We start from the raw sequence: 115,343 nt of genomic DNA, 5'->3' as shown, positions 1-115,343 counted from the left end.
CGCCGGTAACGCCGCCCATTACGAACGTCGGGATAAAGCCTACCGCGAACAAATTCGCTGTAGTAAATTTAATTGAGCCGCCCCACATGGTGAACAGCCAGTTAAAGATTTTGATACCGGTCGGTACTGCGATAAGCATCGTCGCAATCGAGAACAAAGCGTTCGCAACCGGACCGAGACCTGTTGTGAACATGTGATGCGCCCAAACCATGAAGCCCAGGAAACCGATCAGGATGGTCGCAAATACCATGGAGCTGTAACCGAACAAGCGCTTGCGCGAGAATGTGCTTATTACCTCGGAAATAACGCCGAAGGCCGGCAGGATGAGGATATAAACCTCAGGATGCCCGAAAATCCAGAAAATATGCTCCCAAAGTACGGAGTTGCCTCCGCCCGATGGATCAAAGAAGTTAGCGTCGAAGATCCGGTCGAACATAAGCGCCGCGAGACCGACAGTCAGAGCCGGGAACGCGAACAGAATCAAAGCGGATGTAATGAAAGCCGTCCAGGTGAACAGCGGCATCCGCATAAAGGTCATGCCCGGAGCGCGCATGTTAATGATCGTAACCAGGAAGTTGATACCGCCGATCAGCGTACCGATACCGGCGATCTGCAAGCCTAGTACATAATAATCCATGCCGTGCGTACTGCTGTATGTCGTTCCCGCAAGCGGAGCGTAAGCCGTCCAGCCCGCATCGGGAGCGCCTCCTGTGAACCAGCTTACGTTAAGCAAAACGCCGCCGAACAAGAATGTCCAGAAGCCCAGCGAGTTAACGAAAGGGAAAGCAACGTCGCGTGCCCCGATTTGAAGCGGCACGACCGCGTTCATTAGCGCGAACAAGAGCGGCATCGCTGCAAGGAAGATCATCGTCGTTCCGTGCATCGTCAGAAGCTCGTTGTATGTATCCGCGCTTACGAAATCATTCATCGGCTTCCACAATTGAATCCGAATAAGAATAGCTTCGAGTCCGCCGACCAGGAAGAAAAATCCGCCGGCGATCAGATACAATATTCCAATTTTTTTATGGTCAACCGTCGTCAGCCAGTCCATTAACCCGCTGTAACGTTTGACCGTATGCGAATGCGCATGAGCCAAAGTAGGTACCTCCTTCAATCACCGATAAATTATTGTTCGTAGTTAAGCTTAAGTTCGGATAAATATTTTGCAATACCTTCGATTTCCTGTTCAGTCAAATCATAAGCGCCTGTCATTTGGTTGCCCGGCTTAACCTCTTCCGGATTGCTGATCCATTTGTGCAGGTTGTCGTAAACTGAACCTTCGTTCTCGTATTGCGGATCATCGGTGTTAACAAGTATACCTGCAACGGATTGTCTCGAGCCGATGCCAGTCAGGTTAGGATATGCCGGTCCGCCCTTGTCGCCTACAGCGTGGCAGGAAAGGCATTTGCTTTCGAATGCAGCCGCGATAGCAGGATCGCTTGGAAGAGCAACCGGCTCTTGAATAGCCGCTACCCAACGGTCGAAGGAGGACTCGTCCACCGCTTTTACTTTAAAGTCCATCAATCCGTGGGAAGGTCCGCACAGCTCGGCGCACTTGCCGAGGTAAACGCCTTCTTTAGGAGCTGAGAAATGCATGAAGTTTACGTTCGCGCCGGGATTTGTATCGATCTTGCCGGCAAGCGACGGAATCCAGAACGAGTGAAGAACATCTGCGGATTTCGCTTCGATTGAAATCGTTTTGCCCGTAGGAATAATTAGCTCCTGAGCAGTCTTGATGCCGTATTCCGGATACTCGAATTCCCACCAGTATTGATGTGAAGTCACGACAACCTTAACCGCTTCCGGATCCTGGCTGTAGTCTTTCGACAGGTTAAATACGGATTGTACGGTCGGAACGCCAAGAATGATAAGCAAGATGATCGGAATAACCGTCCAAATGATCTCCAGCTTGTGGCTTCCTTCGACTTGCTTCGGAATCGTTTTGTCTCCCGGACGTCTGCGGAAACGAATAATGACATAGAAAGATATCGCAAATACGATAATGACGACGAATGCCATGATCGTAATTGCCAGCTTCATCAGTCCGAATTGTTCTTCCGCTACAGGTCCCTGGGGATTCAGCGTCGACAAGTCAGCCCGTCCGCATGCCGCTAGCACTAATACCATGAAGGCCATTAGCGGTGCAAGCCGTTTTACAAATTGCCACCGTTTCATAATTAATCAACCCCACTTTTGACGTTTTCGCAGCTGCCTTATATCACGTGGCAAGCGGCCGGCTGCGTGTTTCACAGATGTTATTACAACTCCTGCAACTTAAATCACTTTATTAAATATAAAGTTGAAGACCCTATTTGTCAATGTTCCACAGAGAGTTCACAAATTGTTCTCAAAGCTGTCAAATCCGCATCACTCCGGCGTTTTTGCGAGTCTCTTCCGCCTTCATCGCGCAGGCTCCTGCCGCTGCCTTCCTCCCCTACATTGTGCACCAAACCCATGGTCAATTATGTATGTGGACCAAAACGTATATTTAAACGGTCCGGGCAAAAACTAAAGTCATTATCCGAAGAATGGGGGTCGTTTCTTTATGGTCAAACGAATGGCCGCTCTGCTTCTGACAGCGGCTGTGCTGTCGGCGGCAGCCGGCTGCAATTATGAAGAGCTTGCCCAACAAAGCGATACGGACTACGGCAGCCGTCAGGCGAATGATCCGAAGATGCTTGGCGAAAGAGCTTACGGTCCGATGACGAATAATCCGCATCAGCATGACAATGCCTTTTTCGAATACAGCTCCGCCATTTCCAATAAAGTATCGACTTTGAATGGCGTCGCCTCGGCCATCGTTATGCTTACCGACAAAAATGCTTACGTCGGCCTCATGCTGGACTGGTCGGCGGTAGGCACCAAGAACAACGGCGGCACGAACGAGCAGGACAATACAGGCACGAACGAAGGCGTATATAATGTAGATACGGGAAGTCCGTACGGCAACAGCAGAGCTCTTGTCTATCCTTACAATTCCTATTTCTCTGTCAATGACGTGAACGATTTGTCCAACGAGCTGAAACAAACGGTCGCCAAGCAAGTGCGCCAGCTTGCACCTAATGTAGAGGAAGTGCACATTTCCGCCAATATGGAGCTCGTGAACTATTTCAATGAATTCGCCAAGGAAGCATGGGGCGGCCGTTCTCTGATGCCTTGGATCGATACGTTCAATACCGTCATCAAATACCATTTTGCCGGAGGCAAAATTATGCCGCCGCCTCTTACACAGCCGGGCACCGTTAGCCCTTCGGAATCCCAAATGGAGCGTTAATCTAAGGCGTTCGACGCGGTTAAAAAAATCGCTTCTATTATATATATACGTTTTAAGAGCCGATTCTAAACGGCGGTTATTCACATAAAAAAGGTACCCCCTCGTTCAGCTCAGCCGCTGACCGTTTCCTTGGGAGTACCTTTTTTTAAACCTTACCGCATCGGAGCAAATCCGCTTACCTCTGCCAAAATCGCTTCCGTCCGGGCAAGCACGTCATCCGATAGCGTCAGTTCAATCGCTTTTACGTTCTCCTCGATTTGCTGAGGCCGGCTCGATCCGATAATGGCCGAGCTTACATTCGGCTGGCGCAGCACCCAAGCCAAGGCGAACTGCGACAGAGTTGCGCCCTGCTCCGCTGCAAGCCGCTCCAGCTTAGCCGCCACCTCGAGCACATCCTCGCGCATATAGCTGTTGATAACGCCGTTCGTCCGTTCGTTCGCCGCGCGGCTGTCTGCCGGAGCCGCTTGGCCCGGTTTATATTTGCCCGTCAGCACGCCTTGTGCCAGCGGGGAAAAGACGACTTGTCCCATGCCAGCAGATTCGCATGCCTGGATGACTCCGCGCTCGATATAACGCTCGAACATATTGTAAATCGGCTGATTCGATACGAGCTGCCTGAGGCCCAGGCGGCTGACCGTCGCAGCTGCGTCCGCAATTTGCCCCTCCGACCACTCGCTGATGCCTGCGTACAAAATTTTCCCTTGTGCCGTTAAATCGTCCAGCGCCCGAAGAGTTTCTTCGACCGGCGTTTCCGCATCGAAGCGATGACACTGGTAGAGATCGATATAGTCCGTGCCAAGCCGCTTCAGGCTCGCCTCGCACTGCTCGACAATATGCTTGCGCGACAGCCCGCGGTCATTCGGGCCTTTTCCCATCGGGAAGAACACCTTGGTGGCCAGCACGTAGCTGCTTCTCGGATACGCTTTCAAAGCGTCACCCATCACAATCTCCGCTTCGCCGTTATTATAAGCGTTAGCAGTATCGAAAAAATTGATGCCCAAATCGTAAGCCTTATGAATGCAGGACTTTGCCGTTTCTTCCGCCGTCGCGGTTCCATAAGTCAGCCAGCTGCCCAGTCCGATCTCGCTTACCTTCAGACCGCTTCTTCCCAATCTTCTATATTGCATCGTTTCAGCTCTCCTCTTCCCATTCAGCTTCCTTCCATAGTAGTGTAAAGCAGTTTGTCCGCTTTTAAAAGTACGGAATGATTTTTCATTTTATAATCTATTGTATATATACTATACTTAAGATTAGCATTAGATTATCGATAATAGAGAGGAGCTGTCAGAATGAGCGCACACAATTATATACCGAAGGAACCGGAATACATCGAATGCAATATCGAGAGGACGCTTGACGTTATCGGCGGAAAATGGGCCTTTCTCGTACTCAGGGAGTTGTTTTGCGGCACAAGGAGATTCGGGGAATTGCAGAGGCTGATTCCGGCCGTCAGTCCGAGGGCATTGACAAGCACGCTCCGCCATCTTGAAGACAAGGGCGTGCTTGAACGCCACGTATTTCCCACGGTTCCCGTTACGGTCGAATATACGTTAACACCTAAAGGCAAGGATTTGCACCATATTCTAAAAGAAATGAAGCTTTGGTCCGCCAGATGGACATAATCATTCCTGTAATTGATCCTGCAGGTGACCCATGCCCGCTTGGAACCTTTCCAGCGCCGACTCATACACGCGCCGGTCGCTTTCATTGCGGGCCAGACCTCCCAAGCGGATCAGCTCCGCCTCAAATTGCTCGGTCAGCATAGCGACTCTGTCTCGCGGCTTCGGGTGCGCTTTGCTTTCCGGGTATTGGCGCAAATCTCCTGTCTGCACCGATAAACGCCCATTGCCGTCTATTTGGCCCACGAATACATCCTGCAGGCGCACGTTTTTCCGCTTAAGCTCATGAAGAAGCTGCTCTTTGCTGCAGTCGGTTTTCTCCAGCGCGTCGGCTTCGATCTCGCCGTCCATGATAACGGTTTGGGCCACGTGCTCCTTGCCGACCTTCCAGCCCAGCAGCTCGGGGGTAATCGGCTTATGCTCCTTCTTCAGCATCACATTGATTTCCCCGCTCGGCTCCATCACCGCGAACTCGACGTCCGCCATGCGGAAGACGTCTTTTTTGCGCAGCTGCTCGAGCAGCTCGTCCACCGTCAATCTTTCCTTAAACAGCTTCTGCTTATCCAGCTTTCCATTCTCGATCAGAACGGTTGCGTTGCCGTCAACGATGTCGCGGACCCTCTTGCTTCTCATCGTCAAAAACTCCATGCCGACCGATATGGATACCCATACCGCAAGGGATACGATTCCGAGATACCAAAGATTATCCAGATCGAGCGATACATAGGCGGCAATGTTGCCGATCGAAATGCCCGTTATGTATTCGAACAGAGACAGCTGGGAAATTTGCCGTTTGCCCAGCACTTTCGTAAGAATAAATAGAATGGTGATAGCGGCAAGCGTACGGACGATAATTTCTAACCAATCCGGCATGTTCATTTCCCCTTTCCATACCTATAGTGTCCAGAAAGGATAAAGTCATGCGCAAACCGGTCAACAGCGCAAACCGGTCAACAGTTGCATTGTCCCAGGAAATGAAGTATAATGATCAAATATGTGATATTTAACCTCAGCAATCCTCCATAAGATTTAATGATTTCCTCGAATTATGATGTCTTTCGTTAATTCCCAGAACCTGTTTCGCAATGGATTTCTGATTCACACTGGAGCGGTCATCGGAGCCGCGAGGACGGAAGAGAGGCAGGGCTTCCGTTGTTTTGGAAAACGAGTGTTTGGCAACTTGGTATACATGTTGTTGGCTGTTAACAAGAGGATTCCAAACGGCCTTTTATTCCTGAGGGATAAAGAAAGGTCCGGTTAAATATTAGATGCTATAAGGGCTGCTCTCCGGCGCAAATTGTGCTGGATGGGCAGCCCGTCCAATTTTCAGGGATAGATGTTTTATTCGTTAGGACACCCGCTTGCGGCAAAATGTCCCGAGCGTTCCACCTTCGTCTCCAAATACTTCCGGTTATGCTCCGAACGATCCCCCCACAGCGGAATACGGTCCGTCACGTCGAGTCCTGCCGCCTGCAGCGCGTCCAGCTTCTTCGGGTTGTTCGTTATTAGAGACACCTGCTTCTTCCTAAGCGTCTTCAGCACCCGGATCGCATCCCCGTAATTACGGGCATCGTCCGCAAAGCCAAGCTTCACGTTCGCATCCACCGTATCGTAGCCCTGCTCCTGCAGCAGATAGGCCATCGCCTTGCTGAACAAACCGATTCCTCTGCCCTCATGGTTCGCCAAATAAAACAATGCTCCCGCACCTTTGCGCGCGATCATCCGCATCGACTCGTGCAGCTGAAAGCCGCAGTCGCAGCGTTTGCTTCCGAAAATGTCGCCCGTATGGCAAATGCTGTGCATCCGGATCCACGCCTCGTCCGCTCCGGCGAAATCCCCGTACACCAGCACGCTGGACTGCTGCATTTCCGCCAAATTAACGGCCGACAGCTTCGCGATGATTTGCCCGGCATCCTCCAGCTTCTCCTTACAGAGCAGCCAGCAATACCAGCCGAAAATCAGCTCCTCTCCATCCAGCTGAACCGGCAGCCTGATCGGGCCAACCAAATAGATGATACCTTCCTTCGCTTCGATAACCTGGATTTTGTGATCCACGATAGACACGGCTTCCGTATGCATAGTCGCTTGCTCCTACTCATATAGACTTTGGGATATTATGTTCCCGCCGGCCGTCCGCTATGCCCTCTCGAATGGCGAAGTAGGAGGGATCGGAAGGCGAAGCAGGAGGGATCGGAAGGCGAAGCAGGTCGGGAATATGGAAAGGTGATCGACGATAACTGGATTTTGTACATCTGTTCGTCCGGAATCACCTTATACAAGGAAAATAAATGGATTTGATGTGTCTAATTTGCTTCATATCCCCCCGATTCAAGCCGATTTTATGAATTTATATACAGGGAATCCAGTTATTTCACTACTTTCTGCTGAATACTGAAAAATAACTACATCTAATCCATCTATCATCCTGAGTTGACCGGAACAACTACTCTGGCAGTTACCTTCTTGACCGATACCCTATTCCTCGTAAATCATTTTCCGCGTCATTCCGCCGTCGACCGTTATGTGCGTGCCGGTCACGAAGTCATTTGCCGGATCGGTTAAATAGAAGCAGGCACGTACGATATCCTCCGGCCTGCCGACACGCTGCGCCGGATGCTGCAAATGATCCTCATCGCGCAGCTTTCCGTAGTCCCCGGTTTCGATCCAGCCCGGGCATATCGCGTTGACGGTAATGCGGTCGGGACCGAGCGACACCGCCATCGCATGAGTAAGGGACAGGATGCCCCCCTTCGAAGCGGCGTACGCTTCCGAATCCGTCTCCGACATCATCGCGCGCGTCGACGAGATATTCACGATCGAGCCGCCTCTCCCTTTCCGCATCAGCTTTGCCGCTTCGCGGGAGCAGACGAACGTCCCCCGCAGGTTTGTATTCACGACGCTGTCCCACTCATCGATTGTCAGATCGTAAGGCGACTTCCAAGTACCGAAGCCGGCGTTGTTGACGAGAATGTCCAGCCCTCCCGCCTCCGCTTTCACTTTTCCTAGCAGCTCTACAATCTCGTCCGGATTGCTCATATCCGTCTTCTGCGTAACCGGATCATAACCGACTTCCCTCAGAAGCTCCGCCGTTTTTTCCAGGCCATCCGGATTTTTATCCGCGATGACGACAGTCGCTCCCTCCCGCGCATAAGCGAGCGCCAGCGTCCTGCCGATGCCAGCTCCGGCTCCTGTGATCAGTACGGTCATGCCTTCAAACCTTTTGAACATAATCTTCCCCTCTTCATCCCATTTTTCCTTATTGTACCTGATAAAGAGTGGCAAAGTACAACCGGCGTAAGCGGCTGAACGCCGTTCTTTGGGCGGCCAAATCGCGTTTCGCGTAGAAATAGAAGTCGAAGTCAGTTATATGACTCAAAAAAACAAACAGCCTCAGCCAAAATGGCTAAAGCTGCTTGTCCTGTTCATCAATGCGAATCGCGGCATAACAGGCGGCACGCGCCCTCGGAGGTCCATTCGTCAGGCGAAGCGGACCTCATGCTCCTTCATACGAGGGAATAACGAACCGGACGGGATTACCCGGCTTTTTGTTCGTTTGGCGAACCGGAACCGGGTTCGGACTCAGGCTCCGGCTTGCGCACGGCGCTGTGACGGCCGTCGATGCTCACCGGTACAACTCCGTCCACCGTTACGCGGCGCACGACTCTGTGCTGATCGCCGTAATCGTTAATCGCGTAATGCTGGGTCGCCCGGTTATCCCAAATCGCGACATCCCCTGCCTGCCATCTCCAGCGCACCGTATTTTCGAGACGCGTCACATGCGATTGCAGCAGCGAGAGCAGCTGGGCGGAATCCGATTTGGACAGCCCGACGATTCGCTTGGCGAAATGGCCCAAAATGAGCGACCGTTCCCCCGTCTCCGGATGAACGTGAACGATCGGATGCTCGGTCTCGTACAGCGTCGAAGTGAATACATCCCTGTAATGGCGCGAATCTCTCTCGGAAATTTGGTTGCGGTGAGCCGCATAGTCGTATTCGTTGGAGTGAACGGCCCATAGGCCGTCCACCAGGCTGCGGAGAGTTTCCGGCAGGTGGTCGTAAGCCGCCGCCGTATTCGCCCATACCGTGTCTCCGCCCGCTGCCGGCACTTCCACAGCCCGCAAAATCGAGAAAGCCGGATACGCAGCCACAAAAGTAACGTCCGTATGCCAGGAGTCGGCGCGGCCGCCGTGCTGCGAATCGAGCTCAAGCACATAACGGCTGCCGTCCTTGATCGGCACAGTCGGATGGGCAACCGCGCTGCCGAACAGCCGCGCAAGCTCCTCTTGACCCGCATCATTCAGCTGATGCTGCCCGCGGAAAAACACAACCTTGTATTTCAGCAGAGCTTCGCGGATCGAATCGACCGTTGACTGGTCCAAGTCCGCACCGAGGTTTACTCCTTTAATTTTTGCGCCAATGCGGCCTGCAATGGGATGTACCTCCACGCTGCCGTGCTCCTTCTGTTCTTGTCCCTGTCTCAGCTGCTGTGCTCCTTCCGTTACGACGCCTTGTTCGTTTTGACTCATGGCAATACCTCCTCGAATGGTTTGGCTGCCGCTGCATCCGCAGCGGGCAATGATTTATTGTTAGGACGGGAAAGCCCGTAATGACCTCGAAGCGTGTCACTCTCGTACTCCGTCCGGAACAATCCTCTCCGCTGAAGCTCCGGCACGACCTGCTGCGCGAATTCCTCCAGCCCTCCCGGCAAATAAGGAGGCATAACGTTGAAGCCGTCGGCTGCTCCATTCGTGAACCATTCCTCCAGCTGATCCGCCACCTGCACCGCCGTTCCGGCGAATACCCGGTGTCCGCGCCCTCCGGCGAGCCGGTAGGTCAACTGTCGTATCGACAAGTTTTCTCTCCTGGCCAGATCGGCGACCAGTTGATAACGGCTTTTGTTCCCGTTGATCGCCTCCAAAGGCGGCAGCTCCGGAAGAGGGCCGTCTATCGGATATTGGAACAGGTCGATGCCGACCATCTGAGACAGCTGATTCACGCCGTATGCCGGCACGGTCAGCTCGTTAAGCTGCTGCTCCTTCTCCTTGGCCTCCGACTCCGTCGGCGCAATAATCGGGCAAATGCCCGGAAGAATTTTTAATTGCTCCGGCTGTCGGCCGTACATGGCCAAACGTCCTTTCACATCCGCATAAAACTGCTGACCTTCCTCCAGCGTCTGCTGTGCGGTGAAGATTGCCTCCGCATACTGAGCCGCAAACGCCTTGCCGTCCTCCGAGGAGCCGGCCTGCACGAGCACCGGATAGCCTTGCGGCGTCCGCGGCACATTGAGAGGCCCTCGCACATGAAACCATTCTCCCTGGTGGTCGATCGTTTTCACCTTGCTGTCATCGGCGAATATTCCCGCATCTCGGTCGATGACAATGGCATCGTCCTGCCAGCTGTCCCACAGCTTCACGGCCACCTCGAGAAACTCCTTCGCACGCTCATATCGTTTGGCATGCTCAAGGTGACTTTTACCGTGAAAATTCGCGGCTTCAAAATCGCTGCCCGACGTCACGATATTCCAGCCCGCCCGCCCGTTGCTGATATGGTCCAGCGAAGCGAACTTGCGTGCGACATGGAACGGCTCGTTGAACGTCGTGGACACGGTGCCGATCAAGCCGATCCGTTCGGTGACGGCGGCGAGCGCCGACAGCAGCGTGAACGGCTCAAGGCCGGACATTGTGCCGTGACGGATGTTTCTGCCGATCGCTAGACCGTCGGCCAGAAACAATGAATCAAACTTGGCTTGCTCGGCAATTTGCGCAAGCTTCGTGAAATAGCGGATATCCGTCACCCTGTGCGGCTCCGTATCCTTGCGGCGCCATGCGGCCTCGTGATGGCCGACGCTCATCAGAAATACATTCAGATGCAGCTTCCTTGCGTTTTTCCCCATAAATTAAGCGCCCCTCTCGTTGTTTGAGTCCATTAATGGTCTCCGATCGCCTGCTTCCATGCCGTCAGCTTGCGCTCAACGAACACCAGCACATAATTCAGCACAAGTCCGATGAAGGAGATCGTAATAATTCCCGCATACATCTCTTTAATCTGAAAGCTGAACTGCGTGTACTGGATCAAATAACCGAGACCTTCCTTCGCTCCGACCATCTCGGCCGCTACCAGGACGAGGATGGACGATGCGGCCGACTGCCTCACGCCGACGAAAATCGTCGGAATCGAAGCCGGAATAATCACTTTTCGGAATAAAAGAACCGGAGAAAGTCCCATCGAGCGCGCCGACTTGATCAGAAGCGGATCTACGTTCCGCACGCCGCTGATCGTGTTAAGCAGAAGCGGAAATACGCAGGCATAAAACACGATCGCGATTTTTGAGGTTTCGCCCAGCCCCAGCAGCAAGATGAAGACCGGCAAAATGGCGAGTGCAGCCGTATTGCGGAACAATTCCAGCAAGGGATTTAGCAGCTCGGACACTCTCTTCCACCAGCCGATGGCAAGCCCGATCGGGATACTGAACACCAGCGCCAGAGCAAAGCCTCCGAAGGAGCGCGTCAAGCTGGCCGCCGCGTGATCCGTCAGATCACCGGACAGGAGCAGCTCCCACCAGGTCTGAAGGATCGCTGAGAGCGGAGGCAAAAAGGTGTTGTCTTGCAGGCCGTAGCGAGGAATCAACTCCCACAGCAGCAAGAAAGCTCCAATAGAGACACTGTTGCGAAGGATAATATACAGCCTGCGCGACAGAAGCAGTCCCCACCCCCGCAGTTCTCCTCTCCGTTTGCCCGCTTCATTCAAGCTGCCTTGAAACGATTTGCTTACCGTTGTAGATTCCGCCATGTTATACCGCTCCTTTCGAATGCCTTCTGCCGCTCTCGGCCGAAAGGCTTTTCTCCAGCTCCTGCTCCTGAGCCCGGTGGACCTCATCCTTCAGCAGCTCCCAAATTTCATGGCGCAGCCGACCGAATTCGGGATGAGAACGAAGATCTCCCTCGGAAGTCCGTGCAAGAAAAGGAATGTCGATAATCCGTTTGATTCTGCCGGGCCGCGACGTCATGACCGCTACCCGCTGTCCCAAATAAACCGCTTCGTCGATTCCGTGCGTGATGAAAACGATCGTTTTTTTTGTCGCTTCCCAGATACGCAGAAGCTCGGCCTGCAGTGTTTCTCTCGTCTGGGCGTCCAGCGCGGCAAACGGTTCATCCATCAGCAGCACTTCCGGATTGTAGGCCAGACTGCGGGCGATGGCGATCCTTTGCTTCATGCCTCCGGACAGCTCATGCGGGAAGCGGTTCTCGAACCCCGACAAGCCGACCAGGTTGATGTATTCCTTGGCGATTTCCCTCCGCTCCTTGCGGCCTACCCCTTTCGTCTCAAGCCCGAACTCTACGTTGGCAAGCGCCGTCTTCCAAGAGAAAAGCGCATACTGCTGAAATACGATGCCGCGGTCCAGGTCGGGCCCCGTAATCGGTTTGCCGTCCAGCAGGATCCGGCCGCGGTCCGGCTTCGTCAATCCGGCAAGCAGATCCAGCAGCGTCGATTTGCCGCAGCCGCTCGGCCCGACGATGACCATAAATTCGCCCTGGGCGACCTCCAGATGAATATCCTGCAGCGCCGATACCGGCTGCTGCTCCTCGCGCAAATGATTTAAATTACGTTTGACTTTAAACGACTTATGAACGTGCTCGATTGTGATTTTGGCCGTCATGCCGCCCGCTCCTTTCGCGTACCCGTTATTTGGACTCCTCGTTATTGTACGGATTGAATTCGTTCGTAAAAAGCGTCCTGCTGTCCAGCTCGCCTTCCTTCAGCAGTCCGTCCTTTTCCAGCCAATTTACCCATGTGGCAAACTCGCTTTCCTGAATGACTCCGCCTTTAGCGGAAATTCCGGTGCTCTTCCAATACTTGACGATGCTGGTGTCTTCCTTACGCCCCCGCTTCTCGATAATAGCCTCGAAACGCTGACGAACCTCTTCCGCAGGCGTCGTCCTCGCCCACTCGATCGCTTTGCTGACCGCTTCAACGAACTTCCGCGTTGTGTCCGGATTTTTCTTAATAAAATCGTTTCGAAGCACGTACGAGCCTGCGCTGAAATCGCCGAACAAATCGCGGTCCTTGAACAGCGGTCGAATGCCGCCGCGCTCAAGCGCTTTGTCCCGAAGCAGCCCGCCCAGCGTCGCCACGTCGATCTGTCCGGCGCGCAGCGTCTGCTCCCCCGTCACCGGCGGGACGACGACTAGCGTAACCTGCTTGATCTCATCCTCCGTCAGCCCTTCCCTGCGAAGATATTCTTTGATGACGAACTCGTGGTGGGCGCCAAGCGTGTTGACGGCAATTTTTTTGCCGATCAGATCTCTGGCGGATTTAATCGGGCTGTCCTCCAGAACGTAGTACCCGGTCCATGTGTTCTCGTCGACGCCGTAGTAGGAAATGACCGGAGTGATGGGGGCTTTCGCCGCAATCAGCTTCAGGATGGCCCCGTTAAAAGCGCCGCCGAAATCGGTATCTCCCGTAACCGTCGCTTGAATGTCCTGCGGGCCGCTAATCGTCGTGCCGATGAAATTAAGCTTGATAGGGGCAAGGTAACCGAGGTCCTCAGCGAGCTCGGGATACGTTACCGTGCCTACGCCGCCCTGATAGTTAAGCTCAAGCACTTCCGGCTCGCCGTCTCCGCTTGCGGCCCCGGCTTCGGCTCCCGCCGTCTCCGTTTTGTTACCGCCGCATCCGGAAAGCAGCAGGGAGGCTGCGAGCGTGACGATCAGTCCGGTTAGCGTAAAATTTTTAGAAAATTCAGTTTTCTTCATATAAACCCCTCCGATTGCCGTAAAAATGAATGGAAATCTTATCACCGAAGATAAAAAAAGAGACCATGCATCATCTTCCATGCTGGTCTCCGGTGGTCCGGTAGACAATTTATTGTTTTCCAATCAACTTACTATGATTTAAAGCAATATTACATTCTCGGCCGGACGCTGTCAACCCTATTTTTGACATTTCAGAATTTTCACATTTCGTTTGATTTTCTTGGGGAATAGCCCTTGCCATATGGTCGGAAAAGGAATATGATATAAGCATCAGATGATTGTGAATGTTTTCACACAGTAACCGGATATGTGAATTTTTTCACACAATTAGGAGGAGTTAGACATGACCATGAAAATTGCCGTTGTAGGCTGCACCCACGCCGGAACCGCCGCCATTACCCAAATGGCGAAGCTTTATCCGGAAGCGCGGATTACCGTATATGAACGGAACGACAACATCTCGTTTCTCTCGTGCGGCATCGCCCTTCATGTAGGAGGGGTTGTCAAGGATGCCGGACAGCTGTTCTACTCGACCCCCGGACAGCTCGCCGAGCTTGGCGTCGTCACGCACATGCGGCATGATGTTCTCGAGATCGATACGGATATGAAGATGCTGCGGGTCCGCAATCTGGCGACCGGCATTACGTTTGCCGATACGTTCGACAAGCTCGTCATGACGACCGGCTCGTGGCCGATTATTCCGCAGATGGAAGGCATCGGGCTGGAAAATGTCGTGCTTTGCAAAAACTATAACCATGCGCAGACGATCATCGAAAAAGCGGTGCACGCGGAACGGATCGCCGTGATCGGAGCCGGCTATATCGGCATCGAGCTCGTCGAAGCGTTCGAGCAGTTGGGCAAGAAAGTAACCTTGATCGATAATATGGAGCGTATTTTATGCAAATACTTGGACCGGGAGTTTACGGACCTGACGGAGCAAGCGCTGGGGGACAAAGGCATCGAGATCGTAACCGGCCAGACCGTCACATCGTTCGCCGGCAAGGAGGGCCGAGTGACAACCGTCATCACAACTGCGGGCGAATACAAGGCCGATCTGGTCGTCCTCTGCATCGGCTTCCGGCCGAATACCGGACTGCTGGAGGGTCAGGTCGACATGCTGCCGAACGGCGCCATTATCGTCGACGAATATATGAGGACCAGCAAGCCGGATGTGTTCGCCGCCGGAGACAGCTGCGCCGTCCGCTATAACCCGACCGGGCAAAACGCCTACATTCCGCTGGCGACGAACGCCGTCCGGATGGGAACGCTGGTTGCGAAAAACCTGTTGCGGCCGACCGTCCGCCATTTGGGCACGCAGGGAACGTCGGGCATCAAAATCTACGACTATAACATCGCTTCGACCGGGATGACGGAAGCGGCCGCTCTTGCAGCGGGGATGATTGTGAAAAATGTCACAATCACAGAGCACGACCGCCCCGAATTTATGCCGACCTTTGACGATGTTTTGCTGAAGGTTGTGTACGAGGCCGATACCCGCCGGATCGTCGGCGCCCAGGTGCTGTCGAAGGCCGACCTGACGCAGTCGATCAATACGCTGTCGGTATGCATACAGAACGGCATGACGATGGACGAACTGAGCTACGTCGACTTTTTCTTCCAGCCGCACTATAACAAACCTTGGAACCTGCTGAACCAGGCCGGCCTTCAGGCGGTGTAGCCTCTGGAGGTTGGTAGGTCGGGATCATGGTGGGTGCGCGGAGATGTCCGATGTCCGAATACAAGTAACTGGATTTCATGCTGTTATTTTATGACATATGCAGGCAAAACGAAAATAACTGGATTCATTGTATCTAAATACGGGATTGTCCGGGAAAATCGGGATTTCCTTAGTATTAGATACATGTTTTCCAGTTATTTTTCTGCATTTTCATTAACAGACGATTTTACCTGTATCAAATCCACTTATACAGTTTGTCAGCTCAACCTTTTACCTATAAAATAGATAAAATAGCACTATAATTAACTTAATAACCTTTTTGTTATGATCGGAAATACCTCAGATGAGCGGAGTGAACCTATGAATATCGATATTTCGGCAGCCCATCTGCCGGTTTACGAGGCGCTGGCCAGCGACGTCAGGCTCAGGATCATCCAGCTGCTTGCCCAGCAGGAAATGAATATCAAGGATCTCGCCCAGGCGCTTGAGCTCAGCAGCCCTATTATGACCATGCACGTCAAGAAGCTAGAGAAGGCAGGCCTGATCAGCTCGGAGATGGTGCCCGGCAGCGGCGGGACTAAAAAAATGTGCAAGCTGATCACCGACAGCATCGAGATCGCCTTTCCGTCACGGAACCGCCAGGCGAACCGCATGTATCACGAATCGGTCGTCTCCATCGGCCACTACACCGATTTCGAGGCGGAGCCGACCTGCGGTCTCGCGACGACTACCAAAGTGATCGGCATGTTCGATGAGCCGCGTTTTTTTCTCGACCCGGAGCGGATCAACGCGAAAATTCTCTGGTTCAGCAGCGGCTTCATCGAGTACAAGACAGCGAATTTTTTGCTCAAAAACGAAACGCCGACCGAACTCGAAATCTCGCTAGAAATCTCGTCCGAAGCGCCGTTTACCAATGAAAACTGGCCTTCCGACATCTCCTTTTACCTGAACGATACGAAGCTCGGCATCTGGACAAGCCCCGGCGACTTCGGCGGAAAACGCGGCAAATATACGCCGGATTGGTGGTGGGACGAAATTAACCAGTACGGCTTGCTCAAGGTGATCAAGATTACAAACGGCGGAACCTTCATTGACGGCCACAAAATATCCGATGTGACACTGGGTGAGGTAGACGTCCTGAGCAAGCAGTGGAAATTCCGCATCGCTGTGGAACCGGATGCCGAGAATGTCGGCGGTCTCACTCTGTTCGGTGCAGGCTTCGGCAATTACAATCAGGATATCGTGTTCAAGCTGTATTACGAGAGAAGCGAGTAGGCGTGAGCGGGCCGCCGCCCGTTTTCGCCCTTAACTACCGCACACCCCACGCTGCTTCAATACTCGGATTCGCATCCCTGCTGTATTTTTTACAGCAGAAACCTCATATCGAGCGCATGGCCACCGCTTCCGATGTACATATGCAGCAGATTTCCAGGGTTAAACGCCTATCGACCTTAATAGCCCCATCTGCTGCATAATCTGCAGCTGAACCGCAAGTTAGTTACTCAAAGAACCGTTCCGCTGCATAAAGTACATTCTACGAATGAGCAAGTTCGAGGCCTTTCGAGCATGTTGAGCCGGTTAAGCTTTTAGCTACTCAATCTCCACGGTGAAAGGTACGATAAACGTTTTGCCTTCACGCTGGAACTGTCCCCATACTTTATAAAGACCGGCATCAGGGAAAATGGTGGCGAACTCGGCTGTCGGTCCCGTACCGTTCCCTTCGAGAGGGTGCACATGCAAATAGCGGTTTACATCCTCATTAATGATAACCACATGACCGATCGCCCCCAAATAAGGCTCAAGATCCGTCACATCCGCCTTCGTGGACGCATCCTTGAACGAGAAGGTGAGATTCGCGTTCTCGCCGGCTTTCAGCGTTGACAGCTTCAATGACACTTCGATGCCGTTTTCGGCCTTGGTCAGACTCTCATCCTTTCGAAGCGGATTGGACGCTTCCGCCGCGCCGTTCACCTTTACCTGCGACTCGGCCGTTATCTGGGATGCTCCCTGCGGAATAAAATCGGCGAACAGCTTGTACGTTCCGCTTTTCCCGAACGCAGCCTCTACCTCGAACTTGCCGTTCCCTTTGAACTCCGGATGAATGTGCATAAAATCCGATAGATCGCCGCTCACCAAAATGAGATGCAGCAGCTTCTCATGGCTTACTTCAAACTCTTTGATCGGCTTGCCGCTTTTGTCGGAAATGAAGAGCTCGATTTTCGTTTGTTTGCCCGGCTCCGGATTCGCCGGCGTATAGTTCCACTCCAGCTTTACGTCCTCCGCGCCCATGCCGTCCCCGTGCGCCGATTCCGCGTGCTCTTCCTCGCCGTTCGAAGCCCCGGCTCCATGGCCGGAATGTCCGTTCTCCGTTCCGGCTTCGGCTCCCTCGTGTCCGCTATGTCCGCCTGCAGCCGCATTCCCGGCAGCCGTCGGCTCAACCTGCGCATCATGTCCTGCATGCTCGTCTCCTGCACCGCAGCCCGCGGCAATCAGGCTGAGCATAAGCAATGCGGCCGCCGCTCTGCGGCTCCGGTTAATCCCTTTGCGTCTTTCTTCCCTCATCATCTCTGCTTTCATCCTTTCCTCATTCGTTGGAGCCTGAGCGCATTTAGCACGACCGAAACCGAGCTTAGCGCCATAGCCGCCCCCGCAAGCCACGGCGCAAGAAATCCCGCGGCCGCGACCGGTATGCCGATGACATTGTAAGCAAGCGCCCAAAATAAATTTTGCCGGATATTCGACATCGTCGCACGGCTCATCTCGACCGCATCCGCGATGCTGTTCAAATCGCCGCGCATAAGCGTAATATCAGCCGCTTCGATAGCAATGTCCGTTCCGCCGCCGACCGCCATGCCGATATCGGCCGCCGCCAGAGCGGGAGCGTCATTGATGCCGTCGCCGACCATGGCCACCTTCCGGCCTTCCGCCTGCAGCTCCTGCACCGCCTTAGCCTTTTGCTCGGGCAGCACCTCAGCCATCACCCGGGCAATCCCGACCTTGCCGGCAATCGCTTTTGCCGTCCGCTCGTTGTCTCCCGTGATCATGATGACCTCAAGCCCCATCTGTTTCAACCGGGCTATTGCGGCCGCCGACGTTTCCTTCACCGTATCCGCCACAGCCGCCATGCCCGCATACTCGCCGTCCACAGCAATGAGCATGACCGTTTTGCCTTCCGCTTCGAGCTTTTCCTGCTGCAGCCGGGCGTCTTCGATGTTCACGCCTTGGCGCTCCATCAGCCTGTGCGTTCCTATCCATAATTCATGCCCATCTACCGCCGCTCCGATACCGTAGCCGGGTATCGCTTCAAACTGCCGGGCTTCGGAAATCCGAAGCCCTCTCGCGGCGGCTTCCGCGACGAGCGCCTCGGCAACCGGATGCTCCGAGCTTCGTTCGGCGGCGGCAGCCCATGTGATTACGTCCGCTTCGGGGTAATGTCCCGTTACGATAACGTCTGTCAGCTCGGGTTTTCCTTTGGTGACCGTGCCGGTTTTATCCAGCACGACCGTATCGATCCGGTGCGTGCTCTCCAGATGCTCGCCGCCCTTGAACAGGACGCCAAGCTCGGCGGCGCGGCCGGAGCCGGCCATAATCGAAGTAGGCGTAGCAAGGCCAAGTGCGCAAGGGCAGGCAATAACGAGCACGGCAATCGCCTTCTCGAGCGAGCTGCCGAAGCTGCCCGGCTCGACGAAGAAATACCAGAGCAGGAACGTAACAAACGCGATTCCCGTTACGATCGGCACGAAAATACCGGAAATCCGGTCGGCCACCCGCTGGATCGGCGCCTTCGACCCTTGCGCCTCCTCGACGACCCGGATAATTTGGGCGAGCGCGGTATCTTTTCCTATTTTGTCCGCCCGCATCCGAAGCGCCCCGTTCCGGTTCACCGTCGCACCGATCAGCGTATCGCCCGCCCGCTTCACCACCGGCATACTCTCTCCGGTCAGCATCGATTCGTCGACGGACGATTCACCCTCCAGCACCGTGCCGTCAACCGGGATTTTGTCGCCCGGCTTCACGACCAGCACATCGCCCGCCTGCACCTCTTCGATCGGAACCGCCCTTTCGACGCCGTCCTTGATAAGCAAAGCGGTTCTCGCCTGCAAGCCCATCAAGCTCTTGATCGCCTCCGAGGAGCGGCCCTTCGCCAAAGCCTCAAGCAGCTTCCCGAGCACGATCAATGTGATAAGCACAGCACTCGTTTCATAATACAGCTGTACCTCGTGAGCCTCGTGGCCGGATACGCCAAGCGTCCGAAGCGTCAAGTACAGGCTGTAGAAAAAAGCGGCCGACGTCCCGAGCGCGACGAGCACATCCATATTCGCTCCGCCGCTGCGCAGCGCCTTATACGCTCCCCGGTAGAACGGCCAGCCGATCACGAATTGCACGGGCGCGGCTAACGCCAGCTGAAACCATGCATTCATGAACAGCTCCGGAACCGGCACAAAATCCGTCCATGCAAAATGCCCGGCCATCGCCCAAAGCAAAGGCAAGGACAGCAGCACCGAAACGGCCAATCTGAGCTGCTGCCGCTTCAGTTCCCTGCGCTTGTAGGCATCCGGCGCTTCGCCATCAGCCGTTCCGGCTTCCGCCGGCTGCTTCACGACTCCGTAGCCGAGATCGATTATTTTCTGCTCCAGCTTGCTGTCATCGGCCGTCTGCGGATCGTACGTAACCGAGGCGCGTTCCAGAGCCAAATTGACGTTTGCCTGCACACCTTCCAGCCGGTTAAGCCCCTTCTCGATCCGGTTCGCGCAGGCCGCGCAGGTCATGCCGGTTATTTGAATCGTCGTTTGCTTTGTTTCCATCCTTGCTCACCGCCCTGCATACCCTTATGGGGTATATATAATTGTAAAAAAAGGGAGGCTGAAATCAGCCTCTGCCGTCTATAGTTGCCTTGCGCCGTCAGACGACGTCGTAGCCTTGATCCTCGATCGCCGCCTTGACTGCCTCAAGAGATACCTTCGATTCATCGTAATCGACTGTCACTTTTTTGCCTGCCAAATCAACCTTGCCCACAGCTCCTGCTCCGCTGACCGCCTTCTCCACCGCGCTGACGCAATGCCCGCAGCTCATACCTTCCACTTTCAATACAACGTTTGCCATTTGCAAAAACCCCTCTCATCATATGTGTAACATTTACCCGCTACCACTCTGTCCAATCACTTAATGGATTTATTGTCTTTATTAGATAAGCGATACCATCATTCCAAAAAATAACTGGAATCCATGTAGATAAATCAAACATCCTGCTCTGAATCCGGCATTTCCCATACTATTGATACAAAAAATCCATTTATTTCGCAAAAAAGTAGCACTTGGCCGAAAATAGATACACAATATCCATTTATCGCACAACCTGCTCCTATTTCATCAGCTTATTTACCGTAACCAGAAGCTCGTCGATCACCTCGCTCTCGCCCGCTTGAATGCGCTCAATGACGCAGCTTTTCATATGCCCCTCCAGAAGCAGTTTCCCTACGCTGTTCAGCGCGGACTGCACGGCGGCAATCTGATTGAGCACATCGTCGCAGTACGTATCCTTTTCGATCATCGCTTTGACACCTCGAATTTGACCTTCTATCCGGTTCAGGCGCTTCGTCAAATTGTCCTTCATCTGATCCGAATGATGGCTCTTGCGCGGTGCGTCGGCCCCGCAGCAGTCATCCGCAGCATGCGTGTGCGACGCCTTGTTGCCCGTATCGTTATGCATCCGACATACCTCCAGGGGGTATTTGTTTCTAAAGCCATCTTAGCATACCCCCAAGGGGTATGTAAAGCCCGATTTCCAAATTCCTATTCCGATCGTCTGCGTTCGCTTTTAATATGATTTCCGATGTGCTACTATCCACATAGAAAGTAAAAATTTGTCGGAGGAATGACACCGATATGGACTATTATGCGCATGTCAAATGGTTCACAGACGTCGCAGCAGAGAAGGAATCGCTAGCAGCCGTGTTATCTCCTTTTTTCATGACGCTTGCGATATTCGCTGCCGTACTGCTGGCCGTGCTTACACAGCTGCTTCCCTCCATCTCAAAATCCAGACTGTCCGTGCGGATGGATGCCGGGCTTGACCGGCTAAGACCGTACTCGCCTCCCATCCTCAAATACGGAACAGCCGCGGCACTGCTGATTCAGGCGCTGACCGGCACGCTTTTTGCGCTGGAATTCGAGCTGACCGGCGGCTGGCAGACGGCGCTGATGTGGACGGCCGTGGTCCTGCTGCTCGTTCCGCACCTTTATGCGACTAAAATTGGCGCGCTCGCGATGCTCGTCCTGTTCGTCGACACAGGCATAGAAGCCGGGCTGTTCCATATGCTTGACTATGGCTTCTATTTAGCCATTATCGGTGTCCTGCTGCTGGAGCGCACGAAGGAATCGAAATGGGGCTTTCCGCTCCTGTATCTCGGCACCGGTCTTTCGCTCTGCTGGGTAGCCGTCGAGAAATGGATCTTTCCGTCCATGGCCGAGGACATTATCGCAGGCCACAACGTCCCAACCTTCGGCTTCGCTCCCGAGCTGTTCATCGTGATGACCGGCTTCATCGAGTTTGTCGTCGGCTATTTGCTTGTCGTCGGCATTTTGAACCGGCTGCTTTCTTTTGTCCTAACGCTGATCTTTATCTCCACAACCATGCTGTTCGGCATGTCGGAGCTTGTCGGCCATTTCATGATCCACATCGTGCTGATCCTGTTCATCATCGAAGGCGTCAGCTTCTACAAGCCTCCGGTCACAATGCACCGCACCGTTATCGACCAAATGGTGTTCGTCTCGCTTAACTTTATATTTGTGCTGGCGACCTTCGTGCTCATTTATTATCGTTTTGCTTAACTATGACCGCTTCGGAGAGGAGAAACGACAAATGAGGAAGACGATTAACTTTGCACACCGCGGCGCCAGCGGCCACTGCCCGGAAAACACGCTATCCGCCTTCTCGAAAGCGCTTGTGCTCGGCGCTACCGGCATCGAAACGGACGTCCAGCTATCCGCCGACGGTCGCGCCGTCCTGATCCACGACGAATCGCTGGCCCGGACGGCCGGGCTGAACAAGCTCGTGAAGGATACCGATTTTGCGGAGCTGCAGACGCTGGATGCCGGAAGCTGGTACTCGCCGGCCTTCGACTCCGAGCGAATCCCGACGCTTGAGCAGCTGCTGGAGCTTGCCAAGCCTGCGGATACAATCCTGAATCTCGAGCTGAAAAACGGCATCGTCCCTTACCCCGGACTCGAGCAAAAGGTTATCGGACTCGTTCGCGATTACGGGCTGGCGGACCGGGTCATTCTCTCGAGCTTCAATCATTATTCATTAGTGCTCTGCAAGGAGCTGGCTCCGGAGATCCGCACCGGGGTGCTGTACATGGAAGGCCTTTACCGTCCTTGGGAATATGCCAAGTCGATTCAGGCAGATGCCCTGCACGCGTTCAAGCTGGCCGTCACCCCGGAATGGGTAGCCGAGGCAAAAAGCTGCGGCATTGCCTATCATCCGTTTACGGTCAATGAGGAGTCAGAACTGGAAGCGCTTGCGGAAGCTGGGGTGGACGGCATCATTACCGATTATCCGGATCGGCTGGCTGAGGTGCTGGCAAAGAGAGGAGCGAACCCGATATGAAAAAAACTTGGCTGCTGGGCTTCGGCTTTTTCAGCATCAGCGTGACCTGGGCGCTTTACAACGCATTTGTACCCTTTTTTCTTGAAAAATTTATTACGAGCACCGCATTGATCGGCTTCATGATGACGATTGACAATTATTTTGCCATGCTGCTTCAGCCGTGGATCGGAAGCCGCAGCGACAGGACGAATACGAGGTTCGGACGAAGGATGCCTTACCTGCTGATCGGCATGCCGCTAGCAGCCGTGTTCGGCACCTTGATTCCATGGCATACCGGCTTGCTGACGCTGATTTTGTTCATGGTCCTGATGAACCTGTCGATGAGCCTGTACCGGTCCCCGACCGTTGCGCTCATGCCCGACATTACGGAGGACAGCAAACGCACGCAAGCCAACGGCATCATTAACTTCATGGGCGGCGTCGGCTCGATTATCGCATTTGCGGGCGGCGCCTATCTTTATGAGAAGCATTCGTCTCTTCCGTTTCTATCCGCAGCGATCCTGACGCTCATTTGTATGGCGATTCTGATCTTCGCGATCAAGGAGCGGCGAGATGCCATTGCCTATACACCAGCCCCCGGGAGGGAATCCTTCTCGTCGTTCAAGAAGGAATGGAACCGCCCGACGCTCTTCCTGCTTGGCGCGATCTTCTTCTGGTTTTTGTCCTATCAGGGCGTTGAGGCGCTGTTCACGCTGTACGGCAAAAACCATCTTCAGCTGACCGAAGGGGAAGCCTCCTTCTCGCTTGCTTTCTTCTCCTTGGCATTCGTGCTGGGGGCGATCCCGAGCGGCCTGCTCGGAAAACGTTTCGGCAAAAAGCCGGTCATCGCAGTTGGCATCGTCGGTTTAATCGTTATTTTTGCGGCGATCTCCTTCGTTAGCTCCCTGCTGCCGCTGCGCGTGCTGCTTATTGTCGGCGGCCTGTTCTGGGCGATGATCAACATTAACTCCTACCCGTTCATCGTCGCTCTCGGGAAGGAGGAGAGCATCGGAACGCGTACCGGCATCTATTATTTGATCTCTTCCCTGGCCGCCATTACGTCTCCGCCGCTGCTGGGAGCGATGATCGATTGGTTCGGCTACTCCGTCCTGTTCTACATCGCTTCAGGCAGCATGGTTGTAGCGCTTCTGTTCCTGCTCGGCGTCAGCGACAAAGGCTTGTCGAAATCGTCCGCGGCGCAGGAGGCTTCAATGTAAAGGATCAGTTCTTACTTCAGTCGGAGTATTAACAAATGATTGTCTTCACGTAACGAGGCTGCCCGGTTGTAACCGCGGCAGCCTCGTGTTTGTAATTATCCACATATAATTAATTCAATATCTTGTAATCTTGCCTGCCACTACTTGCGGCGGGTCAGAATCCATGACATGATACAGCTTTTGTCCATCCATTTCAAACATTTTAGGCTCTACGCTTACCCTCTCGCCAACATTAAGGTCTTCATACAAATTTGGATCTTCTACGTGATAATACATTAAATCAGTCTCGTCTTTTCTATAATCAGAAATGGTTTTTTTCTTTTTTGATTCTTTTTCTGAAATATTCTTCGCAACCAATATCATTGAGACATTACCGTTTTGTTCTTTCCCGATGATGTAATCGCCCTTTTTTGACTGATTACTGCATCCAATTAACAATCCAAATCCGACAACAAAAATAAGAAATACGAGGAGTGTTCTTTTCATCTTGGCTCCTCCTTTTATGATAGGAATGCTATGCTATCTTACCGGGGGATTTAATTATATTTAAGACACTTCGTTTACTTGAACAACCACACTCCCAAAAAGCTCATCTCCTACGTATGCATCTAGTTTCCATAACCCGATTGTAGGAAGAGTCATATTGGAAGGGACATGAGCGTCAGCACCATTCACAGGTCCCCCTAATTCTGGAGCTTCAAAGACCTTTACTTGGTCACCATATCCTGACTAGTACCAATAATCTTTAGTGATTGTCCTTTCAGTGTGCTCGACTCATCCCAAAAATGAGTGAAAGTGCCTGAATGAAATAAAGAACTCACTTCCCATTCATCGTTTTTGTTTTCAGGTTTGGATTGCGTTTGGCATGCAGTTAAGAGAAGCAAAAAAATAACAAAGCTTATAACGATTCGCATATACTCCTCCTTGAATGGATTGAATTAATTAATCAATGTTGTCTATAAACCCAACAATATCGTTATAAAATCTTTCTTTGTCTTGCCCCTTTAAACTGTGGCCTGAAGCCGAATATTCCTTGATCGTTAATTTTGGGCACATACTCTTGTAACGATCAATATCAGTGTCAGTAACCAATGAGCCTTCAAGTAGACCTCTTGCAACTAAAACAGGCATATCAAAATTTCCTTTAATATCAATTTGCCGTGACTCCTTTTGGATCCCTCTAACTGCTGCCGGTCTAATTTGCCCAGTCCGGTTAAATGGAACCAGATAATTATTGATGTAATCTTCCGGCCACTCTGTTTCCATTGCCCTGTGCTCCGGCGGATATTCCCCAGCGATAATGGATTTAACTTTTGACTTATGCTTTAAAGCATACCCCAATGCATAAGAAACGCCGCGTGAGTAGCTGAATAAATGAAATTGATTGAGTCCGGCATCCCGCACAACTGCTTCGATATCAGAGATATGCTCGTCGAGGCTATAACCTGAGCTAGGTGTCCCACTTTCTCCTCGCCCCCGGAACGAAAGGATAACGCTCCTTCTAGGCTGCACAAGTTTAAGTAAATCAAGATACTCATCGGCGGTTTCAGATAACCCCGGGCAAACCACTAATGCCGTCTTTGAAGGATCAGATCTGGCTACCGAGTCAAAATAATGGATAGCTGTCTCCCCATTTTTCATATGCTTTGATAGGTACACACCCACTTCCTCCTCTTCTCAACCACTTTGTCTGGTTCCGTTCCAGAACAAAGAAGCAAGCAATATTCCTGCACAAAAGCCGGTGATCGGCGCTACAACCAGCATTCCGATAATATTGCCTCCCGAGTCCAGCAGTAATTTACCTCCTGTCATGAAGACTGCGAACACCGCGGCGAAGCCCCAATAAAAGCATTTTTGCTTGTAACTGATGCTCGGGATCTTTTTCGTATAAGGCACTGTTTTGTAAAGAACGGCTCCGATCGTGATGACTAAAGCCGTCATCCCGATCAACGACAGACTGTGCTGTAAAATTTTGTGCACCGGCAGGTCCAGCATGACGATCGACTGTAAAACGGGAAGCTGCCGAACCATGTATCCGCCCTCATGCGTGAATGCATCGACCGCAACATGGGAGAGGAATCCGATGGAGACGGACACGAGGTAGACCATCCAGTCACGAATGGATCGCAGACCCCATAAGCCTAAAAGGTTGTACGCCCTCCGGTTTAAGTTAAAAACGGATGGCAGATGCAGGACGAGCGATTCTTTAACAAAATAGTGGAAAAGAAACGCAAAAAGAACACATAGCGGAATCACCTGGACAACTAAACCCAAGAACGAGTGACCGATCGTCCGATGCGGTTCCAAAGCGAGAAAATATTCAAAATCAGGGGCCATACTCCCCAGCACGAGTCCAGTTACGCTGAACCATCGCGGGCTGATGAATTTTATGGGAAAAGCATAAGCCGGATGCGCGAAGGTAAAGGGCATCTTTTACCTCCTTTTTTCTATAGACGAGCTTGGATGGATGGGGATGGATCAGCGGCCCTCCATAGCGCTAGCGATTTCTGGAATGATCAGTTGCGAAACGTACATCAGCAGACCCATCAGCGCTGCCTTATGCTTAATAATGTAATTGGGCTTCGGTTTTCGGAAGTACAGCCAATAGACGGCAATCGGATGTCGTTCAGTGAAAATGTAAACCCGCCAAGCAGCGAATAGCCGACAAGCTTCCACGCCAGTCCGTTCTCCGGCTCCGAGCGATTGCGGTAAAACACCACCAACATGACAATGATGAACGCCGTAACAAGGCTAGCCGACCAGAACGCTGCATAATCTCCCGGAAGTTTTTGATAGTTATATAAATAGTAGCCCGTATAACGTATGTTAGCCCCATTCGCAAACTTCTTGCGGTCCGCATCATTGATGGCCAAAATGGATACATTCCCTGGTCCCTCGCCTCCGCCGAAGCCGTCTTCAAGCAGGTTATTCTCTGCCTTATCGGTAACTTGCCACCCGCCGTTTGCGCTCGCAATTGAACCGTCCAAAAGAAGCGAAGTCGATAATAGCTGACCGGATGATCGATTCGGATAGGAAACGGCATTTAGTTGGATATAGAAGTCCTTCTTTCTCTTCGCGACCTTTTCCAAAATAATCTTCGTACCGAACTTCTCCTCGATTACAAGATTCAGCCTTTTCTCTTCCCCTTCCCTTTCCGGGATCCATTCCGGCTTCAAGAAGAATTCTGCTGCGATACCTTCATCCACAAGTGATAACGTATATCCGTCTTGTTGAATGATTCGTTCATAAACCGCTGCTCTGCGGTTCAGATAGATCCAGCTTGCCACGATCAGGATGAGGACTAGCAAAATAACGGACCAGAGCTTCCAATTAGCCCATCTCAAACCATACTCCTCCTCTTTAAGCCGAGCCGCATAATTATAGCCCTATCTATAGAGTGCAAGCCGACATTTTATCCTGATCTTACCATTATGGCTTTAGGTAGAAAATGGGAACCAGGTCCTTTCCTTGTTTGACTGCGATGAAACGAGCCTAAACGTAACGAACACTAGAATTCTTATCGACTCGAAATAAAGCGTTTTTGATTTCTTACAAGCCGAGAAGATGCTATTGCTTGAAAATCCGGGCTGATTTGAGGTTTTACGACTCGATAACGATGGTGGAGTTCGTTGGGATTGAAAAGTTAGTCAAAACGCCCATATAGAGTGTGTGCGGTTCGTTAGTGCGAGCTCCATTAAATACAAGCCTGGATCCCGGCCTGCCTGCTCGCAAAAAAAGCATGCTCCGAGCGCATTCATGCGCCGGGCATACTTTTTTGACTTTGAGTCGGGACAGCTTCATCCGGGCACTCTCTCCGCACCGGCCGGGACAAAAAATCGCCGCGGCGTCACCCGATGTACACGACGGCCCCGTCCCGTTGCAGCGCCCGCGGCAGCTCCTTCTCCAGCAGCTCGATCCTGCTCGCCAGCTTGGCCATTCTCTCCCCGCCGGACTGGCTCAAAGCCCACTGCTTCAATCGGGCCAATTCTTCCAGCACGGCAGGCAAGTCCTCCTTCATGACGTCGATGCCGGTGGAGAAAATAGGCACCCACTTCAGGCCGAGCGCTTCTGCGCCGGGCTCCCAGCATTCCGAGAAGAAAGCCTCGGCCGCGACCGGAATGTTAAATTGCCGTTCGAAATCGTCGGCGGGCTCAGGTATATATGCGCTAATAGACATTAAGGCTTCCCTCCATACTTAACGTTAAAGGTGTAATCAGGAAATTCCGATCTCAGCTTGTTCAAGCTGTTCTCGACGGCGTTACGAAGCTCCGGCGTGTCGCCGTCCAGCCGGAAGACGAAGTCGCGGATCGACTTGATCTCATCCAAATCGGGCACCTCGGGAGAGCCGTTCGCAGTCGGCCGGGTAGAGGCGGCTTTTTCCAGCAGATTATTAATACGCGTCCTCGTCTTCCCGAGTATTTGCTTATCGGCGAACTGCTGCGGCGTCTGCGCAGGCTGCCCCGTCCTAGGATTAATGCGGTCCAGCCCCTTGGCCGTCTTGTCTTCGTAGAATACCCCGTTATCAAGATCGATTTCGTCAAATTCACCGAGCGGATTTCCCCGGTGATCTACAATTTCGACCTCGTTGTACTGCTTCCCTGCGACCGGCGATTCATCGTCCTCCCCATCATCGTCTTTGTCCTTGTCGGGCTTCTCCTCATCCGGCTTGTCAGGCTTGTCTGGATCACTCGGCTCGTCTTGTTTGTTCGGCTTGTCGTTCTCATCATGTTTGTCCGACTTGTCCTGCTCATCCGGCTTGCCCGGCTCGTCCTGCGGCTTGCCGGCACCCGCGCCGCCTTCGTTCGGCGGCCGATCCGGAGCGTCGGCATCCGGCTTCCGGCCGCCCAGCTTGTCGAGAAGCTTGCGGACATAGCCGCGTCCCTTCTTCGCCAGCCACTCGGCCGCTCTGCCGAACGGAATCCGGCTCAGTATAATGCCGACGATAGCCGCAAGCGCATTCTCGGGAGTCAGCAGCTTCTTCGGATCGCGGATATAACCCGCAATCGTGTGGCCGCTGCCGGCGATGCCCGCGGCGGACAGCGCTATGCCGACTGCCGGCCAGAACCCGACGAACAGCAGCGACAGTGCCAGTGCGCCCAGCACAATCGCTCCTTGCTCGTACCATTCGAGCCGGTCCCACCAATTTTGCAGGGAGTCGAACAAACAAGCGAAGCAGGCCGATTCGTCCGCGGCAGGCTCGACCGCCATGCCGGCAAGCAGACCGGCCAGCAGAAGAACGGCCCCGAGCGCGAGCAGCGCCCGGAACAGAGCCAGCATCCGCTCCTGCACCTGCTCCCGCTTGCCCGCCGCCTCATCGTTGCCGTACAGCAGGCTGAACCCCAGCTCCCGCCGCTCCCGGCAGAAGCCGAGCAAATAAGCGAATTTGCCGCGGTTCTTGAACAGGGCGGAAGCCATTCTCCACAGCTCGGAGATCGGATCGATGAAAAATTCATTCGGAAGCGCGGGCAGGCGGTTCCGTACTTTATTGAGCGACCAGTAATCGGCGATCAACGCCCCCGCCAGCATCAGAAGAAATGCCGGCTGCGTCTTATAGCCGTCGCCGGCCCACTCGTGAATGACAAACACCCAGTCCGGCAGCTTGTATTGGCCATTATAGGCGGCGTGATCCAATATCGCCCAAAGCAGTATCAGCACGGGGAACAGGTACACCCATTCCGTCAGCCTGGTCCGCAGCCGCCAAGCGATGCCCCAAGCGAGTGCGATCATGGCGGTGTGCACGGGATGGGAGACGCACATCATCGTCGGAATGAAGCTTTCCTCGAAGCGGCCCGGAAATAGCGCGAACAAATCCCAGTGGATCGTCTCGCCGCCCAGGAACGTATGACTGTAGCCGTACAAATCGTCGAGAATGCCCGAATTAAGCCAGCGGCGGGAAAGCTCCTCCATCAGTTGGAAGCCGACTCCCGTCGCTGCGCCGATGAGTGTGAAATCGCTAAGGCTGAGCGCGGAAGCGCGGCGCGAGAACAGCAGGAAGACGCCAAGCGGAAGGAGCTTCCACACTTCCTCGAGGATCGGCGTCAGGACGGCGACGGACCAGGTGTCGGACGTTTCCCCTCCGAAGAGCCCATGGACCGCGCCCACCGTCAGCGTCGTGAACGGAACGACAAAAAAGACGCCAGACAGCACGAAAAGAACGACAAGCTTCCACGGCAGCGTTTTGCTGCGGCACAGAAACCAGAACTGCAGCAGCACATAAAAGGACCATAAATATTGAACCAGCATCGTGCGCGAATCCTCGAAGAAAAACAGGCTCAGCACAAACGCGGCCAGCGAAAACCAGGAAAAAACCGTATAAGCCCGTCTAATCAGCGGATATTTTGCGATCCATGCCTGGCACAGACGGTAAGCGGCCTCAAGCCGGTCCCGGATCCCGGTGCGTATGAACCAAATCTTATTCGTTACGGTCGCCTCCTCTTAACAAGCGGCCCCTCCGGAGCTGCAATGTCCAATAACGTTGACTTCACATAACCCGCAATATTGCTCCACTTTATCATGGATGCAAAACTGGAAACACCGGACAATATTCCCATAAAAATAGGACGCGAAGACGCGAACGGGAGCTCCTTGCACACACAAAACCGATTCAGCCGCCATATTGCGACCCAGGTCCCGAAAAGCGCAGGGTAGCAGCCCAAAAGAAAACGGCTGACGCCTCGTCGTAAGGGTCAGCCGCTTCGCAATGAAGCTCAAACTTATAAAGTCTTAGATTTGTACAAAAAAAGGAGAGGATGCATGCCCTCCCCTTCAATAATCGTTTATCAATGGATGCTTCCTTTGCTGAAGCCTCCGCCCATCACGTCGGAAACGTGCTCAACCGCGATAAAAGCCTTCTCGTCGATCGACTGCACGATCGCCTTCAGCTTCGCCAGCTCTAGACGGGACACCACGCAATAGATCATCATCGTATCTTCCTTGGAATAGCCGCCGCGCGCCTGGATAAAGGTCGTCGTCCGACCCAAGCGGTCGATAATAGCCTGGGAAATTTCTTCGTACTCGCCCGAAATGATCGTCACCGACTTGGATTCGTCCAAGCCCTCTACGACGATATCGATCAATTTGATCGCAATATAGTATGTAAACATCGAATACATCGCGGAATCCCATTCAAAGACGAAGCCCGCTACAATAAAGATCACTACGTTGAAAATCATGATGATCTGGCCGACCGGCATCCGCAGTTTCTTGGAAATGAGAATCGACACGATTTCTACGCCGTCCAGAGAACCGCCAAACCGGATGGTGAGGCCGACGCCGGCTCCCAGAATCAGGCCTCCGAACAGTACGGCGAGCAGCTTTTCCTCCGTAAAAGCTTCTACATGATGCAGCATGGAAGTCGTGACGGACATGACGATAATGCCGTAAAGCGTGGAAATCGCGAAAGTTTTGCCGATTTGCTTGTAGCCGAGTATTAGAAAAGGAACGTTCACGATAAATAAGTACAGGCCGAGAGGCAGCGGTGTCAGATGGGCAAGCATAATCGATACGCCGGCGATTCCACCGTCGATAATGCTGTTTGGAACGAGGAACAGCTCGAGCGCCACGCCCATCATTACCGAGCCGATTGTAATGAATATAAACCTTTTGAATATTTCCAAGCCGGATAACCCTTTGTGCGTTTTTGCCAACTGCTTGACCCCCGTTTTTATCAAAATTCACCCTAAAACTTTACCATAAAAAGGGGAGTATTTCAAAACCGCTGTATTCGGTCCAGGCCTGAACTGTGTACTGGCGTTTAATCCTGCAGATGAATGTGACACTGGACGGTTGCTGTGACCATACGCAGGTGATTGCAGATGACCTGTTTCCGAGCGTCCCCAATTGTTGGGGGAAATTCGTGATCGACTGAACCTGAAGCTGACCGGGACCAAACCTTTCGGCTCTGGCACCGTGATGCTCCGCTACACACCTGTTCGTTGACTGCTTGGTGATAACCGCGGCTTGGCACTGCCACACGTATAATACGAGCACAAGATGCAGCCGGCAAACATTTGTCGGCTGCATCGTTTATATGGTTCCAACGAGACCAAGGCCTGCTTGTTCTGCCAATCCAGATGGTGTGCTTAAATAATGCTCGGTTTAGTCGATGTAACCGGCCAAGCCCTTGTCCATCAAATAGTCCATTTCGGCTTCCAAAATCGATTCAACGGCCAGCTCATTCGATTTCACGTCGGGGCGGCTCAAAATATAATCCACCAGCTCGTCGCCATCGATGTCGACCTCTCCGTTTTTGTCTTCCTTTGCATTGTTAATAAATGCCTGCTCGTGCTTCAGCACTAGCTTGATCAGCTTCTCGTCCGCATCCGTTTCATCGGCTATATACGCGATAAGCTCCCGCTCATTGATTTGCTCGCTCATAATTTGTCATCTCCTAATCGTAATCTTCGTCTCATTGTATCATAAGGCATGCAGAGCGCATAATCTGGATGTGACTAATGTAACATAACCTAACATAAAACGAGTTTTTTTCACAAAAAATTATTATATCAACTTTTTCACTTAATTTTGTGTTAGGTATATTGACATAGAGCCAAAAGGAACTTATAGTAATTCCATAAGCAATGCGCCACAATGGGGTGACGCATCCTGGCAACGAGGCCGATCAGCGGAAGACGCATATTTGCGTTTCTGTTCGTCGGCCTTTTTATGTGCAGTGACGTTGAGATTACCGGAAGCTAGGGGGAGTACACAGAAACAGCAGAAGCAGTGGAGAGATAAGTTTTACCGCAAGAAAGCCCGGAGCATCGCGGTTTCACGATGCCGGGATGTGAAGGTTCGACAATTAAAGGAGGCAGAAAAAATGGATGCAAAAGGATTCCGCAAGGCAGGTCACTTCCCTAGTTTATTGTCAGCTTTTCTCTATTTCGATGTAAGCTTTATGATTTGGGTGTTTTGCGGAGCGTTATCGCTCTACATTACGAAGGATTTCGGACTAACGGATGCGCAGAAAGCGACCATGGTCGCCATTCCGATCCTCGGCGGTTCTATCTTCCGGATTCCGATGGGCATTCTGGCCGACCGGATAGGAAGTAAGAAGGCCGGCTTAATCGGGATGCTGCTTACGATCATCCCTCTCACTTGGGGCTGGCTCGGCGGCACGACCTACCTTGAAATGAGATCGATCGGATTTTTGCTCGGTATCGCGGGCGCAAGCTTTGCCGTTGCGCTGTCGCTTGCCAGCCGCTGGTATCCGCCCCAATATCAAGGCCTTGCAATGGGCATTGCCGGCGCAGGCAACAGCGGTACCGCACTGGCCACCTTCTTCGGTCCGCAGCTGGCGGAAGCATACGGATGGCATAACGTTTTCGGACTCGCACTCATTCCTTTGGTTATTATCATTGTTATCTTTGCCATTTTGGCGAAGGACGCCCCGAACGCTCCGGCGCCTAAGACATTAGCGGATTACCTCAGCGTATTTAAATATGCGGAAACCTGGTGGTTCTCCATTTTCTATTCCATTACATTCGGCGGCTTTGTCGGCTTTGCGAGCTATTTCAGCATTTTCTTCTACGACGTCTACGGTGATGCGACGAATGCAGGCGGCTTGACCAAAGTTCAAGTCGGCTATCTGGTTACCTTGACTGTTATCGCGGGCAGCTTCCTGCGTCCGGTAGGCGGATGGATTGCGGATCGAATCGGCGGCATGCGTTTCCTGGTCATCCTGTTCAGCGTCATTTCCATCTGCGCGTTCCTGGTTGCCACAATGCCAAGCTCTTTCCTTGTCATGCTTTTCTATACAAGTCTCATGATGGCCTGTCTCGGCATGGGCAACGGCTCGGTGTTCCAAATCGTTCCGCAGCGCTTCTCCAAGGAAATCGGAGTCGTTACCGGTATCGTCGGCGCCGCCGGCGGTCTCGGAGGATTCCTGCTTCCTAAGTACATTCTTGGCCCGTTAAAAGAATCGACCGGCTCGCACGTTACCGGATTCCTGGTTGTCGGCGCGATCGTACTGGTCGGAACACTCGTTTTCTATGCCGTATCGCGCTCCTGGAGAAAGTCCTGGGCGACGGCGGAATCCGGCGTTAACTTCTAAGCCTGATTCCGTCCATGTGGTAACGGTCATAAATGCTTCTTAGAAGGATAAGGCAGTAAGTGTCGGCGGTTAACGGACAGTGGTTTGTTCAGGTCGGAATCAACGTTTACTTTTTTTAGAGACAGAGCTTTAAGGCGCTGTGATGACCGTTACAATGTGAAATTCGCACAATATGCTGTCTATGTATCATTTTGTCCATTAAAAGATAACGGGCTGTCTCCGGTCACTGTGTGACCTTTGAGACAGCCCATTGTTTCGTGAGGCCGTTTAAGGATTCTCTCGCTTGTACTCAAGCGCGGCGAGCAGCAGCGCAACGGCCTCCGCCCGCTTGGCCTCCGTTTGAGGAGCAAAGAGGCTGCCTCCTACTCCTTTGATCAAGCCGGCTTCCCAAGCTGCCGCTATATACGGCCGCGCCCATAGCGGAATGTCGCCAGCGTCCGCAAACGGGATATCTGCAGTCGGATCCAGCTCGATGCCCAGCGCCCGAACGAGAAAGACAGTCATTTCCGTTCTCGTTAGAGGGCTGTCAGGACGGAGCGTACCGTCCTCGTAGCCGGCGATCACTTCGTCCGCTGCCAGCTTGGCGAAAAAGCCGCGAGCCCAGGCCGGCACGTCACCGGCATCCGCAAAATCGAGTTCTTCGTCGGCCGCCTCAAGCTCCAGCGTTCTTCCGAGAATCGTCACGAATTCTGCGCGGGTCGCCGCTTCCTCCGGACGGAAGGTTCCGTCTCCGTAGCCGAAAACGATTCCCGCGAGGACCGCCTCTTCAATCAGCCTCGCAGCCCAGTGGCTACCCACATCCGAAAACTCTGCTTCGGGGGCAGGTTCCGGCGAAGGAGACGGCTCCGTCGGTGTTGGCGTTGCTGTTGGAGCCGGCGTCGATGTCGGTGTTGATGTCGGTGTTGATGTCGGTGTTGATGTCGGCGTTGGCGTTGGCGTCGGTGTCGAAGTTGGTGTTGGTGTCGTATTGCCTTGCAGGTCGGTAATCCGGCCCTCCGGCCCTATTTTGACCGTACCTACCGAGTCCAATTGCTCCCAGAATACTTCATAATCCACAATGTTCATTTCATGCTGGCGGCCATCGTCCTTCGCCGCTTTCATGGAGCGGTAGAAGTCGCCTCCGCCCGCCATAAAGGAATTCGTGGCTACGAAATAGTAACCGTCCGGATCGATTGCGCTGTAGGTGCCGTCTGCATTTTTAACCTCCACCTTGACGATCCGCTCTCCCGTTTGCGTAACATTGCCTGACGTATCCTGGATTTCCGGCTTTTTCGACGAGTCGTATACATACCGCATTCCCGATACATGAGGGAATCTGCCTTGGCCGGTTTCAACGCCGCTTACCCCATTTTCAAGCGCTAGAGTAATTTCCCGTCCCGTCATCCGCAGCGCGGTGAGATTGTTGCCAAACGGCATCATCGTCAGCAGCTCTCCAAGCGTAATGTCGCCATCCGCTTTGCCTTCCGCCGTCTTTGGGATCGAAGCGCGGATGCCGCCGCCGTTTTGGATCGCCACAAAACCTTTGATGCCCTCCATCGCCCGGAACTCGGGAATGCTCTTCACTTTAGCCAGCATGCCGTCGGTCATCAGGTTGCCGAGATTCGTTTCCTTCGAGCGGACATTGTTACGCTCTCCGTCCAGGAATACGTCCGTTCGGCCGATCACCTGCGCTTTAATGCCGGCAACGCCGTCATTATAAGGCGCAAGCATGGCAAGCGCTTCTTCGTCAGCCGCATATTTTGACGTATCCAGCAGCTCGCCGTCCCACCCTGTCAGCACGCCGTACTGATCAAACTCCAGGTCTGCGCGTCCGAGAAATTTGCCGTAATCCTCCGCCTGCACAATAATCGTCGGAACGCCGTCGTTCAAAATTTCGGCCGGTTCCGGCAGCTTGGTATGGCTGTGGCCGCCGACGATGACGTCAATGCCTTCCACTTCGCCGGCCAGAGTGCGGTCGAACTCATATCCTAGATGCGTCACAGCGATGATTTTGTTAACTCCCGCCTCAGTCAGCTCGGCGACAGCCGTCTCCGCTTCTTCGAGGTAGTTTCCGAATGAGACATTCTCTCCAGGCGATGACAGAAACTTCGTATCCTCGGTCGTCAAGCCGAAGATGCCGACCTTTTCTCCGCCAACCTCGAGGACGATCGTTTCGTGAATTTTGCCGTCTGCGGGCGGCCCGTCTTCCATCTGCTCGGCAACCAAGCCGCTCAGCGCAGGCTCCTTACTGAAATCGATGTTCGCGCTGACGAACGGGAATTTTGCAGCTTTGACGAAATCCGCCAGCACGCCCGGACCTTTATCGAACTCGTGATTGCCGAAAGTCATCGCGTCAAAGCCGATTGCATTCATGAACGCGAGATCCGCCTGACCCAAATATTTATTGAAGTACAGTGTGCCCGAGAAGACGTCGCCGGCATCGAGCAAAATGCTGTTCTCCTCTTCCGCTCGAACCTCCTTGATCGCGGTTATGCGCTGAGCTACATTCTCGAGGTGGGCATGCGTATCGTTCACATGCATCAGCGTCATGGAGAACGGCGGCGCTTTTTTACCCGCCAGATCAAGCTGCGCCACTAACGGATCGTGGTCGCTGACCCGTCCCTGCTCCGCACTGAAATCGGCGTTAATATGAACGATATCAAACTTGGAAAATTGCGCCAGCTTCTTGTCTGCCAGAATATGATCCAGCGTCTGGGAAACGCCTTGATAGATATAAGAATAACGCTCGTTAACCGGCAGCGTATCCACAAGATTTGTCAAGCTGCTGCCCTTCGTCAGCTCCAGCGTTTTCGAGAACGGAAAGTCGTTCAGATCGCCTAGCACAACAACGTTCGCATCCTCATTTTGCTCGAAAATAGACTGTACGAAGCCGTTTACGACACCCGCGATTTGATGACGCTGCACCTCGCTGCCAAGCGTCTCCGGAAGCGGCTGTACCGAGCCGAACGGAGCTTCGTCTCCGCCCTTGGAGTTGAAATGGCCGGCAATGACGACAAGCCTTTCGCCTTCGAATTCGAACTCCGCGGCAAGCGGCTTGCGGGAATCTTTGAACGCTTCATTCTGCGGATCGATCCGTCCCGGATTATGCGACAGCCCGTCCGATTCATATTGGACCGCCGTAGTCGCTGTCCCTTTTCCGGCCGCTTTCTCAACCAGACTGACGCGAGCCTCGTTATACAGGTACCCTACGCGGATATTGCCTCCGGCTTCTCCGCCGTCTTTATTGTTTTCCGGAGCAATGTCCGTGTAGCTGTATTCCGGGCCTCCGTTCGCTGTAATGGCGGCTATCAAGGCCGAATAACTCCCGGATGCGTCCGTTACGCCGCTGTTCGCCGCTCCGTCGTTGTCCTGAACCTCCACCAGCGCTACAATGTCGGGACTATGCAGATGTTCGACTATCGCTTTCGCGATATTGTTTTTGCGGGCCTGTTCGGCGCCGCTTGGGTTGTTCCAGAAGTTTTCGATATTAAAAGTTGCGACCGTAAGCTTGTCCTCATCCGGCTCCAGAGAGGAGATCTCCCTTTGGCCATCGCCGTTTTCTACAGCAGGCAAGCTGTCCGGGAGGATCTTGTAGTTACTGTAATCATAGGACATCACGCCGATTACGGGGGCCGTGAACCGGTCTCCGGTCTTCACCTGCTGCGAAGGCTCTTTAGCAATCAGGATCCGCTGAGCAGGATATCCATCACCCGTCAGGATAATGCCTCCTGCAGGCGTCTTCGCCTCCTCATCAAGCAAAGCGCCGCCCGGTGCGACCGGAACTTCATAACTGAACGGGCCGACGATTTGCGCATCGTTTACCTGCACCCGCATCCCTTCAAGGCTTTCATAAAAATCAAGTGCGTCCTCGTCCGGATCGAAAGCCGACATGCCGTCGTTATCGATAACGTTTGCCGGCGCAATGCGTTGTTCCCCGATGATAACCGGCTGCGGAAGCGCTTGGCCGCTCGAGGCCACGGTGACGGAAGAAGCGGCGATTTGCGTCGTCGTCAAATCCTTGGCATCCGCATAACCATCTTCCTTCACCTCCTGGACGGTGCCCGTTACCGTAACCCGGTCTCCCGGGCTCACGGCTGCAGCCGCCTTCGGCTCCACCAGAATGGCTTCCGATGTGGCGTCGTTATCGTCCCAATCCGCCTCGGCCGCCTGCATGTACCATTTGCCGTCGCTGCGCTTTGCCGTTACGATTCCCTCTATGGCCGTTACGGCATGGCCTTCATATGGAGAGATATGCGCCGCTGCCTGGATTTCGTAGATTTTTAGCCCGTTATAGGATTGCTGAAGCTTGTAGCTGAAGGTGAACGTTTCGCTGACCTGCCCGTCCGCCGCTGCGATCGCTTTGATGACGGTGTCTTCGGTTATGGCAATCGGTGCCGTATAAGCGTACATTTCCGCGGCGGAAGGTTCGGTTCCATCCGTCGTAAAATAAATGCTTCCGCCTGCGGCCGGTGTGCTCAAAGTAACCTCTGCGCCGGGCTGCAGCAAACCTTCAGGCGTCGGATCGGCCTTTACGGACAATACCTTCTCCGCAATGTCGAATGCAGAACGCGGAACGATCATATAACGTCCGAAGGCATAGGTCACAACGCCGCTGATCCGCTCATACGTCTTGCCCGTCTCGAGAAGCGGCGATTTGATGACGAAGCTTCCTGCAGCGTCCGTCACGTTAAACTCGCTATACTGATTACCCGCCCCTGCCGTCACTTGGCTGACGGATACAAGCTCGGCTTCGACATTTTCTCCAACGTCCGTGCTTTGAATCGGCTGCGGCTCAGGCACACCTGCATTCGCCAGCTTAATCGTAACCCCGCCTGAGCCGACTAGAAGCTGTGCGAGATCGAAATACGGCTGCACCGTTCCGGCTGCAGATATGATATCGCCAGCCTCGGCTGTAAGGCCCGCCCCCCTTACAACAATGCCTGCCGTGTCGTCCTGAACGTACAAATTCACCTGCCCGCCTGCCGCTTCTTTATAAGTAACCTTCCCTTCAATGAGAGCGGCCGTGCCGCCGGCAAGAACTCTGGCTTCGGCGATCGGCAGCCTTTCGCTGACTGCGCCCCCGAACGCGGAATTGCGCGGCGACGGAACGCCCGTCGTAAAATCGGAGCCGTTATCGTCCGTATCCAGCCCGCGGTCCGTTAAAGTCAACGACTTGCGGATCGCAGCCGTCACATTGGTTAATGCGGTGCCCGTTGGACCGGCGCCTTCATACGCAGATGCAGCACCGTACCCTACCATGTCAATCGTCGTTTGATTTCCGTCAACAAGCCTAACCTTGCCGCTTGCCCCTCCCATGCTGAAGAGGCCGATCGCATCAGGCTGAGGCAGCTCCGGTGCAGTCGTATCGTTTCCTGCAGCCTGCCCGGTCAAATAATAGTCGCCGGCGCCGATCGTACCGGACAACGCCATCACGTTGTTTCCGCTTTCCGGCCAATCACCGTCCGCGGAAGCATACATCAGCTTAAGACCGTTTAGCGAAATATCCTGAGCCGTCGGATTATAAAGCTCGATAAAATCCTGCCTGAATGAAGCCCCCGTCCCGTTTCCACCGGCCCCGTACACCTGCGAAATGACCAGATGATCGTTCGCCGGTGATGCGTGAACGGCAACGCCGATCCCTTGCAGCACTCCGCTAACGGCCAATAAAGCTGCCAGCAGTGTTCCAAGCTGCCTACGTAGAAAGCCCTTTCGTCTTTGCAGAAAGCCATTTTGCCTCTCTAATCGTCCTATCCCATACTCCATCCAAGCCTCTCTCCTCTCTCATCTTCAAGAAAGTAAGTGCGACCAACAACGCTTGCTTCTAATAGAGTAGTAAAAAAATGTAATCCGTCTATCAATCCGAAGTAAAAATCTGGTAAATAGGGGTGTAAATAAGAACGCATGCAAAAACAAAAAAATCCCCCCTTCATGAGCATGCGCGCCATCCGGTAACCGGATGGTTCGCAGCTTTGAAGGTAGGGATTGGAACGATGAGACAGGCCATGGAACAGCTCAGTATGTCGTCCTGCTGCACATTCTGCAGCAGAGCGGAAAGCGAACCGACGTCGCTTGATTCCGCTGCACAAACTGCAGCAGAACAGCAGGCAAACTCGACGTCGCTTGATTCCGCTGCACAATCTGCAGCAGAACTTTAAGCAGCTAAAATGAGATCCAACCTGCTGTAGTTTCTGCAGCAGCCACCCAAGTTACTTAACCAATCACCACGCTCATGCCCCTTTCTGCAGCTGATACATTTTGAAATACCTGCCGCCCAGCGCCATCAGCGATTCATGCGTGCCCCGCTCGACGATCTCCCCGCGGTGGAGCACGAGAATCTGGTCGGCCTCGCGGATCGTGGACAGCCGGTGCGCGATGACGAGCGTCGTCCGCCCTTCGCTGACGACCCGCAGCGCCTGTTGGATCAGCCCTTCCGTCTCGCTGTCCACACTCGCCGTCGCCTCGTCCAGTATAAGAATCGCCGGGTTGAACGCCAGCGCCCGTGCGAACGAAATGAGCTGGCGCTGGCCCGAGGACAGCGTGCTGCCCCTCTCGATAACCGGCTCGTCATAGCCGCCGGGGAGCTGCTCGACGAACGGGGCCGCCCCTACCTCCTTAAGCGCCTGCTTCACCTTGTCGAGCGTAATCTCCTTGTTGTACAAACTGACATTCGATTTAATGTCGCCTGCAAACAAATACGGATCCTGCAGCACGATCCCCATATGCTTTCGCAGCGCCTGCTTGGATAAGGACGTCACATCGCGCCCGTCTATCGTAATGAGGCCTTCGTCCGCTTCGTAGAAGCCGAGCAGCAGATTCATGATCGAGCTTTTGCCCGAGCCGGTGTGGCCTACGAGCGCCACGGTTTCCCCGCGCCTTGCCTCGAATGAGATCCCCTTCAGGACAGGGTCGCCCTCCTTGTACGAGAAGGTGACGTTATCGAACGTCACGACGCCCTCCGGCCGCGGCACCCCTGCCGCATCCTCCACCTCCCGGCCTTCCATATCCAAAATAGCAAATACCTTTTCCGCGGACACAAAAGCCCTCTGAGCGTTCGTCAGCTGGTCAAAAATGCCGATAATCGGGTGGAAAATGCGCCCCAAATAATCGATGAACGCATAAAAGACGCCGAATAATATCGCATCCTGCAGCGACGCCCTGCCGAAGTACCAGATCACCAGCGCCGTCACAAGGCTGCCGATCGTCCCGACGATATTGCGGGAGGACAGCGAGAATACCCGGAACTGCTTGATCTGATGCACATAGCGGTCCACGTTCAATGTCTCGAATTCATCGATCGTCACCTTCTCGCGCCGAAACGCCTGTATAATCGGCATCACCGAAATCGATTCATTGATCATCGCATTCATATCGCTTAAGCGGGCCCGCATAACCGCGATGTATCCCTTCGAATATTTCAAGTGGACGTACATGATCAGCGCGAACAGCGGCGGCAGCAGCAGACAGAGCAGGGCAAGACGCACATCGAGCAGGAACAGCGCCGTAAAAATGCCGATCAGCTGCACGAAGCTGACCACGAACGTCGCCATAAAGCTCATGAACAGATCCCGCACCGCCTCCGTATCATTGGCGATCCGCGAAACGATTTGGCCGATCGGCGTGTTATCGAAATAACGGAGTGGAATCCGTTGGATATGCCGCATCAGATCCATACGCATGTTTTTGATAATTTGCAGCGCGGTCGATTGCAGCAGGTACGATTGTGTAAAATTGCCGATTCCCGCTAGCACCAGCAGGCCGATATACAACGCCAGCAGCCGCAATACCGGAGCAAGCTCCCCCGCGCCCGCATCCAAATGCTTATCGATAATCGTCTTGATGATGAAAGGCCCGCCGAGCTCCGCGCCGACCGCGCAGCAAAGCACGAGCAGCGCCCCGATAATCCTGTATTTGTAGACGAGGGCATATGCAAGCAGCCTCCCCGCCGTTGATTGCTTTTGCACCAGTGGCTCCTCCTTATTCGTCCAAGCTCGCTTCCATCTGCTGACGCTCCCATTGTGTCTTGTACCATCCGCCAAAAAGCATCAGCTCGTCATGAGTGCCTTCCTCGACCACTCTGCCTTCATGAAGCACAAGAATCCAATCCGCATGACTGACGGCGGAAAGACGGTGTGTCGAGATCAAGGTTGTCTTCCCTGCACGTTCCTGACGGATGTTGTGCAGGATGCGGCTTTCCGTACGCGCATCGACGGCGGACAAGGAATCGTCCAGCAGCAAAATTTCCGAATCCAGAAGCAGCGCCCTCGCAATGGCCAGCCGCTGCTTCTGGCCGCCCGAAAGCATGACGCCGTTCTCGCCGACAACCGTATTCAGGCCTTCGGGCATTTGGGCGATATCCTCGGCGAAGGAAGCCATCCGCACCGCGCGGTCGATTTCGTCCCGGGAGGCGTCCGGCTTGCCCAAGGCGATATTATCCCGGATCGTCTTGGACAGCAGCAAATGCTCCTGCGGCACGTAAGCGACCCATCGCTTGATTTGATCGATGGAGATGCGCTCGATCGGCACGCCGGCAATGAGCACCCGGTTATCCTCCAACTTATACTGGCGTAGCAGCTGCTTCAGCAGCGTGCTCTTGCCGCTTCCCGTTTTGCCGACGACGCCGAGTGTCTGCCCCCGCTCCAGCCGGAACGATACGCCGGCGAGACTCGGCTGGGAGGCGATCGGATATGTGAACGACAGACCGTTCATCTCGATGCTCGCCGGCACCTCCACCTCCACCGGCTTGTCCGGCTCGGTCAACTCCGGCTTCTGCGACCACGCCTCTTCGAGCCGATCCGCCGAAGCGCTGCCGCGCTGCAGCACGTTAATAAATTCCCCGAACGAAATCATCGGCCAGATCAGCATGCCCAAATAAATATTGAAGGAGATCAGCTGCCCAAGCGATATTTCGTCCCGAAACACCAGGAAGGAGCCGTAGCCGATCCCGATCGTATAGCTGACGCCTACAATAATCGATATCGTAGGCTGGAATAAAGCGTTCAAAATCGATACGCGCTTGTTCTTGTGCATAACCTCCGAGGTAACCCGGTCGAACGCCGCCAAATCGTCCCGCTCCTGCACATAGGACCGGATGACCCGGATGCCGGAAATCGACTCCAGCGCGTGATCGTTCATTTTGCCGAAGGAGGCCTGGGCGTCCAGAAAGCGCGTGCGGACCCTTTGACCGAGCTTGCTGATAACAACCGCCAGCAGCGGCAGCGGAATCAGAGCCGCCAGCATCAGCTTGTAGCTAACCAGCGACACCATCATCACGACGACGACCGAGGCTCCGACCAGCGTGTTCACGAGCGTCATGACGCCGTAGCCCGCCGTTTGGCCGATCGCAAGAATGTCGTTGGTAGCAAGCGCCATCAATTGGCCCGTGCTGTTGCGCTGGAAAAAAGCAGGCGTCATCCTCGTCAGCTGCTCCAGCAGCCGTCCTCTCAGCACCTTCTCGATCAGGGCGGAATTGCCGAACAGCGTCGTGATCCATACATAAACCATGACATAGAGCAGCAGCGCCAACCCGACGAGAATGAGCACCGTCTCCGTCAAGCCGGCTTCCGTCATCTGCCCGTCCTTGATGCGGTCCACCGTTTTGCCTATCAAATTCGGCGGAATCGTCGACAGCAGGCTGACCAGAGCCATGACTCCGATGGCAAGCGCGTAGCTGCCCCATCTGTCTTTAAAAAACCATTTTAAACGCCTGACGAATGACAAAACTCTCCCCTTCTTCCTCCTGGCAAAAACGCCAGCCTGATCACGGACAGTTATCCGCTACTTGTTTAAGTATAGGATATCTTGGGTGCGGTTGCACGTCCGGATCTGACGGGTCTAAAACTATTAATCCGATCATATGATATTAATATAAAAGCGCTTACAAAAGAAGGAGTTGATCGCATGTTCAACCCTGAAGAATGGACCAAGCTGTTCACGACGATCCAAGGCAAATCCAAGATTATTTACGTCAACGAACATACGGGCCTGTCTAAGCTGCGAGCCACTTTTACGAGAGAGCAGCAATTGGCGCTGGACCGCAAAGGAGCCGATACCGGCGGTCCTCTCATGCAGAACAAAGGCGAATAATCCAATAGAGTTGCGGGCAGGCAGTCCTTATTCGGGTCACCCCGGGGGCTGCCTTTATTTGCGTTAAGCGGATTTGCAACAAAAATTGCCGGAGGTAACGAACCCAGGAAGTCATTATTTGTTCCATATTGTACAATTTTGATTTCTTACGAACTGAGATCATGTTATCGCTCGAAAATAAGCGATTAACTTCCATTTTACCCCCAATAACGGTAATAGAGTTCGTCAGAGGTGAACCTCCCGCGACCTGAAGAGGTCGGGGCTTCTGAACAGCGAAGAATAGCCGGCCGCCAGTTGCTCGAGTGAGCAAGCTGCAATATGCAGGGGTACCGTTTTCCTCGTCGATTCAGCAACACGCTAAGAGACCGCGGCCCGGTTCAGGGCTTCTACTACTTCCTGCTTCGGCTACCCTAGGCCGTCCGTAGATACTTTTGCTCGGTAATGACCGGCACGACCGTGCGAATGTCACCGTACAGCCGCCGGGAGAGAATCCCGCAGCTGCCATGCACATCCCGGTGCCTGCTATACCCGCAGCGGCAGCGATAGATTCTGCCGGAAGGTTTATGCTTCCGGTTGCAGACAGGACATGTCTGCGTACTGCCGTGTTCCTCCTGCTTCCGAATCTGAATGCCTTTTGCCTCCAGCTTGTAGGCCAAGTAAGCGTACTGTTTGCCGAAGGTCCACTGGCTCATACGCTGATTATGCTTCCGGGAACGCACGCGTTTTCCGTTCTTGCGACGTTTTCGGCCGGAACGATTGCGCTGGACGCCTTCGACATCGCCCACCGCGACCTCTTTCACCTGGTGCTCCAAGCACCAGTCCACAAAGGCGCGCGTCGTCTTGTGCAGGGCATCCCGAATTTGGCGTTCGCTCCTCGAAAGCACGAACTGGAGCGCCCGACGGTACTTCTTCCATTGGCGGCTGCCTTTTTTGCACCTTGCCAAATGGCGATACAGTTCCTTCATTTTCAAGTTCCGAAGACGCTTGATGCTGCGCAGCTTTCGTCCGGTGATGATCACCGCATGCCCATCTTCCGTGACGGCTGTTATTGCGTGAACTTCACCGGGATCGACGGCGGCCAGCTGATTCCCGCTTGCCGGCTCGGCGGGGACGCCATCGTCATAGGTAATGACAAGTTGTAACCCACGATCATAGATGAGTTCGATTTCCTTTACCGTACCCACCGGCATGCGGGCGATGGAAACGACAATCGGCTTCTGTCGCTTCCCTTGATGAAGGCCCAGGCTGAGATGAATCTTCCCGTTCTCATGCAAAGTAAAGCCCTGAGCCGCCCACTTCGTCGAAAAATGTTTTTTCTGCTTGTACGGGTAGCGGATGTGGTCGAAGCCTTTCCGTTTTGCTCTTTTGGCACTCTCCCTGGCCTGCAAATATTTATGACAGACCGCCTGAATGCTCTGACTATGCAGCGAATAGTTTCTTTTTGTAGCTTTTTGAAGCAGGGTCTGATCGATCCACTTGCCGTGTTCCTGATGATAGGCGCGCGCTATCCCCAGGCTGTCGTTCCAAACGTCTGCCGAAATACGATTGCACGCAAACAAGCGATCTACATCCGCCTTGCTGGTGCTAAAGGTCGTTTTGTGTACCCGTATCAACCGTTTCACCCACTTTCGATCATCGAATAGTTGGTACCCGAATCTATCGGATTTCCCCAAGAAGTTACAGACATTATACCAAACATATGTTCCTATTGGGAAGTGGTGAATGAAATTCCGTTGAACGTTTGATCAAAGCGGGCTGCGATTCATCTCGCCACCTGAAGAGGATGGGAGACTTCTCGCAGCAACTCGTTAAAAGGCAGGCCAAATCGCCCGGATAGAGACTATGAAGTTCGTTAACCACTAAGACAAACAGCAGCTTGGGAATACTCCCTATTTTATAAGGGCAACCTAAACGCATATGTAAGGGATGGGTAAGGTGGAGGGATATGGACGGAAATAGAGTGATGAAGCTGCCTTCAAAAAAAGAAGGCTTGTACAAGGGCTATTTTATTATTACGGGATACCATACCTTGGATGAAAGCTTTACGGTAGGCCTGAGCATGGACGATGAAGTCCAGCCGGTCGGAGCTTTTACGGGCGGAATGAGCCGGGAAGAGAAACAATCGTTGAAGGAAACGATCATGGCCAATCCTCTGCGGAACCGGCATCCTATGGTTTGGGTCAACCCCGGCATTTGCGTCGAATTGACGTTTGAATCGATGGAACAAGGCCGGCTTATGAATCCCTCCTTTCAAGCCTTCCGCTTCTCCATGGATTGGAGGGAGTGTACGTGGAATAAACTGATTGTCTTGAACGCATCCGATCCGCATCAGGTCAAACTTACGCACCCCGATAAAATCATATGGGAGCATCCCCGGATCGATAAAGAAGGCTTTGTTGCCTATCTCATACAAGTCTCGCCGTACATGCTGCCTTTTTTGCGTAAAAGGGTCCTGACGACGATACGTTATCCCCACGGCGTACCCGGAGAATCCTTCTACCAGAAGAATAGCCCGGATTATGCACCGGATTTTATTAAAACGGCGGAATGGAACGGAAATATCGTATGTAATGATTTGTCCGCGCTGATCTGGCTGGGCAACCAGCTGGCCGTCGAATACCATATCCCTTTCCAGACGGTCGAGACGGAACTGCCCCTGGAAATCGTTATCGATCTGGACCCGCCGGGCAGGGAACGTTTCCCGCTTGCCGTGAAGGCGGCTTTGGAATTGAAGGCGGTGTTCGACAGCTTCGGCATCGTCAGCTTCCCTAAGCTGTCGGGCGGGAAAGGGCTGCAAATCCATATCCCGATTCCCGGGGACGCCTCCCTCACCTACGAAGACACAAGAATCTTGACGTCTTTTCTGGCCGACTATTTGGTGCAGAAGCATCCGGACGATTTTACGGTTGAACGATTGAAAAAAAACCGGGGCGAGAGGCTTTATGTCGACTACATTCAACATGCGGCAGGGAAAACGATCGTTTGCCCTTACTCCGCAAGGGGAAATGAAGAAGCGACGGTTGCCGCCCCGCTGTATTGGCATGAAGTAAACGGACAATTAACCGCCAAAACCTTCAACATTCCTTTTGTTCTGGACCGGCTTGCAGGCGGGGAATGTCCGATGCGTCATTTTTTCCAAACCGATAACCGCTCCTTGCTGACGGTCCTTTCGATGCTGAAAGAGAAGAAACGAAAGAAATGACAACCGTAAATTTTATTGCTGTTCTTAATTGAGAATGTGTTATGATGAAGGAACAAGCAAGCTGCAAAAGAAAGCCTAGAAAATTGCCGGCGAGGTGGGGTTATGGGCTGTGCCGTTAGCGTAATCGTCCCGATTTATAACGCGGAGAAATGGCTCTCCGGATGCATCGACAGCATATTGCGCCAGTCCTTTTCCGATTTTGAGCTGCTGCTCGTGAACGACGGATCGGCCGATAACAGCGGAGCCGTATGCGCGTTATATGCCGCAAGGGACCGGCGGGTCCGCGTGCTGCACCAGCCGAACGCCGGGGCGGGCAGCGCCAAAAATGCCGGCATCGACGCCGCAGCCGGCAAATACATCGCGTTTGTAGATGCGGATGACAGTATAGAGGAGTCGTTTCTGGAGAGGCTGCATGCCGCAGCCGAGGAGCATGAATGCGAGGCCGTGGTCGGAGGCTTCCGGACAAGGCCGGGCGGCAAAGCCGTCAGTCCGGGATTCGCGCGGCATCGGCTTTTAAGCGGACAGGATTTTATCTTGAGCTCGCCCGCCGTCCATTCCGGCAACGATTTGTGCTTCGTCTGGAGAAGCTTATACAAGCGCAGCCTCATCGTGCAATCCGGCATCCGGTTCCGCAAAGAGCTAACCGTCGGAGAAGATACGATTTTTAACCTTGAGCTTTACCTCGAATGCGAACGAATCTATGCGATTCCGGACGCGCTTTACAATTATAACGTGAACAATCCCGACAGCCTGATGAGCTCCGCTTACCTTCCCGGCCTCGAGGAGAATCTCCGTCTGCAATACCGGCTCAGAAAGTCCGTTTCCGAGGCATATGGCTTAATGCAGTCGAAGCGCTACCGGCGTGACATGGCCGAATATTACCTCAAAGCGATGCTTGGCATGCTGATCCGCAATCTCCGCAGCTCCCCCTGCGGCATCCGGAAAGCGGATTTGGACGCGATTCTGCGTTCCGACATGATTGCGTACAGCGCAAGGGAGCTTGGCTTCGCCTACCCCTGCGGAAGCTTGAAGGAGTATTTGTATTTTCTGGCCGTCAAATTCAAGCTGACGAATGTCCTGTACGACAAGGAGCTCAAGCTCAGTACTTCGCAGCCCCCCGCCGGCTACCCGGCCATACCCGAATAAGGCGCAGAGCAAAAGGCTGCCGCCCTCCTATGGAGAGCAACAGCCTCTTTCCGGTTAGTCGGCCGCATCCGCAGCCACCGTTATTTTACCGTTTTCTTCCCGCACTTCAAGGAAAATCGGGCGCTCATCAGGCGTTCGGTTCGGCGTATGGATCGTCAGCAGCAGCCGCCCGTCAAACGTGCGGAACACCATGCCGTGTCCCCCGTCGTTCTGGTACAGCGCCTTCTCCTCGTGCACCCATGGGCCCAGCACCCCGCCCGACACGGATTTCGCCAAGCCCAGCGCATACTGATTGCGGATAAATCCCGCCCATAGCATGTACAGCTCGCCGGCGCCGCCGCGGAACAAATAAGGACCGTCCGTCACATAATTGTCCTGGCCGGGATAACGCTCGGCGATGAACGGAGTCGTCCAAGGCGCCTCCGAAGCGCGGAACAGCACGGCCGGCTCGCCGACCGCCCGCTTCAAATCCGCGCTCAGCCTTACCGCACACACTTCGCCGTCCGCGACCTGCTGCCACTCGTGACAGAACACCATCCACGGCTGTCCTTCCCCGTCCACATGCAGGCTGCCGTCGAGCGAGCTCCAATCCGCCGGAGTGACGGGACCGTCGCTGTGCAGCTTGAACGGGCCGAACGGGTTATCTCCGACCAGCACAGCTGTCCCCAGAAGGCTGTTGTCCTTGCGCCTGAACGTCGCGAACATGTAGAAGGCGCCCTGGTAGTTATATACCTCCGGAGCCCAAAAGTTCGTATCGGAGAAAAAATCGTCCCCCGGACGAAACACGGGATGCGGCCCGTCCCATTGCTCGAGATCTTCGCTTACGTAAGCGTCGAAGCCCGTCCCTTTTCCCCAAATATTCGCATCGGTGCTGCCGAACAGATAATACTTCCCCTCCGCCTCGATCGGAAGCACAAACGGATCTCGGATCTGAATATCGCGTGTCGCTTTCATTTTCGTAACCCCTTTCCTTGCTCAGCTGTATGCCGGATAAACGATGCCGATATCGTGCACCTGCACGAAGCCGCCATCCTCGTAACGCAGCAGCTCGTTGCCCTTCACCGAAAACGCCAGCTCCCTGCCTTCGTAACGCAGCGTACCGGAAACGGTACGAACGCTCATGCCGACGATACCGGACAAACGTCCCTTGCGGTCCGTGATGACGCGGATACCGCTAGGAAACCTCAGTTTTTCCGCACCGTCCCGGTAAACCGCCGATTCCTCCCGCGTGTTCACAAGCTCGAACCGGATCCCGTCCACCGTCCGGGCATATGCGGTATCCCCGGCAGGCCTTTCCCCATGATCCATCGCATACGGAAGCAGGCCCGTGAACCAGAGCGTGCCCTCCGGCGTCGGCAAAATGCCGCACATGCGCTCCACGAAATCAAGCACGGCCAATATGGCGGGAGAATAAGTTTCGGTGTAGCCCTCTTCACCCGTCCACGGGCTGAGCGCCTGTGAGAATCGCGTCATATTCGCCATGGCCGACAGCAGCGGAACCATCACCCACGTCAGCTCCACGTAGCGGTGATGCTTCTCGAAGGCATGCGCCGTACGGATGATGCTCAGGAAATTGGTCGCCCCGCCCCAGCTGTTATACGTGGAGAACGGATCGAACCGCGGGTCGTCCATCGCCAGCGAAGTAAACGGATATTTGGCAAAAAACTTTCTCGTATTCAGCAAATAACGCTTCAGCATCGTATCGAAAAACGGGCGGTCGCCGACCTCGCACGCCATCACGCGAAGCAGCACATCCGACTGTACGCGGACGAGCTGCTCATTGCGGTCACGGTCATAGAAGAAATGATCCTCCTCGTCGAAGCAGTACCGGTACAGGCTTTCAAGAGACTTCTCCGCTTTCTCTCTCCAGCCGTCCGCTGAAAGCCCGAGTTCCTCCGCCATTGCGGCAAGATACATCCGCTGGCAATAGACGTTTGCCGTCAAATCGGGCGCCAGAAACGGCAGCACCGGCGAGTCCGGGTGATACTTTGCGGCATCGTCCAAATGCGGCGTATCCGGCACATGCCAAAACCGCGGCGACAGGTCGTGCCCGGTATCGAACGTGCTGAAAGCCTCGACGCAGCCCGTTCCGCGGGTGTCGCGGAAGGCGGCCAGCCAGCCGTCATACCGCACCATCGCCTCGTACATCGGTTGCAAAAACGCCTTGCTGCGGCCGTGCAGGCAGTAATGGTTCCAGACGCTTCGCGCCAGCGGCGTTACGAGCTGGATTTGCCGGTATGCCGGCCCGTGCTCCGTCACCTTGTACGGCAGCAGGCCGTCCTCGCGCTGGTAGCGGGCGAAGGAGCGGAACGTCGATTCCGATACGGACGGTACGAAGCGGGAAAGCAGCTCCGCGTTGATCGTGCCCGTGCTCTCCAGCCAGCAGCCCAAGTACACGCCGCCTTCGTGCAAGATCGGCTCCGGGTTTTCCCCCGTCGGCACGATGCAGTCGAGCAGCCTGCGCATCGCCTCCCAATAAACGCTTTCGAGCTTGCCGGCCGACGATACAAACTTGACGCCGGACTGCTCCCAATCGCTCATCACGGCCTCGTCGGATGCTTTTTTTCCTTCCCCGAACGGCTGTCCGGCCGATACGGCCCTCAGCTTGTCCAGCAATGCTTCACTCATAAGTTCTACCTCGCTTTCTATAAAAAAAGTATAAGTCCAGCGTTGTGTGCCCCGCCGACAGAAACAGGCTGCCCTGCGGCAGCCTGTCCGTTAAGCGAAAGCGGCTGTCTCCGCCATCCGGCGTCAAGTCCGCCGAACGGCTTATTGGTTGCTTTCGAATATGGTGAGCGTTCCGTTATAGAAATCTTTAACCGCCTGCTCGACCTTTTTGCGGCCGAAGCCGATCTCCTGAACGGTCGTCTCCGCCAGCTTGGAAAATTCCGCGAAGCCCGGAGGGTTGTAGCTGACCGAGAACGGCTCCGTTTTGGTCGCTTCGGATACGCGGCTCGTATAATCGTAGACGATTTTGTCCACGTCGCTTGCTTCCCCTTCGAGCAGGGCGCGGTTTTTGGACGTCACCGGCACGCCGCGGTCATTGCCCAATATTTTTGCAGCCTCCGAATCGTTAATGAAGAAGTTGATCAGCATCGCGACTTCCTTCGGATGCTTCGTCTTCGCATAACCCGACAAGCCTTGGCTCGATTCGAACACGACGCCCGTCCCCTTCGGACCGCGCGGCAGCTGAACCATCGTCAGCGGATCCTCCGTCAGGCTTTGATGAGCGGCAAGCTGATTCGAAGGAATTAGGCTCATCGCGACTTTGCCGGTAACGATCAGCGATTTGCTCGGGTCGCCCGGCGGATTCGAAACGGCAAGCTCCGGCGTAACGACGCCGCCCGATGCGGTTGTGCTCTCCCAATATTTGAACCACTTCAGCGCATCAGCTTCCTGGAAGCCCGGCTTGCCTTCTTCCATGTTATAAAGCTGCGCTCCGTTCTGCTTCAATGCGATATCCATGCCGTCTACCGTAAAATTGTACGTGCCGTACACGCCTTTGCCGAGCTTCCCGGACAGCTCCTTGCTAATCCGCGCGTAATCGTCCCAGTTCCAGCCGTCTTGAGGCACCGGAATGCCGGCCTGCTCGAACAGCTTCGTATTGACGACGATGCCCCTCGCGTTAGCGCCGGCCGATACGTGAAGCAGTTTACCGCCGAGCGTACCGTACTTCACCATCGTCTCGTCCATGTCCGACAAATCCAGCTCCTTGCCGACGTACGGATCAAGCTCAAGCAATACTCCCTTATTCGCGTAATCTACGACGTTGCCGCCGAGGAAGAAAATATCGGCCGCCGTCCCCGAAGCCAGCTGGGTGTTCAGCTTATCGAAATAACCCGTAGCCGGAGCGAACTCGCCCATAACCTTAATGTTCGGATATTTTTTGGTAAACAGCTCCAGCACCTGATTCGTCCGGTCGGCGCGCTTCTGGTCGCCCCACCACATGACGCGCAGCTCGACCTGCTCCGAAGAGGTGTTGTCTCCCTCATTCTCCCCAGTGCTGCCCGTTCCGCCGTTCGTGCCGCCCGTTCCCGGGGCACCGGTACCGGTGCCGCCCGAGCAAGCCGTCGCGACGAGCATCAATGCCGCCAGCAATATAACCAACATACGTTTTTTCATGCTTCTTTCCCCCAATTCCCTTAATGTGTTGCGCTTACATGGCCATCTTACTTGAAAGCCGGATCGTGTAACATTTCATTCCTTCGGCAGTTCGATATCAATTTTTTCGGATCTGGCTTCTGCTGGGCTTCGGCGCTATTTCAAGCCCGTCGTCGCGATGCCTTCCAGGAAATAACGCTGGAACGCCAGAAATACCGCCGTGATCGGCAGAAGCGACAGAGTCGACATCGCCAGCAAAGCGCCCCAGTCGGATGAGCCGGACGGATCGAACAGCGCGCGGATGCCGAGCTGAACGGTGAACAGCCTGATATCGCTCAAATAGATCATTTGGCTGAAGAAATCGTCCCATGTCCAAATAAAGGTGAAGATCGACGTCGTAATGAGCGCCGGCACCAGCAGCGGCAAAATCATCCGGAAATAAATCTGCTTTTGGCTGCAGCCGTCGATCGTCGCGCTCTCGTCCAGCTCCCGCGGAATGCCGCGGATAAATTGGACCATCAGCAGAATGAAGAAGGAATCCGTCGCCAGCCATTTCGGCAGAACAAGCGGGTAATACGTGTTGATCCACTGCAGCTCGTTGAAAATAACGTACTGCGGAACGAGGGTCACATGATAAGGAAGCATGATCGTAACCAGCATCAAAGCGAACCATATTTTGCTGAATTTGAAGGTCAGCCGCGCGAACGCGAAGGCGGCCAGCGAGCAGGTAATGACGTTGCCGAGCACGCTGAGGACCGAAATCGCAAACGAGTTGGCGAAAAACCGGCTGAAGCTGATGCCTTGAAAGCCCCGCCAGCCATTGACGTAATTGTCCAGCGTGAACGCGCTTGGCCAAAGGCCCGGCTCCGAGAAGATCAGCTGATTCGGCTTAAAGGAGCTGCTGACCAGCCACAGCACCGGATAAATCATGAGCAGGCCAAGCACAATGATCGGCACATGCTTGAACGCTTGTCCATATTTTGCGTGATTCACCATCGTTTACACCTACCTTCCGTCTTTATTATCGCCGTAGAACACCCAATATTTGGAGGTGACAAAGATCACGGCGGTAAGCACTCCGATAATAAGCAGCATGATCCAGGCAAGAGCGGAGGCATAACCCATATCGAAGAAGGAGAATCCCTTAAGATACAAATAAAGCGTATAAAACATCGTCGCGTCCAGCGGGCCGCCGCGCCCGTCCCCGATTACGAAAGCCGGCGTAAACGCCTGGAACGAATGAATGACGCTCATAATCAGGTTGAAGAAAATGACCGGAGAAAGCATCGGAAGCGTAATACTGAAAAATTGATTCCGCTTTCGGGCGCCATCCACCTCAGCCGCTTCGTACAGGTCAGCCGGAATTTGCTTCAAGCCGGCCAGGAAAATGACCATCGCAGACCCGAACTGCCACACCGACAGGGTGACGATCGTATGAACGATATAATCCGGATGCGAGATCCAGGAAGGGCCCTGGATACCGAACAAGGACAAGGCCTTGTTGACGACGCCGGTGCCGTCGAAAATTTGCCGCCATACGATCGCGATCGCCACGCTTCCGCCCAGAAGGGAAGGAATGTAGTAGATGGTCCGGTAGATGCCCAGAGCCCGGATCCCTTTATTCAGCGCAACGGCTACCAGCAGCGCAAACGCCAGCCTGAGCGGGACCGAGATGAACACGTATTTGAAGGTCAGCATGAGCGAGCCGCTGAACGTATCGTCCTGCGTAAAAATTTGCACGTAATTGTCCAGTCCGAGCCAGGTCGGCGGCGACAGCAGATTGTATTTGGTCAAGGACAAATAAAGCGAGCCCAGCATCGGGCCGGCCGTCAGGCAGAAAAATCCGATCAGCCACGGCAGCAGAAACAAATATGCGGTTGCATTCTGCTCTCGGGCCAAGGATTTGCGGGATGTTCCCATAGCGAATAAACCTCCTTATGATTGATGTGACCGTCTAAGATGTCGTACATCAATCATAAGCAGGTTACCTGAAGGAGAACATATCATTTCTTCGGGTGTTCGCTTTCATTTTTTCCAGATGGCTGCTGCCTGTAATCCGAAGGGGTAATCCCGTACATCCGCTTGAATTTCGAAGAGAAATAGCTGGCGTTCGAGAAGCCGGTAAGCTCGGAGATGTCCCATAAGCTGAGCGACGTGCCCTTCAACAGCCGGGTCGCATGCTCCATCCGCACCTCCGTCAAGTATTGAATAAACGTTTTGCCTACCTTGGCCTTAAACAGCTCCGAAAAATACGAGGGATTATAATTATACTTCTCGGCCAGCATCGTCAAGTTCAGATCGTACATGTAATTCTCGGCGATGAACTGCCGGGAGGACCGGATGACGGAATAGTCGGCGTCCTCCCCGCCGCCGCTAAGTTTGCCGTGAATCGTCTCGGCCAAGCGGAGCAGGTAGCCGGCGGCTTTCTCTACCGTATTCAGATTTAATGCCGTCTCCGGACGAATCCACAGCTGCTCGCCGCCTTCAAAACTTACCTTCGATTCTCGGGCCAGCGCCTCCAACATCAGATTAAATTCGAATATCGCCTTCACGAAACGGACTCGCGAGGACGCGAAGGCTTCTTCCAGCTCGCGCTCGATCGTCTTTGCCAGCTGCTGCATCTCGCCCCGCACAAGCAGCTTCCCGATAATGCTGGCGCTGTCCCCTGGCAGGAGCGGCGGCTCTTCCTCCGCGCGCTCCCCATGCCTGAGGCCGGCATCCGCGACATGCCAGGCAACCAGGGACGACATGCAGCCTTCCTTCCACTGCCTGAAGCCGATGACGGGCTGCCCAATGCTGATCGTGGGCTCGAAGCCGATATGCTCCTTCACGATATCCCGCAGCCGGCCGGCGAACTCGTCCGGACCGCCTTCCGTATCGCGAAAAGCTGCATGCATGAGCCCGGGAACGTTCGTATCGCGGAACGTTTGCGGCGAGCCCGGAAATTGCTCCGCCAGCTCGCGGCACATCATCTCGAAGGGCAGGCGGAACTGCTCCGGCGCCCGCTCCGGCTTCCGGTCGCTCTCCCGCAGGCCGGCCGTTACGAAGCTTACCTTCTGCTCGCCCCATTGCTCCAGTCCGAACAGCTTCGCGCGTTCGGCAAGCGTATCCTCCCGTTCCACCTCCCCCTTCGCCAGCTGGACGAGGAAATGCTCCTTCATCTCCTTGTAATACTGCGAAAGCCGCCACCTGATGCCTTCGGATTGCCGGTAGCTTTCGTATTCCTTGTCCAGCTCCAGCTTCACCTTCGTCAGCGCCTCCGTCAGCTCATCCCTTGCAACCGGCTTCAGCAAATAATTGCGCGCCTGATGGCGGACCGCCGCATGGGCATATCCGAAATCCTCGTAGCCGGTAATAACGATAAGCCGGATATCCGGGTACTGCTTGCGGCATTCCTCCAGAAAGGAAAGCCCGTCCATGACCGGCATATTCATGTCGGTGATTACGATATCGTACGCTTCCTCCTCGAGCCGCCGCATCGCTTCCGTGCCGTTTGCGGCTTCGCCTGCAATCCGCAGGCCGAGCTCCTCCCAATCAACCTTCAGCCGCAGCCCTTGGCGGATTTCCGGTTCGTCGTCCACGATCAATACTTTATACACGCTCCCGCTCCTCCCTTGCCGGCAGAACAAGCTCGATCAGCGTTCCGCCCCGTTCGCTTTGTTTGATCCGGAATTCATGCAAATCCCCGTAATAAAGCCTGCAGCGCGCCATGACATTAACGAGCCCGATTTGCCGGCTCCGGCTTGTCAGAACGTCATCCATCCTGGCGGCGGAGGACCTCTCGAGCAGCCTGCTCACCGCCTCGCTTCCGATCCCCGGACCGTTGTCGGCAATCCGGATGATGACGGACTCGTCCGCCCGCTGCACCGAAATATCCACATAAGCCTCCGGCTGGTGGAGAAAGCTGTATTTGACGGCGTTTTCGATGAGCGGCTGCAAGACGAATTTAATAATCGTGAGCCTCTCCAGCTGCCCTTCCCGGCGCAAATCGATATGGATCCGCTCTCCAAAACGAACCTGCAATATCGCGATATAATCCCTCACATACTTAAGCTCCTCTTCAAGAGAAACGAGATCGTCGCTCATCCTGAGGGAGAAACGCAGCATTTTGCCGAGCGATTCGATCACCTTAACCGTGTCGTCGGTTCTCTTCTGCATGGCAAGGCTGCTCATCAACTCCAGCGTGTTGAACAGAAAATGCGGGTTGATCTGCATAAGCAGCGCCTTGTATTCCGCCTGCTGGCGGAGCAGCTTCAGCTCGAATTCGGTTTTAATATGCCGCCTCAGCTGGCTGACCATGTTGCGGAACGTAAAGGTGACGAAGCCTACCTCGCTCTGCAGGCTGATCTGCGGCGGCAGGCGCATTTCGGCCTGGTTGAAATCGCCGCGCTGCACATGCCGCATCGCCGATACTAGGCGCGAAAGTGGCTTTGAAATGCCGTGCGAAAGCCAGATCGCCAGAAAAACCGACAGCACCAGCAGCACCGACGCAAAGGCGACGATGCTCTTGCGAAGCCGGAACAGCTCCGAGTACAGATCCTGCTCCGATACGAATCCGACGAGCATCCAGCCCGATCTCTGCAGCTTTTTGAACACGACGATATCGGTCGTCCCTTCATCGTTCCGGGAGTAGATAACGCCCTGCTTGCGCCGGTCGCCCCGTATTTGCTCCATCACCGGCAGGCTGCCCGCCCGGGCGTTGTATTCCGTCTGCGACAGCAGCGGCTCGCCCTCCTGGTCCAGCAGATAGATCGTCCCGCTCCGGCCGAGATGAATCCGGCTCAGCGGCTGGAGGAAATAATCGGAGCTCACGTTAACCTTCATGACGGTTTTCGCATGCGCCTGGTCAAAGCTGCCGACCGGCATCAGCATGCTGATCACGGACTTGGTATTGTTGTACGTTTCCTCGACCGGATCCTTGTGGCTGGCTAACCAATGGGCTCCCATCGCTTTGTAATCCCGGTACCAGCTTTCCTCCAGGAAAGCCGCATCCGTCACCACCCGGTTATCGCCGCTGATCCACATGCCGTTCTCCCGGTATAACGTGACGCGCGAGACGCTTGAATAGCTGTTCGCGGCCTGGGTCAGAAAGCCGCTGAGCTTGATGCTCGACAGCATCTTCTCCCCCGCGGGGAGCGCGGGATCGGATAAAGCTCTGTCCCAGCTCTTGGTCGTCTCGCTGTTGAATACCAGGGATGCAAGGTCGTAGATCTGAATCTGCACCATATCGACGTAAGAGCCGTACTCCTCCATTTTCTCCAGCGCCGAAGCTTCGATGTAGGAGCGGATGATCGCCCTGGATTCGTTGAACAGCACGATCGACATCGCTCCGAACGACAGCACGAATAAAAGAATAAAGGCGGTAATCAAGCGGCTTTTGAGCGAATAAAACATGGCTTGTCCCCACTTTCGAGCCTAACGGTCTTGTAAATTCTTATATTCTAACATAACCTGTCAAGCCTCAAAATTTACATACGTGGACACAGAAAGAGCCGCCGGGCATGCCCGGCGGCTCTAGTTAAGTATATGCTGACGCTGACGCTCAGCCCTGACAGGACAGCACGCCTTCGCTGCGCATGACGTTCCGCCATTTGCTGTAAAGCTCCCACGCAGCCCCGCTGTCGAGCAGGTCTTTGCAGGTATAAACGCCTTCTTCGATGGAATCGACCTTCGCCGCCAGCTGGAGTCTGGCAGCTCCGTTCAACAGCACCTGATTCGTGAACGCAAGATGGCCGCGGCCCTGAAGCACCGCTTCCGCGGCGCGCAGCTGTTCGGCCGGCGTCCAGGCCGCTTCGGGCACCTGCGTTTCCAGACCGTAAGCGTCGGGATCGATCACATGCAGCCTCGCTTCGCCGTTCTCCACGATATAAGTGCGCGACGGCCTGTCAATGTGCAGATCCTCCGAGCCGTCCGCTCCCTGCACGATAAGCGCTTTGCTGTATCCGAGATTTTGGGATAGCTTCGCCATCCTCTCAAATACCGTATTGTGATACACGCCGAACACCAAAAATGGAGAATGCCCGTAGTCGATCAGCTTCTCCGCGGTATTCAGCACCGTGCGCATGCCCAGTTCCTCGCGGATCGGGCGGAGCGCCTTCAGCGGAGGGCACCATTCTTCGGCAGGCACGTACAGCACGCCCGTTTCGGCCGCGGCGTTCACGATCTGCTCGCGTGACAGGAGATGAGGCGCAATGTCCGCCTCAAGCAGCAGATCATGCAGCGTTATGCCCCATTTCGGCGGCAGAGAGGCAGCCCCGTGCAGCGTAACCGGCAAACCTGCCGATGCGAGCAGAAACGAGGTCGGGAACGTGGCGATAAACGATTTGCTGCGTCCGTCGTACGGGCCCGCGCAGTCGAGTCCCCGATGGACCGGTGCGCGGTAGGCATGCTTGCGGCACACCTCCACGAACGCTTCAAGCTCCTCCACGCTCTCCATCTTGATCCGTTCGGCAATAAAAAAAGCACCGATCTGCGCCGGCGTCGCCTTCATTTCGAGTATGGACTCGGCTGCCAGCAGCGCTTCCTCATAGCTTAAGTCGCGAGCCCCGCGCTTGCCGCGGCCGACTTCCTTTAATAGGTTCGTTATCATCGCAAGGCCCCCTTATTTTTGCTCTTGAAGGATTTGGTACACCTTCACTATCGACGTTGCGACATCAACCATGCGCTTGCGCTCGTTCATGGCCTGCTTGCGCAGCACCTCATAGGCTTCGGCTTCGGAAATATTTTTGATTTTGCATAAAATGCCCTTGGCCATGTCGATCCACTTCCGCTCCTCGAGCCGCGCTTCCAGCTGCTTGCGCTCGTTCAGCCATTGCCGGCGCTCGAAGCATTGCTTGGATGCGAAATGCAGCGCCCAATGCAGCTCATGCTCGCTCATGGACGGCGTCAGAATCCCGTCGACCGGCACGTCATCGTCACAGAAGGAGGCGGACGAGGCGGCAGCCTCCGCGCTGCACCACCAGACGACCGGGGCCGTCTTCTGCTTGAGCAGCTTCTTGGCCAATGCTTTTACTTCATTTAATGGAGTATGAAAAATAACAGCGTCGGCACTCCCCATCTGCAGCTCTGCCGTCTTCTCATCCTTAGCGTAGAGAACCTGGTAACCGTAAGTCTTCAATATATACTGCGGCGTCTCTTCCTTTGAAAGCGGCTCCGGCCGAGGGCCCGCGTTTGCTGCTTTATCCGCCTGATGATCGACTACTAACATAGAACGCATGTAGAAGCGCCCCCTCCTATTCGACTTTTCGAAAAAAACACGACTCAAGCCGATACCTTTGTAACTATATATTACATAGAATAAATAAGATTGTCATTACCCAACTTTTTTCACCAAATATGATGTCAAGTATATTGACATGAGCTCAAATGGCATTGTATAGTTAGGATATTAATCATCATATATTCACGGATACAACGGTGTGTTCGTATGTAGCGGCAAAGAAGCCTGCTTTCGCGTTATGGAGGACGTATGTCCCCTTCGCGCGAGGCAGGCTTTATTTTTTTGCCGCAGACAGAGTTCGAGAGGAGAGAAACACAATGTCTACGACTAAGAAGCTTGTATTAATCGGTAACGGCATGGCAGGGGTACGGGCCATCGAGCATCTTCTTAAGCTTTCTCCCGATAGCTACGAAATTACGATCTTCGGCGCCGAGCCGCATCCTAACTATAACCGGATCATGCTGTCATCCGTTCTTGCGGGCGGCGCGGATATGCAGGAAATCGTGATCAACGACTGGAACTGGTACAAAGAGAACAACATTACGCTGCACGCCGGACACAAAGTAACGAAGATCGATACAGAACGCAAGAAAGTCATTTCCCATCTGGGCGTTGAGGCCGACTATGACGCCATTATTATCGCGACGGGCTCGAACCCGTTCATGCTTCCGCTCCCGGGCGCGGACAAGGAAGGCGTTATCGCTTTCCGCGATATTCACGATTGCGAGGTTATGATCGATGCCTCCAAGCAGTACAAGAAGGCGGTCGTCATCGGCGGCGGCTTGCTCGGTCTTGAAGCCGCAAGGGGCCTTCTGCACCTCGGTATGGAAGTGAACGTCGTCCACATTTTCAACAATTTGATGGAGCGCCAATTAGACGAGCCGGCAGCTAAGATGCTCCAGCGGGAGCTGGAAGCGCAAGGCATGCAGTTCCTTCTGCAGAAGAGCACCGTTTCGATCAAGGGCAAGAAACGCGCGACCGGGCTCGTATTCGCGGACGGCACCGAAGTCGACGGCGACCTGGTCGTCATGGCGGTTGGGATCAAACCTAACATCGAGCTGGCCAAAGCGACCGGCATCGAAGTGAACCGCGGCATCGTCGTCGACGACTTTATGCAAACGAGCATCCCCGGCATCTACGCGGTCGGCGAATGTGCGGAGCACCGCGGCATCGCTTACGGACTCGTTGCCCCGTTGTACGAGCAAGGCGCCGTGCTTGCCAAACATCTGGCAGACGTAGAGACGGAAGGCTACGCCGGATCGGTTACGTCCACGAAGCTGAAGGTTTCGGGCGTTGACGTGTTCTCGGCGGGACGGTTCGATGAAGCTCCGGGAACGCGTTCGCTGAAGATTCAGGACGATGTAGCCGGCACGTACAAGAAAATCGTCATTCAGGACGGCAAGCTGGTCGGGGCCGTACTCTTCGGGGATACGACGGACGGTTCGGAGCTGTTCGCCTCCATTAAGAAAGGCGAGTCCGTTGCCGGTCGCGAGAAGGAAATTCTGCTCGGCATCTCCTCCGACCTGCTTGGCCAGGGCGGCGGCAGCAGCCGCCTCGAATCGATGGCCGACGATGAAATTATTTGCGGCTGTAACGGCGTATCGAAAGGTACGATCGCGGATGCAATTTTGAATAAAGGCTGCAATACCGTCAGCGCGATCAAGAGCTGCACGAAAGCTTCCGGTTCATGCGGCGGCTGTAAGCCTCAAGTAGAAGGACTGCTTCATCTGTATGCCGGCGATGCGGTGGGTGAAGTGAAGGAAGGCATCTGCGGGTGCACAACGCTTGGAAGAGACGAGATCGTAGCGGAAATTCAAAGAATGAGGCTGATGAGCACCGCCGAAGTTATGAACGTTCTCGACTGGAAGAACCCTGAGGGCTGCTCGAAATGCCGTCCTGCCCTTAACTACTACCTCGGCATGCTTTATCCGGAGGAGTATGTGGACGAGAACGAATCGCGCATCACGAACGAGCGCTTCCACGCTAACATTCAGAAGGACGGCACGTTCTCCGTCGTTCCGCGTATTTACGGCGGAGTAACGTCTCCAGCCGAATTGAAGAAAATTGTTGAGGTTGCGGAGAAATTCCAGGTGCCTCTCGTTAAATTCACCGGCGGGCAGCGGCTCGATTTGCTCGGCGTTAAGAAAGAAGATCTTCCGAAGATGTGGGAAGAGCTCGATATGCCGTCCGGCCACGCCTACGGCAAGACGCTTAGAACGGTCAAAACGTGCGTAGGCAACACGTTCTGCCGCTTCGGCACCCAGGATTCCATGAGCATGGGCATCCGGATGGAGAAAGCGTTCGAGCGGCTTAACACGCCGGCCAAAGTGAAGCTTGCCGTATCCGGCTGCCCGCGCAACTGCGCGGAAGCGACGATCAAGGACTTCGGCGTCGTCGCCATCGACGGCGGCTGGGAGCTTCATGTTGCCGGCAACGGCGGCGTTAAGGTCCGCGCTACCGATCTGCTGTGCATCGTCAAAACCGAAGACGAGGTTATGGAATGGTCCTCCGCCTTCCTGCAGCTTTACCGCGAGCAGGCGCAATGGAACGAACGTACGGCGCAATGGGTGGAGCGCGTCGGACTCGATCACGTTAAGAAAGCTCTCGAGAAGCAGGAAGACCGACTTGCCCTTATGGAACGGATTCAGAAGACGCTCAGCCTGACGACCGATCCTTGGAAGCAAATCGTAGAAACCGACGAGCTGCGCAAAAATTTCGAGCAATTGAACGGCGTTCAGCCTGTTCAAATATAGGAGGGGCCAATCATGACAACAAAGCTGCTTGTAGCCAACCTATCCGACATTACAATAAAAGGCTCCCGCCGCATTAAAGTGAACGATCTTGAAATTGCGGTTTTCCGCTTGAGCGACGACAGTGTGCTGGCCGTGGAGAACAGCTGCCCGCATAAAGGCGGTACCCTCGCGGAGGGTATCGTCTGCGGCACGGCCGTCCACTGCCCGCTCCATGATTGGAAGATCGATCTTCGCACCGGACGCGTTCAGGAGCCGGATGAAGGCTGCGTGACGACGTTCGCAACCGAGGTCGACAAAGCCAGCGGCTCCATTTATATCACGATCTAGAAGACAGATATAGAAAGAACAACAGCGACTAGGACTGGATCATATATAGGATTTACATTGAAGTCACAATTAAACAGGTGGCCATGACCGCCGGAAGGAGCAGCCCATGAAAAAATCGGCGACAGGTACGGTATATATTGTCGGTGCAGGCCCGGGGGACCCGGAGCTCATTACGGTCAAAGCGATGCGCCGCATTCAGCTCGCCGATGTCATTCTGTACGACCGGCTTGTGAACGAGGAGCTGCTCAGCTATGCGAGGTCCGACGCGGAGCTCGTATACTGCGGCAAGGCGCCTGGCGCTCATGCAATGCCACAGCCTATTATCAACAAAACGTTAGTCGATTACGCTTTGCAAGGAAAACAGGTTGTCCGACTCAAGGGCGGCGACCCCTTCGTCTTCGGCAGAGGCGGCGAGGAGGCGCTTGAGCTTGCGGAATGGGGCATTCCCTACGAGATCGTACCGGGAATCACCTCCGCGATCGGCGCCGCGGCCGCTGCCGGCATTCCGGTTACGCATCGCGGCTACGCCGCATCCTTTGCCTGCGTGACCGGCCACCGCTGCCACGGGGACAATTCGCCGATCCGCTGGGATCTGCTTGCCCACGGTGTGGACACACTCGCTATTTATATGGGTGTCAGCCAGCTGCCGGCGATCCGCGAGGAGCTTCTGAAGCACGGCAAATCCGCTGCTACGCCGGTTGCCGTCATCGAACGCGGCACAACCGCGCGCCAGCGCACGATTGTCGGCACGCTTGCGGATATCCATTCGCTTGCGGTCACCATGAAGATCAGCAATCCGTCGCTTATTATTATAGGGGAAGTCGTACGTGTACGCGATCAGCTTATCCATGCCGAACAGCAGGCTCTCGCGATGATCGGCTGATCTCCTTTTGAAGTGAATATGGAATCATACAAAAAAATGAACCGGCAGGCTCTTGCCTGCTCGGTTCGTTTTTTTCTTGTTTACATTCTTAAAAAGCTATGCTATCTTATTTCTACAAATATAGAAATAACAACTGCTGAAAAAGGTGAATGCTCCATGGTAGAAGACAATACAGACCTTCGTCAAGCCGTCAAAGTATATAAAGCGTTAGGAGAGCCGACCAGGCTTAAAATCGCGATGCTGCTTTCAGCGCAGTCTACTTTGTGTTGCTCCGATATCGGATCCAAGCTGGAATCCGTTGCCGGCTCAACTCTCTCCCATCACTTGAAGCAGCTTACGGAAAGCGGTCTGCTTGAGCTCCGGAAGGACGGAACGTATATTTATTACAGCGTGAACCGCGAAATCGCGAAAAAGTACGCTCCTTATTTGCTGGAGTAATTTTTTTTAGGAACAATTTCTATATATTTAGAAATATAAAATCATGCAATGGAGAGAGGAGCTTTACAGGAATGTCGAACACGTGGAAAATTTATATGCTGGCCATCATCAGCTTTCTCGTCGGAACTTCCGAATTTATTATTGCAGGCATTTTGGATAAGGTTGCTGCGGACGTCGGCGTTTCCGTCTCTGCGGCAGGACAGCTGATCACCGTTTTTTCGCTGGCTTACGCGTTTGGTACGCCTGTACTCATGGCTTTGACCGCGCGGATGGAGAGACGCCGTCTGCTCCTCTACTCGCTTGGTCTATTCGCGATCGGCAACCTGATCGCCGTTGCTTTGCCCGGCTTTGCCTTTTTGATCTTATCCAGAATCGTTCTTGCACTTAGCACCGGCGTGTTCGTCGTTACCGCGCTGACGGTCGCATCCAAGCTGGCACCTCCCGGCAAACAGGGGAGCGCCATCGCTACGCTTGTTATGGGCTTCAGCACCTCGCTGATCATCGGCGTACCGATTGGCCGGGTTGCGGCTTCCGCCTACGATTGGCCGCTTATTTTCGGAGCTATTGGCCTGTTAGGGCTGCTCGCTATGCTCATCATCGTATTCGCCGTCCCTCAAACGGATGGCGAGGAGCCGATCCCGCTGCGCGATCAAGTTAAATTGCTCAAGCAGCCGAAAATTGCGGTCGCCTTGGCGATTACCTTCCTTTGGATCGGCGGTTACTCCATCGTGAACACGTACATTTCGCCTTTTCTGCGTACGGTAACGGAATTGAGCGAGCAAGGCGTCAGCGCAGCCCTGTTCGCCTTTGGCATCGCCAGTCTGATCGGTTCCAAAATCGGGGGCTTCAGCACCGATAAATGGGGCGTCCCCCGTACTTTAATCAGCGGCATGCTGTTCCATTCGATTGCTCTTGTTCTGCTCTCGCTGACCGGCCATTCCGCGGTTATTGTATTCCCGTTAATGATGCTTTGGGCGTTTACCGCGTGGTCATCCGGCCCTACTCAGCAATATTATTTGATGTCTCTCGCTCCGGGAGCTTCCGGCATCATGCTGAGCCTGAACAGCTCGGTGCTGCAGCTAGGCATGGCTGCCGGCGCAGGCCTCGGCGGCGTTGTCGCCGAGCAGGCATCGCTGAGCTCGATCGGCTGGATCGGAGCAACCGGAGTCATTCTGGCCGCGGCCACCGCCACGGCGTCGTTCGGCATCTCCCGCAAGCACGCTCTCCGCAAAGAGGCTGAAGTCAGAATTGTGGAGACAGGCGCGTAAGTGAATTGGCTATACCCGGGAAAGGACGCAATCCGTGCGAAGCCGCGGTTGCGTTCTTTTTTTGTTGAACTTAGTCATGATGTTTGCTCAGCATCAAAGTCAGCTGCTTGGCTAAAAATTGCGGCGTATAGGGCATATCGTTTCGAACCCAAGACACGATCGTGCCGATCAAGGCTGACGCGCCGTACCATATCGCAATATCCTTTTGAATGCCGGCATTTAAAATATAAGCTTGGTCGTTCTCCAGCCTGTACTTAACGGACTCCGACAACATTTTTAGCAAACGGTCCGTAAAAACCGGCGTCCGTCTCGATCCTAAAATCACTTTATAAAATTTAGCATGTTCTGCTATGTGTTCAAGCAAACTAACGATATCCCACGAAAACGTCTCTTCAACGGAATTTTGATGAATCGGCTTGCGGGTCAAGGCATTTTTAATGTCCTCAATCATCTCATCGGCCATTTTATCCATCATATCCGGGATATCGCGATAATGCAGATAAAAGGTTACCCGGTTGATGGTTGCGCGCTCCGAGATCCGGTTCACCGATATTTTCTCGATCTCCATTTCCTGCAATAAATCAATAAAAGCATCCTTCAGCAGCTGGCGAGTCCGAAGGATTCTCGGGTCGGTTCGAGGCTTGTCATGGTTCATGCGGGCAGTTCCTTTCCATTTTAATTTACATTTTCATCATTCTTGTCTTTTAAGTTTGACTTAAGCCACATAACGCGTAATCAATGATGGTTACTTTACATTTTGGCTCATATCGTCGCTTGAAAGAAACGTCATTCTGCTTATAATTTAATTTATACAGTGTTAATTATCTAACATATTGTAAATTAAGTCTATAGAGATATAGAGTTATGGAGAGGATGGAGAAATATTGAGTAAAGGTAAGGAGCCGACGATCAGCAATTCCGTCAAACGAGGCCCCATTTTATTTGTCATGATTTTGGGTGCTTTCCTCGCGACGCTGAATCAAACCATTATGAGTGTTGCGACTCCGGAGCTAATGACCGATTTTAGCATTTCCGCAACAACCGCCCAGTGGCTTACGACGGGTTATATGTTAGTCAACGGTGTGCTGATTCCGATCACGGCCTACTTTATGCAGCGTTTCAGCACCAGACAGCTTTTTCAAGCTTCGATGATTATTTTCCTGATAGGAACGATTGTCTCCGCGCTCGCAACGGACTTCCCGGTTCTGCTCACCGGACGTATGATCCAGGCAGCTGGCGCAGGTATTATCATGCCTCTTCTTACGAACGTTATTTTGGTGCTGTTCCCGCCTGAAAAAAGAGGAGCTGCAATGGGAATGATGGGTCTTGCCATTATTTTTGCTCCGGCGATTGGACCGACGCTTGCCGGTTACATTCTGGAAAACTATGCTTGGGAAACGATGTTTTACGGCATGATTCCGCTCGCCATCATTGTTATTGCCTGCGGATTCATTTATTTGAGAAATGTATCGGAACGTGTGAAAACGGAGCTCGATATTCTCGGTGTCGTCTTGTCCACCATCGGCTTCGGTACTCTGCTATATGGATTCAGCCGGGCGGGCAGCGAAGGCTGGTCGAGCTTAGAGGTGCTTTTTTCCATTGCAGCAGGTGTCGCCTCCCTTTCCCTGTTTGCATGGCGTCAGTTGATTTCCGGTTCTCCCCTGCTCGATCTGCGGGCATTCAAGTATAGTATGTTTTCCTTGACAACGATTATCAACATTGCGGTAACGATGGTCATGTATGCGGATATGATGCTGCTGCCTCTTTATTTGCAAAATACACGCGGATATACAGCCTTGGAATCCGGATTCCTGATGCTTCCCGGCGCGCTGGTGATGGGCTTCCTGATGCCGGTTACCGGCAAGCTGTTCGACCGCTTCGGCGCAAAATGGTTATCCATCATCGGCATGGTCGTTACGATTGTAACTACGTTAGGCTTCATTAACTTAACGGATTCCACAAGCTATACCTATTTGCTTCTTATGTCTACTGCGCGCCGCATCGGCATGGCCTTGCTTCTGATGCCGATCCAGACGGCAGGCTTGAATCAGCTGCCAAACCGGCTCAATGCGCACGGTACCGCAATCTCTAATACGATTCGTCAAGTTGCCGGAGCTGTGGGCACTTCGCTTCTCGTAACCGTCATGACCGGCCGGACAGAAACTCATATGCTGGAAATAGCGGCTTCCGGTGGAATGGAGGGCGCCACTCAAGCACAAATCGTCACGGAAGCAACGATACAGGGGATTAACGATGCTTACCTTGTTATTGTCGGGATCGGTGTGGTCGGATTATTGCTCACGTTCTTTATTAAACGTGTCAAACAAGCGGTCGAGGAGCCGTCCGCAAGTGCTCCTAAAATGGAAAAGTCCGGCTTGCTTCGGGCAAATTAAAAGCTTCATAGGGTCAAAAACAAAGCAGGCTGCCATCGATAGCAGCCTGCTTTGTTTTATACAGCCTAGCAGTACCCGTTCAGCTCCAGCCAAGAAGCGCAGGCGCCCGTCCAGCCTGCCGTATGCTGCTCATCCTCGGCAAGGCCCAGGCCGTGGCGGCCTTTCGCATAGACGTGAAGATCAAACAGAACGTTATGCTTGCTGAGCGCGGAGGCGAACAGCAGGCTGTTCTCGACCGGTACGCCCCCGTCGTTCGATGTATGCCACAGGAAGGTCGGCGGCGTATCCTCCGTTACGTTAAGTTCGTTGCTCATCCGTTCGATGCTGCCCTGCTCCGGCTCTTTGCCGAGCAAATTGTTGCGGGAGCCTTGGTGAGTGAACGGATCGGTCATCGTAATGACCGGATAACATAAGATAAGCAAATCCGGGCGGCTGGACTGCCTTTCTATCGGATCGTCCGCGTCCTCATTGCCCTTGTCGTAGCTTGTCCCTGCGTTTGCCGTCAAATGGCCGCCGGCGGAAAAGCCCAGCAGTCCGATTTTATCAGGATCGACCCTAAACTCCTTCGCCTCCTGGCGTACCAATCGGATCGCTCTTTGCGCATCCAGCAATGCGCACGGATATTGATACGGCGCTACGCGGTACCTCAGCACAAAGGCGGATATGCCAAGCCCGTTCAGCCACTGGGCAACCGGCTCGCCTTCATGATAGGCACGCGTGCCATAACCACCGCCCGGGCATACGATAACCGCAGGATTATTCTCGCCTTCTACAAGATACGGCGTAATCGCCGGACGGTCCTCGTCCGTTTCCCCTTGGCAATAAGGAGCTCCTTCAGGCCATAACAACAACACGCTCATTTTCCTGTCCCCCTCGAATCCTGTGCATACAAATTGTTATTCTCAACCATTATATAACTATTGGCTGACAAAAAAACAGACTTGTGCGAACATTCGCCCAAGCCTGTTCAATCATAATCCGGTCTTAACATTTTGATGACGACAGCGCCCCGACAAAACCAATGCAAGCGCCCAGCACGGCTCCGGCGGTTACCTCGATCGGCTGATGGCCAAGAGATTCCTTGAGCCGCTCCCGCTTCTGTTTGTGGAAGAGGCCCGGATGCTCGCCGGCCAGCTTCTCAACCTCTACGTCCAGATCGTTGACCTGAACGGCTATTTCGCCGGCATGCCTGCGGATATTCATCGCATCATACATAACGATAATGCCGAGCATAGCCGATACCGCGAATAACGGCGTCTTGACGCCGTATTTTGTTGCCGTATAAGCAGCAAGCGCCGTGACGCCGCTCGAATGCGAGCTGGGCATGCCGCCCGAGCCGATCGCTTTGCTCAAGTCCCATTTTCCGGTATCTGCATGATGCAGAGGTACCTTTAACAGCTGTGCCGCGGCGACAGCCGTCATCGCCGTGATCAATCCTCTATTTGCCACTAAAGCTCAACCTCCCGTCAACGTTCTCCCGTCATTTTGCCCACCCATGGGTAAATTCATGCCGCCGGTTCTCCGGAGGATCCGCAGCCTTTTCAACAGCGCTGGGCAGGTTTATATAAGGAGTATGGAGGTTAGAACATGATTGGATTGATCTATTCGCTAATCGCCGGCGTACTGGTCGGCATTCAAGGCGTATTCAATACGCGCATGAGCGAAAAAGCCGGCTTCTGGCTCACGAATACGTGGGTCCACGGCACCGGCTTTCTTCTATCTGTTGTTATTTTGCTGCTGTCTAGGGAAGAAGGCGGCTTATCCAAGCTGAACGGTGTAAGCAAGCTGTACTGGCTAGGCGGAGCGATCGGCGTCATGATCATATTCAGCGTCATAAAAAGCATCGATTCGCTCGGACCTGCCTACTCGATTGCCATTCTGCTCATCACCCAGCTTATTGTCGCCCTTCTGATCGACAGCCTCGGCTTGTTCGGCGTCGAACGGGTGCCTCTGTCCGCCAACAGGCTAATCGGCATCGGCATCATGATCGCCGGGGTCGTCGTGTTTAAGCTTAAGTAACTTTAATGAGCCGTAACTCTATTCTGAGCCAAGCCGTCTTCCGTCTGAGGCGGCACAGCACGCTTCAGCAAGAACGAAGCGAGCCATGCGATAACGACCAGGCCGAAGGCCAGCAGAAAAGCGTTCTTCATGCCAGCGACCATGGCCATAATCTGTACAGTCGCAGCATCTCCGCCTGCGCCGGCCGTCTCCAGGTAACGGGCACTGCCGCTCGTCATAATCGCGACCAGCAGCGCAGTGCCTACCGCGCCCGATACCTGCTGCAGCGTGCTGATAATCGCCGTGCCGTGAGCATATAGCGGCGGCGGCAGCTCGTTCAGCGCGTTGGTCATCACCGGCATCATCAGCATGGAGATGCCGAGCATGAGCAGCGTGTTCAGGATCATGATGAGCATATAAGAAGTGTCGGGCGTAATATGCGCGAATTGCCATAGCGTGTTGCCCATGAGCGCGAGACCGACGACGGCCAGCCATTTCGCCCCGAACTTATCGAACAATCTGCCTGTAATCGGGGACATAATGCCCATCATAATTCCGCCGGGCAGCATAACAAATCCCGCCTCCAGCGGAGTGTAATCCAGTGCGTTTTGAAGGAAGATCGGCAGCAGCATCATCGCGGAGAACATCGACATCATCACGATCATCATAATAAACGTCGACAGCCTGAACACGCGGTATTTGAAAGCTCTCAGCTCAAGGAGCGGCTCGGCAATCGACAGCTGCCTCCACGTGAACAGAAGAAGCGATACGATACCGATCGCCATCGGAACCAGAACCGTTGCGCTGGCCCAGCCCCCATGGCCTTCCCCGGCGCTGCTGAAGCCGAAGACGATACCGCCGAAGCCGCACGTCGATAAAATAAGCGAAAGCACGTCGATACGCGGATTCGTTGTTTCGGTCACATTCTTCAGCTTGACCGCCGCAAAAGCGATTACGAACAGCGCGATCGGCAGGACGCTGTAGAACAGCACCCTCCAGCTGAAATGCTCGACGATAATGCCGGACAACGTAGGTCCGATTGCCGGAGCGAAGGTGATAACGATCCCGATCGTCCCCATCGCAGAGCCGCGCTTCTCAATCGGCACCATGGCGAACACCACATTCGTCAGAAGGGGGAAGAGCAGTCCCGTACCCGACGCTTGCAGTACCCTTCCGATCAGAAGAAAGGCGAAGCCCGGAGCAACGGCCGCGAGCAGCGTACCGAACGTAAACAAGACCATCGCCGACAGGAATAAAGTCCTTGTCGTGAACCGCTGGATCAAATAAGCGGTAACCGGGATGAGTACGCCGATTACGAGCAAATATCCGGTTGACAGCCATTGGGCCGTGCTTGGACTTATTCCGATGTCTTCCATGATTTTGGTTAAAGCGACGTTAAGCAGCGTCTCGTTCAGAATCGCAACGAAGACGCCGAGAATCATTACCATAATGACTAGAAAATTGCCTTTGCCTCCGAAAGTCCCGCCGCTTTCGCGGGATTGCTTTACAGTTTCCACAACCTTGCCCCTCTCTTTGTCTCTGCCAATAAGGCCGCATGCATGAACGTCCATGGCATTTTGTATGACAGGCTTTTATTATAGCATGCCGTATTTTAAATGATTTCTTTTCGATTGCTATCCTTATTTGAAATAAACAAACCTTTCCCCGGGAGCGAACATATGGAATTTTTGCGCAGGATAATGGCGGTATAAGTAATCGACGAAATAAGCCGGATTCTCGTCATTATGCGCGAATAAACCGTAATGCATCGGAATAAGGAGATCCGCGCCGGCCTGCACCGCGATCTCGGCCGCTTCCCGGTAATTGCAGTTGCCGACGATTCCCTGCCCGCCCCTGACGAAATCCCGCCCGTTTATCGGCAGCAGCGCGATATCGATCTTCTTCGCCTGCAGCCAGGCGACCAGCTCGGTAAAGCCTACGGTATCCCCCGCGTGGTACAGCTGAATGCCGCCAAAGGAAGCCGTGTAGCCCAGAAACTTATGCTCGCCCGCCTCATCCTGCTCGAACTGCTCATGCTTCGCTGCGAACGCTTCAAGCCGGATGCCGGTTTCCAGCTCGATTGACTGCCCATGGGACATGCCGATAAGCTGTCCGTCGGCAAAGCCCCATTCCTTCATGAGCGGCAGATGCGCCTTCGGAACGATAAATGTAGTGGCTGCCGATTCCCGCATCGCCTGCAAAGTCTGCCCGTCCATATGGTCCTCGTGGTGATGCGAGACGACGACGTAGTCCACATCCCGGCACTGCTCAGGCGACAGCGGCGGCTCGAACGCTCTGGACCAAGGCGGACCGGCCTGCTCATAGACGGAATTCGTCAAGTACGGATCGAACAGCATCGTTTTTTTCATCCATTTTACGAGAAAACCCTCCTGGCCGAGCGCCCACAGCGCCAGCGCCTGCTCCGGAAGGAGCGTCGCCGAAATTTGCTCCTTCAGCTCCGCCCCGTTCTTGTATACCTTCACTTGTTCATCATCCTTTTTCTTTTATCGGTTGAAGCTGCAAATCTTTCGTAAACCACAGCCGGTAGCTCAGCAAGTTTAGAATGATGCTCGTAACCGCCGCCGAGCTTGTAAAAGCGAAAACAATCAGAATCTGATAGCGGACCGCCTCGACCGGGTTGGCTCCCGCGATGATCATCCCCGTCATCATGCCCGGGAGCTGGACGAGCCCCACCGTCTTCATTCCGTCGATCGTCGGGATCATGCTCGCTTTGACCGAACGCTTCATCGCGTCCTGTACGGCCTGCCTGGCAGTTGCGCCCAAGGAGAGCAGCAGCTCGATTTCCCCGCGGGAGGACTCGACCTCTCTTCTCATCTGATTGAGCAGCAGGCCCGCCACGACCATTGCGTTGCCGATCGTCATCCCGCTGATCGGAATGATATATTGCGGAGTCGCCTCGATAATGCCGAAGCCGAGCAGCAGCCCCATCATCAGCAGCTCGGTGGCGGTGATCGCCAGCGCGATTTTCCACAGCACGCCCGCAAGCCCTTTGCCCCGTTTGGCCGCATTTATTGAAGCGACCGTGATCATGACGATCAGAATCAGAACGATCAGCACGGGATTGCGCATATTGAAAATAAACTGAAGCACATAACCGACGAGCAAAAGCTGCACCGCGGAGCGGACTGTGCCGATGGCGATGTCCCGCTCCAGCCCGAGCTTCTGCCATACCGATATAAGCATCGTTATCATGACGAACAGCAGCGTAAAGCTTAATGCCAGAATGGACATAAGTCTACTCCTTCTGCTCCGGCGATTTGATGTAGCCTTGAGCAAGCTCCGTGGCGGGACGCTCGAAAAACGAATTCGTCGTGCTGTTCTCCAGCAGCGTTCCTTCGCCCATAAACCAGACCGTGCCGCTTACTTCTTTCGCCTGCTCCAAATCATGGGTCACCCAGATCATGGCCGTCCCTTCCTTGCGATGCCATTCCTGCAGGGCACGCTCCACCTTTTCCTTGCTGCCCCGGTCCAGCGAAGCCGTAACCTCGTCGAGCAGCAGCACCTGCGGCCGAAGCATAAGCGACCTCAGCAGCGACACTCTCTGCTTCTCGCCGCCGGACAAATCCTGCGCGTGCTTCCCCGGCTCCAGGTGCTCCAGCCCGAGCTCGCCCATCAGCCTTTCCGCAAGCTTCTTGTCATACGGCGTCCGGTGGAGCAGGCTGACCGTCTTTAAGTTATGCTCGATGCTTCCGCCAAGCATGACCGGCTGCTGGGCGACGTAGCATACCTTCATTCTCCATTCTCTGGGATCCATTTGATGCTGAGAAGCGCCCTGCATCGCGATTTCCCCTTCATCCGCCCGGGTGAGCGAGGCCAGAATGCGGAGCAGCGTGCTTTTTCCCTGTCCGGACACGCCCAGGAGCGCGATCATTTCGGGCTCCGCGATCTCCGCATTTACGTTCGAGAATAACGGGGACTTGTCCGCGTCGTCGCGGTTTTTGCGCACCTGCTTGATTTGTAGCAAAGGCAACACGGTTTTGTCCTCCATTTCCTTTTTATCATTATAGCTTTAATGCCCGCGGGAAAAACAGAAAAAATGGCTATAAAAGAAAAAAACCGGCAGTACGCCGCCGCTTATGCGGAAGCTTACTGTCAGCTTTTCATTCGTTTAACAGGGCGGCTCCGCGTTCGCTTCCAGCTTTTATCATGCCCCGTTTCTGCCGATTCACTATTAAAGTAATGAGCACGATCACCGCCGTAAGGAAAGCGAGACCGCTTCCGATGCCGTACGCCGCTTTGGCGCCGAACTGCTCGAACGCGTAACCTCCGCCGATGCTTCCAAGCATCCCGCCCAGACCGCCGAACGTGACGGCAAACGCAGCTTGTCCGCTGGCTCTGAGCTCTCCGGGAACGATGTTCATCAAATGCTGGATCGATGCGACAAGGAACAACGGGAACGTAACGCTGTGCAAAGCCTGTGCTGCGATAAGAACGATCGGATCATCCGCCATGCCGTATACAGCCCACCTGACCGAATAGGCAAGCACGGCCATAACCAGAACGGTCATCGCGTTCCACCTCTTCACCAGCCTGCCCACTAACAGCAGAGCCGGCACCGTGCTGAACGTCGCTACGACCCAAGCGTATCCGAACATGGATTTGGGCGCTCCGAGTTCCGTGAAGTATAAAGAGAGCAGGATATCATTCATTCGATGGGGAATGCTGACGGTCATAATAAGCGCCAGAAAACAGAGGAGCTTCGGCTGCATAAACAGCTTTCCAAGCGCCTTGAAATTAACGGGGACCGGCGTTGATGCGGAATCCTTCAGCGTATTGATCATGACTAGAGCTGCGGCAAGCAAGCTGCTGTAAATGATCCACATATACCCCAGACCCAGACGGTCGATTACAACGCCGAGCATCAGTGCGGATAACCCGACGCCAACCTCGCCCCACAGCCGGACTTTGCCATATTCGATTTTGTGCACATGCGTATAGGAGATAACCAACGTCTCCGTCAGTGCTCCGGTAGCGCTATTGAAAAACATAAAAATCGTAAAGAACACAGCTATCGTAACAAAATGCTCCATCGAGAAAAAGCCTGAAACGGCTATAAAGTTTCCGCAAATTAAAAGGATCAGCACATTTTTAACGGTTTTCCTTCGGTCGCTGACAAACCCCCAGAACGGCTGCGCGATAATGGAGATCACGGCCCCGCAAGCCATTACCATTCCGATCTGGATAGAGTCCAATCCTTTACTTTGCAAATACGGGGGCAGAAAAAAGCCGACGATAGGAAACGTGGAAAACATTAAACAAATATAAGCCGATATGCGTACCATCCTTGCCTCCCACCGCCTCTTTAAAATCAAACCGTTTCAGCACTCTATTATCGAAAACGCTTTATTTTTATCATATTCCTTTTATGATTGCCGCACAATGCGAAGAATTTATACGGTAATCTTCTAATTCCCGACTGCGGCTCGGGGTTTCGGACGGAAAACAAACCCCGCCGCAAGGCAGAAACTGCCCGGCGGCGGGGTTGTCCCGCTACAGCTCGACCATCGCCTTGATCACCTTCGACTCCGGCTTCAGCCAGCTGTCGAAATGGGCGATCATCTCCTCGAATGGTGCTCTGTGCGTTATGAAGCTGTCAACGTCGATGCTGCCGGCCCTTACGGCCGCCTGGACGGCCGCAAAATCCTCCAGCGTAGCGTTCCGGCTTCCCATCAGTGTCAGCTCCCGCTTGTGGAAATCCGGATCGTGGAACGTCAAATCCGCTTTCACGAGGCCGACATAAACGAGCCGGCCGCCGTGTGCAGCATAACCGAACGCGTCCGTCATCGACCGCGCGTTGCCCGTCGCGTCAAAGACCGCCGTCGGAAGCTCGCCGTCCGTAAGCGCCATAAGCTGCTCTAACGCACCGCTCCGCGCATTTACGGTTTCGTCCGCCCTTGCCCACTTCCGGCAAAATGCAAGCCGCTCCTCCTGGATATCCATCGCAATGACGCGGGCTCCGCGATGCTTCGCGAACGCCATGACGCCAAGCCCGATCGGCCCCGAGCCGATAACGAGCGCCGTCTCGCCCGCTTCCAATCCGCTGCGGCGCACCGCATGCGCCCCGATGCTCAGCGGCTCGAGCACCGCCGCCTGATCGAGCGTCAGCTCGTTCGTTACGAGCAGATGCGTCACCGGAACGGCGATTCTCTCCCGCATGCCGCCGTCGATATGGACGCCCAGCACCTTCATGTCCATGCAGCAATTCGTCTTCCCGTTGCGGCAGGCAATACACGTCCCGCAATGCATATAAGGGACGATGCTGACCTGGTCGCCGGCCTTGATCCGGCCGCTCGGATCGTCGGCCTGCTCCACCACGCCGGACAGCTCATGGCCAAGCACACGGGGGTACGAAAAAAACGGCTGATTCCCCTTATATGCATGCAGGTCTGTGCCGCATATCCCGATTCGGCGGATGCGCACGATTGCCGTGCCCGGCCCTGCCGCAGGCTCCTCCTGCTCGACCAGCCGAAGCCGGTCCACTTGTTCACATACGATCGCTTTCACCCGTCAACCTCTCCCGTAGCCGCAGCCGAACAGCCGCGGTATATTTTGTGAGTATCGCCCCGCAAGTCCAATCTCAGGTGCCCGTCCGCCCCCGGCGGATCGTCCAAGAGCCTGACAGAGCGCTACAGCTTAAGGTTCTCGTTGTATTCCGGCATACCGCTTACCCAAGTCCGGTTATGGACCGGAGCGAGAATATCCAGCACTTCGCCAAGCAGCTCCTCATCCATCGCTTCTCCGGCCCATTCCACGTTTCTGCGGATGTTGTCCGGATTGGCCGTGCTCACGAGCGTTGTCGGAATGCGTTCGTTCGCGGTAGAATACTGAATCGCCAGCTTGGCGATCTCCGTTCCACGCGCTGCGCAATGCTCCGCCGCCTTCTTGCATGCGGCGGCGAGCTCGGCATCCGCCGGATGCCAGTCCGCCACAGGCCGAGTGCTAAGCAGACCCATCGACAGCGGCGACGCGTTCACAAGACCGACTTGCTTCTCCTCCAGGAGCGGCAACATATCGAGCAGGGACGTATCGTTCAGCGAATAATGGCAGTACGAAAGCACCGAATCCGCGTCCCGGTAAGCAAGAGACTTCTCGAATACCGCAAGCGGAAGCCCGGACACACCGGAGAAACGGATTTTTCCCTGCCGCTTCAGCTTGTCGAGCGCCTCGTACGCCCCTTCGGCCACCTGCTCGAACGGAACGAATTCAATGTCGTGCAAATATAAAATATCGATATAATCCGTGTTCAGACGGCGCAGGCTTTCCTCCACGCTTTGCACAATGCGCTTCTCGGAAAAATCAAACTCGTCCACGCCATAGCGACCGGCCTTCGTCGATAAATAGAAACGGTCCCGCGGAATTTCCGCAATCGCCTTGCCGAGCACCGTTTCCGCTTTTGTCAGCCCGTAATACGGGGAAACGTCGATGAGATTGATGCCCATATCAACCGCCGTATGCACCGTCCGCACGCTTTCGGACTCGTCCGTCTCCCGGAATACCGAGCCGAGCGACGACGCTCCGAAGCTGAGCACGGACACGTCCAGGCCCGTTTTTCCCAGTGTTCTGTATTTCACCGCACCACTGCTCCTTATCAAATTCTGATGTTACAGGATAACCCCGTCTTTGAAAATTGCGATTTCCTTGAAGCCGTTTCGTTCATTGTTCGTCCGGATTTCCCCGGAGGCAAGACGGATCAGCTGCTCCCACAGCTCGTCGGTCAGCGTCTCCATGCTCTTGTCCTCGAGCAGCTGGCCGGCGTTGAAGTCGATCCAGTTCTTCTTGCGACCTGCGAGCTCGCTGTTCGTGGCGATTTTGACCGTCGGAACGGGACCGCCGAACGGCGTGCCTCTGCCGGTCGTGAACAGCACGATGTGCGCTCCGCCCGCGGACAGCGCGGTTACCGACACAAGATCGTTGCCCGGCGCCTCCAGCAGATTAAGGCCTGTGCTCGTAATCCGCTCGCCGTAAGGCACGACGTCGCGCACGATCGCGTGGCCGCCCTTCTGCGTGCAGCCGAGCGATTTTTCCTCGAGCGTGCTGATGCCGCCCGCTTTGTTGCCCGGCGAAGGATTCTCGTAAATTTCCTGGTCGTGCTTAATGAAATACTGCTTGAAGTCGTTGATCAGATGCACGATTTTGCCGAATACCTGCTCGTTCGCCGCGCGGTTCATCAGAATTGTCTCGGCCCCGAACATTTCCGGCACCTCGGTCAGGATCGCCGTACCGCCCTCTGCGATCAGCCGGTCGGATACGGCACCGACCAGCGGGTTCGCCGTGATGCCGGACAAGCCGTCCGAGCCCCCGCATTTCAGCCCGAGCTTCAGCTTCGCAACCGGTACGGTCTCGCGCTTGAAGCGTTCCGCATAAGCGACCAGCTCGTCGATCAGCTCCAGCGCTTCCCCGATTTCATCCTCGGAATCCTGCGACTTCAGAAACTTGATACGCTCCGGGCTGTGCTCTCCGATCGCCTGCTTGAACGCATCGATCTGGTTGTTCTCGCAGCCGAGCCCGATAACGAGCACGCCGGCCGCATTCGGGTGGTTAACCAGCGACGACAGCAGCTTCTGCGTATGCACCAGATCGTCGCCAAGCTGCGAGCAGCCGAACGGATGCGCGAAATGGAATACCCCGTCCACGCGACCCGCATACATCGTGTCGGCTTTTCTTGCTACGATTTCACACGTCTTGTTAATGCAGCCGACCGTGTTGATAATCCAGATCTCGTTGCGGATGCCGACATCGCCGTTCTCGCGGACGTAACCCTGGAAGGTTCGGGCACCGGAAGCCGCCGGCTTCTCCGCAGCCGCGTCCGGCTCGTACGTATAGTCGAGGAAGCCCTTCAGCCCCGTCCCCATATTGTGCGTATGCACCCAGCTGCCGGGAGCGATATCTTCCTTCGCAACGCCGATGGAATAACCGAACTTGAGCACATGCTCGCCTTCCCGCACCGGACGCGTCAATATTTTGTGCCCCTTCGGCACGTCGTCCAGCAGCTCCAGCTCTGTGCCGTCGCCTAACGGCAGCCGATCCCCTTTCGAAAAAGGCTGCAGCGCGATAACGACATGATCGTTGTCATTCAGTCTGACCCAGCTATTCATTTGCTTCACGCTCCATTTTCTCGATGCTTTCGGCAATCGCTGCCGTTAACTCCGGCCACACCGCCGCCAGATCGAGGCCCCATACCGCCTCCAGTCCAAGCAATGCCGCTACCGTTTCCTTAAGACCCTCCGCTCGCTCCTGAGCACCCGACCATACTCCGGCGATCGTCTCCAGCAGCGCCGCGTCGTCGCGGACGACATAGGATGCGCCGGTCAGCGTCGTTCCTTCAAAACCCGCTTCCGTCCGGTTCACTTTGTAATACCGCAGCAGGCCTGCGAACCCGAGAGCCAGCCCTTCAGGCACGGGTTTGCCGTTCTCCAGATAAGTAAGCAGCGAAGGCAGCAGGCGAACCTTGAATTTGCTCAGGCTGTTCATCGCAATGTCCGCCAGGCGGTGCCGGATGAACGGATTGAGGAACCGCTCGTATACGTCGGCCGCATACTGCCGGAGCTCCTGCTCCGCAATCGGCAGCGCAGGGATGATTTCCCTCTCGACCGTATCGCGTACGAGCCGTCCGACCGCCGGATCCTCCATCGCCTCGCGCACCTGCTCGATTCCGTGAATAATCCCGAGCGGTGTCATCAGCGTATGCGCACCGTTCAGAATGCGGACCTTCCGCAGCTGGAACGGCTTCAAATCGTCTACCCAATGCACGTTCAAGCCCGCCTGGCGCAGCGGCAGCAGACGCTCAAGCTCCTGCTCTCCCTCGATCGCCCATAGATGGTACGGCTCCGCCGTCGTCAGCATCGGATCGTTGTAGCCCCACTCGCCGAACCAGGCCTCGGCCTGCTCCGCTTCCGGATAGCCGGTCACAATCCGGTCCACAAGCGAGTTCAAAAAGCGGTTATGCTCCAGCACCCATTGCTTGAACGCCTCGGGATATCCCCAATCGTCGCTGTAGCGGAGCACGCAGGCGCGAAGCTCATCGCCGTTGCGCTCGAGCAGCTCGCAAGGCAGGCATACGAGTCCGCGCTCCGGATCGCCGCCGAAAGCCGTAAATCTGCGGTACAGCAGGTGCGTCAGCTTGCCGGGATAAGATTGGATCGGCTGGCCAGGGACCAGCTCTTCCGGCCGATATACCAATCCCGCTTCCGTCGTGTTGGAGACGACGACCTGCAAATGCGGATTTTCAGCGAGCGCCAGAAATGCATCCCAATTGGAATACGGATCGAACGCCTGCCCGAACACCGAAATAACCTCCGTCCGCTGCACGCTTTCCCCGTTTTCCAGGCCGCGGATGACGAGCGTATACAGCCCGTCTTGAGCAGCCAGCGCATCGATCTTCGGTTTGCCGCCCGGACGAGGCTGCGTCACCGCGACACTGCCCGCGAACAGCCCCTGCTTGCGGCATTCGTGCAGCATCCAGTCGGCAAAGCCTCGTAAAAAGTTCCCTTCGCCGATCTGCAGCACCGTCACCGGAGCTTCCTTCATTGATTTATAGAGAGTGTTTTGTTCCTCATTCAACACTTGTGCGTTTAAAGTTGTCATATGCGGTAAAACTCCTTTGCGTTTAGTCCGTACAGACGATCCCGGTCTCCGGCGGTCCAGCCGTCCGGCAGCGCTTCCTCCAGCACATTCACAACCTCGTCGTAGCTTGCGGCCAGCAGGCACACCGGCCAGTCGCTGCCGAACATGACGCGCCTCGGTCCGAAGGCATCCAGCGCGTGCCTGATATAAGCCTTGAAATCATCCGGCCGCCAGCTGCGGTGATCCGCCTCGGTCACCATGCCGGACAGCTTGCAGTAAATGTTCGGGTGAGCGGCGATGCGGCTGAGTTGGCTCTTCCAAGGCTCCAGCACCCTGTCCCTGATGTTCGGCTTGGCGATATGGTCGATGACCGCATGCAGGCCGGGCACCTTGGCGATCAGCTCCGCCGCCGGCTCCAGTTGATCCGACGTCAGCAGCAAATCGACGGGCGTCCCTTTTCCGGCAAAATAAGTGAGCGCTTCCACAAAAGCCGGCTCGAGCACCGCATTTGCGTCCTCCATCTCCTGAATCATGACCCGAAAGCCGACGAGCTTCGGATGCTTCTCAAATCGCTCGTAATGCAGCCTGCAATCCGGATCGGCAAGATCCAGCCAGGCCACAACGCCTTTGACCGACGGCTCGTTCTCGCTCAGCTTCAGCAAAAAATCCGTTTCGGCCAGCGTTGGCGCGGCTTGCACGACGATCGAGCCGTCCAGCTCGTGCTTCTTCAAGGCCGGAGCCAAATCCCCGGGCAAGAAGTCTCTATACAAGACCGGAAGCTCCGGCGTTATCCAACCGTAATCTCCGCGCTCGATGCTCCAGTAATGCTGATGCGCATCCAATCTCAACACGATCGCCCCTTCCTTGTCCCTTGCATTTCAAAAGCTTGTTTTCTCTATTATAAAAAACAATAACCGGCCATGAAATGATCTAATCCGGCATATTTGTACTCTTTTTTGATATTTGCTACAATCAGGCTGATCCCAATCCGCATGAGGAGGCCGCTTCCATGAATCCGTACCGCAAACGCTTTGACGCCGGAGTAGCGTTCCCGTTCGAATGCGTATACCGGGATACAAAAACCGCGCAAAACGAGCTGCCCGACCATATCCACGACTGGTACGAGCTCGTTTATTTGTACAGCGGAAAAGGCACTTTTTTTATCGATCAGACGATCTACTCCGCCGTGGCGGGCGACATTTTTCTTATACCCGGCAACACGATTCACCGTTCGTTCCCCGATCCGGACAATCCCAAAACCGCGACCGCGCTGTTCTTCAGTCCGACGCTCGTGCACAGCGCGCCGCTGGGCGAGCCGTTCACCTTCCTGCGCTGCTTCGAGCAGGCGAAACGCACCAAAACGTACAAGCTGCGGGCAACCGAGAACGAGAAACGGCAGCTCGAGGCGCTGATCGACGCCATCCATGCCGAGGAGCGGAACAGGCTGCCGGGCAGCCGGCAGGCGGTGCTGCTGCACCTGCAGCACATTTTGCTGATGCTCAGCCGGAGCGCTTACGCTCCCGAATCGCCGCAGCCCGCCACAGCCGCCGCTCCCGGGTGGATGACGAGCATCCTGACCTACATCGACGAGCATCCCGGCGACGCGCTCGGCTTATCGGAGCTGGCCAGGCTCGCGTCGGTTACGCCCGCCCATTTCTCCCGCGTCTTCAAGAAGCTGACCGGCATGAACGTGACGGAATACGTTACGACCAAACGCATCATACGGGCGAAGGAGCTGCTGATCGAAACCGAAGACAGCATAGCGGACATCGCCGGACGGTGCGGCTTCGAGAGCGTCCCCCATTTTCACCGCATGTTCAAAAAGCTGACCGGCATGACGCCGGCCCATTACAAGAAAAACGGCTGAAAATGATAGAATCGCCTCTATCGGCAGCGGACACGGGCTCTATGAATCTATCATATGTTATATGGTAGATTAACCTGCTGATAGGGGAGGAACAGAAATGGTTCGTTCGAGCGTCAAAACCTTCAAGTACCGTGTAGGCAAAAATCAGTTTCTGGTCATCAATATTTTTCAGTCCGCAGCGGCAAATGCCGATACCGGCAATGCGCTTGCAAGCAATGCGGCTACAGTGAAAATTTTCAAAAAAGACAAGCGCCGTTAGTTTCCCGCCCCTTCATCGCACCGCTTCGGCATTACGCTTGAAAGGGGGTGAGAAACATGGCATACGGTTACGGCTTTGGCAAACCATCCAAAAAGTCCAAAAAAACGAACAACGTAAAATGGGACAACTCCAAAACCTTCGTCAACGTCAAACAAGGCGCCAGCGCTAAAATCAACCAAGGCGGCAACGCATTCGCAATCAACGCTTCAGACATCGGCGTCGTCCGCGTTCGTCCCGGTCAGGAAGGCTAATCTCATAAGCCAAAAAAAGGATCCGCTCGGACTGTCCCGAACGGATCCTTTTTTATGCGTGAAGCCGATAGCTGACAAAGGCCAGCCGGCTGCTGTCCGGCGACCACGAATTGACATTAATCGTGCCCTGACCGCCGAACAGCTTGGCTAAAGTCCGGTACGGACCGCCTTCGCTGTCCATTAATCGAATCTCGGCGTTTTTATTCGCGGGGCGGTCTCCCGGGGCGATATCTCCCTTGCGATAGGCCAGGTAAGCAACCAGGACTCCGTCCGGCGATTTCATCCCTCTACCATCCTTTCAACATTTGCTGCGCGTAACGTCCGCGTCGATCGTTCTTCTCTTCCTACAGCCTTCGGCATGACTCCCGTACAACAAGCGTGCAATCCTGGGTAATTTGTTCAGCTTCTTCGCCCGGCTGCTCGATTTTGCCGATCAGGGCGGACGTCAGTTGCGCCAGCATGCCGCCGAAATCGACCCGGACGGTCGTCAGCGCCGGATGATGCCTCTCGCTTAATGCGTGGTCGTCAAAGCCGACGACGGAGATGTCCTCTGGCACGGTCAGACCGAGCTCCCTCAATGCACGGATCGCGCCAAATGCAACGCTGTCGTTCGCCGCAATGATGGCGGTGGGCCTTTCGGCCTTTTTGCCGAGAAAAGCTTGAATCGCTTCGTACCCGCTATCCTCATGAAAGCTGCCGTCCAGCACCCAATCCGGATTCACCTGCAAGCCGCAGGCTTGCATTGCCTTCAGGAAACCCTCGTATTTCGCAGGGCCCGACAGGCGCTTCATATCCCCGTTAATAACGCCGATTCGGGTGTGGCCGAGTCCCGCCAAATAAGAGACGGCCTGCTTCATGCCCGACTCGTTGTCGAAACGGACGGCGATCCGGTTCGGCTGAGGCTCGTCCGGCTGCTCCTGGTCGACCACGCCGACGATGAAGCCTTCCGCGATCAGCTCCTCGATGAACGGCTCGCGATTGTCCGCGCCGATAAAGATGCCCCCGTCAATCCGGCGCTGGTAAAAAATCTCCCGCACGCTCTTCACCGTATCCGTGTCCCCGGCGTCGCGGATAATATGCGTCAGCACGTAATAGCCGTGTGCGGACGCATTCTCGATCACGCTGACCATGAGCATGTTGGTGAGGATATCGCCGGATACGTGGCCGGGCGCGATCAGGAACAGCCCGAGCGTGCGCGCTTTCTTGCCCGCCAGCACCTGCGCCGATACGTTAGGCACATAATTGTACTCCCGGATGACGTTCATTACCTTCTCGCGCGTCTCTGCCGGTACGTTGGCGTAATTGTTGATCACCCTGCTGACCGTGCTTCGGGACACGCCGGCCAGACGGGCGATTTCGATGCTTTTGATGTCTCCCTTTTTCAAATCAGGCTCAACCTCTTTCAATGAACACGCGTTTATTGGTTTATCATACATAATTCTTGAAATCGCTGTCAATATTTTTCAGGGCGGTCGGAGGCTGATGCCGGTATGCTCGCGGGTCGCCAGAACGGGCTTGCATAAACGCGCGTTTATGGTATACTTTGCCCATCAAACGCTTAACGCTTTCATGCTTATCCATTACCATTCGAATAAAGGAAGGGATCAAAGATGAGGCTTGGAGGACAGGTATTTCTGGAGGACAAAAATCCGGACAGCTGGTCGTATGCGCTTAAGGCTGCAGGCTTCCGCGCTGCGACTTGCCCGGTCGACGGAGACGACTCAGGGGAGTTGGACGATTATTTGAAAGCGGCCCGCAAGCACGATATTCTCATCTCCGAGGTCGGGGCTTGGAGCAACCCGATCAGCCGGAACGACGAGGTGCGGAAAGCCGCCATCGCCTACTGCATCAAAAGGCTCGAGGTGGCCGAGACGATCGGCGCCCAGTGCTGCGTGAACATCGCCGGCTCGCGCGGCGAGCAATGGGACGGGCCGGACCCGGACAATTTCAGCAGCGGCACCTTCGAGCTGATCGTAGAAACGACGCGCGAAATTATTGATGCCGTCCGGCCGGAGCGCACCGTATTTGCTCTGGAGATGATGCCTTGGGTTTTCCCGGATTCCGCCGATTCCTATCTCGCGCTTATCAAAGCCATAGACCGTAAGGGGTTCGGCGTTCATTTCGATCCGGTCAATATCGTCAGCAGTCCCCGCGCGTATTACCGCACAGGCGAGATGATCCGTGATTTTTTCGCCAAGCTGGGGCCCTATATCCGCAATTGTCATGCCAAGGACATTCTGCTTAGAGGCAAATTGACCGTTCACCTGGACGAGGTCATTCCCGGACAGGGCATATTGGATTACCGGACCTATCTCTTGGAGCTCAACAAGCTGCACCCGGATACGACACTGATCATCGAGCATCTGTCTACGAATGAAGAATATAAGCAAGCTGCGGATTACATACGCAGGACTGCCGCAGAAATCGGAATTGCTCTTTGACGGAAGGCGATGCGGCGTCGTATAGACCTTAGCCCCAATTCGGCAGCATATCGGGACCATACCGGGTTCCTTCGGCATAAAAAGGGGTGGTTTCAACGCGTCGGAAGTTGAGGTGACGTACGTCTAAGGGACAACAGAGACACTTAGATCCCCTATTAAGTGATTTCCACATGCTAACGGTCACCTCAGCACTTTAAAGCCATGCTGCTAATGAGTACAAATCTTCCATCCGACCTAAGCTGCTCTACTGTCCGTTAGCCGCCGACACTCGCTGCATTGTTACTCTAATCGGCGTTTTTGTCCGTTGTCGGACAAGCCGAAGGAGAGGCTTTGGGGTCGAACCGGTTTCGCTGCTAAATTGTATAACTTGAGCTTATAACTAACTTCTATTTCTAAGCGATGACGAGCTTCAGCCGCCAAAGGACGGCACAGAACCGGGCTGCGCAAAGACGCAGCTAACGGTTCGTGCACAATGCCGGGCTGCCGTGCACAGTACCCGTCGTTTACGCTTGAACGGTAATCTCTTCCTTCCGCTGTACGAGCGATTTCCTTTGCCACGCCTTGCTGCGCCAGCGCATAAACAGGATGAGCCCTCGGAACCATTCGTCCATAATAAACGCCGCCCACATGCCGATCAGGCCGTATCCCATATGAATGCCGAGCAAGTAGATCATCGGCACGCTGAACAGCCAGCTGACGGATACGGCTCCGATCATTGCGAACCGCGCATCGCCCGCAGCGGCAAGCGAGCGTTCGAGTATAATGTTGAAATTGCGGCCCGGCTCAAGCAGCAGCCCGAGCAGCAGCAGTACCGCTCCCATTTCGACGATCGAAGCGTCCCCCGTGAACAGCTTCAGCAGCGGCACGCGGAACAGTGCCAGCACAGCCGCAGCGGACAGCGTGATCAGCATGCTGATGCGCAGGTTGCGGTACACCGTCCGGTTAGCCTCCTCCCGCTCTCCGGCTCCGATCAGATGGCCGATCAGAATCTGTCCGCCCCTCCCGATCGAAATCGCAAGAATCATAACCAGAAAAACGAGATTCATCGTATAAATACGGGTCGTCAGCGCCGTCGTCCCGAGCGTGGCGATCATTGCAGTCGTGACGAATTGGCTCGCGGAGTAAGAACAGTTGTTGACGGAGGACGGAAATCCGACGCTCAGCACCTTTTGCACATGCTCCTTCGACCACCTCGTCAGATGCCTCCAAGTAAGCGCGACACCCGCCGTTTTCCTTAGAATATACAAATTGACGGCAAGCCCGATCAGCTGGGCGGCCGCCGTGGAGAATGCGACGCCGGTCACGCCGAGCTTCGGGAAGCCGAATGGACCGTAAATGACCAGATAATTGCCGCACAAATTCAGCACGTTCATGCCGATCGTGACCATCATCGTATGGCGGGTGTAGCCGTGGGACTGGATGATCGCGGTGACGGCGGTCAGCACGCCTTGAATGACAAGCGCCGCACCCGAAATATGGAGGAAGCGCTGCGACAGACCGAATACTTCAGGGTCCAGCTCGAATATGCCGAGCAGCGGCTTCGCAAAGCTGACGACAATGACGCTGACCAGTACGCCGAACAAAAAGTTGATCGCCACGGAGGAGGATGCCAGCCTCCCGATCTCGTCAAAGCGGCGCGCTCCGAGGTATTGCGTAATGACGACCGCCGATCCGACGGCAATGACGTTAAACATCAGCACGACAAAAATAAGAATTTGGTTGGCGACGCCGACGGCCGCAACCGCCTCGTCCGACACCTTGCTCAGCATGAAGGTATCGGAAATCCTCAGAAACATCTGCAGCGCCGATTCCACGTAGATCGGCCAAGTCAGCGCAAACAGCGATAAAGTAACGCCTGCCTTGCTCCCCTTAGCCATCGCTTTATACGGAAGCCGCGACCGAATAGGCGGCTATCGCTTTCTTCAGCCCGTGCCTTGCGATGTCCAGCGCGGATCTGCCCCCAAAATCGCTGATGAACAGCTCGAGCGACAAATAGCCGCGGTAGCCGGAGTCATACAGCAGCTTGGCGATACGGGCGGAAGGCGCTATGCCGTCCCCTGGGAACAGGCGGTCCTTGTCGGCAATGTCCGCCCGCGGCGGTACGGCTGGATAGTCGTTCACGTGCACGATGCCGATGCGGTTCCCCTGCAGGAAGCCGATCCCTTCCGTATCGCTTCCTCCGGTGTACATGTGGAACGGATCGAGCAGCAGCTTGGCGTCCTTCACACCGCTTTGCATCGCGACATAGACGGCTTCGCTAAGCTTGTTCAGCCTGCTTGCCCGGCCCCAGAACTCCAGATACGGCTCGACGCCGAGCCCCCGCGACAGCTCGGCCAGCTTCGCGAACTGCTCGGCCATGTCGCCGAGCTCCGTTCCGGCAACGCTGCCGAACGGGGGCGCGGCCGCCGCGGCGCAGCCAAGCTCGGCGAGCAGCTCCAGCTCGCGCTTCGCATGCTCGAAGCCTTGGCGGCGAGCAGCCGGCTCCGAATCGGCCCATGTCCAGAAGGCGATCGCATTCACCGCTTCGATGCCCGCCTCTTCGAGCCTGCGCCGCAAAGCCGGCAGCCTGCCTCCCGCTTCCAAATACGCATCGATATCGCGTACCCACAGCTCGATGCCGGCATAGCCGGCTTCCGCCGCCACGGCGATATGCTCCTCCACACCCAGCTTGTAAGGAAACAGCGTCGAAGTATTAAGGGATAGCTTGAATGGAAAAGTCATGGTTCAGGCCTTCTTTCTATCGTTTGGTTCATTCAGGTAGTTTGGTTCATTCAGGTAGTTTGGTTCATTCAGGTAGTTTTGTTCAGTCTGCTCCTTGCCCCGTTACACCTCCATTTTGGGAGGCGGAAATGAGGGCGATATGGAAGTAACTGTATTTGATACAACTAATTTCAGCCCTTTAACTCATGAAACTAAATTAACTGTATTTCGTGTATCTATATCCCGACCCGGCTGACATTTTTGGAAAAACCATTGGATTACCTGCATAAAACACAGTTATTTTCCTGAATGAGAATACTTCGTGCAAAATAACAGCATCAAATACAGCTGCTGATCGCAGCACACGACACCCGGTGTACTCATTGGACATACCGGCATACCGAAGCCCGCACCACAGCACTTACTATGCCGTTACAACTCATCTCCGCAATACAAACCCGTTCTTCAGGCCATGTCCACGAACCAATGCGAGACCTGCGCCGATGCACCTTACTATGGCAAGACCTGCCCAGCGCTGCATCGCACTATGGCGAGACCTGCGCCGCTGCACCTCACTATGGCGAGACCTGCGCCGCTGCACCTCACTATGGCAAGACTGCCCCGCGCTGCACCGCACTACGGCGCTACCTCCAGCGTCCGCCCCTCGCGGGCGCTCTGCAAGCCGAGCTCGACGAGCCGCACCGCGATGCGCGCTTCCTCGGGCTTCACCGCCAGCTCCGCCGTGCCGGCAATCGCTCCGGCCACATTCCGGTAATACTCCTGGTAATTACCCGGCAGCGTCCGAACCTTGCCGCTGAAGCGCAAGCCGCCCGCCTCCGTCTCCAGCGTGCCCCAGCCGCTCTCCGGCTCCGCGCCCCAGCCGGGCGTTCCCGGTAGTTGGCCGGCTTTGAGCGCGTTTTCCTGAGGATCCTCGCCGAATTTCACGAACGAGCCGCCCGTGCCGTGCAGCGTATAGCGCGGCCCCGGCTGCCTGGCCAGCAGCATCGAGCGGAGCGCAACCCGCAGGCCGTTCCCGTAGCCCAGCGTAACGTCGAACGCATCGTCCGACAAAGCTCCTTCCCGGACCGTCCGGATATCCGCGCTGATGGTTCGGGGCGTACCGAACAGCGACAGCGCCTGGTCGAGGAAGTGAATGCCCAGATCGTAAAACACGCCGCTGCCCGGACCTCCCGCATTGCGCCAGCGCCCCGGGTCAGCGACAGGGCTAAACCGCTCCCAGCGGAATTCCGCATCCGTTAGCCGGCCGAGCACGCCTTGACTCACCAGCTGCTTAACGGTAAGGAAATCGCCGTCCCAGCGGCGGTTATGAAACACGCTGAGCACCAGCCCCCTGCCGCGGGCCAGCGCAATCAGCTCGTCCGCCTCGGCGGCCGCCGCCGTAAACGGCTTCTCGACGACAACGTGTTTGCCTGCCAGCAGCGCAGCCTTGGCGAAGGAATAATGATCCGTGCTCGGCGTCGTCACAACGACCAGCCCGATGGACGGATCGGCATACAGCGCCTCCGTGTCCCGGTAAATCCGCGCCGACGGGTATTTTTCCAATACGGAATCCCCGCTCCGCTGCACGACGGCCGCAAGCCGAAGCCCCGGCACCGAAGCGATAACAGGCGCATGAAAGGTCCTGCCGGCATAGCCGTAACCGATCAGCCCGACGCCAAGCGTTTTCTCCATCTTGAACTCCCCCTGTCAATCCGCTTGAATATTATAGAGAATCCGGTTAGGCGGATACAGCGAATCTCCGTCGCTAACCGGCACCAGATCCTTGTAGATCGGGTTAGAGTGTTTTTTCCGATACTCGCTTGCCGTAATGCCCTTGACCGACTTGAACACCCGGGAAAAATAATTTTCGTCCGCAAAGCCCACCGCATAAGCCGCCTCCTTCACGCTCCGCTCTTCAAAGAGCAGCAGCTGGCAAGCACGCTCGATTCGCTTGTGAATCAAAGCTTCGCGCGGCGTCCGTCCGAGATGCTTCACAAACGAACGGGAAAAATGCTCATGCGTCCAGCCCGACCTCTGCGCCAGCGCCTCCACCGACAGAGGCTCCGACAGGTGCTTGTCCATATACTCAAGCGCTCTGACCAGCTGCGGCGGAATCCGCGCCATTCGTGCCGCTATCGGATTGTCGGTCACGATGCCGTCGATTTCGTGCAGCAGCGTAAGCAGAAGCATGCCGCATCGCTGCTGCATGCGCTCCGGCTTGGAATAGGCGAGGAACAGAATCTGCTTCATCATGCCGACCAGCAGCTCGCCGCCGCCGGTTATGCAAGAAGGCCCGCCCGGCTTCATAATATCCAGATCGGGCAGCGAGGAAGGATTGCGCTCAAAGCCGAAATGAATAAACAAATGACGCGAAGGCTGATGGCGGTCATATTCGTAGCTGTGCAGCTCCCCGGGCCGGGTCACGATAAAGCTGGGCTCGGTCAGCGCAAAAGCTTTATCTCCAACCCGGTAGACGCTGTCCGTGCCGTCCGGAAATAACAGCAGCTCGTAATCTTCGATGAGGCGCGGTCCGAGGCCGGTTCCGGCTTTTTTGACAACATCGCCTGCAAAATGGATCAATGGCAAATGATCGTTCACATTCACGGATACCGGCCTCCTTTTTTATGGCTGAAGCTGCATGATGCCCAGCTTCTTCAAATTTTCGAAGCTGATGCGCAAGCTTTCGAACGGATCGCGCCGGCACCGGTCCTGCTCTACGACAAGCCACTGCACTCCGATTTCCTCCGCGGCGCCTGCAATTTCCTTAAAGTCGAGCACACCCTCCCCGATTTCGGCGAAAAATTGCTCTTCTCCCTTCTCCACATCCTTAATATGAAGAAGCGGAGCGCGGCCTTTCAGCTTGCGCAGGTAGGCTGCCGGATCCTCGCCGCCCTTCTTGATCCAGTAGGTGTCGAGCTCCGTCTGAACCAGCGCCGGATCGGTTTCGCGCAGCAAAATATCAAGCGCATATTCGCCGCCGAACTTCTCGAACTCCCAATCGTGATTGTGATAAAGAAACGTGATGCCGCGCTCCTTGAAAGCGGCGCCAGCTTTGTTCATTTTCTCCGCCTTTTGCAAGACGTCCTCGCGCGAGGAGAAGCGCAGCGAGATAGCGGCATACCGGCCGCCGCCCACTCCGTCCAAATATGCTGCAATCGCATCCGGATCAAAGTCGAACGTATCGAAGCCGACATGCGTGCCGATGACCGTAAGCCCCAGCCGGTCAAGCAGCTCCTTTTGGCGAGCGATCGTTATGCCTTGCGGCGGACGCCCAAGCTCTATGCCTCTGTAGCCGATCGCGGCCACTCTCTCCAGCGCGCCCTCATAATCCTGCGACAGCGCCTCCCGAATCGTATACGGCTGCACGGCAATCGGAAATGTCTTCATCTATGGCTTCACCGATCCTTTCTGCTAGGCGTCCAGCCTGTTATATTTGAGCCCGAGCGGAAGCGGCTGCGGACGTTCGACCGCGGATTCGAGATAAATATGCCTGTCCGCAGCCGACGCTTCGAAAATGCCGAGCGAAATATCGAGCACGTGGCGCGCCAGGCGGCCGCTTGCGCGGTTTGCCCGTCCGGACAGGATCGCATAGGCCATGTCGGCGACGCCCATGCCGCGTCCTTCCTCGGCGAAGGGATGCGAATGCGGCATTTCCTTCGCCTCGCCGTTCGCGAATTTGATGAAGATGCTGCCGCCAAAAAAATTCGGATCCGGCACCGTCAGATTGCCCTCCGTTCCGAATATTTCAAGGCGCGGCGCGTATCCGAAGCTTTCCTTCGCCGCCTGGAGGCTGGCGACGGCGCCGTTTGCGAAATCCAGCACGGCCGTCACGTTCGTCGGTGCCTCCACCGGCACCGTCTGCCCGAAGGCAGGCGACTTCGGATTAAGGATCGTCAGTTCCTTGTTCAGCTGCTGCGCGGAGCCTGTGACGCGGCGCACCGGGCCAAGCAGCGCGATGAGCGCGGTCAGGTAATACGGCCCCATGTCCATCAGCGGATCTCCGCCAAGCTTCAGGAAGTTCCGGAAGTTCGGGTGCATGCCGCCCGAGGCGTTGCCCATGATGATCGTCCCGTTCGCGGCGTAAGGCTTCCCGATCCAGCCGTCGTCGATCAGCTTGATGCAGGTCTGAATGCCGGCGCCAAGAAACGTATCCGGAGCGCAGCCTACCAGCAGCCCCTTCTGCTCCGCCAAGGCGAGCACCTCATCCGCATCCTCGCGGGTGAGTGCGAACGGCTTTTCCGTATACACATGCTTGCCTGCATGAAGCGCTTTCAAGTTGAGCGGCGCATGCGCCGCCGGTGCGGTCAAATTCAGTACGATCTCGATTTCCGGATCCGCCAGCAGCTCGTCCACCGTGTAAGCATGCGGAACGTTAAATTCCTCCGCCCGCTTGCGCGCAAGCTCGGGCACCAGATCTGCAATCGCCTTGACCTCCACAATGTGATCGAACATGCCCGTACAATTTTTCAAATAAATACCGCTGATGACGCCCGCTCCGATGATTCCGATCTTAATTCTGCGAATAAAAATCTTCCTCTCTGTCCAAGCGCAAACGGTGCTCTCGCCGCCCTCTGACGGTAAGCCCGTTTTGCGATGAAATATTGACTTGCTTACTCTTATTATCGCGTACGGGCAGGCGCAACTCAATGGAGAATCCCGAATAAAAACTGGATGTATTTGATATCCGCTCCGTCATGCACACGCTTTCATGAACGGAATAACTATTATTCCATAAAAAAAACATGACTTATTTGACATCCCGAAGGAGGCACGGGAGGCACAGTCATGCTTTATCTGAAGGCGGAGGTGCGCGGTGTCTCTAATCTGAAGGCGGAGGCGCGCGGTGTCTATTTTTCTGTTGGACAAAAAAGACGTTTAGACGGCATCGTGTACTAGTTTTCCGTTATAACGGTCAAATTAGGGCTTTACAGCAAGTCATGAAAAGAAAACTATGCTCCAAAGCGGACTAAGCTGCTCTCCTGTCCGTTAGTTGCCTGCGTTTGCTCCTATATCACTCTAAGCTGCATATATGTCCGTTGCCGCCACATACATCTATGCGCCGAACAACCGCATCAGCAGAATGCCGGCAAAAGCAAGCGAAATCCCCGCGATCTCGATTTTCTTGAACTTTTCCTTGACGACGAACCGCGTATAGAGCAGCACGATCAGCACGTTCAGCGCCGTAACGGCGGAGACGAGACCCGCCTTGCCGAGATCGAATGCGGTTACGATCAGCATCATGCCTACCGCGTTTGTCGTCCCGATGGCCATGCCGACGAGAAAGTTCCGTTTGGCGCTCCAGGCCGCAGGCGGCTGATCGGCTGGCGACCGGTGCGGCATTTGCGACGACGCTATGCGAGCCGTGCCTCCGGAGGCTCCCGCAGTCGATAGAGCGGCTAAGCCTCGTTCCGCGCTCAGCTTTCTCAAATCCCGCAGCCACCAAATGCAGAAACAGGAGGCTCCCGTCACGAACATGAAGAACATCGTCGGAAACAGGTCCGCCTTCATGATCGTCGACCATTTGCCCGACAAATCGTTGGCGGCGAACAGCAGCATGGCAATCAGGCCCCACTGCGCGCCCTGCAGATTGCGGAGCGAAATGTCGTTGGACAGGCGGACAAGCAGCGCGCCTCCTACAATAATAAGAAAAGCGACCAGCTGCATCGCGTGCAATTTTTCGTTCCACAGCCCGAATGCGACAATAACGACCACCACCGAAGGCAGCGCCGTCAAGATCGCGACGATCGATGCTTTGCCTACCGCAAAGCCCTTGAACATACTGGCATTCGCACCGAACGAGAACAGCCCCATCTGGATGCCGATCAGCGTGGCGGCCGACCAATGGGAGGAAAGCGCAAGCGCGCACAAGCCGCTAATGAGAGCCCCCATGCTGAAGGTGCCGCACAAGAGCAGGTTACGGTTGACCGGCTTCTGGCTGGTCCAGTGATAGAGAATGCCCCGCAGTCCGAAAGCGAAGGCGGCAAGTATCGAATAGGTTAACCACATCGTCCGAATGCTCCTCTTCATCTATGAAAGCTAAAAATTTAAGTGGTATGCCAAAAGCCGCATAACGTAACCTATCATATCAAGCACAGCCGATTTTGTCTGCCCCTTCCGGTTCGGCCGCCTCTTAATCCGCTGCGGCGCCTTGGCCGTAAATGGCCCTGTACATCTTTGGAGACACCTTCTCCGATGCGCGGAACACTTTAATAAAATAACTCGCCTGCGCAAACCCGCAGCGGGCCGCAATCTCCGTCACGGATAAGCTCGTTGTCGACAACAGCAGCTTGGCTGCATCGATCCGGCATTCCGTGACATAACGATTCGGCGTTTTGGCCATAACCTGCCGGAACAGCCGCAGGAAATGGTAGCTGCTGTAGCCCGCCAGCTCAGCCATCCTCTCCAGGCTCCACGGCTCCTCGCAGCGGTAACGGATCTGGTCCGCCGCGAGCCGGATTGCATTTTGCTTCTCCAGCGCCAAAGCACCTTCCAGCCGCTCCGAATGCTGCGCCAGCTCCATTAATATCTCATATAGCAATGCAGATATCCTCGGCTCGTTGCTTGTCTCGAACGGATTGCAAAGCTCGTACATCTCCTCCGTCAAACTCCGGAACCTGTCCCGGTTCGAGAATGTGAACAGCCAGCACCCGAAATCGTCGGCCTCCCGCAGCATCGGCAGCGCCATATGCGTATCGAAATGGATCCAGCGGACATCCCATGGATCGTGGCTGCTCGAGCCGTACTGCTGAAAGGCGTCCTTGGCGAACAGAAAACCGTCCCCCGCCTTCAGCTGCAGCTTCTCTCCCCCGCTTCCGTTCACCACGTACCCGCTTCCTTCAAAAATAAGATGAAGGTTATACTGCTTCATCTGTCCCCGTTCCCTCCGCTCGGCATGCTGCGGAAACTCGTTGAATCGCCCGATGATATCGGGATAACAGACGTAATGAGAAAAGGAAGATTTCGGTACAATATAATAGCTTAGCATCTTCATGATCCTCCCGAACCAAGTCCGCAATATTGTAGCATGAATAGCAGGATTTTGCGATTTACCTCCCGTGTTGCCGAATTTAGAATAAAAAAAGGCTGTTCTATGTCGCAATATCTTTTTATTTTAACTTTTCCCGCTAAGGAGGAGCACACATTGAAGCATAAGGATGCGCTTGACGAATTTAGACTGGGCGTCTGTTATTATCCGGAGCACTGGCCGGAGGAGCTTTGGGACGACGATTTCCGCCGCATGAAGGAGCTGGGCTTCTCGGTCGTACGCGTTGCCGAATTCGCGTGGTCGATCTTCGAGCCGGTCGAAGGCGAATTTCAATTCGGCCTGTTCGACCGCGCGCTCGCGCTGGCCGACAAGCACGGCTTGAAGGTTATTATCGGAACGCCGACCGCTACGCCGCCGGCCTGGCTGACGCACAAATATCCCGAGGTGCTGAACGTGACGCAGGAAGGCGTCATGCTCCGCCACGGGCTGCGCCGCCATTACAATTACAACAGCAAAAAATACCACGAGCTGTCCGCGATCATCACCCGCAAGCTGGCCGAGCATTTCAAGGATCATCCGGCCGTCATCGGCTGGCAGATCGACAATGAATTCAACTGCGAGATCGGCGAGTTTTATTCGCAGGCCGACCATGACGCCTTCCGCGAATGGTGCAGGAACAAATACGGCACGCTGGACAAGCTGAACGAAGCATGGGGCACCGTCTTCTGGAGCCAAACCTACAGCGATTGGGAGCAGGTATTTTTGCCGCGCCCTACGCCGGCCCACAAGCAGTTCAACCCGCATCTGGTGCTGGACGAGAAGCGGTTCATCTCCGACAGCACCATTGCCTACGCCAAAATCCAGGCCGATATTTTGCGGGAGGTCGTGCCCCATCACTGGCTGACGACCAACGGCCTCTTCGGCCATTTGGACAGCCACCGGCTGACGGACGACTTGCTCGATTTTTTCAGCTATGACTCTTATCCGCAGTTCTCGACGATTCATTACGACCCGAATGAAGAGAATCGCCTCGCGGACCGGGGCTCGAGCCAGACGCTCAGCGCGATCCGCTCGATCTCGCCTTCCTTCTGCATCATGGAGCAGCAGTCAGGGCCGGGCGGCTGGGTGAACCGGATGGATATGCCGTCGCCGAAGCCGGGACAAATGCGGCTCTGGACGTACCAGTCGATCGCCCACGGAGCCAACATGGTTCTTTATTTCCGCTGGAGAACAGCGACTGTAGGCACGGAAATCTACTGGCACGGAATCAACGATTATCACAACCGCCCGAACCGCCGCGTCCGCGAAGCCGGGCAGATTGGCGCGGAGCTTGCGCAGGCCGGCGGCTGGATCACCTCCACGCGTTATGCCGCGGACATCGCTTTGCTTCGCGATTACGATAACGAATGGGACGGCGAATACGACGTTTGGCACGGGCCGTTCTCCTGGCAGAGCGGAAAAGCCTGGTTCAAAGCGCTGACCCGCCGCCATATCCCGAGCGACACGCTCTTTATGCGCCCGGAAACGACGCTTTCCGATTTGGAGCGTTACAAGGTTCTCGTTTACCCTCATCCGGCCATCATGCGCGACGAAACGGCATCGCTGCTGGAGCAATACGTCCGCGGCGGCGGCATTGTCATCTTCGGCTGCCGGACGGGCTATAAGGATGAGCGCGGACACTGCTACATGCGTCCGTTCCCGGGAGCGGCGGCGGAGCTGACCGGCATTTCCGTCGAGGAGTTTACGATGGTGAAGGGCTCGCGCCCGGCCACCTCGATGAAATGGGAAGGCGAAGAAGATGCGGTAACCAGGGCGGATTCGTTTAATGACGTACTTCTGCCGGAGCGCGATACGGTCGAAGTCGTCGCACGCTACGCTTCGGACTATTACGCGGGCAAGCCGGCCGTCACCAGAAACAAGGTCGGCTCGGGCGAGGCGTGGTATTTCGGCGCCGTGTTCAACGAGGCTTCGGCCGGGCAAATTATCAAGCGGCTTGGCTTGGAATCGCCGGCTGCGGGTTTGCTCGAGCTGCCCGAGCAGGTGGAGCTTGCCGTCCGCCGGGATGATGAAGGCTCGCTTTACTTCCTGCTCAACTTCAGCGAGGAGCCTGTCGTCATTACCGTCGAAGGCGAGAAAAGCGATCTTCTCACCGGCGCCAAGCTAAGCGGAGCCATATCGCTCGAGGGCTTTGGCGTACTCGTACTTAGCTGACGAGCTTAATAGATGGGCTGTCTCAAAGGTCATGAAATGACCGGGGACAGCCCTGTTTTTTTGGGGTCGGCGTGTCCGCTAGAGGCAGATCCCGAGATTAAGAAGGCGCACCGGAGGTAGGAGCGACAGTCGTCTTTTTTAATGGACACCGAAGACACTTAGACCCCAATTTGTGCGATTTCCACATGCTGACGGACACCTCAGCACTTTAAAGTCATGCTGCTAATGCGTACAATCCCTCCATCCGGCCTAAACCACTCTCCTGTCCGTTAGCCGCCGACACTTGCTGCATTGTCACTCTAATCGGCGTTTTTGTCCGTTACATACTGCCAAAAACCTAAGCGGCTTCTGCCGTCCACTCCGTATGCTTATTCCCTCCTCCCCCGCCGTCCGTCTTAGCCGCTCCCCGCCTAAAGCCCAGTTCTGCGAATGGACCGGGGACCGTTACGACGCGCGCGCAGACCGCCTACAATAGAGACATAGATGAGCGACAAGGAAGGATGAATGAATATGAAAAAATTATTTCGTTCCACAACGGACAGCAAATTGACAGGACTTTGCGGCGGCATCGGGCAGTGGCTGAACATCGATTCCACCATTATCCGACTGCTCTTCGTCATCGCCGCTTTCTTCAGCTTCGGCACGGTCATTCTGGTGTACTTTATCGCAACGCTGTTCGTGCCGAAAAGCCCATACAGCGAGCTTAGGCCGATTGACCACTACTAATTCGAAAAGGATTTATTTTGAGGAGCTACGACAACTAACGAAATTCGGGGAGAGATGAGAACATGGGAATTTTACAACGGATGGTCAGCTTGACGAAAGCAGCGGCAAACGAGATGCTCGACAAAATCGAAAATCCGGTTATGATGATGAACCACTATTTGAGGGATCTCGACGACGAGATCGGCGGCGCGGAGCGCGGGCTTCTGCAGCAGCAAGCGCGGGAGCGCGTACTGCAAGCGAAGCTTGACGAGCTGAGCGGGCATGCGAAGCACTACGAGGGCAAGGCGGAGGAAGCCGCCGCCGCGGGACGCGAAGCCGAAGCGCGGACGGCGCTGGAGGCGAAGCTGCTGTATTCGGAGCAGGCCGCGGAAACCGGGAGGCTGCTCCAGCTTGCGAAGCAAGCGGCCGCCGAGCTTCAGCTGCGGCTCGAGTCGCTGAAGGAAGAGAAGGCGCAGCTGCAGGCGAAGCGCACGGAGCTGACCGCGCGGGTGCAGCGGGCATCGGCCGGCGCATACGGCTCGTCCGAGCCGAGTGTGCTGCACGGCAGCCAGGCGTCGCGGGGCTTTGATCGGATCGAGCAGAAGGTGCTCGAATGGGAAGCCCGGACGGAGCTGGCTAAGGCCTCAGGCGGCTCAGGCTATCGAGGAAGCGACGCGCTCGACCGGCAAGCCAAGGAACGCAGCGCGCTCGTAGAGGAGCAACTCAAGCGGCTGCTGGACAAAGGCGGCCATAATATTTAAGAAAGACGCGCTCCCTGACGGCAGGGATGCGCGTCTCTTTTTGATTTGAAAACATCCGAACCCGAACGGTATAAGCTTACCGCGATATCGAAGCTGCTCAATACTTTGTCGAGGTATTCAAATAAGAATTATGGTCATAAGCAGCAATTGACGACGATTTTCTTCCCAATCGTCTCACTGACACGAAGCTGCTCGCAAGCAGCACGAATGCACCAAACAGATAAGGCAAATCGATATGGATATCGTATAGAATGCCTGCTAACATCGGTCCAAATATCATACCGAGACTCGTAAAGGCATTATTCATTCCTGCGACGAATCCTTGTTCCTCCCCAGCCTCTTTGGACAGCAGGGTATTGACCATCGGACGCAAAATATTATTGAACGTAAAGAATAGCATCGTTACGAACATGACGTAAAAGAAATTGCCCGAGAATAACAAGAATACGAGTGATATAGCCGATAACAAAAGCATGACACCGATGATCTTTTTTTCCCCGAACCGACGTGAAATCCGATCGGTCAGTACAACTTGATTAAACGTTCCGATTAACGAACATACAGTAAGCAGAATGGCGATTTGAAGCGTCGTGAATCCGTAGCCCTGAACGACAAAAAGCGGAAAAATCGCTTCAAAATGGGTCAAACCAAATGTCATGGCGAAAACAATAAGCAAAAGGATGAAATAGCGAGATCGAACCGAAAGCACGATTTGACTAAACACATTATCCTTCTTCTCCTTCGATTGCCGGCGCATCTTGCGAGTTTCCGGCGACAGCGATTCAGGCAGCCGCCACAGACTGCAGATCATCGCCATCAGCCCTACAACATGAAGATGCGTAGAATGGCGTCTTGATGCCCCATTCTGCAAGCAACCCTCCGACACCTGGCCCGATAATAAACCCCGATGTCATGGATGCTCCTAACCACGACATGGCCTTGCTGCGCTGATCATCTGCTGTAATGTCGGCAATATACGCGATAATGGCCGGGATCAAGGCAGCCGAGCCCATGCCTCCTATCAGTCGCGACACGAATAATAAAGTAAATATGAATAACATATACGTTACGAAGCATTTTCATATACATGATGGATCATGAATAATTAGATCGTACTCTTCTGCAGCGGATACGTCCGCAGCATCCAATGTGCAAGACATGCAAAAGAGGCGGTCGTTGTTACACTTCCCGCCTCTTTTGCCCTACTTCCTATAAAGAAGATTCCATTAGACTTGAATGACTAGCCCGTCATAAGCGACATGGATGTCCGCCGGACCGAAAGCGCTCTCCCAATCGTCATGCAGCATTCCCGAGTTATGCGTAAAGTGGGTGGCATAAAGCTTACAGTCCGCGTCGATGACGCCTTGCTCCCGCCATTTGCGCTGAACTTCAAGTACCGTCTCGACGTTCATATGGCCCGAATTCCGGTTGTTGCCCGTATACCCGTGCGTGCAGTCCAAGATGGCAAGATCGATCTTTTTGTCCTTCAGCCACTCCCATGTCTCCTCCGGGAACCAGCCCGTATCGTGTCCATAAAACAGCCGCTTTCCCCCGCGCTCCATGTAGTATAGAAGGCAGGTTTCCAGCCGATCATGATCGGCGGGCAAGGGGGTGACGACCGTATCGCCTAAAGCAAACGGACAAAACGGACGGACCCTCTGGAAGGCGAGCCGGATTCCGCCGTATATGCTTAGCTCGGCATAGCTGCGCGTGATAGCGGCGTCGTTTCCGTATATCGTCAGGGGCACTTCCAGTCCGTGTGCATACCCCTCCACCCGGCAGAACAGATCCTCCGGAATAAAGTGGTCGCAATGCGTATGCGTGAACAGCAAATGTTCGATCGAACCCAGATTGACGTTGTCCCGAAGCGCCTGCATGCTGGAATCCGGCGAATAATCGAACTTGATGATGTCGTCGACGATGACGGAGCTCCTTGTTCTAATATTTTTTCCGCCCAGCTTTCGCGCTTCGAGGCAGGCATCGCATCTGCAAAATACGTTCGGAAATCCTTCGGCCGCAGCCGTCCCCAAAAAGTGCACCTTCATGCCTGACGTCCTCCCGGATATTTTATCTCATCCTGTTTTTCGTCTTGCCAATCCATGCTGCCGTCCGCCGGTCACAGCCATAATTCGAACTGCCTCTCTCCCTCCGCGGAAAACCTTGCTTGCCGTAAGTATTAAACTTCCGTTATTTCGCGGCATAGCGCTGCAGTATTGGAAAGTCTTGCAGCAGAACTTCCGGAGCGTCGCAGCCGTGCAGTTCGAACAGCACCAGCTCGTTCGAGCCCCGCTTCAGCAGCGGACCCGGGATGTACAGCGTTCCCTGCGGGCCGACTTCCCAGTAACGGCCCAGGTTAAAGCCGTTGATGTAAGCAACGCCTTTCTTCCAGCCTTCCACGTTCAGGAACGTATCAGCGGGCTCGTCGACCTGGAATTGTCCGCGGAAGAAGGTTGGCTCATTGGCGGCAACGATAGATGAATTGTTATACGTGAGGCCGGACAAGTCTTCGAGCGGAAGGGAATGAATCGTCCAATCGTACAGGAACTGCTGGCCGAAACGCACTCCTTCCGTAATGCCTTTCGGATCTTTCAAGTACGGGCCGTAATTGACGCGGCCCATATTCTCGACCAGCAGCGTAAGCGCGACGCCTTCCTTCGGAATGGCGAACTTGACCTCAGACGCCGGATTCCAGCGTTCGATGACGCCTTGGTACGCACCGTCCACGAATACCATTGCCCTGTCTCGCACTTCCTGGATGTTCAGCTTCATCTCGGTGCGAGGTCCGGAAATGCGTGTCGAATAAACGATAAATCCGTTGTTCTGACCGAGAAGCTCCATTGGCTCCGGACAAGCGCTGCGAACCGGCGTAGATAGCGCCCCCAGGGAATCGAACAGCTTGGCCGCACGTTCCATGCTCACCTTGCCGTAGCTTCTCCGGGTTATCGGCTCGGGCAGCTCCAGCGGCGGCAGCTCCGTATATTTGCCGATCACTTCGCGCACCGCATAGAATTTCCCGGTAATGTCGCCGCTTTCACCGATCGGCACGTCGTAATCGTAACTCGTAATCGTCGGCTCATATGTATCAAAATAGTTGGCTCCGCTCCAGAATCCGAAGTTCGTGCCTCCGTGGAACATATAGAAGTTGACAGAAGCGCCTTCCGCCAGCATCTCGTCCAGTACCTTCGCGACGTCATCCGCCGGTCGCGTGTGATGCGTCTCGTGCCAATGGTCGAACCATCCGTTCCAATATTCCATGCACATGAACGGCCGGTTAGGCTGGTATTCGTCCAGCTTTCGGAACGCTTCCGGGGAACGGGAACCGAAGTTGACCGTCTCCCATACGCCCTTTACCATGCCGCCTTGCAGCATAAAGTCCTCCGGTCCGTCAGAGGTGAACAGCAGCACATCCACTCCGCGCTTGATCAGCGCCTCCTTCAAGTGATTGAGATACGCCTTGTCGTTGCCGTAGCTGCCGTATTCGTTCTCGATCTGCATCGCGATGACCGGTCCGCCGTTCGTCGACAATAGCGGTACCAGACGAGGAATCAGCTCGTCGTAATACGCGTCGACCTTGTCCAGGAACGGCTTGTAATAACAGCGAAGCCTCATGCCGGGATCCGCGAGCAGCCATGCCGGCAGGCCGCCGAATTCCCACTCCGCACAAATATATGGGCTCGGACGAACGATGACATGCAGGTCCAAATCTCCGGCAATGCGGATAAAGCGCTCTAGATCGGCCATGCCATCGAATTGGAATTGCCCCTCATGCGGCTCATGGAAGTTCCAAGGCACGTAAGTTTCCACCGTATTGAAGCCGCAAGCTTTCAGCTTCAGCAGACGGTCCTCCCAATATTCGGGCACTACGCGGAAATAATGGATCGCTCCTGAGATCAAACGGATCGGTGCATCCCCCAGCATCAAGCGGTTTTCTTGAATCGTAAGTGCGATCATTGTACAATCCTCCTTCGTTGTCATGTTTTTTTGCTTCTAGACGGGGAATATTCTTTATGTCCGGAAACGATGGGTAAAGCTTGTTAGATCGATGATTCTCCCATCTATTCTAGATTGCTCTGCGGCAAAAGCCATGAAGTGGCTCTGAACCGACCGATCCGCCGATGTAAGACCTTGACACTTGCCATCCTCTCTTACCAGCCTCAAGAAATCCTTGATTAACCCCATATCACCGCCGCCGTGACCAACATGGCCGCCCATATCCACCAAAGAGATCCGCTCCGCCTTGCCGCTGTCAAAATCTATAACTTCGATCTCGTTTTTCTCCATAGCTCCGTGAATTTCACCCTTGGTTCCCATCAGTTTGATCGTACGGCTGACGTCTCTGGTAAACGCGCTCATCGTAAATGCGGCAGTGACAGAATTAGCGAACTCCAGATTCACGACTTGATGATCGACGACATCGTTATCGCAATGATAGACGCATCTGCCATAGGGTCCTTCTTGCAGCGCCTTATAGCGGGCATTATAGCTCAAATCATCGCTAATCGCCGATGTAGGCCAATTCGTGTCGTCCGTTAAATAGTGCTTTGGGGTATAGTACAGACACTCATCCGACACCGGACATCCGTCCAAACAACGTAACGGCGCCCCTTCCGGAGCTTGATCGGACGTAAAATGAGAAAGCGATCCGAAGGAGGACACACGCGTGCAATCCGATCCCGCCAGCCAGAGCAGAATATCGAGATCGTGACAGGACTTGGCCAGTATCATCGGACTGGAATCCTCTTTTCGGCGCCAATTCCCTCTGACGAAGCTATGCGCTTGATGCCAATAACCTACATTTTCGTTATGATCGATGGACATCAGCTTGCCGATCGTACCATTATCCAACAGACTTTTTATGGTAGAGAAGAAATGCGTATACCGGAGAACGTGGCATATCGAGAAAACACGATTGACTCGCGACGCCATCTCCCCCATAAGGATACATTCCTTGGCATCCGGCGACATCGGTTTCTCGAGAAGGACATGATATCCAGCCTCAAGCGCCTTCATGGTCGGATCAAAATGCTGTTTGTCCTGCGTACAAATGAGAACGGCATCTGCGAGTTTGGGAACCGCAAAAAATTCGTCCCAGCTATCGAAACATTTTTCATCTTCCAATCCATGCCTCGATTTGAAGCTATCTCTCCGTTCGGCTTTCGGCTCTGCAACGGCAACGACTTGCAGCTCATCAGGATGCTGAAGAGCATACTCCAAATAATTAACTCCCCGTAATCCCGCTCCAATTAATGCAACGGTAACCTTTTTCATCGATCACCCTTCTCCCTGGTATACATGTTACGGTTATTCCTTGACGCTTCCTACTGTCATTCCTTTGACAAAATACTTTTGCAAGAACGGATACACGAGCATAATCGGCAAGGCGCCCATAAAGATTTGCGCGGTTTTGAGAGACTTCTCGCTGAGGTTCTCCATGACTTTGAGCTGCTCGAGCGACATCGACGACAACTGGGCGTTTATGGACATAATCAGTGTGGATAGGTAGGTTTGAAGCGGATATTTTTCCGGCGAATTCAAGTACAAAATCCCGTCGAACCAAGAGTTCCAGTGACCGACAATGGTGAACAACCCAATCGTTGCGATCGACGGAAGGGACACTGGCAAATAGATTTGCCAAAGCACTCGCAAATGGCCTGCACCGTCAATCGTAGCCGCTTCTTCCAATTCTCTCGGAATGGATCTGAAAAAATTCAGCATCAGAACCATGTTCCATACGCTTAATGCCCCAGGTAAAATGAGTGCCCAGATGGAATTAATTAATCCCGTTTCTTTCACTACGATATAAGTCGGAATAAGCCCGCCGCCAAAAAACAAGGTGATCGCAAAAAACCAGACATAGGGCGTTCTAAACTTAAACTGATCATTCGATTTGGATAATGGGTAAGCCGTAATAAATACAAGCAGCATATTGACAGCCGTACCGAGTAAGACCCGCTCAATAGAAACCCGGAACGATCGGAAAAACTCTACTTTCTCGCCTAGATAGACATAAGAATCCAAGGTAAACCCGACAGGCCAAAGCTTCACTTCTCCAGCCATGGCTGCTGTATTGGAACTAAGCGAAATCGCGAGCAGGTGGATGAACGGGATAATACCGAGCATTGTAATAAGAGTCAACAACAACGAATTCAATACCACAAAAAGTTTCCTGCTGATTGTCTGCTTGTGTGCCACGGCGTTTCCTCCCGCCTAAAATATTCGATAATTGTTATATTTGTAAGCAGCGTAGTAGGTCAGCGATACCAGCGCTAACGAAATCACGGATTTAAAGAGACCGACCGCTGCAGCCGGTCCGAATTGTTGGCTGAACATCCCCAGTCGATAGACGAATGTATCAATAATATCCGCTCCCTCATACACGGTGGGGTTATACATGATCAAGATTTGTTCGAAGCCCGCGTTGAGAATACCGCCTAAGCTTAATACGCTCAGCAAAATAAGAATCGGAGCCATGCCCGGCAGCGTAATATGAATCATCTGCTTCCACTTCCCGGCTCCATCCACCTCAGCGGCTTCATAAAGCGTAGCATTGATTCCCGTTATCGCAGCCAGCATGACGACCATATTGTAACCCATGCCCTTCCAGACATCCGATCCGATGATAATCCCTCTAAACCATTCATTATCCAGCATGAACATGATAGGCTCCATACCCAATGCCGTTATTAGGCTATTAACAGGTCCGTTTAAAGAAAACAGCTCGATAATGACGCCTCCAAGCACAGTCCATGACAGAAAGAAGGGCAGAAAAATAGCGGACTGGATGAAGCGTGAAAACCATCTTCTCGTTACTTCATTCAACAATAGCGCGAGAATGAGAGGAACAAGCAAAAACAACACCATTTTGAAAATCGAGATGATAACCGTATTCCAAAGAACTTGATTGAAATCCGGCAGATTAAATACATAGCTGAAGTTGTCGAGGCCGACAAACTCCGATTCGATAAACCCGGACAGCGGTTCGAACTGTTGAAATGACATGATCAGACCGGCCATTGGACCGTATGCATAAATCAATGTAACGATAACGCCGGGCAATAACATCAGGTGCAACAGATATTCTTTTTTCAGCGTCCTCATAGGGTCTCCTTATCATCGCTAAGTTGAAAAGGGGAGGCATCGTCGATCTGCGACTCCACGCTCCCGCTTTACGATCAGGATTATTTAGGCTGTTTGCTGTACCATCCATTTACTTCTTTCGTAATTTCGTCGCCGCCTAGCGTCTTCCAGCTTGCAACGAACTTATCGAATTCGGCAAGATCCCCGCCCATGATGATTTTTGTAAAGGACTCTTGCATCAATTTGTCAAGTTGACCGCCCTTCTCTACCTGTGTCGAAGTAGGCAGGCCAAAGAATTCATTATTAACGAAGGCTTGGCTTTCTTTAATGTTCCGGGTCATTCCCCATCCGCCTTCTTTGGCGGCTCGGCTATAATAGTGGCCCCAATTTACGCCTTTTGAATAGGTCTCCGTATTTCCGGTAAGGAAATCTTTTGTTGCTTTGAAGACTTCCGTTACTTTAACGTAATTCTCATCCTCTAATGTGATTTCGGTCTGATTCCCGTCCAGGGCTCTATTCACTTCGGTATAGATCGTTTCAATCTGGGCAGGATTATAGACCCGCGGATTATACCAATTATATACATATCCATCCTCGGGCTTTTTCTGGTCCATATATTTCTTATTGCCGATTTCAATGTAGTAGTTCATCATCTTAATGATCGCATCCGGATGTTTGAAGCCCTTTTTCACGGCGTAAACTTTTCCGGCGCGAATTTTAGGAACAAGCGATTTGCCCGGTCCGTCAAATCCAGGAATTTGAACGGCGATCCACTCCGCCTTCGGATCCTTATCTACATTTAAATTAAGCGGCCAATTCGGATACCACCATTCTCCGTAGGAAATACCCACCTTGCCTGATGTAATATCCTCTACCACTTTGTTCTCATCCTTCAGAGCGAACTCTTTGTTGATAATTCCCTTCTCGTACCAGGACTGCAGTTTGCCAAGCGCCGTCTTTACTTCAGGTTGAATCAGACCCGGGATAAGCTTCCCGTCGCTGTCTTTGATCCAGGCGGACTGGGCATCGCCAACGGATGGATAAGCGCCGAATCCATTAAAGAACCCTCTGACGTCAAAGCCCCAGAAGAACAGGGTTTTCTGCAAGGCAACGCCGTAAGTGTCGTTTTCGCCATTTTTGTCGGGGTCATTGTTAACAAACGCTTCAGCAACCTTCTCCAGCTCATCTATCGTTCTCGGCGCCTGGAGATTCAGGTTGTTAAGCCAGTCTTTCCGAATCCAAAGCAGCTGCGTGGAGAGGAACGGATCCTCGAAAACGGGAATGCCAAGCTGTTTGCCGTCTGAATTGAATGTCTTCATCGAGAATCCGCCGTCGGACTCCATATACTTCTTTAGAGCCGGAGATGCATATTGTTCAAAGGCTTCCGATAAATCGGCCAGCATATCTTGCTGTTTCAGCTTCTCGAAATTTTTCGGATCCAGCTCGAGAAGATCAGGGAGATCGCCCGACGCCATCGCGAGCGAAAACTTTTGCTCATATTGGTTGGAAGGAACCATCCATTTAAATTTCACATCGATATTCATCGTCTCTTTGAGATCTTTGAGGTATGCATTTTTATCGGGTGTCATTCCTTTTGGGATCCTGGAGTCTTCCGGCGGATTATACCCGATCACTTGATTCACGGTTACGGTCTCGTGATATTTGCCGAATGGATCTGGTGCGGCTGCTTCGGTTCCTGCATTGCCGGAAGGCGGTTGTGTCGTAGACGGTTGGTCTTTGTTAGAGCCCTGATTCGAACATGCTGTAACGATCGAAAGCAGCAGCGTTGACGCCAAAACCCATTTCATTGTTCTGTACTTTTTCATTGAAGCGCTTCCCCCTTTATTGTAATAACGGTTTAGCAATGTTGCTTCATTTGTAATTGTAAGATGGGTAGAAAGCGGTTACAATCTCAAGATCCGTACTTCGCTTTTACTTTGTTTACTTATCGGGAATTCCGATACTCCTGAGGCGAAAATCCCGTCATTTTTTTGAAAAAAGTCGTAAAGTAAGAAGGGGAGTCGAACCCTGCCTTGGCTGCAATTTCATTTAATTTTAAAGATGTCGTCATCATCAAGTTAATGGCGACATTCATTTTCGCAGATTGAATATAATCGAACAAATTGTGCCCCGTGATCTGTTTGTAATAACGCGATAGATAGGAGGGGTTAAAATGCATTTCGTCGGCAATAGCCGTTAGAGACACATCGCCGGATAGATGCTCATGAATATAATGGTGGATTTGTTCGATCAGCGATTTCCTGCTGTCGTCTTGCCGCATTCCTCCGCCTATGTATCGTGCCGCTTCAGATCCGTCCGACTTTTCAAGGTCAACGATCACGACTTTCTGACCGAGTAGAATCCGGTTTTGGATCATTGCGCGAACAGCTTCCACCAGGAGATGAATGTTGTCCTGCTTCCCTAACAGATTTCCGGAAATGCCGAATGAAACAGAAGTCTCCAGCACGTCTTCGCATTCGTTTTGGATGAGCTCGAGTATTCCTTTCATATACGAAACAAAGCCATGCTCTTCCGCTTTCGCACCGGAAGGATCACCGCCAAACCGCTTCAACAATTCCTCTGCCGGTTGAAGAAGCCACACCAGTACGCTGCCGTCGTAGATCACTTTCTCATTCGCGATAGAAGCAGGCAAATGAGTGTCCACAATCCGTTGCACGGATTGCAATGCCTTTATTTTATGGACTTCAAGCCGGTCCACTTGTCCAACAAGGAAGAAGAAGGAACGGTCCGTCGAAATTTGAAAGTCCAGCTCCGCATAACGCGTTTGGCTGAGCAGGGATGTTATCGGCTCTCCGCTCAGCATGCTCTCCATCAATTCTTTTTTCATAAAAGGTTCCGCCAATTGAAGATGCATCTGCGCCTTTTCTTGATGGAGCCTATTACGGTTATCTTCCTCTAATTTTGAAATGGCCTTCTTTACCTCATGAAACACAGGTTCGATGCCTTCCGTTTTCAGAATATAATTTTGTACATTTTTTCTGATCGCCTCAAATACGTAGTCAAACTCGCTATAGCCCGTAAGAAAAATGACTCGGCATGAAGGCCAATAATAAATAATTTCGTCCACTAATTGCAGGCCGTCCATCAGAGGCATGCGAATATCGCTGATCAAAATATCCAATTTTGTTTTTCTCGCGATTTCAATCGCTTCATTCGACGAATAGGCTTTGCATACATCCAGCTCCATTTCCTTATTTTCCCGAAAAAGCTGTACCAAGCCATTTACAATGGCGGGCTCGTCATCCACGATTAACAATCGATACATCATGATGCCCCTTTCTGCTGAACATGTATAATAAGCTCAACCTTTAATCCTCCGTAACGGCTTCGGGATACGAATAAACCGCTGTCCGCGCCATACGTTAATTCAAGTCGATTGCAAACGTTAATTAAACCGGTTTTTTCGATCTGCAAGGAGCTCGTCGCCAGCTGCTCCTGCAATTGCCCGATCTTGGCATCCGTTAACAATTGACCGTTGTCTTCTACCGTTATGCGCACGGTTTCGTCCATGTAACTGGCCCCGATATAGATTACTCTGTCCGGCGCGCCGTCTCCAAAGGCGTGATCGAATACATTCTCAACGATCGGTTGAATGATGAGTCTAGGTACGTAAACGGTTTGCAGCCGATGTGGTATTTCTGTGTACTCATACGAGACCCGATTAGAGAAGCGAATGCATTGAATCTCGCAATAATCCAGCGCATGCTGGAATTCTTTGCTCAAAAGCACTTCATTGGCGCCGCTCCTTGTAATGTATTGATAATAACTGCCTAACTTTTGAGATAGATTCGCGGCGCTGTCGGAATCCCCCACTTTACACATCATATAAATATTAAAGAAGCTGTTATATAGAAAATGGGGGTTGATCTGGGACTGCAATTGCTTTAATTCCGAATGCTGCAGCGCTATTTTTTGCCCATAGTTCTCCTCTATGGAACGTTTCAGTCTATGCGCCATGCGATTAAAGCTATGAAATAAATAATGAAATTCATCATTTCTCTTGGACTCAACGACCAAGTTCAGATTGTCGGTCTCGATCTTGTGGAATGCCTTGACCAGCTTCGACAGCGGCCGATGGATCATGAGATTCACAGAGAACGAATATAGCACGAGCACAATAAAGGCAATGCCGAATAAGAAGTAGAACAATAGATTAAATTGACTCAATTGTTTTGTAATTTCGTTTTGATTCACATACATGATTAAAACTAGATTTAAAGAACTGATATTGTGATGCGCAACAAAATAACGGATGCCGGCTACATTCTTCATTTCGGAATCATTCTCATCAAGGCCGCTCAGTTCTTGAAGCAGCTGATGCTCTATGGCCATTGTCTGGTCGTTTTGGGCCGTGGATATTAAACTTCCAAAACGTTCGTTCCCCAGGAATACTTCGGAATCCCGGGATATGGCTGCCGTTTGGCGCAGCGCGTCCAACAGCTTCGATTTGGAAATCTCAATATACGACCAGATGCCGGCATTATTCGCGGTCTCAATAAAAAAGATGCTCCCTCCCACCGAATAGAAAGAGGGCTTGGGCGAGATGACGGATAACGAAGAAATAAGCTCATATTCCCCATTAGGTGTATTCGTAATGCCGCTAATATTTGAGATGGTTTTGCCTATCGACGCAATATAAACCCCCGCGTTGGTTACATATTCACTGGACTCCAGAATCGGAATGAGCCGGTCCTTTACCTGCTGAATTAATAAAACCTCCTCATACCCCTTAAGGCTTCCGCCCAGAAAGCTAAGCTTCTGCAAATCGCTGTCATTCAGAAATTGCAGCTGCTGATTGCGAATAAAATACAACTCCTTATCCAACTGATTGGCATAAAAGGATAGTCCGGACATGGCGGAATCAATGATCGTATTCTTCGAAAAAGATATGGCCTTGAAATTCACCCATATGTTTATCGAAAATAGAGGAATAAGAAGAACAACGAATACAACGACAATTTTCTGGTAGACGAACCATTTCGCTTTGCCTGCAGCTTGCAGCTTCATAGGCCCCCCTTATGATCATAATGGTAAGTTTATAAAAATGTTTCGAGCCATGCACCAAACTCTCCACTGCTTAACCAATTGTTTCAGATGAGTTTCTTTAATGTCAATAAACTTCGCGGAAAAGAGGCCGAATTCGATGCATTCGGCCTCTTTTATGCTCTTTTGTTTCATCAATCCAAACGCGCCGTTCGTTAATAGATTATTTGCCGAGAAGAGATTCCGCGTCGCGGAGCAAGTATTGGGCGGCATTGTCGGAAATGTGCTTTCCGGCCTGCGCTTCTACTTGATGAATAAAGCTTTTCAAATCTTGTTTTTCCAATTTGGACAATAAACTGTCGGCAATCCCTTTATTGTCAATCAAGCCTTTGTCTGAGAAGGATTTAACCAATTGTTTCAGCGCAGCGAGACTCGTCATAACCTGAAAGGTAACGGTTTGACTGGTCGTATTACCTGCTAAATCGCTGGCTGTAATCATGAAGGTATGAGTTCCAAGCTCTAATGTGTATAGCGGAATCGAATCTCCGTCCATGACAACATGGCCATCCAGCGTCATGACTGTTTTCGTATGGTCGACACCCGACAACTCATCAACAACCGTAAACTGCGGTTTGAAATCCCCTGTATTGTCTTCTGTCGTCGTGACCGATTCGACCGTAATGACCGGGGCGTTCCGATCAACAACCGTATTGTTCTCCAGAATCAGTTCATTAAGCGCGATGTTCCCCCATTGCCGGTTCCCATTGTTGACCTTTAGCCGGATTTTACCTGCCGTAATGGTTGGAAACTCAATGGACTGACGCTCTTTGGTACTGTCGTTTAGCTTCCAATCAATTGAGGCATTGGATAAAGCCGTTACCCATTCGGTGCCGTCGAAGTATTCCACATCGACATTGGTAATGCCTTGGCCTATTCCGAAATGCGTGACCAAGGTGATCTTGTTGACCGCAATGGGGTTGTTCCCGTAGTCTAAGGCGAAATAGCCCGGGAATGTAATGTCGGTAGAGCTGCCCCACGTTGAGGAGACGTTGTTATCAATAATGTTGGCAATCTCTCCTCCCCCCGTAGGAAACGTTGTGCTAGCGATATCGGTTGCCTCGAAGTACAACTCCAGCTCGTTTAGCGTAATATTGCCCCGTTGCAGGTTTCCATCGTTTATCTTCATTCTGATTTTTTTGAACATCGTAGAAGGGAATTTCACCGTTTGGATCTCGTCTGCACCGGTATCCGAATTCCATGTCACATGGATGCCCGATTGAATGGGGACCCAAACTGAACCATCGAAATATTCGAGATCGAAGTCCGTTATTCCCTGGCTTTGTCCGAATGACGCGTTAAGTTTCAAAATGTTGGAAGTCACCTGGGTTGAGCCGAAATCGAGAGTTATGTAGTTGGGGAATGCTGGCGACATTTCGCTCATCCAAGCGGTTTCGTAATAATTATCGTTGATATTTGCAATAGCCGAATCGGTCTGGAACGTCGTGCTTGCGGTCGCCATTGGCGCCAAATTGTCGGTTGGCGTACTTGGCAAGTGAATCGGCGTAATGACGATAGGATCCGGCATATCTCCAGCCGGAGGCACGCTGCCCGCATATTCGTGGGCGCCGATGTCGGGAGCGCCGTTGTATACCGGATTGCCGAAATAATCCCGTCCCCCGTTATCCGTAATGCGAATGCCCGCGCCAATCAACGGAGAGTCCGATTGCAATTGGTATCCTCCAACTGTATTCATACCTATGCCGCCGCTTCCGGGATTTACAAATTTCGGATCGCCGATTACCTTATTGGCGTCATCCTGCACCAGCGTGTTCCCGCCGAAATAGGCGTTGTAATCAAACGTTTGTCCGGTTAGGTTCCATCCTCGATCTCCGACGCTATAATATGCATTGTTGTAGTTCTTAATGTTGACCGGGGAACCCGAAGCCTTAGTGAAATAATCGCTCATGACCGGATTTCCGGACGCTTCTCCCACATAAATCGAATTATTGTAGTTATAGACCGTATCAATCGATCCGCTGTACCGGAAAATGCTTTTCCTGTCGTTTTGGCTAATGTTATACCTGACAATCGTGTTGATTGTGTAGTAAGTGTCATTGACAAACAGCATGAAGCCTCCCGCATTATCATGGCTGTAGTTATATTGGACGATCGAACCGAGGTTTCCCGCGTCCACGTCAAATCCGTGGCCGTCTTCAGCCCCGTTAACGCTCTCGAATGATTCGTTGAATTGAACAAGGTTGTTGTCTGCATAAGCCCACCATATCGAAGCGTTAGTAGCCAGATAAGTAGCTTGTTGAACCGTGTTATGTTCGACAATCGCGCCATCGGTTACGTTCCACGCAATCCCGCCTGTGGCCGCCCTGATGACTGAATTGTTGGAAATTTTCACATGGGTAGAAGGGGTCCACGGTCCGTACGGCTTCTGTACCCAAGGCCATAAGTCGTTCATTCCATAGCGCAGAATACAATTGGAACCGATGTAAATGCCATAAGCATCTACATCCGTCAGCGTATTGCCGTCAATGAGAATGCCATCAAACGCGCTTGGAGTGACCGAGCCGACGGAATCGAATATAATGCCTCCGGAGCGAGTCGTGTAAGAGCCGTCAACATCATGGATCGTTAAGTTTTTCACTTGTATGTGATGCAGGATGCCGGCTTCTTCATTCAAAATGTAGACGCCCCGACGCTGACCGCGAGGATTTTGCCAATCCCGGTCAAAAGGCAAAGGTGACCGGTTTGTGATTTCCAGATTGCTGATTTCCCAGTACTCCTGGTTTTTCAAAAAAACCGCTTCCAATTCGGATGTAACGCCGGCGATCAGAGGTTTGCTGCCGGAGCCGTATTGGTCTATGACGATTGGACTTCCGGCAGCTCCCGAGCCTTTGGGCCAAAGTCTGCCGTTCCAGCTTCCCCCTGCTTTGAATAAAATTTTGTCGCCGGGTGCGAATGTCGTGGCATTGACTTTGTCAAGCGATTTCCAAGCGCTGCCGGGACTTGTCCCGTTATTGCCGTCATCCCCGCCGATATTATCGATGTAGTAGGTAGTTCCAGCTGCTTTGACGACTGACGGGGCTGCGATCACCATGCTGACAAGCATGGCCATGGCAGACACGATTGCGGTGAGTCTCATTGATAGCCGTTTGAGCAATTTCATCATCCTTTACTTTGATTTATGTCAGGCTTCAATCGGGCCCTATTGAAGCGTTAACATCAATCTGTTGGAAACTCCCTCTTTTGATAGGCGCGATACTCGGTCTCGTTCAATACAATTTGCGCTTCTGAAACGCGCTTATTGACATACTCCTCATAATTGTAGTCGGCATAATCTTTGAGCACTTGATCTTTGATACTATCGAAATCCAGGAAGCCTGATCCCTCTTTTTGGTTTTCAATACCTTTAATCAGATAGAAACGTCCGTTCTCTTCAATAATGCCGCTTATTTCATCCATCGAAAGCTTTTCGGCGGCCTGTGCGACAGGACTTCTGGAATTGTTCCTGACATTACTCGAGTTAAAGATCTTCTCCATCATTTGGACATCCAAATCTAATGCCTTCACAATATCCTCGAAATCGGTCCCGGAAGCCGCTATGGACAGCGCCTTTTCCATCTGTTTCTTGGCATCCTCCTTGAGCGCTTCGTCAACGGTCTGATTTGAATTCAGAAACGATAATGTTAAAAGCTTTACTTTCACCGATCCGTGCGACATGTACAATTGATTTTTCTGCAAGTCGTAAAACCGTTTTAATTTTTGGCCATCCGGCTTCCATTCTTCCTTCATCAACTGATTTTTGACAGACCGGGTCGTATTGCTCAATACATATTCGAAATAGGCGTTCTCCTCGTATTGGCGGGGTCCGTAGATGACCTCACGGTTGCGGATAGCTCTCTGCCTTCTCTTGTTTTCCTCATTTAACTGCCGTATAAAGCCTTCATAACTGATGTTCTGCAGCACACCCTGTTCTTGCGCAATCCGTTGCCGAATTTTGATCTTGACGCTGTCTTCCAGCGCCTTTTTCATAATGGATTCCGCTGGTACTTCGCCCTCAAATGACGTCGTCCAGAATCCGGCTGTCTGTTCGGCGCCGTATTTGTTGTAGAAGTAATCGATGATTTGGGCTTTGTTGGCTGCGATCGCGTTATCAAATTCTTTTGTCCTTATTGGAAAGCCGTTTACGAGAGCCATGTAACTGTCAGCCGTATCATGTTTAGAAATGATGCGGTTTAAGATAATGGCTCCCGGCACGAAGATCAGAATCAATAGGACGACTATAATCCGTCTTCCCATACTGGTGTGCTTAATTTTTGCAAAGTTCCTCAATCTTTATCGCACCTTTCTGATCTTCGAAGTTGCCGCCTCGTGCAGCTCAGAGCATAGTTGCATGTAAATATTGTAATCCCAACAAGAAAACGCTTGCAATTTAAACCTGTTTACATGACTTTCATTATTTTTACGAATGCGCCAAGGGAACGCCCGTTATTTCAATGACGGGATGAGAGTGGCG

The 115,343-nt window shown here is 53.8% G+C and carries 97 protein-coding genes (1 of these 97 running past the window's edge); 25 read left to right on the top strand and 72 right to left on the bottom strand.

Annotated features, from left to right (window positions below):
• Together ctaD and coxB are read right to left on the bottom strand one after the other, a co-directional pair.
• Positions 1-1,051 carry the 5' portion of a cytochrome c oxidase subunit I gene (gene ctaD / locus KP806_RS22340; RefSeq protein ID WP_224725983.1) on the bottom strand. It extends 794 nt beyond the left edge of the window, so the window shows 1,051 of its 1,845 coding nt (coding positions 1-1,051); the start codon lies at positions 1,049-1,051; the stop codon falls past the left edge of the window.
• 74 nt (positions 1,052-1,125) lie between these two features.
• Positions 1,126-2,178, bottom strand: coding sequence for a cytochrome c oxidase subunit II (gene coxB, locus KP806_RS22335; RefSeq protein WP_224725982.1), 1,053 nt, complete (start codon positions 2,176-2,178; stop codon positions 1,126-1,128).
• 367 nt (positions 2,179-2,545) lie between these two features.
• Here coxB and KP806_RS22330 point away from each other — a divergent pair, with 367 nt between their 5' ends.
• Positions 2,546-3,274 carry a YhcN/YlaJ family sporulation lipoprotein gene (locus KP806_RS22330; protein ID WP_224725966.1) on the top strand — a complete coding sequence of 243 codons (729 nt, stop codon included), beginning with the start codon at positions 2,546-2,548 and terminating at the stop codon, positions 3,272-3,274.
• A 152-nt stretch (positions 3,275-3,426) separates the two neighbouring features.
• Here the strand turns inward: KP806_RS22330 and KP806_RS22325 are convergent, their stop codons facing one another.
• Positions 3,427-4,401 (bottom strand): aldo/keto reductase family protein, encoded by a 975-nt coding sequence (locus tag KP806_RS22325; RefSeq protein ID WP_224725965.1) that lies wholly within the window; start codon positions 4,399-4,401, stop codon positions 3,427-3,429.
• Between the two features lie 162 nt (positions 4,402-4,563).
• On the opposite strand from KP806_RS22325, the gene KP806_RS22320 reads away from it, so the two are divergent.
• The gene (locus KP806_RS22320; RefSeq protein WP_224725964.1) at positions 4,564-4,896 is read left to right on the top strand and encodes a winged helix-turn-helix transcriptional regulator; all 333 of its coding nucleotides are present in this window, start codon (positions 4,564-4,566) and stop codon (positions 4,894-4,896) included.
• On the opposite strand, the gene KP806_RS22315 is transcribed toward KP806_RS22320, so the two are convergent.
• The 8 genes from KP806_RS22315 to KP806_RS22280 form a co-directional block, all read right to left on the bottom strand.
• The gene (locus KP806_RS22315; protein WP_224725963.1) at positions 4,897-5,766 is read right to left on the bottom strand and encodes a DUF421 domain-containing protein; all 870 of its coding nucleotides are present in this window, start codon (positions 5,764-5,766) and stop codon (positions 4,897-4,899) included.
• 468 nt (positions 5,767-6,234) lie between these two features.
• Positions 6,235-6,972 (bottom strand): GTP cyclohydrolase II, encoded by a 738-nt coding sequence (locus KP806_RS22310; RefSeq protein WP_224725962.1) that lies wholly within the window; start codon positions 6,970-6,972, stop codon positions 6,235-6,237.
• 396 nt (positions 6,973-7,368) lie between these two features.
• Entirely contained in the window at positions 7,369-8,121 is a 753-nt protein-coding gene (locus tag KP806_RS22305) for an SDR family NAD(P)-dependent oxidoreductase (RefSeq protein ID WP_224725961.1), read from the bottom strand.
• Positions 8,122-8,426: 305 nt separating this feature from the next.
• Positions 8,427-9,419 (bottom strand): TauD/TfdA dioxygenase family protein, encoded by a 993-nt coding sequence (locus KP806_RS22300; protein WP_224725960.1) that lies wholly within the window; start codon positions 9,417-9,419, stop codon positions 8,427-8,429.
• Positions 9,416-10,786 (bottom strand): LLM class flavin-dependent oxidoreductase, encoded by a 1,371-nt coding sequence (locus KP806_RS22295; RefSeq protein ID WP_224725959.1) that lies wholly within the window; start codon positions 10,784-10,786, stop codon positions 9,416-9,418. Before KP806_RS22295 ends, KP806_RS22300 begins: the two co-directional genes overlap by 4 nt.
• Before the next feature lie 32 nt (positions 10,787-10,818).
• Positions 10,819-11,682, bottom strand: coding sequence for an ABC transporter permease (locus KP806_RS22290; RefSeq protein WP_224725958.1), 864 nt, complete (start codon positions 11,680-11,682; stop codon positions 10,819-10,821).
• Position 11,683: 1 nt separating this feature from the next.
• Entirely contained in the window at positions 11,684-12,550 is an 867-nt protein-coding gene (locus KP806_RS22285) for an ABC transporter ATP-binding protein (RefSeq protein ID WP_224725957.1), read from the bottom strand.
• Between the two features lie 25 nt (positions 12,551-12,575).
• A complete protein-coding gene (locus KP806_RS22280; RefSeq protein WP_224725956.1) occupies positions 12,576-13,646 on the bottom strand; it encodes an ABC transporter substrate-binding protein in 1,071 nt (356 codons plus the stop codon).
• Positions 13,647-13,995: 349 nt separating this feature from the next.
• Here KP806_RS22280 and KP806_RS22275 point away from each other — a divergent pair, with 349 nt between their 5' ends.
• A complete protein-coding gene (locus KP806_RS22275; protein WP_224725981.1) occupies positions 13,996-15,324 on the top strand; it encodes an FAD-dependent oxidoreductase in 1,329 nt (442 codons plus the stop codon).
• A gap of 360 nt (positions 15,325-15,684) precedes the next feature.
• Positions 15,685-16,599, top strand: coding sequence for an ArsR/SmtB family transcription factor (locus KP806_RS22270; RefSeq protein ID WP_224725955.1), 915 nt, complete (start codon positions 15,685-15,687; stop codon positions 16,597-16,599).
• 315 nt (positions 16,600-16,914) lie between these two features.
• Here the strand turns inward: KP806_RS22270 and KP806_RS22265 are convergent, their stop codons facing one another.
• The 4 genes from KP806_RS22265 to KP806_RS22250 form a co-directional block, all read right to left on the bottom strand.
• Positions 16,915-17,889, bottom strand: coding sequence for a hypothetical protein (locus KP806_RS22265; protein ID WP_224725954.1), 975 nt, complete (start codon positions 17,887-17,889; stop codon positions 16,915-16,917).
• An 8-nt stretch (positions 17,890-17,897) separates the two neighbouring features.
• Positions 17,898-20,129, bottom strand: coding sequence for a heavy metal translocating P-type ATPase (locus KP806_RS22260; RefSeq protein ID WP_224725953.1), 2,232 nt, complete (start codon positions 20,127-20,129; stop codon positions 17,898-17,900).
• A 97-nt stretch (positions 20,130-20,226) separates the two neighbouring features.
• Positions 20,227-20,427, bottom strand: coding sequence for a copper ion binding protein (locus KP806_RS22255; RefSeq protein WP_224725952.1), 201 nt, complete (start codon positions 20,425-20,427; stop codon positions 20,227-20,229).
• Between the two features lie 259 nt (positions 20,428-20,686).
• Complete coding sequence (locus tag KP806_RS22250) at positions 20,687-21,034, bottom strand: metal-sensitive transcriptional regulator (protein WP_318153760.1); 348 nt, start codon at positions 21,032-21,034, stop codon at positions 20,687-20,689.
• Between the two features lie 176 nt (positions 21,035-21,210).
• On the opposite strand from KP806_RS22250, the gene KP806_RS22245 reads away from it, so the two are divergent.
• From KP806_RS22245 to KP806_RS22235, 3 genes are read left to right on the top strand one after another with little or no spacing between them, the layout of a single operon-like run.
• Complete coding sequence (locus KP806_RS22245; RefSeq protein WP_224725951.1) at positions 21,211-22,155, top strand: DoxX family membrane protein; 945 nt, start codon at positions 21,211-21,213, stop codon at positions 22,153-22,155.
• Positions 22,156-22,186: 31 nt separating this feature from the next.
• The gene (locus KP806_RS22240; protein ID WP_224725950.1) at positions 22,187-22,933 is read left to right on the top strand and encodes a glycerophosphodiester phosphodiesterase; all 747 of its coding nucleotides are present in this window, start codon (positions 22,187-22,189) and stop codon (positions 22,931-22,933) included.
• Entirely contained in the window at positions 22,930-24,129 is a 1,200-nt protein-coding gene (locus KP806_RS22235; protein ID WP_224725949.1) for an SLC45 family MFS transporter, read from the top strand. Before KP806_RS22240 ends, KP806_RS22235 begins: the two co-directional genes overlap by 4 nt.
• Positions 24,130-24,243: 114 nt before the next feature.
• Here KP806_RS22235 and KP806_RS22230 read toward each other — a convergent pair whose 3' ends face one another.
• From KP806_RS22230 to KP806_RS22190, 9 genes are all read right to left on the bottom strand, one after another.
• Positions 24,244-24,615, bottom strand: a complete 372-nt coding sequence (locus KP806_RS22230) for a hypothetical protein (protein ID WP_224725948.1) — start codon at positions 24,613-24,615, stop codon at positions 24,244-24,246.
• 221 nt (positions 24,616-24,836) lie between these two features.
• Positions 24,837-25,043, bottom strand: coding sequence for a hypothetical protein (locus KP806_RS22225; protein WP_224725947.1), 207 nt, complete (start codon positions 25,041-25,043; stop codon positions 24,837-24,839).
• 28 nt (positions 25,044-25,071) lie between these two features.
• On the bottom strand, positions 25,072-25,788 hold the full coding sequence (locus tag KP806_RS22220; protein WP_224725946.1) for an alpha/beta fold hydrolase: 717 nt from the start codon (positions 25,786-25,788) through the stop codon (positions 25,072-25,074).
• Between the two features lie 18 nt (positions 25,789-25,806).
• A complete protein-coding gene (locus KP806_RS22215; protein ID WP_224725945.1) occupies positions 25,807-26,559 on the bottom strand; it encodes a DUF4184 family protein in 753 nt (250 codons plus the stop codon).
• 116 nt (positions 26,560-26,675) lie between these two features.
• Entirely contained in the window at positions 26,676-27,473 is a 798-nt protein-coding gene (locus tag KP806_RS22210) for a hypothetical protein (protein ID WP_224725944.1), read from the bottom strand.
• 503 nt (positions 27,474-27,976) lie between these two features.
• Positions 27,977-28,306: a hypothetical protein gene (locus KP806_RS22205; protein ID WP_224725943.1), complete on the bottom strand. Its 330-nt coding sequence runs from the start codon at positions 28,304-28,306 to the stop codon at positions 27,977-27,979.
• Positions 28,306-30,372: a PrsW family intramembrane metalloprotease gene (locus KP806_RS22200; protein ID WP_224725942.1), complete on the bottom strand. Its 2,067-nt coding sequence runs from the start codon at positions 30,370-30,372 to the stop codon at positions 28,306-28,308. Before KP806_RS22200 ends, KP806_RS22205 begins: the two co-directional genes overlap by 1 nt.
• A gap of 536 nt (positions 30,373-30,908) precedes the next feature.
• On the bottom strand, positions 30,909-31,775 hold the full coding sequence (locus KP806_RS22195) for a YitT family protein (RefSeq protein ID WP_224725941.1): 867 nt from the start codon (positions 31,773-31,775) through the stop codon (positions 30,909-30,911).
• Between the two features lie 451 nt (positions 31,776-32,226).
• Complete coding sequence (locus tag KP806_RS22190) at positions 32,227-32,505, bottom strand: hypothetical protein (protein ID WP_224725940.1); 279 nt, start codon at positions 32,503-32,505, stop codon at positions 32,227-32,229.
• A gap of 442 nt (positions 32,506-32,947) precedes the next feature.
• Between KP806_RS22190 and KP806_RS22185 the strand changes: the two genes are divergently transcribed.
• Positions 32,948-34,180, top strand: coding sequence for a nitrate/nitrite transporter (locus KP806_RS22185; RefSeq protein WP_224725939.1), 1,233 nt, complete (start codon positions 32,948-32,950; stop codon positions 34,178-34,180).
• 267 nt (positions 34,181-34,447) lie between these two features.
• Here KP806_RS22185 and KP806_RS22180 read toward each other — a convergent pair whose 3' ends face one another.
• The 3 genes from KP806_RS22180 to KP806_RS22170 form a co-directional block, all read right to left on the bottom strand.
• Positions 34,448-39,922: a 5'-nucleotidase C-terminal domain-containing protein gene (locus KP806_RS22180; RefSeq protein ID WP_224725938.1), complete on the bottom strand. Its 5,475-nt coding sequence runs from the start codon at positions 39,920-39,922 to the stop codon at positions 34,448-34,450.
• A 464-nt stretch (positions 39,923-40,386) separates the two neighbouring features.
• Positions 40,387-42,120: an ABC transporter ATP-binding protein gene (locus KP806_RS22175; protein WP_224725937.1), complete on the bottom strand. Its 1,734-nt coding sequence runs from the start codon at positions 42,118-42,120 to the stop codon at positions 40,387-40,389.
• Between the two features lie 13 nt (positions 42,121-42,133).
• A complete protein-coding gene (locus tag KP806_RS22170; RefSeq protein ID WP_224725936.1) occupies positions 42,134-43,876 on the bottom strand; it encodes an ABC transporter ATP-binding protein in 1,743 nt (580 codons plus the stop codon).
• Between the two features lie 180 nt (positions 43,877-44,056).
• Here KP806_RS22170 and KP806_RS22165 point away from each other — a divergent pair, with 180 nt between their 5' ends.
• Positions 44,057-44,242, top strand: a complete 186-nt coding sequence (locus KP806_RS22165; RefSeq protein WP_224725935.1) for a hypothetical protein — start codon at positions 44,057-44,059, stop codon at positions 44,240-44,242.
• 410 nt (positions 44,243-44,652) lie between these two features.
• Here the strand turns inward: KP806_RS22165 and KP806_RS22160 are convergent, their stop codons facing one another.
• Entirely contained in the window at positions 44,653-45,801 is a 1,149-nt protein-coding gene (locus KP806_RS22160; RefSeq protein WP_224725934.1) for an RNA-guided endonuclease InsQ/TnpB family protein, read from the bottom strand.
• A 386-nt stretch (positions 45,802-46,187) separates the two neighbouring features.
• On the opposite strand from KP806_RS22160, the gene ligD reads away from it, so the two are divergent.
• Together ligD and KP806_RS22150 are read left to right on the top strand one after the other, a co-directional pair.
• Positions 46,188-47,444 (top strand): DNA ligase D, encoded by a 1,257-nt coding sequence (gene ligD / locus KP806_RS22155; protein WP_224725933.1) that lies wholly within the window; start codon positions 46,188-46,190, stop codon positions 47,442-47,444.
• 102 nt (positions 47,445-47,546) lie between these two features.
• Positions 47,547-48,590 carry a glycosyltransferase gene (locus KP806_RS22150; RefSeq protein WP_224725932.1) on the top strand — a complete coding sequence of 348 codons (1,044 nt, stop codon included), beginning with the start codon at positions 47,547-47,549 and terminating at the stop codon, positions 48,588-48,590.
• Positions 48,591-48,644: 54 nt separating this feature from the next.
• Here KP806_RS22150 and KP806_RS22145 read toward each other — a convergent pair whose 3' ends face one another.
• From KP806_RS22145 to KP806_RS22105, 9 genes are all read right to left on the bottom strand, one after another.
• Positions 48,645-49,544 carry a glycoside hydrolase family 43 protein gene (locus tag KP806_RS22145; protein ID WP_224725931.1) on the bottom strand — a complete coding sequence of 300 codons (900 nt, stop codon included), beginning with the start codon at positions 49,542-49,544 and terminating at the stop codon, positions 48,645-48,647.
• 21 nt (positions 49,545-49,565) lie between these two features.
• Positions 49,566-51,218 carry an MGH1-like glycoside hydrolase domain-containing protein gene (locus tag KP806_RS22140; protein ID WP_224725930.1) on the bottom strand — a complete coding sequence of 551 codons (1,653 nt, stop codon included), beginning with the start codon at positions 51,216-51,218 and terminating at the stop codon, positions 49,566-49,568.
• 141 nt (positions 51,219-51,359) lie between these two features.
• A complete protein-coding gene (locus tag KP806_RS22135) occupies positions 51,360-52,712 on the bottom strand; it encodes an ABC transporter substrate-binding protein (protein ID WP_224725929.1) in 1,353 nt (450 codons plus the stop codon).
• Between the two features lie 135 nt (positions 52,713-52,847).
• Complete coding sequence (locus tag KP806_RS22130) at positions 52,848-53,687, bottom strand: carbohydrate ABC transporter permease (RefSeq protein ID WP_224725928.1); 840 nt, start codon at positions 53,685-53,687, stop codon at positions 52,848-52,850.
• A 9-nt stretch (positions 53,688-53,696) separates the two neighbouring features.
• Positions 53,697-54,611 (bottom strand): carbohydrate ABC transporter permease, encoded by a 915-nt coding sequence (locus tag KP806_RS22125; RefSeq protein ID WP_224725927.1) that lies wholly within the window; start codon positions 54,609-54,611, stop codon positions 53,697-53,699.
• Positions 54,612-54,694: 83 nt separating this feature from the next.
• The gene (locus KP806_RS22120) at positions 54,695-56,290 is read right to left on the bottom strand and encodes a response regulator transcription factor (protein WP_224725926.1); all 1,596 of its coding nucleotides are present in this window, start codon (positions 56,288-56,290) and stop codon (positions 54,695-54,697) included.
• The gene (locus KP806_RS22115) at positions 56,283-58,085 is read right to left on the bottom strand and encodes a sensor histidine kinase (RefSeq protein WP_224725925.1); all 1,803 of its coding nucleotides are present in this window, start codon (positions 58,083-58,085) and stop codon (positions 56,283-56,285) included. The genes KP806_RS22120 and KP806_RS22115 overlap by 8 nt, the downstream gene beginning before the upstream one ends.
• Before the next feature lie 148 nt (positions 58,086-58,233).
• Entirely contained in the window at positions 58,234-59,280 is a 1,047-nt protein-coding gene (locus KP806_RS22110; RefSeq protein WP_224725924.1) for an anthranilate phosphoribosyltransferase, read from the bottom strand.
• A 12-nt stretch (positions 59,281-59,292) separates the two neighbouring features.
• On the bottom strand, positions 59,293-59,907 hold the full coding sequence (locus KP806_RS22105) for an ANTAR domain-containing response regulator (RefSeq protein ID WP_224725923.1): 615 nt from the start codon (positions 59,905-59,907) through the stop codon (positions 59,293-59,295).
• A 320-nt stretch (positions 59,908-60,227) separates the two neighbouring features.
• Here KP806_RS22105 and nirB point away from each other — a divergent pair, with 320 nt between their 5' ends.
• The 5 genes from nirB to KP806_RS22080 all read left to right on the top strand — a co-directional run bounded on the left by nirB (position 60,228) and on the right by KP806_RS22080 (position 65,579).
• Positions 60,228-62,663, top strand: a complete 2,436-nt coding sequence (nirB, locus tag KP806_RS22100) for a nitrite reductase large subunit NirB (RefSeq protein ID WP_224725922.1) — start codon at positions 60,228-60,230, stop codon at positions 62,661-62,663.
• A gap of 12 nt (positions 62,664-62,675) precedes the next feature.
• The gene (nirD, locus tag KP806_RS22095; protein WP_224725921.1) at positions 62,676-62,990 is read left to right on the top strand and encodes a nitrite reductase small subunit NirD; all 315 of its coding nucleotides are present in this window, start codon (positions 62,676-62,678) and stop codon (positions 62,988-62,990) included.
• A 106-nt stretch (positions 62,991-63,096) separates the two neighbouring features.
• Positions 63,097-63,873, top strand: a complete 777-nt coding sequence (gene cobA, locus KP806_RS22090) for a uroporphyrinogen-III C-methyltransferase (RefSeq protein WP_224725920.1) — start codon at positions 63,097-63,099, stop codon at positions 63,871-63,873.
• Positions 63,874-64,029: 156 nt separating this feature from the next.
• Positions 64,030-64,311, top strand: a complete 282-nt coding sequence (locus tag KP806_RS22085) for an ArsR/SmtB family transcription factor (RefSeq protein WP_224725919.1) — start codon at positions 64,030-64,032, stop codon at positions 64,309-64,311.
• Between the two features lie 71 nt (positions 64,312-64,382).
• A complete protein-coding gene (locus tag KP806_RS22080) occupies positions 64,383-65,579 on the top strand; it encodes an MFS transporter (protein ID WP_224725918.1) in 1,197 nt (398 codons plus the stop codon).
• 70 nt (positions 65,580-65,649) lie between these two features.
• Here the strand turns inward: KP806_RS22080 and KP806_RS22075 are convergent, their stop codons facing one another.
• Positions 65,650-66,234, bottom strand: coding sequence for a TetR/AcrR family transcriptional regulator (locus KP806_RS22075; RefSeq protein ID WP_224725917.1), 585 nt, complete (start codon positions 66,232-66,234; stop codon positions 65,650-65,652).
• Positions 66,235-66,526: 292 nt separating this feature from the next.
• On the opposite strand from KP806_RS22075, the gene KP806_RS22070 reads away from it, so the two are divergent.
• Entirely contained in the window at positions 66,527-67,972 is a 1,446-nt protein-coding gene (locus KP806_RS22070; RefSeq protein ID WP_224725979.1) for a DHA2 family efflux MFS transporter permease subunit, read from the top strand.
• A gap of 65 nt (positions 67,973-68,037) precedes the next feature.
• Here the strand turns inward: KP806_RS22070 and KP806_RS22065 are convergent, their stop codons facing one another.
• Complete coding sequence (locus tag KP806_RS22065; protein ID WP_224725916.1) at positions 68,038-68,832, bottom strand: alpha/beta hydrolase; 795 nt, start codon at positions 68,830-68,832, stop codon at positions 68,038-68,040.
• Positions 68,833-68,956: 124 nt separating this feature from the next.
• A complete protein-coding gene (locus KP806_RS22060; protein WP_224725915.1) occupies positions 68,957-69,421 on the bottom strand; it encodes a divergent PAP2 family protein in 465 nt (154 codons plus the stop codon).
• 138 nt (positions 69,422-69,559) lie between these two features.
• On the opposite strand from KP806_RS22060, the gene KP806_RS22055 reads away from it, so the two are divergent.
• Positions 69,560-69,991 carry a DMT family transporter gene (locus KP806_RS22055; protein ID WP_224725914.1) on the top strand — a complete coding sequence of 144 codons (432 nt, stop codon included), beginning with the start codon at positions 69,560-69,562 and terminating at the stop codon, positions 69,989-69,991.
• A 2-nt stretch (positions 69,992-69,993) separates the two neighbouring features.
• Here the strand turns inward: KP806_RS22055 and KP806_RS22050 are convergent, their stop codons facing one another.
• The 10 genes from KP806_RS22050 to KP806_RS22005 all read right to left on the bottom strand — a co-directional run bounded on the left by KP806_RS22050 (position 69,994) and on the right by KP806_RS22005 (position 81,402).
• Positions 69,994-71,487 (bottom strand): MDR family MFS transporter, encoded by a 1,494-nt coding sequence (locus tag KP806_RS22050; RefSeq protein WP_224725913.1) that lies wholly within the window; start codon positions 71,485-71,487, stop codon positions 69,994-69,996.
• 123 nt (positions 71,488-71,610) lie between these two features.
• Complete coding sequence (locus KP806_RS22045) at positions 71,611-72,453, bottom strand: MBL fold metallo-hydrolase (protein ID WP_224725912.1); 843 nt, start codon at positions 72,451-72,453, stop codon at positions 71,611-71,613.
• A 7-nt stretch (positions 72,454-72,460) separates the two neighbouring features.
• Complete coding sequence (locus KP806_RS22040; protein WP_224725911.1) at positions 72,461-73,222, bottom strand: ABC transporter permease; 762 nt, start codon at positions 73,220-73,222, stop codon at positions 72,461-72,463.
• A 4-nt stretch (positions 73,223-73,226) separates the two neighbouring features.
• On the bottom strand, positions 73,227-73,964 hold the full coding sequence (locus KP806_RS22035) for an ABC transporter ATP-binding protein (protein WP_224725910.1): 738 nt from the start codon (positions 73,962-73,964) through the stop codon (positions 73,227-73,229).
• Between the two features lie 127 nt (positions 73,965-74,091).
• Positions 74,092-75,273 carry an MFS transporter gene (locus KP806_RS22030; protein ID WP_397376425.1) on the bottom strand — a complete coding sequence of 394 codons (1,182 nt, stop codon included), beginning with the start codon at positions 75,271-75,273 and terminating at the stop codon, positions 74,092-74,094.
• A 208-nt stretch (positions 75,274-75,481) separates the two neighbouring features.
• Positions 75,482-76,495, bottom strand: coding sequence for a zinc-binding alcohol dehydrogenase family protein (locus KP806_RS22025; protein WP_224725908.1), 1,014 nt, complete (start codon positions 76,493-76,495; stop codon positions 75,482-75,484).
• A 122-nt stretch (positions 76,496-76,617) separates the two neighbouring features.
• Positions 76,618-77,562 (bottom strand): aldo/keto reductase, encoded by a 945-nt coding sequence (locus KP806_RS22020; protein WP_224725907.1) that lies wholly within the window; start codon positions 77,560-77,562, stop codon positions 76,618-76,620.
• A 30-nt stretch (positions 77,563-77,592) separates the two neighbouring features.
• On the bottom strand, positions 77,593-79,086 hold the full coding sequence (locus KP806_RS22015; RefSeq protein WP_224725906.1) for a UxaA family hydrolase: 1,494 nt from the start codon (positions 79,084-79,086) through the stop codon (positions 77,593-77,595).
• The gene (locus KP806_RS22010; RefSeq protein ID WP_224725905.1) at positions 79,079-80,575 is read right to left on the bottom strand and encodes a tagaturonate reductase; all 1,497 of its coding nucleotides are present in this window, start codon (positions 80,573-80,575) and stop codon (positions 79,079-79,081) included. The genes KP806_RS22015 and KP806_RS22010 overlap by 8 nt, the downstream gene beginning before the upstream one ends.
• Complete coding sequence (locus tag KP806_RS22005) at positions 80,572-81,402, bottom strand: amidohydrolase family protein (protein WP_224725978.1); 831 nt, start codon at positions 81,400-81,402, stop codon at positions 80,572-80,574. The genes KP806_RS22010 and KP806_RS22005 overlap by 4 nt, the downstream gene beginning before the upstream one ends.
• Before the next feature lie 161 nt (positions 81,403-81,563).
• On the opposite strand from KP806_RS22005, the gene KP806_RS22000 reads away from it, so the two are divergent.
• The 3 genes from KP806_RS22000 (at position 81,564) to KP806_RS21990 (ending at position 82,931) form a co-directional block, all read left to right on the top strand.
• Entirely contained in the window at positions 81,564-82,421 is an 858-nt protein-coding gene (locus tag KP806_RS22000) for an AraC family transcriptional regulator (protein ID WP_224725904.1), read from the top strand.
• A gap of 97 nt (positions 82,422-82,518) precedes the next feature.
• Complete coding sequence (locus KP806_RS21995; protein ID WP_224725903.1) at positions 82,519-82,680, top strand: hypothetical protein; 162 nt, start codon at positions 82,519-82,521, stop codon at positions 82,678-82,680.
• Between the two features lie 56 nt (positions 82,681-82,736).
• Positions 82,737-82,931, top strand: coding sequence for a hypothetical protein (locus KP806_RS21990; protein ID WP_224725902.1), 195 nt, complete (start codon positions 82,737-82,739; stop codon positions 82,929-82,931).
• Positions 82,932-82,983: 52 nt separating this feature from the next.
• Here the strand turns inward: KP806_RS21990 and KP806_RS21985 are convergent, their stop codons facing one another.
• Positions 82,984-83,214 (bottom strand): TolB family protein, encoded by a 231-nt coding sequence (locus KP806_RS21985; RefSeq protein WP_224725901.1) that lies wholly within the window; start codon positions 83,212-83,214, stop codon positions 82,984-82,986.
• Between the two features lie 61 nt (positions 83,215-83,275).
• Entirely contained in the window at positions 83,276-84,316 is a 1,041-nt protein-coding gene (locus KP806_RS21980; protein ID WP_224725900.1) for a LacI family DNA-binding transcriptional regulator, read from the bottom strand.
• A gap of 225 nt (positions 84,317-84,541) precedes the next feature.
• On the opposite strand from KP806_RS21980, the gene KP806_RS21975 reads away from it, so the two are divergent.
• On the top strand, positions 84,542-85,372 hold the full coding sequence (locus tag KP806_RS21975) for a sugar phosphate isomerase/epimerase family protein (protein WP_224725899.1): 831 nt from the start codon (positions 84,542-84,544) through the stop codon (positions 85,370-85,372).
• A gap of 503 nt (positions 85,373-85,875) precedes the next feature.
• Here KP806_RS21975 and KP806_RS21970 read toward each other — a convergent pair.
• From KP806_RS21970 to KP806_RS21935, 8 genes are all read right to left on the bottom strand, one after another.
• Positions 85,876-87,249: an MATE family efflux transporter gene (locus KP806_RS21970; protein WP_224725898.1), complete on the bottom strand. Its 1,374-nt coding sequence runs from the start codon at positions 87,247-87,249 to the stop codon at positions 85,876-85,878.
• Between the two features lie 4 nt (positions 87,250-87,253).
• Positions 87,254-88,093, bottom strand: coding sequence for a sugar phosphate isomerase/epimerase family protein (locus KP806_RS21965; protein WP_224725897.1), 840 nt, complete (start codon positions 88,091-88,093; stop codon positions 87,254-87,256).
• A gap of 615 nt (positions 88,094-88,708) precedes the next feature.
• Positions 88,709-89,764 carry an oxidoreductase gene (locus KP806_RS21960; RefSeq protein ID WP_224725896.1) on the bottom strand — a complete coding sequence of 352 codons (1,056 nt, stop codon included), beginning with the start codon at positions 89,762-89,764 and terminating at the stop codon, positions 88,709-88,711.
• A 15-nt stretch (positions 89,765-89,779) separates the two neighbouring features.
• Positions 89,780-90,676 (bottom strand): AraC family transcriptional regulator, encoded by an 897-nt coding sequence (locus tag KP806_RS21955; protein WP_224725895.1) that lies wholly within the window; start codon positions 90,674-90,676, stop codon positions 89,780-89,782.
• An 18-nt stretch (positions 90,677-90,694) separates the two neighbouring features.
• Positions 90,695-91,459 carry a sugar phosphate isomerase/epimerase family protein gene (locus KP806_RS21950; protein ID WP_224725894.1) on the bottom strand — a complete coding sequence of 255 codons (765 nt, stop codon included), beginning with the start codon at positions 91,457-91,459 and terminating at the stop codon, positions 90,695-90,697.
• A 24-nt stretch (positions 91,460-91,483) separates the two neighbouring features.
• Positions 91,484-92,575 carry a Gfo/Idh/MocA family protein gene (locus KP806_RS21945; protein ID WP_318153761.1) on the bottom strand — a complete coding sequence of 364 codons (1,092 nt, stop codon included), beginning with the start codon at positions 92,573-92,575 and terminating at the stop codon, positions 91,484-91,486.
• 549 nt (positions 92,576-93,124) lie between these two features.
• On the bottom strand, positions 93,125-94,078 hold the full coding sequence (locus KP806_RS21940) for a DMT family transporter (RefSeq protein WP_224725893.1): 954 nt from the start codon (positions 94,076-94,078) through the stop codon (positions 93,125-93,127).
• A 124-nt stretch (positions 94,079-94,202) separates the two neighbouring features.
• Complete coding sequence (locus tag KP806_RS21935) at positions 94,203-95,057, bottom strand: helix-turn-helix transcriptional regulator (protein WP_224725892.1); 855 nt, start codon at positions 95,055-95,057, stop codon at positions 94,203-94,205.
• Positions 95,058-95,213: 156 nt separating this feature from the next.
• Here KP806_RS21935 and KP806_RS21930 point away from each other — a divergent pair, with 156 nt between their 5' ends.
• The 3 genes from KP806_RS21930 to KP806_RS21920 all read left to right on the top strand — a co-directional run bounded on the left by KP806_RS21930 (position 95,214) and on the right by KP806_RS21920 (position 98,734).
• Positions 95,214-97,268 (top strand): beta-galactosidase, encoded by a 2,055-nt coding sequence (locus tag KP806_RS21930; RefSeq protein WP_224725891.1) that lies wholly within the window; start codon positions 95,214-95,216, stop codon positions 97,266-97,268.
• Positions 97,269-97,778: 510 nt separating this feature from the next.
• Entirely contained in the window at positions 97,779-97,994 is a 216-nt protein-coding gene (locus KP806_RS21925; RefSeq protein ID WP_224725890.1) for a PspC domain-containing protein, read from the top strand.
• Positions 97,995-98,056: 62 nt separating this feature from the next.
• Positions 98,057-98,734, top strand: a complete 678-nt coding sequence (locus KP806_RS21920) for a PspA/IM30 family protein (RefSeq protein ID WP_224725889.1) — start codon at positions 98,057-98,059, stop codon at positions 98,732-98,734.
• Between the two features lie 97 nt (positions 98,735-98,831).
• Here KP806_RS21920 and KP806_RS21915 read toward each other — a convergent pair whose 3' ends face one another.
• The 12 genes from KP806_RS21915 to KP806_RS21865 all read right to left on the bottom strand — a co-directional run bounded on the left by KP806_RS21915 (position 98,832) and on the right by KP806_RS21865 (position 115,159).
• Positions 98,832-99,458: an MFS transporter gene (locus KP806_RS21915; protein WP_397376424.1), complete on the bottom strand. Its 627-nt coding sequence runs from the start codon at positions 99,456-99,458 to the stop codon at positions 98,832-98,834.
• A gap of 58 nt (positions 99,459-99,516) precedes the next feature.
• Positions 99,517-99,747, bottom strand: a complete 231-nt coding sequence (locus KP806_RS27675; protein ID WP_263575820.1) for an MFS transporter — start codon at positions 99,745-99,747, stop codon at positions 99,517-99,519.
• Between the two features lie 213 nt (positions 99,748-99,960).
• Complete coding sequence (locus tag KP806_RS21910) at positions 99,961-100,779, bottom strand: MBL fold metallo-hydrolase (RefSeq protein ID WP_224725888.1); 819 nt, start codon at positions 100,777-100,779, stop codon at positions 99,961-99,963.
• Between the two features lie 142 nt (positions 100,780-100,921).
• On the bottom strand, positions 100,922-102,685 hold the full coding sequence (locus KP806_RS21905) for a glycoside hydrolase family 35 protein (RefSeq protein WP_224725887.1): 1,764 nt from the start codon (positions 102,683-102,685) through the stop codon (positions 100,922-100,924).
• Positions 102,686-102,739: 54 nt separating this feature from the next.
• Complete coding sequence (locus KP806_RS21900; protein WP_224725886.1) at positions 102,740-104,002, bottom strand: Gfo/Idh/MocA family protein; 1,263 nt, start codon at positions 104,000-104,002, stop codon at positions 102,740-102,742.
• Positions 104,003-104,035: 33 nt separating this feature from the next.
• Positions 104,036-104,926, bottom strand: a complete 891-nt coding sequence (locus KP806_RS21895; RefSeq protein WP_224725885.1) for a carbohydrate ABC transporter permease — start codon at positions 104,924-104,926, stop codon at positions 104,036-104,038.
• A 15-nt stretch (positions 104,927-104,941) separates the two neighbouring features.
• A complete protein-coding gene (locus tag KP806_RS21890) occupies positions 104,942-105,832 on the bottom strand; it encodes an ABC transporter permease (RefSeq protein ID WP_224725884.1) in 891 nt (296 codons plus the stop codon).
• Positions 105,833-105,912: 80 nt separating this feature from the next.
• Positions 105,913-107,637 (bottom strand): extracellular solute-binding protein, encoded by a 1,725-nt coding sequence (locus tag KP806_RS21885; RefSeq protein WP_224725883.1) that lies wholly within the window; start codon positions 107,635-107,637, stop codon positions 105,913-105,915.
• 119 nt (positions 107,638-107,756) lie between these two features.
• Positions 107,757-109,097, bottom strand: a complete 1,341-nt coding sequence (locus tag KP806_RS21880) for a response regulator transcription factor (protein WP_224725882.1) — start codon at positions 109,095-109,097, stop codon at positions 107,757-107,759.
• Entirely contained in the window at positions 109,097-110,839 is a 1,743-nt protein-coding gene (locus KP806_RS21875) for a sensor histidine kinase (protein ID WP_224725881.1), read from the bottom strand. Before KP806_RS21875 ends, KP806_RS21880 begins: the two co-directional genes overlap by 1 nt.
• 199 nt (positions 110,840-111,038) lie before the next feature.
• Entirely contained in the window at positions 111,039-113,987 is a 2,949-nt protein-coding gene (locus KP806_RS21870) for a discoidin domain-containing protein (protein ID WP_224725880.1), read from the bottom strand.
• Positions 113,988-114,049: 62 nt separating this feature from the next.
• Positions 114,050-115,159, bottom strand: a complete 1,110-nt coding sequence (locus tag KP806_RS21865; RefSeq protein ID WP_224725879.1) for a peptidylprolyl isomerase — start codon at positions 115,157-115,159, stop codon at positions 114,050-114,052.
• Positions 115,160-115,343: the final 184 nt, after the last annotated feature.

The organism is Paenibacillus vietnamensis (assembly GCF_020169515.1).
In the GTDB taxonomy this organism is placed as follows: domain Bacteria; phylum Bacillota; class Bacilli; order Paenibacillales; family Paenibacillaceae; genus Pristimantibacillus; species Pristimantibacillus vietnamensis.
Note: the sequence above shows the minus strand (reverse complement) of the source record. Positions and strands in the feature narration are given on the sequence as shown.

What these genes read in the sequence shown, in the direction of transcription:
- KP806_RS22330 (WP_224725966.1), top strand. Translation starts at nt 2,546, where the DNA reads ATGGTCAAACGAATGGCCGCTCTGCTTCTGACAGCGGCTGTGCTGTCG.
- KP806_RS22325 (WP_224725965.1), bottom strand. Translation starts at nt 4,401, where the DNA reads ATGCAATATAGAAGATTGGGAAGAAGCGGTCTGAAGGTAAGCGAGATC.
- KP806_RS22320 (WP_224725964.1), top strand. Translation starts at nt 4,564, where the DNA reads ATGAGCGCACACAATTATATACCGAAGGAACCGGAATACATCGAATGC.
- KP806_RS22315 (WP_224725963.1), bottom strand. Translation starts at nt 5,766, where the DNA reads ATGCCGGATTGGTTAGAAATTATCGTCCGTACGCTTGCCGCTATCACC.
- KP806_RS22310 (WP_224725962.1), bottom strand. Translation starts at nt 6,972, where the DNA reads ATGCATACGGAAGCCGTGTCTATCGTGGATCACAAAATCCAGGTTATC.
- KP806_RS22305 (WP_224725961.1), bottom strand. Translation starts at nt 8,121, where the DNA reads ATGTTCAAAAGGTTTGAAGGCATGACCGTACTGATCACAGGAGCCGGA.
- KP806_RS22300 (WP_224725960.1), bottom strand. Translation starts at nt 9,419, where the DNA reads ATGAGTCAAAACGAACAAGGCGTCGTAACGGAAGGAGCACAGCAGCTG.
- KP806_RS22295 (WP_224725959.1), bottom strand. Translation starts at nt 10,786, where the DNA reads ATGGGGAAAAACGCAAGGAAGCTGCATCTGAATGTATTTCTGATGAGC.
- KP806_RS22290 (WP_224725958.1), bottom strand. Translation starts at nt 11,682, where the DNA reads ATGGCGGAATCTACAACGGTAAGCAAATCGTTTCAAGGCAGCTTGAAT.
- KP806_RS22285 (WP_224725957.1), bottom strand. Translation starts at nt 12,550, where the DNA reads ATGACGGCCAAAATCACAATCGAGCACGTTCATAAGTCGTTTAAAGTC.
- KP806_RS22280 (WP_224725956.1), bottom strand. Translation starts at nt 13,646, where the DNA reads ATGAAGAAAACTGAATTTTCTAAAAATTTTACGCTAACCGGACTGATC.
- KP806_RS22275 (WP_224725981.1), top strand. Translation starts at nt 13,996, where the DNA reads ATGAAAATTGCCGTTGTAGGCTGCACCCACGCCGGAACCGCCGCCATT.
- KP806_RS22270 (WP_224725955.1), top strand. Translation starts at nt 15,685, where the DNA reads ATGAATATCGATATTTCGGCAGCCCATCTGCCGGTTTACGAGGCGCTG.
- KP806_RS22265 (WP_224725954.1), bottom strand. Translation starts at nt 17,889, where the DNA reads ATGATGAGGGAAGAAAGACGCAAAGGGATTAACCGGAGCCGCAGAGCG.
- KP806_RS22260 (WP_224725953.1), bottom strand. Translation starts at nt 20,129, where the DNA reads ATGGAAACAAAGCAAACGACGATTCAAATAACCGGCATGACCTGCGCG.
- KP806_RS22255 (WP_224725952.1), bottom strand. Translation starts at nt 20,427, where the DNA reads ATGGCAAACGTTGTATTGAAAGTGGAAGGTATGAGCTGCGGGCATTGC.
- KP806_RS22250 (WP_318153760.1), bottom strand. Translation starts at nt 21,034, where the DNA reads ATGCATAACGATACGGGCAACAAGGCGTCGCACACGCATGCTGCGGAT.
- KP806_RS22245 (WP_224725951.1), top strand. Translation starts at nt 21,211, where the DNA reads ATGGACTATTATGCGCATGTCAAATGGTTCACAGACGTCGCAGCAGAG.
- KP806_RS22240 (WP_224725950.1), top strand. Translation starts at nt 22,187, where the DNA reads ATGAGGAAGACGATTAACTTTGCACACCGCGGCGCCAGCGGCCACTGC.
- KP806_RS22235 (WP_224725949.1), top strand. Translation starts at nt 22,930, where the DNA reads ATGAAAAAAACTTGGCTGCTGGGCTTCGGCTTTTTCAGCATCAGCGTG.
- KP806_RS22230 (WP_224725948.1), bottom strand. Translation starts at nt 24,615, where the DNA reads ATGAAAAGAACACTCCTCGTATTTCTTATTTTTGTTGTCGGATTTGGA.
- KP806_RS22225 (WP_224725947.1), bottom strand. Translation starts at nt 25,043, where the DNA reads ATGCGAATCGTTATAAGCTTTGTTATTTTTTTGCTTCTCTTAACTGCA.
- KP806_RS22215 (WP_224725945.1), bottom strand. Translation starts at nt 26,559, where the DNA reads ATGCCCTTTACCTTCGCGCATCCGGCTTATGCTTTTCCCATAAAATTC.
- KP806_RS22205 (WP_224725943.1), bottom strand. Translation starts at nt 28,306, where the DNA reads ATGTCTATTAGCGCATATATACCTGAGCCCGCCGACGATTTCGAACGG.
- KP806_RS22200 (WP_224725942.1), bottom strand. Translation starts at nt 30,372, where the DNA reads ATGCTGGTTCAATATTTATGGTCCTTTTATGTGCTGCTGCAGTTCTGG.
- KP806_RS22190 (WP_224725940.1), bottom strand. Translation starts at nt 32,505, where the DNA reads ATGAGCGAGCAAATCAATGAGCGGGAGCTTATCGCGTATATAGCCGAT.
- KP806_RS22185 (WP_224725939.1), top strand. Translation starts at nt 32,948, where the DNA reads ATGGATGCAAAAGGATTCCGCAAGGCAGGTCACTTCCCTAGTTTATTG.
- KP806_RS22180 (WP_224725938.1), bottom strand. Translation starts at nt 39,922, where the DNA reads ATGGAGTATGGGATAGGACGATTAGAGAGGCAAAATGGCTTTCTGCAA.
- KP806_RS22165 (WP_224725935.1), top strand. Translation starts at nt 44,057, where the DNA reads ATGTTCAACCCTGAAGAATGGACCAAGCTGTTCACGACGATCCAAGGC.
- ligD (WP_224725933.1), top strand. Translation starts at nt 46,188, where the DNA reads ATGGACGGAAATAGAGTGATGAAGCTGCCTTCAAAAAAAGAAGGCTTG.
- KP806_RS22150 (WP_224725932.1), top strand. Translation starts at nt 47,547, where the DNA reads ATGGGCTGTGCCGTTAGCGTAATCGTCCCGATTTATAACGCGGAGAAA.
- KP806_RS22145 (WP_224725931.1), bottom strand. Translation starts at nt 49,544, where the DNA reads ATGAAAGCGACACGCGATATTCAGATCCGAGATCCGTTTGTGCTTCCG.
- KP806_RS22140 (WP_224725930.1), bottom strand. Translation starts at nt 51,218, where the DNA reads ATGAGTGAAGCATTGCTGGACAAGCTGAGGGCCGTATCGGCCGGACAG.
- KP806_RS22135 (WP_224725929.1), bottom strand. Translation starts at nt 52,712, where the DNA reads ATGAAAAAACGTATGTTGGTTATATTGCTGGCGGCATTGATGCTCGTC.
- KP806_RS22130 (WP_224725928.1), bottom strand. Translation starts at nt 53,687, where the DNA reads ATGGTGAATCACGCAAAATATGGACAAGCGTTCAAGCATGTGCCGATC.
- KP806_RS22125 (WP_224725927.1), bottom strand. Translation starts at nt 54,611, where the DNA reads ATGGGAACATCCCGCAAATCCTTGGCCCGAGAGCAGAATGCAACCGCA.
- KP806_RS22115 (WP_224725925.1), bottom strand. Translation starts at nt 58,085, where the DNA reads ATGTTTTATTCGCTCAAAAGCCGCTTGATTACCGCCTTTATTCTTTTA.
- KP806_RS22110 (WP_224725924.1), bottom strand. Translation starts at nt 59,280, where the DNA reads ATGATAACGAACCTATTAAAGGAAGTCGGCCGCGGCAAGCGCGGGGCT.
- KP806_RS22105 (WP_224725923.1), bottom strand. Translation starts at nt 59,907, where the DNA reads ATGCGTTCTATGTTAGTAGTCGATCATCAGGCGGATAAAGCAGCAAAC.
- nirB (WP_224725922.1), top strand. Translation starts at nt 60,228, where the DNA reads ATGTCTACGACTAAGAAGCTTGTATTAATCGGTAACGGCATGGCAGGG.
- nirD (WP_224725921.1), top strand. Translation starts at nt 62,676, where the DNA reads ATGACAACAAAGCTGCTTGTAGCCAACCTATCCGACATTACAATAAAA.
- cobA (WP_224725920.1), top strand. Translation starts at nt 63,097, where the DNA reads ATGAAAAAATCGGCGACAGGTACGGTATATATTGTCGGTGCAGGCCCG.
- KP806_RS22085 (WP_224725919.1), top strand. Translation starts at nt 64,030, where the DNA reads ATGGTAGAAGACAATACAGACCTTCGTCAAGCCGTCAAAGTATATAAA.
- KP806_RS22080 (WP_224725918.1), top strand. Translation starts at nt 64,383, where the DNA reads ATGTCGAACACGTGGAAAATTTATATGCTGGCCATCATCAGCTTTCTC.
- KP806_RS22075 (WP_224725917.1), bottom strand. Translation starts at nt 66,234, where the DNA reads ATGAACCATGACAAGCCTCGAACCGACCCGAGAATCCTTCGGACTCGC.
- KP806_RS22070 (WP_224725979.1), top strand. Translation starts at nt 66,527, where the DNA reads ATGATTTTGGGTGCTTTCCTCGCGACGCTGAATCAAACCATTATGAGT.
- KP806_RS22065 (WP_224725916.1), bottom strand. Translation starts at nt 68,832, where the DNA reads ATGAGCGTGTTGTTGTTATGGCCTGAAGGAGCTCCTTATTGCCAAGGG.
- KP806_RS22055 (WP_224725914.1), top strand. Translation starts at nt 69,560, where the DNA reads ATGATTGGATTGATCTATTCGCTAATCGCCGGCGTACTGGTCGGCATT.
- KP806_RS22040 (WP_224725911.1), bottom strand. Translation starts at nt 73,222, where the DNA reads ATGTCCATTCTGGCATTAAGCTTTACGCTGCTGTTCGTCATGATAACG.
- KP806_RS22030 (WP_397376425.1), bottom strand. Translation starts at nt 75,273, where the DNA reads ATGGTACGCATATCGGCTTATATTTGTTTAATGTTTTCCACGTTTCCT.
- KP806_RS22015 (WP_224725906.1), bottom strand. Translation starts at nt 79,086, where the DNA reads ATGAATAGCTGGGTCAGACTGAATGACAACGATCATGTCGTTATCGCG.
- KP806_RS22010 (WP_224725905.1), bottom strand. Translation starts at nt 80,575, where the DNA reads ATGACAACTTTAAACGCACAAGTGTTGAATGAGGAACAAAACACTCTC.
- KP806_RS22000 (WP_224725904.1), top strand. Translation starts at nt 81,564, where the DNA reads ATGAATCCGTACCGCAAACGCTTTGACGCCGGAGTAGCGTTCCCGTTC.
- KP806_RS21995 (WP_224725903.1), top strand. Translation starts at nt 82,519, where the DNA reads ATGGTTCGTTCGAGCGTCAAAACCTTCAAGTACCGTGTAGGCAAAAAT.
- KP806_RS21990 (WP_224725902.1), top strand. Translation starts at nt 82,737, where the DNA reads ATGGCATACGGTTACGGCTTTGGCAAACCATCCAAAAAGTCCAAAAAA.
- KP806_RS21985 (WP_224725901.1), bottom strand. Translation starts at nt 83,214, where the DNA reads ATGAAATCGCCGGACGGAGTCCTGGTTGCTTACCTGGCCTATCGCAAG.
- KP806_RS21975 (WP_224725899.1), top strand. Translation starts at nt 84,542, where the DNA reads ATGAGGCTTGGAGGACAGGTATTTCTGGAGGACAAAAATCCGGACAGC.
- KP806_RS21970 (WP_224725898.1), bottom strand. Translation starts at nt 87,249, where the DNA reads ATGGCTAAGGGGAGCAAGGCAGGCGTTACTTTATCGCTGTTTGCGCTG.
- KP806_RS21965 (WP_224725897.1), bottom strand. Translation starts at nt 88,093, where the DNA reads ATGACTTTTCCATTCAAGCTATCCCTTAATACTTCGACGCTGTTTCCT.
- KP806_RS21960 (WP_224725896.1), bottom strand. Translation starts at nt 89,764, where the DNA reads ATGGAGAAAACGCTTGGCGTCGGGCTGATCGGTTACGGCTATGCCGGC.
- KP806_RS21950 (WP_224725894.1), bottom strand. Translation starts at nt 91,459, where the DNA reads ATGAAGACATTTCCGATTGCCGTGCAGCCGTATACGATTCGGGAGGCG.
- KP806_RS21940 (WP_224725893.1), bottom strand. Translation starts at nt 94,078, where the DNA reads ATGTGGTTAACCTATTCGATACTTGCCGCCTTCGCTTTCGGACTGCGG.
- KP806_RS21935 (WP_224725892.1), bottom strand. Translation starts at nt 95,057, where the DNA reads ATGCTAAGCTATTATATTGTACCGAAATCTTCCTTTTCTCATTACGTC.
- KP806_RS21925 (WP_224725890.1), top strand. Translation starts at nt 97,779, where the DNA reads ATGAAAAAATTATTTCGTTCCACAACGGACAGCAAATTGACAGGACTT.
- KP806_RS21920 (WP_224725889.1), top strand. Translation starts at nt 98,057, where the DNA reads ATGGGAATTTTACAACGGATGGTCAGCTTGACGAAAGCAGCGGCAAAC.
- KP806_RS27675 (WP_263575820.1), bottom strand. Translation starts at nt 99,747, where the DNA reads ATGGGCTCGGCTGCCTTGATCCCGGCCATTATCGCGTATATTGCCGAC.
- KP806_RS21910 (WP_224725888.1), bottom strand. Translation starts at nt 100,779, where the DNA reads ATGAAGGTGCACTTTTTGGGGACGGCTGCGGCCGAAGGATTTCCGAAC.
- KP806_RS21905 (WP_224725887.1), bottom strand. Translation starts at nt 102,685, where the DNA reads ATGATCGCACTTACGATTCAAGAAAACCGCTTGATGCTGGGGGATGCA.
- KP806_RS21900 (WP_224725886.1), bottom strand. Translation starts at nt 104,002, where the DNA reads ATGAAAAAGGTTACCGTTGCATTAATTGGAGCGGGATTACGGGGAGTT.
- KP806_RS21890 (WP_224725884.1), bottom strand. Translation starts at nt 105,832, where the DNA reads ATGAGGACGCTGAAAAAAGAATATCTGTTGCACCTGATGTTATTGCCC.
- KP806_RS21885 (WP_224725883.1), bottom strand. Translation starts at nt 107,637, where the DNA reads ATGAAAAAGTACAGAACAATGAAATGGGTTTTGGCGTCAACGCTGCTG.
- KP806_RS21880 (WP_224725882.1), bottom strand. Translation starts at nt 109,097, where the DNA reads ATGTATCGATTGTTAATCGTGGATGACGAGCCCGCCATTGTAAATGGC.
- KP806_RS21875 (WP_224725881.1), bottom strand. Translation starts at nt 110,839, where the DNA reads ATGAAGCTGCAAGCTGCAGGCAAAGCGAAATGGTTCGTCTACCAGAAA.